The 115,343-nt window shown below is 49.3% G+C and carries 102 protein-coding genes and 34 pseudogenes (1 of these 136 only partly in view); 64 read left to right on the plus strand and 72 right to left on the minus strand.

The window, feature by feature from the left end; all coding sequences use genetic code 11:
- Positions 1–6: 6 nt before the first annotated feature.
- From LPQ25_RS26275 to LPQ25_RS26285, 3 genes and pseudogenes are all read left to right on the plus strand, one after another.
- The gene (locus LPQ25_RS26275; protein ID WP_004215188.1) at positions 7–468 is read left to right on the plus strand and encodes an Lrp/AsnC family transcriptional regulator; all 462 of its coding nucleotides are present in this window, start codon (positions 7–9) and stop codon (positions 466–468) included.
- 278 nt (positions 469–746) lie between these two features.
- A pseudogene (gene pifC, locus LPQ25_RS26280) lies at positions 747–1,655 on the plus strand (transcriptional repressor PifC); the annotation flags it as partial.
- Between the two features lies 1 nt (position 1,656).
- Positions 1,657–3,882: a KAP family P-loop NTPase fold protein gene (locus LPQ25_RS26285; RefSeq protein WP_004215174.1), complete on the plus strand. Its 2,226-nt coding sequence runs from the start codon at positions 1,657–1,659 to the stop codon at positions 3,880–3,882.
- Between the two features lie 48 nt (positions 3,883–3,930).
- Here the strand turns inward: LPQ25_RS26285 and LPQ25_RS26290 are convergent, their stop codons facing one another.
- Complete coding sequence (locus tag LPQ25_RS26290; RefSeq protein WP_004225022.1) at positions 3,931–4,830, minus strand: TIR domain-containing protein; 900 nt, start codon at positions 4,828–4,830, stop codon at positions 3,931–3,933.
- A complete protein-coding gene (locus LPQ25_RS26295; protein ID WP_004213078.1) occupies positions 4,820–5,110 on the minus strand; it encodes a hypothetical protein in 291 nt (96 codons plus the stop codon). The genes LPQ25_RS26290 and LPQ25_RS26295 overlap by 11 nt, the downstream gene beginning before the upstream one ends.
- A 351-nt stretch (positions 5,111–5,461) precedes the next feature.
- On the opposite strand from LPQ25_RS26295, the gene LPQ25_RS26300 reads away from it, so the two are divergent.
- Positions 5,462–5,668 (plus strand): hypothetical protein, encoded by a 207-nt coding sequence (locus LPQ25_RS26300; RefSeq protein ID WP_004213077.1) that lies wholly within the window; start codon positions 5,462–5,464, stop codon positions 5,666–5,668.
- Here the strand turns inward: LPQ25_RS26300 and LPQ25_RS26305 are convergent.
- Complete coding sequence (locus LPQ25_RS26305; RefSeq protein ID WP_004213076.1) at positions 5,658–5,951, minus strand: hypothetical protein; 294 nt, start codon at positions 5,949–5,951, stop codon at positions 5,658–5,660. The two genes, LPQ25_RS26300 and LPQ25_RS26305, sit on opposite strands and share 11 nt — an antisense overlap.
- A gap of 15 nt (positions 5,952–5,966) precedes the next feature.
- Positions 5,967–7,100, minus strand: coding sequence for a DUF3800 domain-containing protein (locus LPQ25_RS26310; RefSeq protein WP_004213075.1), 1,134 nt, complete (start codon positions 7,098–7,100; stop codon positions 5,967–5,969).
- A gap of 607 nt (positions 7,101–7,707) precedes the next feature.
- Between LPQ25_RS26310 and vapB the strand changes: the two genes are divergently transcribed.
- Together vapB and LPQ25_RS26320 are read left to right on the plus strand one after the other, a co-directional pair.
- The gene (vapB, locus tag LPQ25_RS26315; protein WP_004213073.1) at positions 7,708–7,938 is read left to right on the plus strand and encodes a type II toxin-antitoxin system VapB family antitoxin; all 231 of its coding nucleotides are present in this window, start codon (positions 7,708–7,710) and stop codon (positions 7,936–7,938) included.
- On the plus strand, positions 7,935–8,378 hold the full coding sequence (locus LPQ25_RS26320) for a type II toxin-antitoxin system VapC family toxin (RefSeq protein ID WP_004213072.1): 444 nt from the start codon (positions 7,935–7,937) through the stop codon (positions 8,376–8,378). Before vapB ends, LPQ25_RS26320 begins: the two co-directional genes overlap by 4 nt.
- 13 nt (positions 8,379–8,391) lie before the next feature.
- Here the strand turns inward: LPQ25_RS26320 and LPQ25_RS27325 are convergent.
- Positions 8,392–8,808 (minus strand): annotated as a pseudogene (locus LPQ25_RS27325) (restriction endonuclease); the annotation flags it as partial.
- Positions 8,798–9,105: pseudogene (locus LPQ25_RS26330) on the minus strand (transposase); the annotation flags it as partial. The pseudogenes LPQ25_RS26330 and LPQ25_RS27325, both read right to left, overlap by 11 nt.
- 416 nt (positions 9,106–9,521) lie before the next feature.
- Between LPQ25_RS26330 and rmpA2 the strand changes: the two are divergent.
- Positions 9,522–10,159, plus strand: a pseudogene (gene rmpA2 / locus LPQ25_RS26335) (mucoid phenotype regulator RmpA2).
- A 436-nt stretch (positions 10,160–10,595) separates the two neighbouring features.
- Here the strand turns inward: rmpA2 and LPQ25_RS26340 are convergent.
- From LPQ25_RS26340 to iucA, 12 genes and pseudogenes are all read right to left on the minus strand, one after another.
- Positions 10,596–11,080: pseudogene (locus tag LPQ25_RS26340) on the minus strand (GAF domain-containing protein); the annotation flags it as partial.
- Positions 11,081–11,170: 90 nt separating this feature from the next.
- Complete coding sequence (locus LPQ25_RS26345; protein WP_004213934.1) at positions 11,171–12,091, minus strand: YdgH/BhsA/McbA family protein; 921 nt, start codon at positions 12,089–12,091, stop codon at positions 11,171–11,173.
- Between the two features lie 48 nt (positions 12,092–12,139).
- Complete coding sequence (locus tag LPQ25_RS26350) at positions 12,140–12,631, minus strand: DM13 domain-containing protein (RefSeq protein ID WP_011251327.1); 492 nt, start codon at positions 12,629–12,631, stop codon at positions 12,140–12,142.
- Positions 12,632–12,693: 62 nt separating this feature from the next.
- A complete protein-coding gene (locus tag LPQ25_RS26355; protein ID WP_004213932.1) occupies positions 12,694–12,969 on the minus strand; it encodes a carboxymuconolactone decarboxylase family protein in 276 nt (91 codons plus the stop codon).
- A gap of 83 nt (positions 12,970–13,052) precedes the next feature.
- Entirely contained in the window at positions 13,053–13,481 is a 429-nt protein-coding gene (locus LPQ25_RS26360) for a DUF417 family protein (protein WP_004902152.1), read from the minus strand.
- 37 nt (positions 13,482–13,518) lie between these two features.
- Positions 13,519–14,079: a TetR/AcrR family transcriptional regulator gene (locus LPQ25_RS26365; RefSeq protein ID WP_004213927.1), complete on the minus strand. Its 561-nt coding sequence runs from the start codon at positions 14,077–14,079 to the stop codon at positions 13,519–13,521.
- Between the two features lie 41 nt (positions 14,080–14,120).
- Positions 14,121–14,381: a YdgH/BhsA/McbA-like domain containing protein gene (locus tag LPQ25_RS26370; RefSeq protein WP_004213925.1), complete on the minus strand. Its 261-nt coding sequence runs from the start codon at positions 14,379–14,381 to the stop codon at positions 14,121–14,123.
- Positions 14,382–15,047: 666 nt separating this feature from the next.
- On the minus strand, positions 15,048–17,249 hold the full coding sequence (gene iutA / locus LPQ25_RS26375; protein WP_004213924.1) for a ferric aerobactin receptor IutA: 2,202 nt from the start codon (positions 17,247–17,249) through the stop codon (positions 15,048–15,050).
- A 25-nt stretch (positions 17,250–17,274) separates the two neighbouring features.
- Positions 17,275–18,608 (minus strand): annotated as a pseudogene (gene iucD, locus LPQ25_RS26380) (NADPH-dependent L-lysine N(6)-monooxygenase).
- 3 nt (positions 18,609–18,611) lie between these two features.
- On the minus strand, positions 18,612–20,345 hold the full coding sequence (iucC, locus tag LPQ25_RS26385) for an NIS family aerobactin synthetase IucC (RefSeq protein WP_004213922.1): 1,734 nt from the start codon (positions 20,343–20,345) through the stop codon (positions 18,612–18,614).
- Entirely contained in the window at positions 20,345–21,292 is a 948-nt protein-coding gene (gene iucB, locus LPQ25_RS26390) for a N(6)-hydroxylysine O-acetyltransferase IucB (protein ID WP_004213921.1), read from the minus strand. Before iucB ends, iucC begins: the two co-directional genes overlap by 1 nt.
- Positions 21,293–23,017, minus strand: a complete 1,725-nt coding sequence (gene iucA, locus LPQ25_RS26395) for an aerobactin synthase IucA (RefSeq protein ID WP_004213920.1) — start codon at positions 23,015–23,017, stop codon at positions 21,293–21,295. It abuts the gene before it with no gap.
- 156 nt (positions 23,018–23,173) lie between these two features.
- Between iucA and LPQ25_RS26400 the strand changes: the two genes are divergently transcribed.
- The 6 genes and pseudogenes from LPQ25_RS26400 to LPQ25_RS26425 form a co-directional block, all read left to right on the plus strand.
- Positions 23,174–24,373, plus strand: a complete 1,200-nt coding sequence (locus LPQ25_RS26400; RefSeq protein WP_023302795.1) for an MFS transporter — start codon at positions 23,174–23,176, stop codon at positions 24,371–24,373.
- A 52-nt stretch (positions 24,374–24,425) separates the two neighbouring features.
- Complete coding sequence (locus tag LPQ25_RS26405) at positions 24,426–24,665, plus strand: hypothetical protein (RefSeq protein ID WP_004145299.1); 240 nt, start codon at positions 24,426–24,428, stop codon at positions 24,663–24,665.
- A 435-nt stretch (positions 24,666–25,100) separates the two neighbouring features.
- A complete protein-coding gene (locus LPQ25_RS26410) occupies positions 25,101–25,265 on the plus strand; it encodes a hypothetical protein (RefSeq protein WP_223174999.1) in 165 nt (54 codons plus the stop codon).
- Positions 25,266–25,400: 135 nt separating this feature from the next.
- Positions 25,401–25,894: pseudogene (locus LPQ25_RS26415) on the plus strand (IS630 family transposase); the annotation flags it as partial.
- Between the two features lie 231 nt (positions 25,895–26,125).
- Positions 26,126–26,635, plus strand: coding sequence for a peptide deformylase (gene def / locus LPQ25_RS26420; RefSeq protein WP_004145290.1), 510 nt, complete (start codon positions 26,126–26,128; stop codon positions 26,633–26,635).
- Between the two features lie 49 nt (positions 26,636–26,684).
- Positions 26,685–26,834 (plus strand): annotated as a pseudogene (locus LPQ25_RS26425) (ferric citrate uptake sigma factor regulator FecR); the annotation flags it as partial.
- A gap of 350 nt (positions 26,835–27,184) precedes the next feature.
- On the opposite strand, the gene LPQ25_RS26430 reads toward LPQ25_RS26425, so the two are convergent.
- Entirely contained in the window at positions 27,185–27,502 is a 318-nt protein-coding gene (locus LPQ25_RS26430; RefSeq protein ID WP_004213915.1) for a c-type lysozyme inhibitor, read from the minus strand.
- A gap of 236 nt (positions 27,503–27,738) precedes the next feature.
- Positions 27,739–28,125 (minus strand): helix-turn-helix domain-containing protein, encoded by a 387-nt coding sequence (locus LPQ25_RS26435; RefSeq protein ID WP_004902159.1) that lies wholly within the window; start codon positions 28,123–28,125, stop codon positions 27,739–27,741.
- Between the two features lie 97 nt (positions 28,126–28,222).
- Between LPQ25_RS26435 and LPQ25_RS26440 the strand changes: the two are divergent.
- A pseudogene (locus LPQ25_RS26440) lies at positions 28,223–29,421 on the plus strand (CobW family GTP-binding protein).
- Between the two features lie 422 nt (positions 29,422–29,843).
- On the plus strand, positions 29,844–30,551 hold the full coding sequence (locus LPQ25_RS26445; protein ID WP_004213424.1) for a class I SAM-dependent methyltransferase: 708 nt from the start codon (positions 29,844–29,846) through the stop codon (positions 30,549–30,551).
- Here LPQ25_RS26445 and LPQ25_RS26450 read toward each other — a convergent pair.
- From LPQ25_RS26450 to LPQ25_RS26480, 6 genes and pseudogenes are all read right to left on the minus strand, one after another.
- A pseudogene (locus tag LPQ25_RS26450) lies at positions 30,471–30,890 on the minus strand (GTP-binding protein); the annotation flags it as partial. The gene LPQ25_RS26445 and the pseudogene LPQ25_RS26450 overlap by 81 nt on opposite strands.
- Positions 30,839–31,045: pseudogene (locus LPQ25_RS26455) on the minus strand (phosphoribosyl-AMP cyclohydrolase); the annotation flags it as partial. The pseudogenes LPQ25_RS26455 and LPQ25_RS26450, both read right to left, overlap by 52 nt.
- A 168-nt stretch (positions 31,046–31,213) precedes the next feature.
- A pseudogene (locus LPQ25_RS26460) lies at positions 31,214–32,217 on the minus strand (FecCD family ABC transporter permease).
- The gene (locus LPQ25_RS26465; RefSeq protein WP_004213250.1) at positions 32,217–33,173 is read right to left on the minus strand and encodes an ABC transporter substrate-binding protein; all 957 of its coding nucleotides are present in this window, start codon (positions 33,171–33,173) and stop codon (positions 32,217–32,219) included. Before LPQ25_RS26465 ends, LPQ25_RS26460 begins: the two are co-directional and overlap by 1 nt.
- A 21-nt stretch (positions 33,174–33,194) precedes the next feature.
- A pseudogene (locus tag LPQ25_RS27330) lies at positions 33,195–34,020 on the minus strand (ABC transporter ATP-binding protein).
- A 217-nt stretch (positions 34,021–34,237) separates the two neighbouring features.
- Positions 34,238–34,455: pseudogene (locus LPQ25_RS26480) on the minus strand (GTP-binding protein); the annotation flags it as partial.
- Between the two features lie 263 nt (positions 34,456–34,718).
- On the opposite strand from LPQ25_RS26480, the gene LPQ25_RS26485 reads away from it, so the two are divergent.
- The 6 genes and pseudogenes from LPQ25_RS26485 to LPQ25_RS26510 all read left to right on the plus strand — a co-directional run.
- Positions 34,719–35,687, plus strand: coding sequence for an IS5 family transposase (locus LPQ25_RS26485; protein WP_004225014.1), 969 nt, complete (start codon positions 34,719–34,721; stop codon positions 35,685–35,687).
- Between the two features lie 111 nt (positions 35,688–35,798).
- The gene (locus tag LPQ25_RS26490) at positions 35,799–36,365 is read left to right on the plus strand and encodes a type I-E CRISPR-associated protein Cas6/Cse3/CasE (RefSeq protein ID WP_004902370.1); all 567 of its coding nucleotides are present in this window, start codon (positions 35,799–35,801) and stop codon (positions 36,363–36,365) included.
- 2 nt (positions 36,366–36,367) lie between these two features.
- Positions 36,368–37,330 carry a DEAD/DEAH box helicase gene (locus LPQ25_RS26495; RefSeq protein ID WP_004902373.1) on the plus strand — a complete coding sequence of 321 codons (963 nt, stop codon included), beginning with the start codon at positions 36,368–36,370 and terminating at the stop codon, positions 37,328–37,330.
- Between the two features lie 143 nt (positions 37,331–37,473).
- Positions 37,474–37,797 carry a hypothetical protein gene (locus tag LPQ25_RS26500; protein WP_004902375.1) on the plus strand — a complete coding sequence of 108 codons (324 nt, stop codon included), beginning with the start codon at positions 37,474–37,476 and terminating at the stop codon, positions 37,795–37,797.
- Positions 37,798–37,945: 148 nt separating this feature from the next.
- Positions 37,946–38,634: pseudogene (locus tag LPQ25_RS26505) on the plus strand (IS1 family transposase).
- Positions 38,635–38,644: 10 nt separating this feature from the next.
- Positions 38,645–38,911: pseudogene (locus LPQ25_RS26510) on the plus strand (IS3 family transposase); the annotation flags it as partial.
- Between the two features lie 69 nt (positions 38,912–38,980).
- Here LPQ25_RS26510 and LPQ25_RS26515 read toward each other — a convergent pair.
- Positions 38,981–39,634 (minus strand): class I SAM-dependent methyltransferase, encoded by a 654-nt coding sequence (locus LPQ25_RS26515; RefSeq protein ID WP_011251259.1) that lies wholly within the window; start codon positions 39,632–39,634, stop codon positions 38,981–38,983.
- A 542-nt stretch (positions 39,635–40,176) separates the two neighbouring features.
- Between LPQ25_RS26515 and rmpA the strand changes: the two are divergent.
- From rmpA to peg-344, 4 genes and pseudogenes are all read left to right on the plus strand, one after another.
- A pseudogene (rmpA, locus tag LPQ25_RS26520) lies at positions 40,177–40,808 on the plus strand (mucoid phenotype regulator RmpA).
- A 55-nt stretch (positions 40,809–40,863) separates the two neighbouring features.
- The gene (gene rmpD / locus LPQ25_RS26525) at positions 40,864–40,986 is read left to right on the plus strand and encodes a mucoid phenotype synthesis protein RmpD (protein ID WP_213034833.1); all 123 of its coding nucleotides are present in this window, start codon (positions 40,864–40,866) and stop codon (positions 40,984–40,986) included.
- Between the two features lie 352 nt (positions 40,987–41,338).
- Positions 41,339–41,739, plus strand: a pseudogene (gene rmpC, locus LPQ25_RS26530) (mucoid phenotype regulator RmpC).
- Positions 41,740–41,811: 72 nt separating this feature from the next.
- Entirely contained in the window at positions 41,812–42,714 is a 903-nt protein-coding gene (peg-344, locus tag LPQ25_RS26535) for a DMT family inner membrane transporter PEG344 (protein ID WP_004213613.1), read from the plus strand.
- Between the two features lie 142 nt (positions 42,715–42,856).
- Here the strand turns inward: peg-344 and LPQ25_RS26540 are convergent, their stop codons facing one another.
- From LPQ25_RS26540 to LPQ25_RS26585, 10 genes and pseudogenes are all read right to left on the minus strand, one after another.
- Positions 42,857–43,078, minus strand: coding sequence for a hypothetical protein (locus LPQ25_RS26540; protein ID WP_004213615.1), 222 nt, complete (start codon positions 43,076–43,078; stop codon positions 42,857–42,859).
- A gap of 72 nt (positions 43,079–43,150) precedes the next feature.
- Positions 43,151–45,311: pseudogene (iroN, locus tag LPQ25_RS26545) on the minus strand (siderophore salmochelin receptor IroN).
- Positions 45,312–45,770: 459 nt separating this feature from the next.
- A complete protein-coding gene (gene iroD / locus LPQ25_RS26550; RefSeq protein WP_004902400.1) occupies positions 45,771–47,000 on the minus strand; it encodes a catecholate siderophore esterase IroD in 1,230 nt (409 codons plus the stop codon).
- 104 nt (positions 47,001–47,104) lie between these two features.
- Positions 47,105–50,749: a salmochelin/enterobactin export ABC transporter IroC gene (gene iroC / locus LPQ25_RS26555; protein ID WP_011251260.1), complete on the minus strand. Its 3,645-nt coding sequence runs from the start codon at positions 50,747–50,749 to the stop codon at positions 47,105–47,107.
- A 142-nt stretch (positions 50,750–50,891) separates the two neighbouring features.
- Positions 50,892–52,007, minus strand: coding sequence for a salmochelin biosynthesis C-glycosyltransferase IroB (iroB, locus tag LPQ25_RS26560; protein ID WP_004213623.1), 1,116 nt, complete (start codon positions 52,005–52,007; stop codon positions 50,892–50,894).
- Positions 52,008–52,103: 96 nt separating this feature from the next.
- A pseudogene (locus tag LPQ25_RS26565) lies at positions 52,104–52,318 on the minus strand (IS110 family transposase); the annotation flags it as partial.
- 38 nt (positions 52,319–52,356) lie between these two features.
- Positions 52,357–53,001, minus strand: coding sequence for an IbrB-like domain-containing protein (locus tag LPQ25_RS26570; RefSeq protein ID WP_004213626.1), 645 nt, complete (start codon positions 52,999–53,001; stop codon positions 52,357–52,359).
- Complete coding sequence (locus tag LPQ25_RS26575) at positions 52,986–54,218, minus strand: phosphoadenosine phosphosulfate reductase (RefSeq protein WP_004213628.1); 1,233 nt, start codon at positions 54,216–54,218, stop codon at positions 52,986–52,988. Before LPQ25_RS26575 ends, LPQ25_RS26570 begins: the two co-directional genes overlap by 16 nt.
- A 142-nt stretch (positions 54,219–54,360) precedes the next feature.
- A pseudogene (locus tag LPQ25_RS26580) lies at positions 54,361–54,567 on the minus strand (IS66 family transposase); the annotation flags it as partial.
- A 107-nt stretch (positions 54,568–54,674) separates the two neighbouring features.
- Positions 54,675–54,881, minus strand: a pseudogene (locus LPQ25_RS26585) (IS3 family transposase); the annotation flags it as partial.
- Between the two features lie 224 nt (positions 54,882–55,105).
- On the opposite strand from LPQ25_RS26585, the gene fecI reads away from it, so the two are divergent.
- The 9 genes and pseudogenes from fecI (at position 55,106) to LPQ25_RS26630 (ending at position 61,843) form a co-directional block, all read left to right on the plus strand.
- Entirely contained in the window at positions 55,106–55,627 is a 522-nt protein-coding gene (fecI, locus tag LPQ25_RS26590; protein ID WP_004213635.1) for a ferric citrate uptake sigma factor FecI, read from the plus strand.
- A pseudogene (fecR, locus tag LPQ25_RS26595) lies at positions 55,624–56,577 on the plus strand (ferric citrate uptake sigma factor regulator FecR). The gene fecI and the pseudogene fecR overlap by 4 nt, the downstream one beginning before the upstream one ends.
- 86 nt (positions 56,578–56,663) lie before the next feature.
- A complete protein-coding gene (gene fecA, locus LPQ25_RS26600) occupies positions 56,664–58,790 on the plus strand; it encodes a TonB-dependent Fe(3+) dicitrate receptor FecA (protein WP_004213640.1) in 2,127 nt (708 codons plus the stop codon).
- Between the two features lie 74 nt (positions 58,791–58,864).
- Positions 58,865–59,020, plus strand: a complete 156-nt coding sequence (locus LPQ25_RS26605) for a hypothetical protein (RefSeq protein WP_004213642.1) — start codon at positions 58,865–58,867, stop codon at positions 59,018–59,020.
- Between the two features lie 144 nt (positions 59,021–59,164).
- Complete coding sequence (locus LPQ25_RS26610; protein WP_115385634.1) at positions 59,165–59,392, plus strand: DUF2188 domain-containing protein; 228 nt, start codon at positions 59,165–59,167, stop codon at positions 59,390–59,392.
- A gap of 90 nt (positions 59,393–59,482) precedes the next feature.
- Positions 59,483–59,986 (plus strand): annotated as a pseudogene (locus tag LPQ25_RS26615) (DUF4113 domain-containing protein); the annotation flags it as partial.
- A gap of 100 nt (positions 59,987–60,086) precedes the next feature.
- On the plus strand, positions 60,087–60,530 hold the full coding sequence (parS, locus tag LPQ25_RS26620) for a type II RES/Xre toxin-antitoxin system antitoxin (RefSeq protein WP_004026357.1): 444 nt from the start codon (positions 60,087–60,089) through the stop codon (positions 60,528–60,530).
- Positions 60,527–60,997 carry an RES family NAD+ phosphorylase gene (locus LPQ25_RS26625; protein WP_004026354.1) on the plus strand — a complete coding sequence of 157 codons (471 nt, stop codon included), beginning with the start codon at positions 60,527–60,529 and terminating at the stop codon, positions 60,995–60,997. The genes parS and LPQ25_RS26625 overlap by 4 nt, the downstream gene beginning before the upstream one ends.
- Positions 60,998–61,145: 148 nt before the next feature.
- A protein-coding gene (locus LPQ25_RS26630) for an IS1-like element IS1A family transposase (protein WP_223175001.1) occupies positions 61,146–61,843 on the plus strand; the annotation gives its coding sequence in 2 pieces (ribosomal slippage) (positions 61,146–61,395 and positions 61,395–61,843; 699 coding nt in all).
- A 1,417-nt stretch (positions 61,844–63,260) separates the two neighbouring features.
- Here the strand turns inward: LPQ25_RS26630 and LPQ25_RS26635 are convergent.
- Positions 63,261–63,878 carry a DUF1173 family protein gene (locus LPQ25_RS26635; protein WP_234599518.1) on the minus strand — a complete coding sequence of 206 codons (618 nt, stop codon included), beginning with the start codon at positions 63,876–63,878 and terminating at the stop codon, positions 63,261–63,263.
- A gap of 475 nt (positions 63,879–64,353) precedes the next feature.
- Here LPQ25_RS26635 and LPQ25_RS26645 point away from each other — a divergent pair, with 475 nt between their 5' ends.
- Both LPQ25_RS26645 and LPQ25_RS26650 read left to right on the plus strand, forming a co-directional pair.
- On the plus strand, positions 64,354–64,848 hold the full coding sequence (locus LPQ25_RS26645; RefSeq protein ID WP_004212794.1) for a thermonuclease family protein: 495 nt from the start codon (positions 64,354–64,356) through the stop codon (positions 64,846–64,848).
- A 336-nt stretch (positions 64,849–65,184) separates the two neighbouring features.
- The gene (locus LPQ25_RS26650) at positions 65,185–65,583 is read left to right on the plus strand and encodes an H-NS family histone-like protein (RefSeq protein ID WP_004212796.1); all 399 of its coding nucleotides are present in this window, start codon (positions 65,185–65,187) and stop codon (positions 65,581–65,583) included.
- 317 nt (positions 65,584–65,900) lie between these two features.
- On the opposite strand, the gene LPQ25_RS26655 is transcribed toward LPQ25_RS26650, so the two are convergent.
- A complete protein-coding gene (locus LPQ25_RS26655) occupies positions 65,901–66,740 on the minus strand; it encodes an aldo/keto reductase (RefSeq protein WP_004212797.1) in 840 nt (279 codons plus the stop codon).
- A complete protein-coding gene (locus tag LPQ25_RS26660) occupies positions 66,737–67,216 on the minus strand; it encodes a cyclophilin-like fold protein (RefSeq protein WP_004212799.1) in 480 nt (159 codons plus the stop codon). The genes LPQ25_RS26655 and LPQ25_RS26660 overlap by 4 nt, the downstream gene beginning before the upstream one ends.
- Positions 67,217–67,347: 131 nt before the next feature.
- Here LPQ25_RS26660 and LPQ25_RS26665 point away from each other — a divergent pair.
- Positions 67,348–67,578: pseudogene (locus LPQ25_RS26665) on the plus strand (Tn3 family transposase); the annotation flags it as partial.
- A 222-nt stretch (positions 67,579–67,800) separates the two neighbouring features.
- On the opposite strand, the gene LPQ25_RS26670 reads toward LPQ25_RS26665, so the two are convergent.
- The 7 genes and pseudogenes from LPQ25_RS26670 to LPQ25_RS26700 form a co-directional block, all read right to left on the minus strand.
- Entirely contained in the window at positions 67,801–68,031 is a 231-nt protein-coding gene (locus LPQ25_RS26670; RefSeq protein WP_011154571.1) for a hypothetical protein, read from the minus strand.
- Between the two features lie 185 nt (positions 68,032–68,216).
- Complete coding sequence (locus LPQ25_RS26675) at positions 68,217–69,992, minus strand: ABC transporter permease subunit (protein WP_004212803.1); 1,776 nt, start codon at positions 69,990–69,992, stop codon at positions 68,217–68,219.
- Between the two features lie 18 nt (positions 69,993–70,010).
- Positions 70,011–71,537, minus strand: a complete 1,527-nt coding sequence (locus tag LPQ25_RS26680) for an ABC transporter substrate-binding protein (protein WP_004212804.1) — start codon at positions 71,535–71,537, stop codon at positions 70,011–70,013.
- Positions 71,538–71,547: 10 nt separating this feature from the next.
- Positions 71,548–72,747 carry an MDR family MFS transporter gene (locus LPQ25_RS26685; RefSeq protein ID WP_073558144.1) on the minus strand — a complete coding sequence of 400 codons (1,200 nt, stop codon included), beginning with the start codon at positions 72,745–72,747 and terminating at the stop codon, positions 71,548–71,550.
- 70 nt (positions 72,748–72,817) lie between these two features.
- The gene (locus LPQ25_RS26690; RefSeq protein WP_004212808.1) at positions 72,818–73,651 is read right to left on the minus strand and encodes an ABC transporter ATP-binding protein; all 834 of its coding nucleotides are present in this window, start codon (positions 73,649–73,651) and stop codon (positions 72,818–72,820) included.
- Positions 73,648–74,457, minus strand: a complete 810-nt coding sequence (locus tag LPQ25_RS26695) for an ATP-binding cassette domain-containing protein (RefSeq protein WP_011154569.1) — start codon at positions 74,455–74,457, stop codon at positions 73,648–73,650. The genes LPQ25_RS26690 and LPQ25_RS26695 overlap by 4 nt, the downstream gene beginning before the upstream one ends.
- A gap of 435 nt (positions 74,458–74,892) precedes the next feature.
- Positions 74,893–75,408 (minus strand): annotated as a pseudogene (locus LPQ25_RS26700) (M20/M25/M40 family metallo-hydrolase); the annotation flags it as partial.
- A 353-nt stretch (positions 75,409–75,761) separates the two neighbouring features.
- On the opposite strand from LPQ25_RS26700, the gene LPQ25_RS26705 reads away from it, so the two are divergent.
- The 4 genes and pseudogenes from LPQ25_RS26705 (at position 75,762) to LPQ25_RS26715 (ending at position 77,639) form a co-directional block, all read left to right on the plus strand.
- Positions 75,762–75,908 (plus strand): hypothetical protein, encoded by a 147-nt coding sequence (locus LPQ25_RS26705; RefSeq protein WP_004212816.1) that lies wholly within the window; start codon positions 75,762–75,764, stop codon positions 75,906–75,908.
- 33 nt (positions 75,909–75,941) lie between these two features.
- Positions 75,942–76,067: a hypothetical protein gene (locus tag LPQ25_RS27240; protein ID WP_011251267.1), complete on the plus strand. Its 126-nt coding sequence runs from the start codon at positions 75,942–75,944 to the stop codon at positions 76,065–76,067.
- A gap of 3 nt (positions 76,068–76,070) precedes the next feature.
- Entirely contained in the window at positions 76,071–76,556 is a 486-nt protein-coding gene (locus tag LPQ25_RS26710; protein WP_011154565.1) for a hypothetical protein, read from the plus strand.
- A 96-nt stretch (positions 76,557–76,652) separates the two neighbouring features.
- Positions 76,653–77,639, plus strand: a pseudogene (locus LPQ25_RS26715) (IS630 family transposase).
- 375 nt (positions 77,640–78,014) lie between these two features.
- Here the strand turns inward: LPQ25_RS26715 and LPQ25_RS26720 are convergent.
- Positions 78,015–78,515, minus strand: a complete 501-nt coding sequence (locus LPQ25_RS26720; protein ID WP_004212823.1) for a Fur family transcriptional regulator — start codon at positions 78,513–78,515, stop codon at positions 78,015–78,017.
- A 144-nt stretch (positions 78,516–78,659) separates the two neighbouring features.
- On the opposite strand from LPQ25_RS26720, the gene hisI reads away from it, so the two are divergent.
- Both hisI and zigA read left to right on the plus strand, forming a co-directional pair.
- The gene (gene hisI / locus LPQ25_RS26725) at positions 78,660–79,061 is read left to right on the plus strand and encodes a phosphoribosyl-AMP cyclohydrolase (RefSeq protein WP_004212825.1); all 402 of its coding nucleotides are present in this window, start codon (positions 78,660–78,662) and stop codon (positions 79,059–79,061) included.
- A 36-nt stretch (positions 79,062–79,097) separates the two neighbouring features.
- Positions 79,098–80,318 (plus strand): zinc metallochaperone GTPase ZigA, encoded by a 1,221-nt coding sequence (zigA, locus tag LPQ25_RS26730; RefSeq protein WP_004212827.1) that lies wholly within the window; start codon positions 79,098–79,100, stop codon positions 80,316–80,318.
- Between the two features lie 268 nt (positions 80,319–80,586).
- On the opposite strand, the gene LPQ25_RS26735 is transcribed toward zigA, so the two are convergent.
- The 5 genes and pseudogenes from LPQ25_RS26735 to LPQ25_RS26750 form a co-directional block, all read right to left on the minus strand.
- On the minus strand, positions 80,587–81,957 hold the full coding sequence (locus LPQ25_RS26735) for a nucleoside recognition domain-containing protein (RefSeq protein WP_234599519.1): 1,371 nt from the start codon (positions 81,955–81,957) through the stop codon (positions 80,587–80,589).
- A gap of 287 nt (positions 81,958–82,244) precedes the next feature.
- Positions 82,245–83,060, minus strand: coding sequence for an NAD(P)-binding domain-containing protein (locus LPQ25_RS26740; RefSeq protein WP_257677986.1), 816 nt, complete (start codon positions 83,058–83,060; stop codon positions 82,245–82,247).
- A 31-nt stretch (positions 83,061–83,091) separates the two neighbouring features.
- Complete coding sequence (locus tag LPQ25_RS27245) at positions 83,092–83,373, minus strand: NAD(P)-binding domain-containing protein (RefSeq protein WP_267921341.1); 282 nt, start codon at positions 83,371–83,373, stop codon at positions 83,092–83,094.
- Between the two features lie 70 nt (positions 83,374–83,443).
- A pseudogene (gene cysS, locus LPQ25_RS26745) lies at positions 83,444–84,825 on the minus strand (cysteine--tRNA ligase).
- Positions 84,826–84,904: 79 nt separating this feature from the next.
- Positions 84,905–85,357, minus strand: a complete 453-nt coding sequence (locus tag LPQ25_RS26750; RefSeq protein WP_011251268.1) for a Fur family transcriptional regulator — start codon at positions 85,355–85,357, stop codon at positions 84,905–84,907.
- Positions 85,358–85,454: 97 nt separating this feature from the next.
- Here LPQ25_RS26750 and LPQ25_RS26755 point away from each other — a divergent pair, with 97 nt between their 5' ends.
- The 5 genes from LPQ25_RS26755 (at position 85,455) to LPQ25_RS26775 (ending at position 89,691) form a co-directional block, all read left to right on the plus strand.
- A complete protein-coding gene (locus LPQ25_RS26755) occupies positions 85,455–86,654 on the plus strand; it encodes a CobW family GTP-binding protein (protein ID WP_014599314.1) in 1,200 nt (399 codons plus the stop codon).
- Positions 86,655–86,724: 70 nt separating this feature from the next.
- Positions 86,725–87,147: an RNA polymerase-binding protein DksA gene (gene dksA, locus LPQ25_RS26760; protein WP_004214547.1), complete on the plus strand. Its 423-nt coding sequence runs from the start codon at positions 86,725–86,727 to the stop codon at positions 87,145–87,147.
- 62 nt (positions 87,148–87,209) lie between these two features.
- Complete coding sequence (folE2, locus tag LPQ25_RS26765; RefSeq protein ID WP_011251270.1) at positions 87,210–88,145, plus strand: GTP cyclohydrolase FolE2; 936 nt, start codon at positions 87,210–87,212, stop codon at positions 88,143–88,145.
- On the plus strand, positions 88,135–88,695 hold the full coding sequence (locus LPQ25_RS26770; RefSeq protein ID WP_004214543.1) for an LbetaH domain-containing protein: 561 nt from the start codon (positions 88,135–88,137) through the stop codon (positions 88,693–88,695). The genes folE2 and LPQ25_RS26770 overlap by 11 nt, the downstream gene beginning before the upstream one ends.
- A 129-nt stretch (positions 88,696–88,824) precedes the next feature.
- A complete protein-coding gene (locus LPQ25_RS26775) occupies positions 88,825–89,691 on the plus strand; it encodes a tunnelling fold family protein (protein ID WP_011251271.1) in 867 nt (288 codons plus the stop codon).
- Positions 89,692–89,700: 9 nt separating this feature from the next.
- Here LPQ25_RS26775 and LPQ25_RS26780 read toward each other — a convergent pair whose 3' ends face one another.
- A complete protein-coding gene (locus LPQ25_RS26780; RefSeq protein WP_151393263.1) occupies positions 89,701–90,531 on the minus strand; it encodes a DUF1460 domain-containing protein in 831 nt (276 codons plus the stop codon).
- Positions 90,532–90,960: 429 nt separating this feature from the next.
- Here LPQ25_RS26780 and LPQ25_RS26785 point away from each other — a divergent pair.
- The 9 genes and pseudogenes from LPQ25_RS26785 to LPQ25_RS26825 all read left to right on the plus strand — a co-directional run.
- Positions 90,961–91,113, plus strand: a pseudogene (locus LPQ25_RS26785) (TGS domain-containing protein); the annotation flags it as partial.
- Between the two features lie 81 nt (positions 91,114–91,194).
- Positions 91,195–91,960 (plus strand): annotated as a pseudogene (locus LPQ25_RS26790) (His/Gly/Thr/Pro-type tRNA ligase C-terminal domain-containing protein); the annotation flags it as partial.
- Positions 91,953–92,840 (plus strand): M14 family metallopeptidase, encoded by an 888-nt coding sequence (locus tag LPQ25_RS26795; RefSeq protein ID WP_151362964.1) that lies wholly within the window; start codon positions 91,953–91,955, stop codon positions 92,838–92,840. The pseudogene LPQ25_RS26790 and the gene LPQ25_RS26795, both read left to right, overlap by 8 nt.
- Positions 92,800–94,145, plus strand: a pseudogene (locus LPQ25_RS26800) (dihydroorotase). The gene LPQ25_RS26795 and the pseudogene LPQ25_RS26800 overlap by 41 nt, the downstream one beginning before the upstream one ends.
- A gap of 63 nt (positions 94,146–94,208) precedes the next feature.
- Positions 94,209–95,267, plus strand: coding sequence for a porphobilinogen synthase (gene hemB / locus LPQ25_RS26805; RefSeq protein WP_234599520.1), 1,059 nt, complete (start codon positions 94,209–94,211; stop codon positions 95,265–95,267).
- A gap of 218 nt (positions 95,268–95,485) precedes the next feature.
- A complete protein-coding gene (locus LPQ25_RS26810; protein WP_011251273.1) occupies positions 95,486–95,800 on the plus strand; it encodes a hypothetical protein in 315 nt (104 codons plus the stop codon).
- Positions 95,801–95,808: 8 nt separating this feature from the next.
- Positions 95,809–96,303 carry a hypothetical protein gene (locus LPQ25_RS26815; RefSeq protein ID WP_011251274.1) on the plus strand — a complete coding sequence of 165 codons (495 nt, stop codon included), beginning with the start codon at positions 95,809–95,811 and terminating at the stop codon, positions 96,301–96,303.
- 5 nt (positions 96,304–96,308) lie between these two features.
- Entirely contained in the window at positions 96,309–96,749 is a 441-nt protein-coding gene (locus LPQ25_RS26820; RefSeq protein WP_011251275.1) for a hypothetical protein, read from the plus strand.
- Between the two features lie 371 nt (positions 96,750–97,120).
- Entirely contained in the window at positions 97,121–97,435 is a 315-nt protein-coding gene (locus LPQ25_RS26825) for a hypothetical protein (RefSeq protein WP_077260860.1), read from the plus strand.
- Positions 97,436–97,709: 274 nt separating this feature from the next.
- Here LPQ25_RS26825 and LPQ25_RS26830 read toward each other — a convergent pair whose 3' ends face one another.
- The 9 genes from LPQ25_RS26830 to LPQ25_RS26870 form a co-directional block, all read right to left on the minus strand.
- The gene (locus LPQ25_RS26830; protein WP_011251277.1) at positions 97,710–98,312 is read right to left on the minus strand and encodes an HAD domain-containing protein; all 603 of its coding nucleotides are present in this window, start codon (positions 98,310–98,312) and stop codon (positions 97,710–97,712) included.
- 2 nt (positions 98,313–98,314) lie between these two features.
- On the minus strand, positions 98,315–98,830 hold the full coding sequence (locus tag LPQ25_RS26835; RefSeq protein ID WP_041937820.1) for a hypothetical protein: 516 nt from the start codon (positions 98,828–98,830) through the stop codon (positions 98,315–98,317).
- Positions 98,831–98,937: 107 nt separating this feature from the next.
- Positions 98,938–99,537 carry a hypothetical protein gene (locus LPQ25_RS26840; RefSeq protein ID WP_234599521.1) on the minus strand — a complete coding sequence of 200 codons (600 nt, stop codon included), beginning with the start codon at positions 99,535–99,537 and terminating at the stop codon, positions 98,938–98,940.
- Positions 99,538–99,627: 90 nt separating this feature from the next.
- Positions 99,628–99,945, minus strand: a complete 318-nt coding sequence (locus tag LPQ25_RS26845; protein WP_228263089.1) for a thioredoxin domain-containing protein — start codon at positions 99,943–99,945, stop codon at positions 99,628–99,630.
- On the minus strand, positions 99,942–100,583 hold the full coding sequence (locus LPQ25_RS26850) for a DsbA family protein (RefSeq protein WP_234599522.1): 642 nt from the start codon (positions 100,581–100,583) through the stop codon (positions 99,942–99,944). The genes LPQ25_RS26845 and LPQ25_RS26850 overlap by 4 nt, the downstream gene beginning before the upstream one ends.
- 59 nt (positions 100,584–100,642) lie before the next feature.
- The gene (locus LPQ25_RS26855; RefSeq protein ID WP_011251281.1) at positions 100,643–100,984 is read right to left on the minus strand and encodes a hypothetical protein; all 342 of its coding nucleotides are present in this window, start codon (positions 100,982–100,984) and stop codon (positions 100,643–100,645) included.
- Between the two features lie 13 nt (positions 100,985–100,997).
- The gene (locus tag LPQ25_RS26860) at positions 100,998–101,309 is read right to left on the minus strand and encodes a hypothetical protein (protein ID WP_011251282.1); all 312 of its coding nucleotides are present in this window, start codon (positions 101,307–101,309) and stop codon (positions 100,998–101,000) included.
- A gap of 16 nt (positions 101,310–101,325) precedes the next feature.
- Positions 101,326–101,775: a thioredoxin fold domain-containing protein gene (locus LPQ25_RS26865; RefSeq protein WP_011251283.1), complete on the minus strand. Its 450-nt coding sequence runs from the start codon at positions 101,773–101,775 to the stop codon at positions 101,326–101,328.
- Between the two features lies 1 nt (position 101,776).
- Positions 101,777–102,474, minus strand: a protein-coding gene (locus LPQ25_RS26870; RefSeq protein WP_223175001.1) for an IS1-like element IS1A family transposase whose coding sequence is annotated in 2 segments (ribosomal slippage) — positions 101,777–102,225 and positions 102,225–102,474 — 699 coding nt in all. Because the reading frame shifts where the segments join, the coding sequence is not laid out codon by codon here.
- 113 nt (positions 102,475–102,587) lie between these two features.
- Between LPQ25_RS26870 and LPQ25_RS26875 the strand changes: the two are divergent.
- The 4 genes and pseudogenes from LPQ25_RS26875 to LPQ25_RS26890 all read left to right on the plus strand — a co-directional run.
- Positions 102,588–103,046: pseudogene (locus LPQ25_RS26875) on the plus strand (DDE-type integrase/transposase/recombinase); the annotation flags it as partial.
- A gap of 204 nt (positions 103,047–103,250) precedes the next feature.
- Positions 103,251–103,562 carry a type II toxin-antitoxin system HigB family toxin gene (locus tag LPQ25_RS26880; RefSeq protein ID WP_011251285.1) on the plus strand — a complete coding sequence of 104 codons (312 nt, stop codon included), beginning with the start codon at positions 103,251–103,253 and terminating at the stop codon, positions 103,560–103,562.
- Positions 103,559–103,978 (plus strand): helix-turn-helix domain-containing protein, encoded by a 420-nt coding sequence (locus tag LPQ25_RS26885; protein WP_011251286.1) that lies wholly within the window; start codon positions 103,559–103,561, stop codon positions 103,976–103,978. Before LPQ25_RS26880 ends, LPQ25_RS26885 begins: the two co-directional genes overlap by 4 nt.
- Positions 103,979–104,124: 146 nt before the next feature.
- Positions 104,125–105,092: pseudogene (locus tag LPQ25_RS26890) on the plus strand (IS5 family transposase).
- 71 nt (positions 105,093–105,163) lie between these two features.
- On the opposite strand, the gene LPQ25_RS26895 reads toward LPQ25_RS26890, so the two are convergent.
- From LPQ25_RS26895 to mobI, 3 genes are read right to left on the minus strand one after another with little or no spacing between them, the layout of a single operon-like run.
- Positions 105,164–105,529: a hypothetical protein gene (locus LPQ25_RS26895; RefSeq protein ID WP_048333448.1), complete on the minus strand. Its 366-nt coding sequence runs from the start codon at positions 105,527–105,529 to the stop codon at positions 105,164–105,166.
- A gap of 13 nt (positions 105,530–105,542) precedes the next feature.
- Positions 105,543–106,331 (minus strand): hypothetical protein, encoded by a 789-nt coding sequence (locus LPQ25_RS26900; protein WP_040217257.1) that lies wholly within the window; start codon positions 106,329–106,331, stop codon positions 105,543–105,545.
- Between the two features lie 20 nt (positions 106,332–106,351).
- Positions 106,352–106,972, minus strand: a complete 621-nt coding sequence (mobI, locus tag LPQ25_RS26905; RefSeq protein WP_234599523.1) for a conjugative transfer protein MobI(A/C) — start codon at positions 106,970–106,972, stop codon at positions 106,352–106,354.
- Positions 106,973–107,390: 418 nt separating this feature from the next.
- On the opposite strand from mobI, the gene LPQ25_RS26910 reads away from it, so the two are divergent.
- The 3 genes from LPQ25_RS26910 (at position 107,391) to LPQ25_RS26920 (ending at position 109,799) form a co-directional block, all read left to right on the plus strand.
- Entirely contained in the window at positions 107,391–108,026 is a 636-nt protein-coding gene (locus LPQ25_RS26910; RefSeq protein ID WP_223171879.1) for a hypothetical protein, read from the plus strand.
- A 312-nt stretch (positions 108,027–108,338) separates the two neighbouring features.
- A complete protein-coding gene (locus LPQ25_RS26915; protein WP_048333570.1) occupies positions 108,339–108,809 on the plus strand; it encodes a hypothetical protein in 471 nt (156 codons plus the stop codon).
- Positions 108,810–108,830: 21 nt separating this feature from the next.
- Positions 108,831–109,799 carry an IS5 family transposase gene (locus LPQ25_RS26920; RefSeq protein WP_072193960.1) on the plus strand — a complete coding sequence of 323 codons (969 nt, stop codon included), beginning with the start codon at positions 108,831–108,833 and terminating at the stop codon, positions 109,797–109,799.
- A 59-nt stretch (positions 109,800–109,858) separates the two neighbouring features.
- On the opposite strand, the pseudogene LPQ25_RS26925 reads toward LPQ25_RS26920, so the two are convergent.
- From LPQ25_RS26925 to LPQ25_RS26950, 6 genes and pseudogenes are all read right to left on the minus strand, one after another.
- Positions 109,859–109,972: pseudogene (locus LPQ25_RS26925) on the minus strand (Hha/YmoA family nucleoid-associated regulatory protein); the annotation flags it as partial.
- Positions 109,973–110,032: 60 nt separating this feature from the next.
- Positions 110,033–110,527 (minus strand): hypothetical protein, encoded by a 495-nt coding sequence (locus tag LPQ25_RS26930; RefSeq protein ID WP_004213594.1) that lies wholly within the window; start codon positions 110,525–110,527, stop codon positions 110,033–110,035.
- 41 nt (positions 110,528–110,568) lie between these two features.
- The gene (locus tag LPQ25_RS26935; RefSeq protein WP_004213592.1) at positions 110,569–113,538 is read right to left on the minus strand and encodes a Tn3 family transposase; all 2,970 of its coding nucleotides are present in this window, start codon (positions 113,536–113,538) and stop codon (positions 110,569–110,571) included.
- A 2-nt stretch (positions 113,539–113,540) separates the two neighbouring features.
- On the minus strand, positions 113,541–114,098 hold the full coding sequence (locus LPQ25_RS26940; protein ID WP_004213590.1) for a recombinase family protein: 558 nt from the start codon (positions 114,096–114,098) through the stop codon (positions 113,541–113,543).
- Positions 114,099–114,227: 129 nt separating this feature from the next.
- Positions 114,228–115,304, minus strand: a complete 1,077-nt coding sequence (lspA, locus tag LPQ25_RS26945; protein ID WP_000118563.1) for a signal peptidase II — start codon at positions 115,302–115,304, stop codon at positions 114,228–114,230.
- Positions 115,301–115,343: the 3' end of a heavy metal translocating P-type ATPase gene (locus tag LPQ25_RS26950; protein WP_004213585.1), read on the minus strand. Its footprint extends 2,363 nt past the window's final position; only the last 43 of its 2,406 coding nucleotides appear in the window; its start codon lies off the right edge, out of view; the stop codon is at positions 115,301–115,303. The genes lspA and LPQ25_RS26950 overlap by 4 nt, the downstream gene beginning before the upstream one ends.

Here is a 115,343-nt window from a genome sequence, read left to right on the forward strand (position 1 = left end):
GCGGTTATGCTGGATAAGAAAGATAAGGAGCTGCTCAGGCTGTTACAACATGACTGTACACTGTGTCTACAGGACCTGGCAGCGGCTGTCGATTTAACGCCGAATCCTTGCTGGAAGCGCATAAAACGTCTTGAAGATGAGGGGATCATCACTGGTCGGGTTGCTCTGTTGAGTAAGGATAAGCTTAACTTGTCGCTTACAGCCTTCGTGATGATAAAAACACAAAACCACAGCCATGACTGGTATAAACATTTCGTTTCGCAGGTCAATAGTATGCCAGAAGTGATGACTTTTTTCCGTACCACGGGAGAATATGATTATCTTCTTCAGGTAGTGGTTTCAGATATGAAGGGTTACGATAGTTTTTACAAAAAGCTGGTCAGCTCAGTAAGCGGATTGAGTGATGTAACATCCAGTTTTTCCATGGAGGAAATAAAATACACCACTCAACTTCCATTACCTAGTTAATGGTTTCGCAATTAATTGTCAGTCTCCATAAAACGACCGTTTTATGGACTCACTGTAGTGCTGATCATCAATCAAACGCTGTGTCTGACATTCGGTCAAAGCAAGCTGATGAGCAGCATCGCGACGACGCATGCGCTTTTCAATAACTGACTGAATGATGTTGATCCGACTGAGTTCTTTGTCTGTCATAGTCACCAACATAAGATCGCGGTCCTGTGCTGAGCAAAATGAAGGCTTAGCGTACACGACGCGTGTGAATTGTGCTGAGACGACAATAACGCTTTGTGTACCGGCATATCATTCTCGGCCAGACCTTCGGCACGTCAGTGCTCTCCCGCGACGAGCTGCGCTTTATGCTGGTTCATACCAGGGAGGCCTTCCTGCGCGGGCATAACAGGCTGGCAACCCTGCCGGCCCTGGGCACGCTGCTCGACATCACCCGTGACCTGCTGGCCTGGCAGGTGGAGCATGACCGTCCGGTGGATGACCACTACCTGAAGGGGATCTTCCGCCTGGCCGGCGAAAACTGGATGGAAGAGTTTGACCGGTTCCGGGCAGCGCTGCGCCCGGTCGTGGATCAGATGTATGCCGAGCATCTTTTGCGTCCGCTGGAGAGCGACTGTTTTGAGCTGGCTGACATTCCCGACGCTAACCTGTCTGAAATTTTCACCCTGCCGCGGCTGAAGACCATATTCCCTCTGGTCCTGCGCGGGCTGGGCTGGACAGAACAGAAGGCCACCGCTCTGGCGCAGGAGCTGCGCCCGGTTATTTCTGCCGTAACGGAAACCATCGGGGCCGGCACCCTGCGCCTTGATATCCGCATTGACGGCCAGCCCCCCGGAGAACGCCCGGGGGCCTGGTACACCACGCCCCGTCTGCACCTGCTGATCACCGGCCAGGACTTCGTGGTGCCGTACGGCTGGGAGGCGTTCTACGAACTGCTGGGCCTGTTCACGCTGTATTCCCGCCATCCGGAAGCCCTGGCGCACGGTCACCAAGGGGCGCGTGTGATGTTCTCCCCGCCCGGGCATGTATCAAAAGAGGGATTTTTCGGTATCGACGGCCTGCGGATTTTTTTACCGGCGGAGGCCTTTGAGACGCTGGTCCGGGAGCTTACCACGCGATGTGCGGAAGGTACGCTGGCGGAGGCCCTGACCGGGCTGCGCGGCCTTTACGGAGATCTGTAATATGAAAATACTGAGGCAACTGTGGAACCAGAAAGGGCTTGATGCGGCAGTTGAGAATGTACCTGAGGATCGATATGGCTTCAGAAATATTGCAGAAAATATCTCCCGATCCATTCTTTCCCTTCCACAGGAAGCTTCAAATGTGATCGGAATTGAAGGAGCATGGGGCTCAGGTAAAACAAGCCTTCTGAATCTGATACTGAAAAGTCTTTTTCAGCACAAGGATGGACACACGCATGTACTGCATGTTTCCCCATGGCTGAGTGGCAGTGATCCGGTTGAAGCGCTCTTTCTTCCTGTTGCCACGGTTATTCAGCAGGAAATGGAAAAACGCTATCCTCCGAAGGGCTTCAAAAAGTTCTGGCGTAAATATCTGTTGTCACCAGAAGCTCAGAAAGTGATTGAGTATGCTCAGGATACTTCATCGCGCGTTCTTCCGCTGGTTCAGTATATCGGGCAGTTTTCCAGCATCATTAACTGGATAGCAGGCGGGATAAAAGTATTTACCGAGAGTCGTCTCGCAGTTGATCAAAAAACGACAACAAAACTGCGGGCTGAAATTGCGAAACAACTGGTTACTCTGGATCTGAAATTCATCGTCGTTATGGATGACCTTGATCGACTTGAACCTTCCCAGATTGCTGAAGTGTTCAGACTGGTGAGGGCTGTAGCCGATCTGCCCCGCTTTACCCATATTCTCTGTTATGACAGGCAGATTATCACTCATGCCGTTGAGTATGCGCTGAATATAGAAGATGGCAGCCGTTACCTGCAGAAAATCATTCAGCTCAGTTTTAAATTACCCCGGCCTGAAGCCTTTGATTTACGCAATGAATTTCGCCAGCGGGCTGAGGCGCTGTATCAGCAAATTAATAATCAACCGCCAGACTCTGGAATGTCAGGGGATCTCGCCGCGGTGACGGATACGTATGGTGGCGCACTTTCGACGCCACGGGAGATCCATCAGGCGATTAATTCCCTGATTTTTCTGTATCCGGGGATGCGGGATTTTGTGTATTTCCCTGATTTGTGCCTACTCCAGCTTATCCGGGTGACAAACCCGGCCCTGTATGACTGGACAGAGCATTACCTGACAGAACGGTCCGTGATTGAAACCGGCCAGGGCATGCTTTCTGACCGAGAAAAGGCAGACTTCCGGGAGGAGCTTATAAGGTCTATGAAGACGTTCAGGGCATCCAATGCAGACTCGTTTCTGACGCTTGCAGACTGGCTCCCCGGTATCAGCGGACATGATGATGCACATCTGAATCTCTTTGAGCCCGTCAGTGAGGATTTTCGTCATATCCAGACGACCGGTAAACGACTCAGCAGTCTGACGCACTGGCGATATTATTATGCCTTCTCCTCACCCCAGAATGTTCTGCCCACTGATTTCTTTAATGAGCTTTTTAAGCAGGCAGGCGTACCGGAAAACCAGCAGCAGCTCTCTGAAAAGCTCCTTTCAAAAATCAACAGTGTGGGTAGTCTGTCCGGAACCTGGTTCGAACATATACTAAGCAGGCTGACACCGGGGCTGATTAAGGAACGTAATTTCGAAGAGTGTGCTGGGTTGATTCAGTTTTTCTTCGATCACACGGATGAGGTCAGCACTCGCTTCCGGATCCGTAACACATGGTTTTCCCTGCGTGAAACTGGCATTAATCAGGTTGTACGGCATCTGCTGAAGCATATGCAGAATATTGATGAGACCAGAACAGTCACGCAGATGGAAAAGCTGATTGTTACTGGCGCTTCGCCGTTCTGGATAGCCGATTTTATGCGGGATCTTATCTGGGAACACGGTCTTGCTCAAAATGCAGTACCTTCCCCTTCAGACGCTCTTTTCAGTCGCGATATTACGGAACGGTTGCGTGACAGATTTGCTGAACGCATGAGTCAGCCAGAACTTAAGCAACAACTTCTCCTGCGCCAGTCAATTCTCGGGTATCTCTACGCCTGGAGAGACATGAGTTCAGATGAAGCCGTGAAGCAATGGGTCAGAGAAGTAACTGCCACTGATGAAGGCCTCGTTAACCTGTTGATACGATTACAGACCAGTGTCTTCAGCTCTCACAGAGGGGCATATCGCCGGATTGCGCGTGACCAGGTCAGTCCGTTCTTTGATGACTGGTCAGCAGTCGAAGAGAAGCTGAAGGTTATGCTGTCCGGCAACGAGCTGACGCCGGAGCAGGAAGAACTCAAAAGTGCACTGGGAAATGACGACTGATCTGATAAAAAGGCCGCCTGGCGGCCTTTTTATTACTCAATAAGTGGATCAGGCGCTTAACGCTTTTTCCTTGTCAAAAGGAACACCGGCATACGTCAGCTCACTCAGCAGCTTGCGTTTCCATCCACCATGCTCATCAAGCTCGGTATAGAGTACGCCCGCGAGATCGGAAGGTATTTCGATATCTCCCTTCCTTAGTACCAGCACTTTCCCGCGCCCAAGCTTACCCGCGAAATATCCCAGTTCATACAGGACATTCTGGCGTGCACGCAGTCGTGTGTTTTCAGATGCCAGGGCATTTCCACTGTCGTCGGGTGTCATCAGCACTATGGCAAAGCTGACATCTCCTGACTCCGCTTCAAATTTCTCGATTACAGTCCTTGAGCCATCAGGACGTTCAGAGAGAATGATTTCCTCCAGCCCTATCCGGGATATAAAGCGGGCAACAGACTGAAGGGCATCATTATCATGGCCGTGAACAATAAAAATTTTGCGCGAGACCTGACGTATTACTACCGGATCAGGATCGGATTCATTCTCAACATACAGCTGGTAGTCGCGAACAAAAGTTACCAGTAACGAGGATGTGAACTTACGGACAGATTCAATAATTTTTCGGTCATAGAAAAACGTGTGGCAAAAATTGAATGCGAAATTATCGTTAACGGACATTTTCCTGATTAACAAAAGCTTCAGGCCTAAAATTTCACGCGGTTCTTCAGGCCACTGCAGGATGGCGGAGCCGGCCATACTGGATTCGGTTTCATGACTTTTCGCCAGAAAGGCGTCAAGATCGACATCACATGTCAGGCGTTCGTTAACAGCCTGTAGATTACCGTCGTTCAGGAGCCGGGCCAGTTGTTTCAGTGGTTGCTGATAGTTCTGTGCATCAGCACGCTGCAAATCATACACACAATTTTTGAGTGACTGAAAAATGTCAATTGCCATCCTGCCCGTTCTCCTGTCTTTGCTGTTCGGCACTATCCAGAATTTGCTGACGCAAATCCTCTTTCATGGCCTCGATCATGGGACTAATCATCGGATTAGCGGCATACCGTGAGGCTCGCTCCTCCAACATGCTGTACGCTTCCTGAATCGCAGTTTCAATGCTGACAGGATCGTTTGCATCAAAACTTACCGGATAACTACCGTTAAGGGTTTCAGCCGCTTCCTCAACTTCTTTCAATTGTTTCTGCAATTTATCTATACCTGTAATTTTTACGCCCAAATTAGCCTCCGCAGCAGTGAAGTTCCTCAGCCAGTTATAGATAACATTTTGAAAAAGGGAAGGAGTGGAGACAACTCAAAATTCATACGATTTTACTGAGATCCGGAACTACCTTTTTTCGGATCTGAGGAACGAAACAGAGACATTGCGAACAAAATAAGAAATAAAGTGAAAAATTATTGCAAAAACGGCATTAATGCGTAATCAACAAAGGTTCTGTCTTATTCAATACATAACGGCAATAAAAGGCGAAAAACGAATTTATTTTCACTTTTTGCGGAAAAGCGGCCTTTAAGTCCACTCGTCAACAGTAAATACCTGCACATCAACCCGGACATAAAGGAGAACACTATGTCTACATTTATCGCAGCAGTATTTACTGTCATCCTCACCCTCATCGCCATCGGTAAGTTCATCTGGGCCGTTGTCGTAGCGTACCGGAGCCTCACCTGGTTCTTAACCCACTTTGACGAGCTTCCCTATATCTGGACATGCAGCTGGCGATATTACCGCCGGTATATTTTCCGCCGTATCTACCGTCGCGTCTTCAGTCGCTGATTTCGTTATCCAGCGGCATGCCCAGCCCGGCCAGCCAGCACAGACAGCACCAGGTGGTGAACACCATCTGTGTCTGACCGGATTTCCATTTGCGGATAGTTCGTGGGTCCACCGCCAGCCGGTGGGCCAGCTCCAGGTCAGTCAGGGGGATCAGCCCCCGGACCACGGAAATGTCACTGACCGAGGGCGTCTGCCAGTACTTCGTGCTGACTAGGGTATAACCGTTGAAGGCGTGGGTTTTGATCAGCGAGTGGATCAGCGTCAGGTGCTCCTGATTTTCCATCGTGCTACCCGCCGGTCAGATGCTAGTGAAACCGGGAACCCGGTGCTGCAGACGGCGGGCTTCTTCCCGGGCCTGAAGTTCACGCCCTTTTTGCAACATGTCCGCCGTTGGCTCCGGCAGGGTCTCCATGAACGCTTTAAACTGTTTGCCGATCGCGTCCAGTGACACGCTGGAGGTGATAGAGGTATGCCGGTTGGTATAAACCAGGCGTGTCAGCGGCCGGGTTAGTTCTTTACCTTCCATAAAGCGTTTGAAGATCCACAGATAGAGATCAACCAGTTCCAGTCCGGCGCTCTGCGTACCAGACTGGAAGACCAGCGGTTGCTCTGGCATGTTTTTCATGTCCATCACCGGCAGACCTGGCCCCAGCTCCCATGGCTGAGCGCGAATCTGACGATAAAATACGCTCAACTCCCGCTGGGTGGTGTTGAACTGCGATTGCTGATCAACAATGATGCGGGCCTTGCGGTTGGGAGCGCCTAGCCGGTGGCAGATCCCATGAAGCACGGACTGAAAGCCAATCATGTTTGGCATGATCTGCAGTTTTTCTTTATTGGTTTTGCAGTTGTAGCTGAGTTCATCAAAGTGGGCCATTGCCCACGACAGCGCATCAGTCACAATTTCAATGAAACGGGGATCGCCCAGCATCCCGACACGTGAAAGCAGTACGCTGCAGACTTCCCCCAACAACGCCGCCGACCGGCCATCGTGGGCTTCCAGACGGGCGCGCCAGGCTTTTTCCGCTAGCTCATCATCAAACAGCCGGGCCAGATTTATCAGCAGGGGATAGCGAAGCGGGGTCCAGTAGGCCGTCCAGGGCACCACCGGATTCATCCCCTGGTCAAACACCTGATCGAAGAAGGAAATGATGGCGTGATCGCGTTTGACCACCTGCCAGATATCAAAGCGGATACGGTGCTTTTTCTGCAGAACCAGTAACGTATCGATGACGTTATCCAGGCGGTGCATACCCAGTTCGGCGGCGTGCAGTCGCACCACCCCCATTTTTTTACGCAGCGCAGCGAGGGCAGGCTCCGCGACAGTATCGAGATCATCGGGTGAGGACAGCACGCCGTAGGACAGTATCGGCTGAGTGCTGTCAAAAAGGTTCGGTCCGGTATGGCCGGTTTCATCAACATAAAAGTGCATCAGGACATCCTGTATCAGTGGCTCCGGTATGACGCCGGACGAGGGATAAAACTATATAGAGGCCTGCAGGTCGCTCAATTAAAGACTGTCAGCCCGGTGCCAGGTTTAATAGATCGCGCAAATCAGGTACTGTCCGGCATTATTGTAAATCACCATATCACCGGTCGGCAGCTGCCTGATGCCATTATCAGGCAACCTCTCACTTCCGAAAACATTAAATTTCGCCCGATTCAAGGCACGAAAACCCACTATTTATCTGATTTTAATTGGTTATTTAATTCCTTCATGCCATTTTCCCCACTTCCATTTTCTCGCCCAGGGTGACTTTTTCTGAAGGCGTTTACCCGCTGACCGGCCGTCAGTTCCTGTTATCTCACTGAATCGCAGGTTCAAACAGCCACCTCCAGCTGTGGTATTTTTCGGATCTGCGGTGGAGAAATGAGAAAACAGGATATGCACAGCATATCCATATTCCGCGCATCTGCATAGGGCAGACATACGCATATGCCAGTCATCTGCATATGCGACACCTATACAAACCAATCTGGCAGGCATATACTGCACATATGCACTCACACATCATGCATGATCAGTTGGAGGAACATCCATGCGCACAGTTTCGATATTTAAAAACGGCAATAACCGCGCCATCCGTCTGCCCCGGGACCTGGATTTTGACGGCGTCAGCGAGCTGGAGATCGTCCGGGAAGGGGACAGCATCATTCTGCGTCCCGTCCGGCCGACCTGGGGCTCGTTCGCGCAGCTGGACAGGGCCGCTCCGGACTTTATGGCGGAGCGTGAGGATGTGGTCAGCGATGAAGGACGCTTTGAGCCATGAAGAAAACCTGGATGCTCGACACTAACATCTGCTCGTTCATCATGCGCGAGCAGCCGGCAGCGGTGCTGAAGCGCCTGGAACAGGCGGTGCTGCGCGGTGATCGCATCGTGGTCTCGGCCGTGACGTATGCCGAGATGCGCTTCGGCGCCACCGGCCCGAAGGCCTCGCCGCGCCATATTCAGCTGGTCGACGCGTTCTGCGCGCGCCTCGATGCCATCCTGCCCTGGGACCGGGCCGCGGTGGACGCCACGACGGACATCCGGGTGGCGCTGCGCCTCGCCGGGACGCCGATCGGCCCGAACGACACGGCCATTGCTGGGCACGCTATCGCGGCCGGCGCCGTCCTAGTGACGAACAATGTGAGAGAGTTTGAGCGGGTGCCGGGTCTGGTGCTGGAAGACTGGGTGAAGAAAGCCGCTCTCTGCAGGGTAATTTCTTGAATTACCATGCAGGTTATTTCGGCGTGCCGCTTATTATGCCCTTAAGAGTGTAAAGCCTGTCGAACTGGGCATAAGGTTCCCCTGTTTCCGCTGCGTGTCGGAGTTTTGCGTCCAGAAGGTCGGGCAGAGCGATACCATGACTGAGTGAATGGTAAAGATCATAACCGCTGACACAGATCACCCGTTTTCCTTTCCCGAAGGCCGTCAGACCTTCATCAGTAAACCCCATCCATCTGATGAACACGCCCCGGGCCCACTTTGCCTTGGTGCTGAGTTTTCCTTCGAATACGTGCAAATCTGCCGCTGGCGTTCTGTTCTGATGCCACTTAGCTTCCAACAGGTAAAAGTCATCATTCAGCCGGAAGCTGCCGTCAATCTGCTCGCCCGGGTTACGGAATGACGAGCGGGGGGAAAGCTTAAAGATACTGAAATTCAGGCGCTTCGCGAAGTATGTCGCGGCCTTTTGGAGGATGGCCAGTTCCTCAGCCTGCTCCGCCAGTTGTCGTTTAAGGCGGACATTTTCAGCGGCCAGTTCGCTTTCGCGCTCTGACGAACTCATTTGTTGCTGCTGTTTACTGCGCCAGGCATAAAGCTGAGATTCGTACAGGTTGAGTTCACGGGCTGCGGCGGCCACACCGATGCGTTCAGCGAGTTTCAGGGCTTCGTTACGAAATTCAGGCGTATGTTGTTTACGGGGCTTCTTGCTGATTGATACTGGTTTTGTCATGAGTCACCTCTGGTTGAGAGTTTACTCACTTAGTCCTGTGTCCACTATTGGTGGGTAAGATTAATCTAATCCCCAAGGGTATTGTTGTTTTTAATAAAATTATCGTGATAATTATTTCAAAAGAGGGTATTATTAAAATAATTCCTAAATAAACAAATACCCAATTCTTTTTTATGAATTCTTAATCACACAGGGAAATGCTTTATTTATTTTTTCAAAGTAAAATCAATTTGTTACTACCATGCAAACACAAACACAAACCTTATTAAGCACATAAAATGAATAATAATTCATCATGAAACTGTAAACATTATGTTTCATGTAAAATGGTATTATGTTGCTTTAAAAAGAAATACATTTATAATTGAATAGATAAATTACTGGAGGCATCATTAGATAATGAAACTGGTGTTTCAATGGAAAAATATATTTACTTTATGTGCAATAAGGATGTTACATTAGTGTTAACTGATGATTATTATTTTTATTTCGGCCTAAAGCAGTTAACTGGACTACCTCTGGTTTATATTACGTATGAAGGCTCGATGGATAAACCAATAGTTATTAAGCAGAAAAGAAATATAAGAGTATTGGTTGATAGCCGGATTTTTTATTCAGGGAAATGGGATGGTTATAAAATGTTAAGGAAAACATTAAATATGATAAGTCAATGGATGTGGCTTGACATTTCGGGGGGGGGGGAGAAGTTTTATCCTAAAGGGTGTGATTATGACATCTATGTCAACATGCAAGGAAATTTAAAAAAAACATTGAAGAGCTATATTATGCATACTTAAAGAAAAATGTTAGCCGGATTGGAAATCATTACCCACAACTAACAAAAAAAGAACAAATCATTCTACAATGCTTACTCTCCAGGAGGGAGGGCATCCATGAATTAAAAAGCCGTCTAAAAATTGAAGAGAAAACACTATCGTGTCACAGATGTAAAATAACAAGAAAATTTGGTTGTAAAAGATTCATAAGATTTATGTATCTTTACAACTTAAATAAAGAAATAACTGATGAAAAATGGTGCACATCAAATACCTAGATAAAAAGGGAGGAGGAGGTGAACTATCCATCCATTATATTTATAATTCTTTTTCTATTTTATTTGTCAATTTATAATTTTTATTCTTACATAGCTCAAAGAAGGAGGTTGAGAAACATATTCCTATCAAGAAGAAGGAGGCGCAAAAAAAATAATCACCATAAAACGTCTCACACTCAATAAATAATATAATAATCATATATAATTAATGACAGTTTTAGTTGATATATAAGGATGCATTAAAGGTAAGAACACTATGAGATTGTATATCGTTACCGAAAACACTTACTTCTTTGCAGGAATGAAATGTATTTTCCGGACATCCAATATTATCTTTGTCTAATATCAAACAGTGATATACATGCATACCTACCAGACTCAAACACAATATTTTTATTAGATGGTGTGAATCATAAATTTTCGATAAAAGAGTATAGCCATCTAAAAAAGAGACAATTTTAAGATAATCGGTTAATTCAGCCATTTTACCGAATTGTACTGCCAGTTTATTTAATCACAGTTCGTCCTCTGATGAAAAACGGGAAAATGCGGGGCTGTCTATGTCCAGAGCACCAACGACGGTATTATTAATCCGGACAGGTAAAACGATTTCCGAGTTACTGGCTGTATCACAGACAATATGACCATTAAAACTATGGACATTATTTATGCACAGGATCCGTTCCTCTGCAACTGCCGTCCCGCAAACGCCGGAGCCTACCGGAATTCGGGCGCAGGCAATGTTCCCCCTGGAATGGTCCAAGAACAAGGATATCCTTCTCCAGCACATAAAATTATATTCTCCATACGGTTATACAGCAGCGAGCTGGTGTTAGCCATCATGGTAACAAAGCTGGTTTCTCCCGCCATTAGCGAACTTAAGTCACGAAATAAATCTCTGTAAGAAAAATCGGTGTTCATCTGTTATTCCCGGTGGCGATAATCCTGAACGTTATCCCCTTGCCCCTCAAGGATGGGGGATAACGTTCACTGCATAATAAAGCGTTTTAGTTATTCGTAGATATCAGCGTTACCAAAGGCATAGTTGTTATTACTGAGGCCGGTGATAACGTAATATCTGGCCCCCATTTGCGCCGCAGCCATGGCAAATTTCTTCTCCAGTTCTCCCTGAGTTGGCGCAGTTCCGCTGATGCTACCTATTTTTTTATGACCTGCCATCTGTTCTTCGGCCATTTTAATGGCACCTCTGGTCAGCTCCATTGAAAGTGCGTTATTTTGTTCTGGTATTTTTTTCTGAGCAAGTTTATACAATTCGCCTCTGTGCCCTGTGGTGGCCAGTTTTGATAAGGCTGAAGAAGGTTCATGGTCGAAACTTCGGACTGCGGTTCCTGTCACGCCCCACACACCGGAGGAAAATGGTGTTTCGTAGTCTCCTTCAGAAATATTTTTAATGCTGATGACAAACATACCATTATGACGGGTCAGTTTTGCCGTCATAAACTTCGCTGCAGCCCCGAGCCTGAGTTTTCCACTATCTGCTGTAACTTTCACAAGCTGGTCTGCAGCAGGAGCCCGGAAAAGAGCAATCTGTTCCGTTATGTCTACCGGTTTCCCGTCCTCAGTCATCAGACCTGTGAGATTAATCCCCTGTTCTGACGCCGGGGCAAAGAACCAGCCTTCTGACGCAGAGGCGGCATGCATGAAGGCAAAATGCAGATACTGTCCGTGATGTTTCTTCACCGGAATGCTGAATGAAACACTTTTGCCAGGCAAAGTGGCCCCCACGACCGCCCCGTCAGGGCTGTTGAATTGCCCAATAATTTCGCCGTAAGAATCTGACGACATGACGAGCCGGCTGGCTGCTGGCGTTTGCGCGCCGGATTTATCGCCGGCGACGGCGGCCGCAATACCGGAGGATGAGAGTAACAGGGCAGACACAACAGCGCTGGTTATAACGGTTTTCTTTAACATATTTAAGTTTCCTTGTAGTGATTACTCATAAAACAGAACCACAGATGATTATTGTCCGGCCTCATGCCGGTATTCAGCAGAGCCAATAAATTTGGAGAACCGTTCACACCATATCTGAACGGTGGTGAATTCATTGACGTTAACACTGTCAGGAATACTCTTTCTGAAATTACCAAAGTTTTTGAGTTCTCCAATCAGCACGGCCTCTTTTTTCATTTCCAGAAAAGAACTCTTATCTACCGCCTGTTTTTTCGTCAGATAGATTTTGTAATCCGGCCCGGGCGCTACTTCACCTTTGAAGGCGATTTCGTTATCGGTAACGTAAAGCTCGCCCTCTGCCCAGTGAAGAACATCGCTGCCTTTCTGATTACGTTTAAAATCACCCTTATATTTTGCCAGCTTCCGCACATCGTTGATTTCGTTCAGCGAAGCATTTTCCTGGGCAGTCAGTATCGGCAGCAGATAAATCCCCAGGCCGGTACCCGCTCCCAGAACAGCCAGGTGTGAAATTAGCAGGATAACTTTAAGTCTGGTCTTCATTTTTTCCTCCATGAGTTGATAACAGCTTACCTGCCATCGTTATATACTTCATTATATATGCTTTACTGATTTATGGCTTCCATCACATGTGATGAATAAACTACTGCGGCGCCCGCGTTCAGGGAAACAGCCACGGCCAGCGCAGCGGCGATTTCTTCTCTGGATGCACCGGCTTTCAGGGCCGCCTGTGAGTGAATACTGATGCAGCCGTCGCACCGGGTCGTTACGGCGACCGCCAGGGAAATCAGCTCCTGTGTTTTCTGGTCCAGCACGCCCTGACGATTGGCAAATTCAGCGATAGTCTGATAGACCTTCAGGGGTTCAGGGATCTCAGTCACGAGTGAGCCGACATTTTTAGGTTTTTTCTTTATTCATTCCAGTTCATGTTCATAATTTTTCCTTTGGGTTACAGGGAGGGCTTTCAGGCCCTGATAGTTAAATATCTTTTCAGGTCATGTTTCAGCAGGACAGCACCGGCACCGATTAACAGAACATCTTTTATGATGAAGCTGTCAATTTTCCCCAGTTGTGGCAGCAAACTCAGTGTGGTGATACCTGTGACGATAACGATGATATCCCCCAGCACGCCGGCAGCAGGTCTGAAGAAACCGATAATCAGTGCCAGAAAGGTAAGCGTTTCCATTACGCCGAGGAAGTAGCTCCCCCCGTGGACACCAAAGAGGATATACAGGATATTCAGCCATGTTGAGGAAATAATAGGTTCGAGGGCCATCACTTCAAAATCAAACCATTTATAGGTCCCGAACAACATAAATATCGTGATAACCGACAGGCGAAGAATAACCATGTCGTTGTCTGAGCGGATAAAACTTTTGAAAAAATTTTTCATTCTATTCTCCAGGCAAAAAACTATGCCCTGTCAGAAATCAGGTACGGGCATCAAGCATCATCATTAAAGCGTCAACGGCACCGGTATAGGCATCATGAGGAGGGATCCGGTTCAGCATCAGCGCGCCCTTCAGTGCGGAGCAGACAATGATGGCAAGCTCATCAGGAGGGACGACAGACCTGAGCTCGCCGCTTTTCTGCCCGGAAGCAAGGACGTTTTTCAGTATTAGCATCTCCGTCTGTGCCAGGCAGCTGACAGCTTTCTGCAGTTCAGAGGAGAACTGGTGACTGTCCGACAGCATGGCGTAAACGCCGCACATTTCCTCTCTCTCTGCACAGCCGGCAAACGCGTCGAGATACGCCCTGAGGCGTTGTACCCCCGGAGGAATATCATGGAGGGCGGCATCAAGCTGACTAAACACCCCTGTTTTGTATTCGCAGTAGGCCAAACCCAGATCGGTTTTCCCGGGAAAATGGTGGTGGATACTGGCTTTTCTGATACCAATCTCTTTTTCCAGGTCGGCATAGCTGAAACCCAGAAATCCGCGTTGCTGAATTAAGGTATCCGTCAGGCGAAGTATTTTGTCGTAAGTAGACACCGCATTTTCCTGTTATGTATGAAGGGCACTGTATACGTACCTTAGCGGTAGATAACGGCGGTTCCGTAAAATTTATTTTTACCGTCAAGCGAAGTGATACGGAAGTAAGAGGCCCCGGCCTGCTCTACTCTGGCTTTAAGCGCAGCGGTCACTTCGTCTAGCGTTGACAGATTGCCGGCAGAAATATGGCCTGACGGCATCAGACCCGCAGCGTCCTGACGGTTAATTTCATCTGCGGCGGCTGCGTAGCTGGCCAGGGTAAGAGCAAGTGCGGCAACGGTGGTATGGATAATGCGTTTCATGGACGATCTCTCCTGGTGATTAAGTATACCTGCATCCTACCTATCAATAGATAGGTAGGCAAGGAATATTTATAAAAAATAAGAGGGATGAGATATATTCATTTGTTTTTATTGCTTTTTTCCAAAACTAAAAAAAGCATGACTGGCTCAACTTACCAGTAACATCCTGAATATCACACGATGTCAGTCAGTGTTACAGGTAACGGATTCGTGGATGGAAAAGAGGTTTCACTGGCAGTGACGGAAATTTCGGCGGTTCCGGCGTAGAACCCCATTATGATTAGTGGATACGCCCCTACATTTCCAGACAGCTGTTATCACTTAATCTATTACTGGCCCGCAGCCGTAGATATTCTAGCCACGGTGGTAACGAGTATCCGGAAGAGATTCCACTCACACTCTTTCAATCCTATTGCAAAAGCTGATTTACTCAACAGGATTAAAAGAGGGAGTTTGATACAATTTATTTCACTTTTTGTTAGAATACTAATTCTTTTCTTGTATTTTTTTGAGGAAATGAGCACGGAATACGACATAATCTTAATCTGTAGTCAGTAAAGAGTCTATCCTCCCTGACTACAGATTATGTCGTGTATTATATGATATCAACTTGGCTGTCAGCGGCCATGTTGATATCAGCGTACCTTTGTTGTAAAGGAATACCGGTCAGAACAGCACAGAGTAGTTCAGACCAAAGGTTCGGCCCCTGCCTTTGTAGTCGTACAGTGACGCTGGGCCGTAACCCGGGCTGTAGTACAGTGGTGCACGCTGCCCCCAGACAGTGGTGTAGTCACGGTCGAAGAGGTTTTCAATGCTGAAGCTGAGTGTACCCACCGGAAGCTGATAACTGCCGAGCAGATCCACGGTGGTATAGCCATCGACCTTGTAGCCCTGCGCGTCGCTCACGTCAAAGGAGGTGGTGCTCTGCACGCGCAGACTCCACGGGTCCGGTGCCCAGCCAATGTAGGCTGTCGCTTTTGATGGGCTTGCTGTCTTCACATCGTATTTCTGCCAGGTACCGTTCACTTTCGACTCAGTTTTCAGCACGTTGAAGTTCACTCCGGTACTCCAGTCAGTATCAGGAATCAGGTAGTCCACCGCACCTTCCACGCCGTAAATACGGCGTTTGTCGTCCACCACGCTGATGGTCAGATCTTTATTCGCCACCACGCTCTTATCAGAAATCGAATAGTAGGCCGCGATTTGGGTGCGCAGATTATTGCCAGTAAAGCGCCAGCCCAGCTCATAAGAATCGACTTTCACGCCTTCCAGCTTGCTGTCGCTGACGTTCACACTCTTTGTTAGAGGAAGATGGCCGTTCACTGCAGCACCATAGATGCCGCGACCATAGTATTTACCCGGGTCCGGCAGCTCCACGCCCTGGGAGAAGTTGAGCCATGCCTGCTGGCGTTCGGTGATGTGCATCAGCAGACCGGCGTTGAACAGGAAGTTGTCGTAATCGACTGAGCCGCCAGGAATGGCGTCGGCGGATGTAGCCTTCCCGGCGGCAATCTGCCGTTGCTGCGCGTAGCCGATGAAATCATCAATCTTGTTTTCAGTGTACTGATAGCGTACGCCACCGTTGAGGGTAAAGAGATTATTGATGTCATAGCCTGATTGCAGGAAGGCCGCTAGGTTGGTGATGTCATACGACGGATAGCGCCCGGTGGTGTAAATCTTCTTGTTGTTCAGCCCTCCGGAAGCGCTTGCCTGAGCCAGGTCGAAGAACATCTGGTTGGAGGTAAAGCGCTCATGATCAGCATCCAGCCCCCAGGTGATTTGCCAGCCGTCCATCGGTTTGCTGTTCAGAGTCAGTTTCATGCCGTACTGGTCGGTGTCCTGCTGTGACGAAGAGAAAGCCGTCACCTGTTTGTTCGCATTTACCGTCGGGAACGGGTAGAATCGCAACGACTCATCGCGGTAGTAAACCTGACCGACCAGCTCCTGTCCCAGGAAAGCGCTGTCAGAGTACTGCAGGCTGATCAAATGCCGCTCAGTGCCGGGAATACGGTCGGAATTCAGCCCGTTACTGACGAATGGCGTGCTGGTCCCTCTGATGGCAGAGAAGCCTTTCCCGAGATTAAGCCCGTAATCGTCGTCGCCCTGGCTTTTATAGTACTGTGTGATCAACTGAAGCTGCCGGGATTCATCGATGTTCAGCGTACCAGTTCCCATGATGTCCAGCCGATCGGAGTACTGCAGGCCGGTCTGGGTGTTATCAAGCAGGGTGGCATCGCCGTTACCGTCAAACCAGCCGCCAAATTTCTGATATGCCACGGAAAGACGTCCGGAAATATGCTCATTTCCGCCGGAGACAGCTCCGGCAATGCGTTCATCGTGATCTTTACTGCTGCTAAAGCCACTTTTGGTGCCAGCCTCAAACTCCATTATGGTTTCCGGCTGGCCTTTTTTGGTCACGATGTTGATCAGGCCACCGGTACTGCCGCCGCCGTACAGGGACGTCGCACCGGAGATCACTTCAATACGGTCGATATTAAAAGGATCTATAGAGTCCAGTTGTCGGCTGTCGGTACGTGAAGAGTTGAGACGTACGCCGTCAACCAGCACGACCAGAGGGCGGCCACGCACATTCATACCGTAGTTGGTGCGGCTTCGGCTGCTGACGTCAAGGCCAGGGATCAGCTGAGCCAGTGCGTCTTTAAGCTCTTTGCCGCCCTGAATCTGCTGTTCCAGTTCGGCGTTTTCGATAACCCAGGTGGTTTGCGCCATCTCCGCTACGGTGCGATTGCTGCGGTTGGCAGACACCACGAACGTTTCATCATCGGTTTGTTGAGCGACTGCTGGCGCCATCATGGTAAGAAGCAGTGGGTTGAGAGCCCAAAGCGTATACTTTTTGCTTATCATCATTATTCCTCCACACGGGCGGAAAAAATCAGCCCAAAGATGCTGTGTAGCGAGTTAAAGAAGCAGCCTCCGGCTGCGTTTTCCCTAGGTGCCGCTGCGCCACTGAATCAGGGCGGGCGGCATACTGAGATCGAATAAATCACGTCCCATTACACGATTAAGAATACGTGCAGATCTCCATGCCATCAGGCTGAGCTGGGGTTCGGCGATGCCATGGGTTTGCATACTGGCGTTGACCGCGAAGATGTTGTTCTCTTTCGGGCCGTTCCACTCCAGGGTGAAGTCGTCGCGTACTTTGAAATTGCACTCATCGCGCATGGCGATTCGCGACATCAGCGGTGAAAGAATCTGCGGCAGCGCGGGACGGTATCCGGTGGCGAAAATCACCACGTCGCTTTCCAGTGTGTCATAGCCGTTATCCAGATGATGCTCCAGCAGCAGTTGCCAGCTCTGGCCGCGACTTTCCAGCCCGGTGACCGAGCGGCTTGGCAGCAGACGGGCGTTACGCGGTTGCCTCAGTACCTCGAAGCGATGATACAACTCGCGATAAATGGTCAGTAGCGAGTCGGCCGTGATGCCGTCGGAGGTCATTTTCTGCTCGTCGAGCATCTTCTGGCGCGCGCGTTCATTCAGACCGACGAAGCCTGAAACGTACTCAGGCGTGAAGTATTCGTTGGCGAACGCCGCCTCATCCAGCGCGTTAAAGTTATTGCGGCGCGAGACCCAACTGATCTCTGCAACGTCGCCCCATTCTCCGCGTAGCGCATTGAGAAACAGGTCGGCGCCGCTTTGCCCGCCGCCAACCACGCTGACTCGCTTGCCGCCGAGGTCTGGCCGGCGCAGGCTCATTTCACTGGCGTGGAAGCAGGTTTGCGTCGCCGTTTTTACGCAAGGCGGCAGGTGCGGTTGCTTGCCAATGCCAAGGCAGATATTGCGGGCAACGCTTTCGCCCTGGCTGGTCTGCACCACAAACCGCTGGTGTCTCTCGTCGAAATCAATACTCTCAACGGTATGATTGAAATGCAGATTGTTCATCCCTTCGGCGGCCCAGCGCAGGTAGTCGGAAAACTCATCGCGGGATACGGTACGCAGTTCGGTGGTCAGGAAGCGGTAGAATTTTTTGCGCTTCACCAGATAATTAACAAAGCTGTACGGGCTTGTGGGAGCCACAGCGCTAACCAGATCTTTCAGGAACATGGTCTGCATATGGCAGTCCGGCACCAGCATGCCGGGATGCCAGGCAAAATGCGGGCGGCCGTCAAAGAAGCGGCTGCTTAATCCTTCTGCCTGATGAGACAGCGCCGCGATGCTCAGGTTGAACGGGCCGATGCCTATGCCAATAAAATCTACAGTGTTTGTCATGATTCAGTCCCTGGTTGCCAGCCACAGCGGGTTTTGCAGATCCTCAAGGTAATTCGGCAACATGCGGCTGCCGCCGTCCTGGTCGTGCCAGGTCAGTTTTACCGGGTTCAGTACTACGCGAATAATTTGTGGCTTGAAGAGTGAGAAAAGCGCAAAGCGCGCTGACATTTGTGGGTGTTCCTGCATGTAATCACTCAACACTGCTGCCAGCAGTTGATAAAAACGCCTCTCCGGTACGCCAAGGCGAGCCATCAGTGGCGAAACAAAGCGCAGAACCGTCACGAAGTGGCCGGTCTGTAAATCATGAATTAAGTAGTCGGCGCTCAGGCGAGCGGTGACGTCACGCACCTCCTGAGGCAGGGAGTCCATTTCCGGGAACGCATCTTTCACCAGCCGCATATCGCCCTGGAAATCTTTCAACAGCACGCGCTGCGGTACGCCCTTTTTCATGGCGAGCGTTATATTTTGTCCGTGGGCGATAAGCGCGACGCCGTAGCGGCAAAGCAGGTGATACAGCGGAACCACTACCACTCGGAACAGCTGCGTGAGCCAGGTTTCAGCGTCCAGCCCGGAGCGGTCGATATATGCGCCTATCAGCGGCTGATTGTTTTCATCGCACTCCATCAGTGTTGCCATCAGAATCGGACTTTCGTCCGGCTTCAGCCAGCGACACGGATTCTCACGCCAGATAACGCCGAGCATCTCCTGGTAGCGGTAGGGGGCCTGGGCAAGCGCGGCATAGCCTTCATGGGACACATAGCCCGCCGCCGGTTCACCGAGGATCACCGCGCCGCTTTGCTTAAGCGTGGCGTCGGTCGCAAAAACCTGTTGCAGCCAGCGTGAGGCCAGCGGCCCGGCGGCGATGTATTTGCCCGGAATCCCCCGGTAGCAGGAGGTGTTGTAGATGGTCAGCGGCAGCTTGATATCCAGCCCGCCCTGGCGACTGGCGTTGGTCAGGGTGCGCAGCGACTGCTGCGCGAGCCACAAGTCGCCAAACTCGCCGAGCGAAACCATCCTGCCTTCGGCAAGATCGGCGATGAAGTCGAGGGAGATTTTTTGCTGCCACTGCCACGGATGTACCGGCAGTGGCAGCCAGTCGTTATCCAGCCCGTTGTCCTGCCAGACCTGATTGAAGCGGGCAAACTCCTGCGGGTCCATCGCGGCCGCCAACAACTGCTGAATATCCAGCTCGCTGTCGCAGCGCCAGACCATATGCTCACGTTTTACCGCCAGCCAGTGCAGTCTGAAGGTGTTGGCGTACTCTGGCGCATATCGCTCCAGCGCCTCTTTGCCCCAGCCCCGACGACCTTTATTAAAAGCGAATTTAGGATGGCCGCTTAGCAGGCATTGCAGGCGGTCGGCATCAAGATCAATCAGGTCACTGGCGCTCAGCCCGCGCCGTGCCTTCAGCAGTTGCAGGTCACCCAGCAGCGTGGCATACAAATCCTGCATATGCTCAGCAACGGTGGCATCGCTCATCGACAGCACCGGCTTTAGCTGCATCAGTAGCGTTTGCGCCAGAACGGGCTCGTCCGCGCAGCGCAGCGTTTGAGCATCAATCCACAGCCAGCCCCAGATGCCGCGTTCAGCGCTGAAGCGCCATTGTGCGCCCGGCAGGTTAATGCAGTAGCGGCCATCGCCCTGAGATTCCGCGTGGAAAACCTGCTCATACTCCAGCTCGGCCAGCATTTTTGCCACCAGCTGGCGGTTAACAAAATCCCAATCCTTGTGATTCATTACAGACCGACCTCCGTGAAGAAGTGATGGCGATCCGCCATCACCATGCGCGAGCGCTTGTGTGGGAAGTCGAACTCTTTAATTGTCCGGTATCCCGCAGGCTCAAGGTGGCGGAACAGGCGCTGGTTATCGGCGCGTGGCTCCAGTACGGTGCGCTGCGTGCGGGGCTCATCCAGCAACAGGTAATGTGTCAGCCCTCGCAGCCAGCTTTGTACGTAGTGGGCTCCGCGCCATTGCTGTTCACCAACCAGCAGATGCAGGCCACGGTCAAAGGGTTGCCATGAATAGTGGCGGCCAATGCGGTCTTCCGCCGCCCAGTAGATTTCGAAATAGCTAAACGGCCTATCGTCGAAGCAGCCGATCAGCGGGAACGCATGTTTACCGGTGAGCTGGCGTTCCAGATAGGCGGTCTGTACCTCCAGCGAGCCGCTTTGCTCCCAGAAATACTCAACGCGCGGATCGTTCATCCAGCGGGTGAAACGTTCTGCATCAAGAACGGGATCGGCAACGCGGAAACTCAGCGTCTTGCGAACGCGTGGATCGTAACGGCGATAAACCTCGCCCTGCGGACGGGGTGGGCGCAGCGGGAAATAAATCTCACGCTCTGCATCAAAAACCATTTCGCCGGAGGCCCGGTTTGCCGGAGAACTCAGCCATAGCGGTAACTGCCAGAAGGCGGTGCGATGGATGATGTCGCTTTTTACCTGCCCGAAAAGCGTCAGCGCCTGTGGCTCCTCACGCCATTCGGCCCAAGGGAGAACCACCGCTGAAAGTTGCGGTGCGGCGATAAATATCTGCTCCAGCGCGTCGCGCAGCCACCCTGTCGGCAACGGCCCCGGCCAGTGCAGCACCGCGCTATTGTCCAGCCCCCAGCTAAGATTCAGAGGCTTGTCGAGTTTTTCACAGCGCAGTCCATATCCGCTGTGAACGATGTTTGCCTTAGACATTTAACCCTCCTGAGCCAGCAGCGGGTTGGCGAAATCGAAGTAGATCACCGAGGGATCGACGATGGTGTTCTCGTTGTGGTCGTTCAGATAACAGAAAAAGTTACCTTTTACGTTCCAGTACGGATTTTCCAGCACGTAGTTGAGACAGGTTTTATGAGTCACCTGATCACGCATTTCAGCCAGCAACGTTCGTACGCGAGCCATCAGATTCGCTTCACTGTCCAGCCCGGCAGCGCCCAGCGCGGCGGTCACGGCAAAAGTGGAGTTAACCAGCAGGTAATAAGGGAAGTAGCGCAGCAACTGCTCACGGGTGAAGACGTTTTCCGCCTGCGCCTCGCCAATGGTGTCGAGCCAGCCTGCCGCGTGAGGCATAAACGCGCTGCCCTGGCAGTCACGGTAGATAAGCCCGACCGGCAGATCCCCAAGCATCTGAACCAGAATATTTTGCTGATGCGCCAGCAGCACCAGGCCGTAATCCGCTTCAGCCGTAAACAGCGGCTTCAGCACCTGATGGCAGTAAGCATCGACCCATGCGTGGGCGGCCTGTTGCGCAGTGATGCCGAGGCGATCGCTCAGGCGTTTTACCGCCGCAACCAGCAGCGAATCACCGCCATCCGGCGCGGCCTGGGTCAGGGAGACCAGTACGTTAGTCTGGCTTTGCGGCTGATCCACCAGCAGGTTTTCACGCAGGGCAAACAGGCTTTCCTGCATGATGTTGCCGTGGAGATCGCGCAGCCCGGCCCAACCGTCTTCCTGCATCACCCGGAAAGTCGGGAAGCGGGCCTGTAGCGTCTGCCAGTCGTCGGTTTGCGCCAGGCGCGCCAGGCGCATTCCACGCTTCACTTCTTTCACTGACAGGGTACGGACGGAGTTGGTCAGGCGCACGCTCAGGGAGAATTTGATCATGTCGCGGCTGGTGGCGCAGTATAGCGAGCGGGAAGAGGTGGTCGGTAGCCACGGCGCGCCGGCCTCGCCTAAATCTTTAATCAGCCCTTTAGCGACAAGCTCCTGGCACCATTCCTGCTGCAACAGATACTCCCCCTGCCACGGGTGCAGCGGGAATAGCCATTGATTGTCGCTTAATTCATTGAGTAACTGCGGCGCATTCTCTGCGGCAAATCGCGTCAACCGTTGTTGCAGGTTGAGATGCAGGCTTTCACCGGCGATCTGCGTTTTGTTCACCGCAAACCACCGCAGCGGGAAGTGGGGCGCGAAGTCCGGCAGGTAGCGTTCGGCCTCCTGCTGGTTAAACGGTTCATGAGACTTAGGCGCCGGGTGGAAGGCGTGCCCGACCAGCAGAGCCTGCTCCGCCTCGCCAAAGTTCAACGCTTTTTCACGCAGGGCTGCCCAGTCATGGCGGGCATCAATTGCCTGCTGCGTATGGGCGTGGCTTTCCATCACGCGCTGGTGGAAGGTTTCGCAACTGGTCGCGGGTAGCAAGAGTTGGTGCTGGAGCTTATCAACAATAAGCCGGGAGAGGGTGGCGAAATCGACGGGGTGACTGCCGGAGGCCGTGACCAGACGCGCCGGAAATTCAAAGCGGTGATGCTGGGTTGGGGAGAAATAAGCCACTCTGAAATGGAGCGCCTGCTGTTCGCCCAGCGGGATGATCAATTGGGTTGGCTGGTATTCCGTCAGCCGCCAGTCTTTGGTTTCACGAACCAAGGAATTAAGGAAGCACTGCGCAGCCACATCCAAGGTTGAGGTTTTAGTTGGCAAAGTCATAGTCAAACAGATCTCACTCGTCATGATAATGAGAATTTTGTCGATAAAGATTCCCATTATCAACAAAAATTATTAGGATTGATAAAATTTATTTTATAAATAAGCACAATCAATATATGGAATTACAACATCGTGACGTCTCTTGAGAGCGCGGAAATGCCGCAAAAAACATTGTCCTGCTGGCCGCTTGCGTTCAGCGCGGGGTTACTCGGTGTCGGGCAAAACGGCCTGCTGGTCGCGATCCCTGTACTGGTGATTCAGACAAACCTGAGTTTGTCGATTTGGGCGGCTTTGCTGATGCTTGGCTCAATGCTGTTCCTGCCGTCTTCCCCGTGGTGGGGAAAGCAAATTGCCCGTATTGGCAGTAAGCCTGTGGTGCTGTGGGCTCTGGGGGGATACGGTGCAAGCTTTACTCTGCTTGGGCTGGGAAGCATGCTGATGGCGACCGGCGCTGTAACAACAGCGGTGGGGCTGGGAATATTAATCATCGCGCGGATCGCCTACGGGCTTACCGTGTCAGCGATGGTACCAGCCTGTCAGGTCTGGGCATTGCAGAGAGCGGGGGAAGGGAATAGCATGGTCGCTCTGGCAACCATTAGCTCCGGCTTGAGCTGCGGCAGACTATTCGGGCCGTTGTGCGCGGCGGCGATGCTGGCAATTCACCCTCTGGCGCCGATGGGGCTGCTGATGGCAGCGCCACTGCTGGCGCTGGTGATGCTGCTGCGGTTGCCTGGCACGTCACCGCGGCCTACAGCGGAGCGCAAGAGCGCCAGCCTGAGGCTGGATTGCCTGCCTTATCTGCTTTGCGCGCTGTTATTAGCTGCGGCGGTGAGCATGATGCAGCTTGGTCTTTCTCCCGCCCTTACTCGCCAGTTCGCTACAGATACCGCCGCTATTAGCCATCATGTGGCGTGGCTGTTAGGGCTGGCCGCAGTTGCCGCGCTTATCGCACAGTTCGGGGTGCTCCGCCCGCAGCGCCTGACGCCGATGGCGCTGCTTTTGAGTGCCGGAGCGCTGATGATTTGTGGCCTGGCGATAATGTTCGCTGAACAGCTATGGTTGTTTTACCTCGGCTGTGCGGTGCTGTCGTTTGGGGCGGCTCTGGCAACACCTGCTTATCAGCTTCTACTGAATGATAAACTGACAGACGGCACGGGTGCGGGCTGGATTGCTACCAGTCATACGCTTGGCTATGGGCTTTGTGCATTGCTGGTGCCGCTGGTGTCGAAAAGTGGTGCCGCCGCTGCGGCGCTGATTATAGCGGCTTTTTTCGTTGCTGTTTTATTTACCATAATATCTATTTTCATCTGGTTCAATCTAAAGTTTTCAACAGCTGATAGGGCTGTTAATGGCTAAATCGGTTGATGCTTAGAAGAGGACAATGACGAATCTCTGGAGATAGGCCACTGTGGGAGAGCGTTACGATAAAACGCAGACCGTAGCAGCATTAATTAACGAGGACGTGGAGGTCATCAATGCTTACAGCTTTCAGTTGGCTTTACTAACCAAGGACTGCGCGTTGCTCACGTACCGCAGCGAGGTTGTCGATTCAAAAAGACGCTTCGTTCGTCAATTTGGCAGAGGAGCCATATTTGTACAAATCATCAGAAATGTTGGCAGCTCAGATTTCACCAAGGGACGCCAGTGAAAGATGTTCAGGAAGAAGGGCAGGCACGCAAGATGGCGAATTAAGACAGGTGTGTTCGTGTTGTACCCCAGCCCGAACCGCTGTTCGGATTACCACCATCACCGGAATGACTTCCCAGACCAGAACTACCGGACAAAATGTTCTGAAAGTGGTATCTGGAAAGTAGCAGGAACTCCTTCCACAACAGCACCAATTACCAAAGGCAATGTAATGCCTCCGTACAGAGGAAAGGGCGTAACCTGGAAATTACCCCAATACGCTTAACCGTTAAACTTACACCGAAGGCCAGTCAGGATATGGATAATATCTGGTACTACAGTTGTCGCCAATACCGGCAACCGAGAAAAGTCATCTAGGCCTTGGTCGGTTATAAGGCTCCACGCTCAATGGAAGTGTATACGCGGGTTGCATGGGCAGATCGATCTCGGAACCTGCGTGGCGTTTGCCAGCCTCCTCTCGATGCAGGCTGGGTCAACCCGCGTACCGGAAAATGCAGTACAGCAGGTGCTGGCCGGTAAAGGCTGCAAAGTCACGTCGCTGCTGAAGCCTGTGGTGTGGACCATGCGAACAAACATTGAAAATGATATTCATTATTATTAATATTCTCACTTTTGTAGCTATTTCGCAACCATGCGTAGAACAAGGCAATACTGTTCGGTTTGTGTCAGGGTTAATGCCGAAGCGTCCAGCTCCGGCCTGAACCGGAAAGCCCCGAGCGGGGGCAAAAGGACTTAATTACGTGAGCTTGTAAAACATGCTCCCGGCGATTTTGGCTACCAGCGCTCACGCTGGAGTACAAAATTCTGGCAATCAAAATCAATGAGATAACCGGCAGCCAGTTACATGCAGGAACCGTTCGCCGCTGGTTGCCTTCTGCGGAGCTTGTGTGGCGCAGGGCCGCGCCAACTCTGCGAATCCGTGACCCGCATAAGGATGAAAAGATGGTGACAATCCACAAAGCACTGGACGAATGCAGCGCAAAATATCCGGTTTTTTATGAAGATGAGGTGGATATCCATCTTAATCCCAAAATCGGTTCGGACTGGCAGTTGCGCGGACAGCAAAAACGAGTGGTGACGCTTGGTCAGAATGAAAAATATTATCTGGCTGGCGCACTGCACAGCGGAACAGGTAAAGTCAGCTATGTAGGCGGCAACAGCAAAAGTTCGGCGCTGTTCATCAGCCTGCTGAAGCGGCTTAAAGCGACGTATCGGCGGGCGCAAGCCATCAGGCGGACGTGGACAAAGCCGGGAAACGCAGCGCTGGTTAAAGTGTAGCGGTATTCGGCGCAGCTATTTAGATAATCTTTGTTTTCATTGATGCACCTGAACAGAGACGACCACATCACCTCTGTTCAGTGGTCAAATTCAGTAAACTACTACAATGCTGTTAATTAGAGTGGGATTTGTCTAGAATAGAAAAATAATCGTTCTAACCCCTTAACATATCTCTGGAGATTTATGTCAGTTTTGCAAGTGTTACATATTCCGGACGAGCGGCTTCGCAAAGTTGCTAAACCGGTAGAAGAAGTGAATGCAGAAATTCAGCGTATCGTCGATGATATGTTTGAGACGATGTATGCAGAAGAAGGTATTGGCTTGGCGGCAACCCAAGTTGATATCCATCAACGTATCATTGTTATTGATGTTTCGGAAAACCGTGACGAACGGCTGGTGTTAATCAATCCGGAGCTTTTAGAAAAAAGCGGCGAAACAGGCATTGAAGAAGGTTGCCTGTCGATCCCTGAACAACGTGCTTTAGTGCCACGCGCAGAGAAAGTGAAAATTCGCGCCCTGAACCGCTACGGTAAACCATTTGAACTGGAAGCAGACGGCTTGTTAGCCATCTGTATTCAGCATGAGATGGATCACTTGGTTGGTAAACTGTTTATGGATTATCTGTCACCGTTGAAACAACAACGTATTCGTCAGAAAGTTGAAAAACTGGATCGTCTGAAAGACCGGGCTTAAGGATAAGATGTATTAGTCGCGATTTGATCTGGTACATGGCCTTGAAAGCGAGAGTCTGCAGTTTAGCGCGCCTGAATTTGGTGCAATAGCCTCAGTGGATGATGAAAGCGCCGCTTGGTCGCAGGGCATTCTGAGCTTCAGCGATAAACCTTTGAGTGAAGTGATTGCCACGCTGAGCCGTTATCGCAACGGCGCGCTGTGATGCGATCCAACGGTGGCTTTGTTACGCCTGAACTGTAGCATCTGCTGGGTTGCATCGGCATCTTGGCTGCGGGTAAAGACATGGCGCAGTTGGTGTTTCTTCCAAGCTTCGCCCTAATAAAACGCGAAGCTATTCGGCGTTGTCGTGTTTGTGCAACAACGAGACACGGAAATCCACTTCCGCACACTGACTACTTCAGGAAAGCCAATGAGTCCATCCACTCAGGCTATCAGGACATCTTTCAGCCCCCCCCTGTTTTGCAGGTCAGTCCCACAGACAATCAGAGCTGGGCCGAGGGCGTGATCGGAACCGCAGTCGTGGCTATGACGGGCTGTCTCGTTGAATGCTTACGGCTTGCAGTTGCTCAGGATGTCTTCGTTCTTTTTACCATCATAGGTGGAAAGATTCATGTTGCTGCCTTTGCCCCACAGCTCGTAGATGTAATCCTTGTTGAGCGGCACATAGCGCATGCCTGAACCACTAACAGCCCGCTTCATCGGGATCAACTCATCCATCTGCTGGATGACAGCATAGTCCCCGATGTAGACCACATCCAGCGTTTTGCTGTCATCGCAGGCGTATTGGGTGTGGGTGACTTCATCTGCCATAGCCCCCCCGGGGACGCTCAAAGCAAGCAGAACGATAGAGGAAAATAGAGATTTCATGAAAGTTTTCTCCTTGTTTCGTTATTCTGAGGGCGGGCATGAACGACGTTCACGACTTCAATGTGTGCAGCTGTGACCCTGTATATCACTATGTGATGAGTGTTTGTCAAAATCGACCTCCTCGTCGCGCACAACCCGCTTACAGCGAGATCACCATCGCGCTTTGGTGTTCTATCTGCGCCCACACAGCCAAGTGGGGAGCCGATGCTCTCCGGAGGAGAGAAAATGCGGGCCATCTATCGGAACTCCTTGCGGTAGATGACCACAGGTATGTCATAAATACCTTTATTTTCCCCACAAGTTTGCAGAAAAGTCAAGCAGATCCACAGCTCGGTCATACCATGCCCAGTGAGATGTGACTTTACCAATCCAATGGCCGCTTCCAGGGTTGGCTCCCGCTCAATAGGAATAACATGATGGCAGTTATCGCATTCAAAAAGTCCTACGGTAGCCCGTAGAGTCAGAGCGAAACGCTGAGTTCTTGCCGAGTCGGTATAACGCTGGACAATACTGGCCTGCATTAGCCGCTCCAGTATTCGGTAAAGGGTCACACGATCGGGAGCCTGCTCATGTGTGCGCAACGCTTGCTTCCAGTCATACGTTTTGGCTACTGGTGTTGCCATATTTCCCCCTCCGAGTCATGTCATTTGAATTCTGGCAGGAAGCCGGTATTATTGCAACTTGATTGCATTAACGTTTAGCGGCATAAGGCTGGATGCTATGAAAAGAACACCGCTCATTATCCTTAATGGTTTTCTGGGAGCAGGAAAAACTACTCTGCTAAAAAACCTTCTTACACAGGCACACAAACGGCGAATGGCTGTATCCGTCATCGTTAATGACATGAGTGAACTTGATGTGGATGGCGTCCTGATAGCCAACACAGAAATCGTTGATGCAGCCAGTAACAATTTTGTGAGTATTTCAGCAGACAGTATCAGCAGCAGAAGTGGGATCCAGAAGCTGGATTCCGCGCTGAAAAACCTGCTCGAAAAACGGTCTCCGGATTTTATTTTACTGGAAACGTCAGGCAGCAGCCATCCTCTTCCCCTGGTCCGCTATCTGCGAGAACACCCCCAGGTAAGTCTTAAAGCATTTTTGTCGCTTGTAGATACGGTCATGCTTAATGATGACTACGACGGTGGAAAGAAACTTATTCCGGTTTTCCAGGAGCACCTCAACAGAGGGACCCGGGGAGTGGAAAGCCTGCTGGCAGAACAGATTATGTTCTGTAATAAGCTCTTGTTAACCAAAAACGACAGATTACCCTTCTATGTTGTTACTGAGGTAGCCAGAGCCATACATCCCCTTAATCCGCAGGTTGCAATTATGGCCGTGCCCTGGGGAAATTTACAGCTGGATGAATTGCTTTCCATGCCGGATTACGATTTTCATCGGGTGGCGTTACTTATCGATGAGCTTCAGGATGCAATTGATGCAGTTTTGTCGGATGAACCCGACAAAAAATATGATATTTCGTGGCGGGTCATTGAGGATGACCGTCCATTTCATCCGCAGCGGCTGTGGGATACCTGCCATCGCTTCATGGGCGCAGGCGTTTACCGCAGCAAGGGTTTTTTCTGGCTACCGGGAAGGGATGACCTGGCATTATTGTGGAACCAGGCAGCAGGGAGCATCAATCTCGAATTCATAAGCTACTGGAAAGCCGGGGTCCTGACTCACACTGATAATTCATTGACAAAGGAAGAACGCGCAGCTATCCGTCAGCAACTGGCAAAAATGCCGGGCAGATTTGGTGACCGGCGCTGCCGCCTGACTGTTATTGGCGAGAGCGGCGAAATTGACGATTTTGCCCTCGCATTGCGCCAGTGTTTACTCACTGAAGAGGAAATTCTCTGGTGGCAGCAGGGGGGATTTTCCACGATCCCTGGCCCACGAAAGTGGCCCGGCTGGCTTAACAGGTTATTTTGCAGTAATAGTTATATTTCATTCTCCACTAGTTATATCTCCTAAGCACCCAAACGAGGAGGAGCTCAGTTACCATTTTTGACTTCAAATTTTATAGTCTTCTGTTTCTTACCTCATTTCCATATTTCCATATTTCCATATTTCCATATTTCCATATTTCCATATTTCCATATTTCCATATTTCCATGAGAGTTTATCTACAAAAAAGAACTCTAAAAGTCAACTTTATATTTATGCAATATACTTATAAATTGCCAAGTATGTGAACAAAATGGCAATGCATTGCAATAATATGTTGTTTGTTGTAAATCTTGGTAAGTAGTGGAAAAAATCGTGATAAAATAGAAAGGAGATATTGAGCATATTGCTATATGCTCTGCTTATCCACATTGACTGTTGCAAGGTATAACTAATGAGTAATGTTGATGAAGGAACGAAGATCTACACACCATTCACTTTGAAGCTTTATGACTGGTGGGTGCTGAGCATTTCCAACAGTTACGCTTGGCATTGTCCGACAAAAGAGATTTTGCTCCCTTATTTTTTACAAAATTTAAGACCTAACCATTTAGATATTGGCGTTGGAACTGGGTATTATCTTGCCAAAGCTCCTGCAAATTACAATATCTCACTTATGGATCTCAATAAGGCTAGTTTGAAAACGGCATCAGCAAGGATAGGGAAAGCCAGAATACGGTATGAAGTTCAGCATAATGTATTTGAATCTTATCCAGAGGAACTACATGGTAAATTCGATTCTATATCAATGTATTATCTCTTACATTGTCTTCCTGGGGCGATGGTGGATAAAGGTGTTGTCATAAAAAACGTGAAAGCTGCTTTAACTAAGGACGGAATACTTTACGGGGCAACCATACTTGGCGATGGGGTAATGCATAATAGTTTCTCATCAAAACTAATGAGGATTTATAATCACAAAGGTATTTTTTCTAATATGAGTGATTCTGAAGAAGGGCTAAAAAATGGCCCCTTTTTCGCCCTCATACGAAGGCACCCGACAAATACGGGTGCCTTCGATTCATTCTTCGAACCAAGGCTCAACAGGATCGGGATAATGCCGCCAATTTTGAGGCCCTTCAGCCATTTCTGCATCCGTTAACAGGGCGGAATCCAGTCTGTTGCGCAGTTTTGATTCATTCATATCCATTCCAATAAAAACGAGTTCCTGACGGGCATCACCAATGCCATCTATCCAGTTAGACATGATGAACTTCAGTGACTCAGCATCCTCTAGCCAACGTTCTTTCGGCACACTCGCCCACCACATGCCCCCCAGCGCCTGGCGCGCAATGCCACCAGCCTGTGACCATGAACCTGCGAATTCCGGACGGCTGGCCAGCCAGAAGTAACCTTTTGATCTGACGACTTCATCCAGCTCATTTTCCATCACCTGCCAGAAACGGGTCGGATGAAAAGGCCGGCGGTAGCGTTGTAAAAACAACTCCGCCGACTTGTGTGGCAGGCTTCACCTTTTTGAACCACAAGCAGTAGTACCGCATCTCCGTCACAATCCAGACAGATATCATGTAGTTGCTGAACGCAGCCTGAGGTCTAACCTTTTCGCCAAAGGCATGCTTGGGAGCACGACCAGTAAGAGAAACATTGGGCCTCACTTATCATTTGTTATGATATAATGCAACATTAAGGTTTGCCAGTTCTTCTTTACTTACATGGCACGCTCAAACCATCAGTTAGATTACCATCGTTTCATAACATCGCTTGAAAATTACAGGAGGCCCGGCGAGTAATCGCCCATATTCTCTAGGGCGAGTTTCGCGCGAGTAACATGATAATAAACAACCCTCCAATGCCCGCCGTAATAATGCCAATTGGTAGTTCCTGTGGTGCCAGTATCGTCCGGCTGACTATATCGCCGACACACAGTAATATTGCACCCCAGACGCCACACAGAGGTAACAACAACAGATGCTTAACTCCTGCAAAATGCCGACACAGATGAGGCACCATTAAGCCAACAAATCCAATCACGCCGGTTAATGCCACCATCAACGATGTTGCCAGTGCACAACAAAGAAAAATCTCGATGCGCAGACGACTCACGTTAATCCCCAGCGACAACGCTGTTTGTTCTCCTGCCAGCACACCATCCAGAGAGCGCCACCGCAACAGGACAAAGGCAAACAGCAATACCAGGCTGAACACTGCAAAAGGCAAATTATTCCAGGTGGCTAATCCCAGGCCACCCAGTGACCAGAAAAGCACTGAGCTGGCGGCTCGCTGATCGCCCGAAAAAATAAAATAACTAGTCAGCGCCCCGAACAAAAAAGAGATGGCAAGACCGCAGAGAATTAGATGCTCAGCTCCGCGTTGCTTTTTAAAATGAAATAACAGCATTACTGCTATGGCGGAACACACACCACCAACAAACGCCGATACGGGAGCGTTAATACTCCTAGTCGATCACCAAAACGGGTGATCACCAGCACCGCTCCTGCTGACGCACCGGAGGATAACCCGAATAAAAAAGGATCAGCCAGATCGTTACGGGTGGTAGTTTGTAACAATGCCCCTACCATTGCCAGTCCCGCCCCTGTCAGCACAGAGAGCAACATCCTCGGTACGCGTAAATCCGTCACAATTCTGCTGACCATGGCAGATACCGGCTCATCCACAATCTTCAGTGCACCCAGCACCTGCATTAGCGACAGTGAGACTGTCCCTCTGGTTATGCTGAATAACATTAACCCAATCAGCACGACCATCGATCCCCACATCACCCAGTGATAACGGTACGACATGAGCATCACTTCGCTTCTGTCGGGTACATTGCCCACGCGAGTTTTTCCACCGCACCAACATTAGCTGGTCCCGGCGTCAGTTCAGCATATTGTAATTTCAGGTATCGATGATGCTGAACAGCCGGAGTCAGTTTCATTAACGGATGATTCTCAAGAAAATGACGCAGTGTATCCGCACCGCTGCCCGTCTGGTAATCTAACAAAATAATGAAGTCCGGCTCAGTAGCGGCCACGCTTTCCCAAGACGTCGTTCCCCAACTGGTATCCAGCGCCTCCATTGCATTTTTACCACCAGCCGCCTCAATCATGGCCGTAGGCATCGCATATTTACCACTGGTAAACGGTTTATCCTCACCTGAGTCGTAGACGAACACCTTTAAAGGACGGGTACCTGCCGCTGGCTTCGGCAGTTCACTCAGCCTCTTTTGCCAGCCGCTGACCAGGGACAGTGCGTCATTGCGCTTGCCAAAAATCTTACCCAGCGTGAGGATATCGTTATACAGCAGATCCATCGTGGCTTTATTTTTGTGCGCAGTGGTGAACACACAGCTTTCACTCAGAACGAAAGTCTTGATGCCATATTTGCTTAACGTATCCGGCGTCACTTCGCCGCCTACTTTCATTCCATAGTTCCAGCCAGCGAAAAAGAAATCAGGCTCGGCTGCCAGCAATGTTTCCAGGGTGGGATATTTGGGTGCCAGTTCAGGGATCGAGCCCATCGCCTTTTTAAATTCCGGCGTCATTTTGTACCAGCCACTAATACCGGTCAGCCCAACAATACGATCCTGCAAATCCAGTGCAAACGCCATCTCTGCCATATTAAGGTCGTTGATCACAGCCCTTTTCGGCGGGCCGGAGAATGTTACAGGAGTCCCACAACTTTCAATAGTAACAGGAAAATCGGCAGCACTGGCTACTGAAGCAGACAGTACCGACAGCAGGGATATAAACAATTTTTTCATCACTGACTCTCGGAAAGTAATTTATACATAATGCGGAACTTCAAAAATACGCAACGCCTTTCCTGTATGGGGATGCGGTACGGTAAAACTGGTCAAGCCAAAAACGGGATAAAGGTATTCTGATACCAATACCTTCTCCGGTGTGTCACAGATCACTGATTGCCCCTGCGACAAGAGGAGAACACGGTCAGCAAATGATTCTGTCAGTGTCAGATCGTGCAACACCGCCACGACGGCAATCCCCTTGTTTTTTACAAGGGAAAGCAGTTCCTCGCGCCCGGGAGGATCGAGATGATTGGTGGGTTCATCAAGCAATACCAGGTCGGGCGTCTGTGCCAGTACCCGTGCCAGCGCCGCTCGTTGTCTTTCGCCGCCGGAAAGCGATAAAAGTGACCGCCTGCGTAGCCGTTGTAATCCGGTTTCTTTAATGGCATTTGCTACAATCGCGTCATGTACATTACGCGGTACATCCCGGCATGAGGGATACGCCCCAGCGCTACATAATCCTCAAGGGATAATCTCGTATCAGGTGTATCATTCTGGGCCAAAACAGCAACCAGCCGGGCTCGCTGTTGACGGGATAAAGCAGACATAGAACGGCCCCGCAGAAGAATGTCCCCTTTAGATGGGTCAGTTCCTGACTAATCGCTCTCACGAGGGAAGTTTTACCGCTGCCGTTAGGCCCGATAATGGCCAGACATTCTCCTGCTTTGACCGCAAAATGGACGTCAGAAAGCAACGTCCCGCCGTCTGGCCGCAACAGAGAATGAATATTAACGCTGAGAATACTTTCCAGCGTATCAAAATCATCTTTTTCTGTCAGATTACTTACGGTATTGCGCTTCATGGTGTTCCTTCTTGATTTCTATACTGGCAATCAGGACGCCGCCGACATCCTGTCCGCTCAAATCGTTCACGATGACGCACATCGAAATTGTGGTTGAGGTGTCTGCATTAACAAATTTTTAACCGCATGTTTTTACTAGGACTAAGAAAACCATTCAGGATCGTTAGCGGCTCTCTCTTCATTTGCTTCACTCAGTAGATTGGCCATCCCGGTGGTATTCGATCAGAATACGGTCAAATTTATCGCGGCGGTACATCAGACGACTCAGGATATGAATCAAATCTCCTCGCACCGTGCAGCAGATGCAGCCATTATTCATCTCGAAGACTTCTTCATCTGCATTGATAACCAATGCATCATCTATACAGATTTCACCGAATTCGTTCTCAATAACCGCCCCCACAGGCCGTGCTGCTGGCTGAGAATATTGCTAATTTAATGTTATAACATAACAACGAGTGATTAAGCTAATCTTTATTTAGATTCGGAAAAAATCAGGGCAACAAATCCATTCTTTCTGCTTTATCTGCCACTCCAGGATGGTTCATCACTCTGGGTTAACTAGCCCGCTTAACCGGGAATAAAGCACCAGTATGACCAGCAACAGTTTTTGTAAACAGGCTAACTATCGGACTATTGGGCAGACAATAATTGTGCATGTCAAAGGGCTTTGTTGAATAAATCGAACTTTTGCTGAGTTGAAGGATCAGATCACGCATCCTCCCGACAACTCAGACCATTCCGTGGCAAAGCAAAAGTTCAGAATCACCAACTGGTCCACTTACAACAAAGCTCTCATCAACCGTGGCTCCCTCACTTTCTGGCTGGATGATGAGGCGATTCAGGCCTGGTATGAGTCGGCAACGCCTTCATCACGAGGAAGGCCCCAGCGCTATTCTGATCTCGCCATCACCACCGTTCTGGTGATTAAACGCGTATTCCGGCTGACCCTGCGGGCTGCGCAGGGTTTTATTGATTCCATTTTTGCCCTGATGAACGTTCCGTTGCGCTGCCCGGATTACACCAGTGTCAGTAAGCGGGCAAAGTCGGTTAATGTCAGTTTCAAAACGTCCACCCGGGGTGAAATCGCACACCTGGTGATTGATTCCACCGGGCTGAAGGTCTTTGGTGAAGGCGAATGGAAAGTCAGAAAGCACGGCAAAGAGCGCCGTCGTATCTGGCGAAAGTTGCATCTTGCTGTTGACAGCAACACACATGAAGTTGTCTGTGCAGACCTGTCGCTGAATAACGTCACGGACTCAGAAGCCTTCCCGGGCCTTATCCGGCAGACTCACAGAAAAATCAGGGCAGCCGCGGCAGACGGGGCTTACGATACACGGCTTTGTCACGATGAAATGCGCCGCAAAAAAATCAGCGCGCTTATTCCTCCCCGAAAAGGAGCAGGTTACTGGCCCGGTGAGTACGCAGACCGCAACCGTGCCGTTGCTAATCAGCGGCTGAGCGGAAGCAATGCACGGTGGAAATGGACAACGGAATATAACCGTCGCTCGATAGCGGAAACGGCAATGTACAGAATGAAGCAGTTGTTGGGAGATTCACTGACGCTGCGTGACTACGATGGTCAGGTAGCGGAAGCTATGGCCATGGTGCGTGCGTTGAACAGGATGACAAAGGCTGGGATGCCAGAAAGCGTGCGTATTGCCTGAAAATCCAGCCAGCTACAGGGTCGTTCGCACGAAATCTTATTTATTCAACAAAGCCCCGACTGATCCCCATCAACGCCTGAGCATTTTGCACCTCTTGAAAAAGGTATAACCATGATTTACTACGATAATGCGTTTCGGTTGCGTATCCGTCACACAAGTGTTTACCAGATCCACCAGCACCTGGATTTTTTCATGCAGGAACGTAAGGGAGAGAAGCTGCCGTACTCTTTTAAAATTTTTCCCGGTACCGGGGATGATTCGTTACTCCTGGTCCGCACAGCTACAGCTCTGGAGTTGCCTGGGGAGAAAAAAAGAGAGCTTATTCTCTCTGAGGGCCATGAAATCAAGTTCATTACGTTAATGGCCATCTTTCATAAAGGAACAAAGTCAGAAGGCCGTGGCCGACGCCAGTTTGCTCCATCTGAAGAGGCTAGTTATCAGTTGGCCCTCACCAAATTAGCGAAGGCTGGGTTTAAACCCGGTCAAATCGTCGTCAGTGGCCCGAAATTCGTCCATATCGACAAAGGAAATGCTGGACGTGGTTTTACGCTACCCGTATTCACGGTACAGGGTACCGCCATAATCAGCAATCAACAGGAAGCTGAAGTGGGAATCGTTTATGGCGTAGGCCCTAAACGCGTATTTGGTTGCGGTTTCATGCATCTGGCGGGGCAGTAGTCATGAATACATCAGCGGTATTTGAGTCTGCCGGATTGTCGTTACGTAAGGTCCAACAGGATTATATCGAGGCTGCAGCTGGTGCACTGACTCAGGATCATAAAGTTGCACTGATTAGTGCTGAAACAGGTGTAGGAAAAACGCTGGGCTATCTGGTACCGGCGCTTCTGATTCTGCTGAAAAACCCTGAGGCAAAATTTGTGATTGCCACGAATTCTCATGCACTGATGCACCAGATATTCAGAAGCGATCGTCCTCTCCTTGAACAGATAGCTGAACAATGCGGCATAAAAGTTACTTTTTCCCGGCTTATGGGGAAAGTAAATTACGTATCCCTGGAGAAAGTACGTGGACTGTTACTCATGGACGAATTTACCGATCTGGATACGGTTAAGGTCCTTGAAAAACTCGCTAACTGGTCAAAACCTCTGGTTGAGTTTGAAGAAGAGTATGGTGAACTGCCAGCGCAGATCACGCCAGAGATGGTCACCTACTCCATCTGGGATGATATACAGGACATTGATGATATTCGCCTGAATGCTCTCAGTGCTAACTTTATTGTTACGACCCATGCGATGGTAATGGTCGACTGTATGTGTAATCACCGCATCCTCGGTGACAAAGAAAATATGTACCTCATTATTGATGAGGCAGACATTTTTGTAGATATGCTTGAGGTCTGGAAACAGCGGCGCTTCAACCTCAGAGAGTTGACTAGTGCGTTCAATGAACATATTCCACGTAATGGCGTGCATGTCATCGACCAGTTAATGAACGACGTGACTTCGATAGCGGGCGATCTGCATTTTTGTAGTACGCCTGCAGCGGTTGCCTTGTTTGACAATAGCTTTAACGCCTTATCAAAGGTAGGGCGGAAAATAAAAAATGAAGCGGCCCGGAAAGCTTTCTTTGACTGTATCTACAGCAGGGATATGCTCGGATTGTCCGGGGGCAAAAGGGCGTAGGCGTTTCCAATAAACGTCGTGAACCAGCCCTGATCGCTGTAAACCCGTTTATCGGGATGAATGTGGGCAGATACTGCACTCAGTGGCGTAGTGCGTTACTGACGTCGGCTACCCTCTCTATTACCAGTACCCCAGAGACCGGAATGGAGTGGTTATGTAAAGCTCTGGGGTTAACCAGCGATACGATTTCAATCAGGAAAATATTCTCCCCAGACGTCTATGGCTCAATGAAGCTGACCATCGCCGGTGCTGATTTTCCAAAGGTGTTCGATGACCCGAAAGAACAGATATTTTCAGGTCAATGGTTAAAGGCAGTAGTTGAACAACTGTCCTGTATTCACGGGCCAGCTCTGGTATTAACTGCCAGTCATTATGAAACCCGGATGGTTGCCAATCAGCTGGGTGAGGTCTCGCAACCAGTTTATATTCAGAAAGCAGGTCAGGCCCTGTCAGAAATTATTAAATAGTATCAGGAGAAACCAGGGATTCTTATTTCTGCCGGTGCTTCTGTTGGTGTGAGCTCACGAGGCGAGGAGACGGCACTGTTTTCAGGGAGGAGATCAATGCCTCTAATTAATTGAATTGATGTATGATGCGTGCTTTTGAGGTTTGTTCATGACCAGCGTTACCGTTCATTGCCCCCGTTGTCAGTCTGACCAAGTTTTCCGCCACAGGCAGAGCCCTAAAGGCCGTGACCGGTTTCGCTGCCGCGATTGCTACCGCGTGTTTCTGCTCACTTATACTTATGAAGCACGCAAGCACGGCGTCAAAGAGAAAATTACCGAAATGGCATTCAACGGAGCCGGCGTCTGTGATACCGCAAGGACACTCAAAATCGGCATTAACACCGTTATTCGCACTTTAAAAAACTCGCGCCACGACGAGTAACCACATCTCCGGTTGCTCATGCCGATGTGGCGCTCATCTGCGAACTCCACGAGCAATGGAGGTCGGCAGCAAAGCCCGGTAGCACTGGCTCTGGTACGCGTACAACACGAAAACAGGTGGTGTGCTGGCCTATACTTTTGGGCCACGGACCGATGCAACCTGCAGTGCGCTGCTGGCTCTGCTCACACCGTTTAATATCAGCATAATAACCAGCGATGACTGGGAAGTTACGCCAGAGAGGTGCCGAAGGATAAGCATCTGACCGGCAAAATCTCTACTCAGCGCATTGAGCGAAACAATCTGACGCTGAGAACCCGAATCAAACGCCTGGCTCGCCGACCGTCTGTTTCTCACGCTCTGTTGAGCTGCATGAAAAAGTCATCGGGGCCTTCATTGAAAAATACATGTTCTACTAATTAGATGCACTACCAGATGGCGTATTATCAGAAGCGACTTAAGGGCAGCGGCCTGAAACAGAGCATGTCAAGAAAGAGAAAATGTCACGACAATGCAGTAATGGAAAGCTTCTTCGGTACGCTAAAGATTGAATGTTTTTACCTGAAGGAACATAAGAATATCAGCTAGTTGCGCATGGCTATAGATGAGTACATCCACTATTACAACCATGAAAGAATAAAACAAAAAGGCCTGAGTCCGGTAGAGGACCGAACCCAAGCCCTGTTAGTCGCTTAATATAAACTATGGGATCAGTTCACAAGGTGTTTTTTAAAAAAGATAAATCCAGGAAAAAATGATAAATAGCTATTTTTTTCCATGCGCAGAGAACATTGCGACAGCACCTTTCACAATGACATCAATATTTTTAAAATAATGAGAAAGCATTTTTTTTAGTTCTTCTTCTGAATCACTAAAATTAGAAAAAATACCTTTTTTGTTATAAATTTGCAACAGTTTTAACGCAAAACTATTATGCCTTACCTTATCACCAAGTATGGTTGCTCCGTAAAGTATTCCACCTTTAGTTAAGGCGGCCTTCGCGTTTTTTATGACAATTCTTTTATCTTCCATTGTTCCTGGTAGACAATGGATGAGGTAATACATTGATATGGAATCAAATTTTCCATGAAGTTCCTCTGGGTAAGATTCAAATACATCATGCCTAACTTTATAGTGTATTCTATCTTCCCCTACTCTTGCCGATGCAGCTTTCAAGCTGGCAGGGTTAAGATCCATGAGGGATATATTATAGTGAGCAGGGATTTTAGTGAGATAATAACCAGTACCAACGCCAATATCTAGGTGGTTAGGACTTAAGTTTTGTAAAAAATAAGGAATTAAAATATCCTTTGTTGAACAATTCCATGCGTAACTATTCGAAATGCAAAGCACCCACCAGTCATATAGTTTCAGAGTTAATGGAGTGTAGATCTTCGTCCCGTTATCAGTATTACTCATTGATTGCACCTTATACAGTTATCATTTGAAATTAAATCAAAAAATGGGCCGGATATCAAGGAGAACAATATATTAATTTACTTTGAGGGTATTTAGCCTGGATCATGTGGTCGGATCAATCGCCAAATAACTCCCAAGCACCAACTGTTACACTAGTGGTAATCTGAACATATTTTTCAGAAATCTAATTACCATGGTTATTATAGAAACAGACAGTATTACTAAGCGAATTGTTTTTTGCGAAAGTATTTATTTGATAAGGATTTTAAAATAAGTCCTAAACTCGCCCCTCCCCACACATCTTTAATCGTGAATTATTAAGCAAACTGACAAAATAAAGGGGGGCGGGTTAAAAAAAAAGATCAATTAATTGCAAACACGCAAAGACAAAAAAAATGACTATTTACCGTGATTGATTGAATTTTTATTCATTAAAAATTGTAACCAACGACTTTCAAGAGAAATGATTCTCTGTTGTTTTTTTTTTTAATGCTTATAAAATATTTTTGGATGAATATTGATGGATCAGAGTTACTGTTTCTATGGAAAAATATATTTACTTTATATGTAACAAGGATGTAAACATAGTGTTGACTGATGATTATTTTTTTTATTATGGCCTAAAGCAGTTAACTGGACTACCTCTGTTTCATATTACATATGAAGGAGTAGTTAATAAATCAATAGCAATTAAGCACAAAAGAAACATAAGAGTATTGGTTGACAGCAGGATTTTTTATTCAGGGAAATGGGGAGGGTACAAAATGTTAAGGGGATCATTAAATATGATAAGCCAATGGATGTGGCTTGACGTTTCGGGGGGGGGCGGTTTTATCCTAAAGGGTGTGATTATGACATCTATGTTAACATGCAAGGAAATGTAAAAAATAATATTGAAAAACTATATTTTGCATTCTTAAAGAAAAATGTTAGCCGAATTGTAAACCATTATCCACGGCTAACAAAAAAGGAACAAGCAGTGCTGCAATGCCTACTGAAAAATGGGGGCATTAATGAAATAAAAAGTCAACTAAAAATTGAAGAAAAAACGCTATCATGCTACCAAAGCAAAATAACAAGAAAATTTGGCTGCAAAAGGTACATAAGGTTTATGTATCTTTACAGCCTTAATAAAGAAATGGTTGATGAAAGATGGCTCATGCCAAGTATTTAGGTAAAAAAGGGGAGGGGATGTGAAGGAACTCTTTTATTTATTTATTGCTTTTTTTTTGTTTTTTTTGTCAGTTTATAATTCATATTCTTATATTTCAGACAGAAGAAAAATAAAAAGAATCTTCCGCTCGCGCAGAAAAGCGATGAATAGACGCAAAAAAAAATTCAAACTATTATAGAACTATACTCACGTTCAATAAATGATATCAGCGCGATATATAACTCATGCCAATTTCAGTTGGCAGATAAGTACGCATACTGCATGCACCATTTATGTATAAAACATCTATCAAATATGTCAAAGCATAGTGTCACTATACATTATAATGCATCTCCAGCAAATGAGAACATATAAAGAAAGAAGGATCAAGGTAAGAAATAATGAAATTGTGTGTCGTTACAAATAATAATTATTTCTTTGCCGGCATGGAACATATTTTCTCAGAGGTTCAATGCTGTCTTTGTAGAATATCGAGTTATGATGTATATGCATGCACTCCTAATTCAAACGTAATCATTTTATTGGATGGTGTGAATCACAAAGTTTCGATAAAAGAGTATAGCTATCTAAAAAAAATAGGTTTACCTGTTTTTTTTATTCTGAACACAAACTGTAATGTTAATTCCACCCTCATCGGAATTAACATCATTAACGCACGCGAGGCTATCACTATTTTAAAAGATAGAATGATTTCTCTCTTTAATGGGGGGGGCAGCTTGATTATAAACCAATAAATTTGACAAAGAAGGAGTCTTTTATTCTTAGATTATATATAGATGGATTATCATTAACACAGATAAGTGAAAAAACAGCCATTAGAAAAAAAACACTTATAACTCACACACGAAATATTCTTAATAAGACCGGTGTAAAACACCATAATCACCTTAATATTTTAAAAAACATCCTTGGCATACATTTGGCTCATTAAGGATGGTATAGCTTTTTGTTTCCAAAGATTTGTGCGTTTAAAATTACATACTTTATTAATGAAGGGGAATGAATGCGTAGAATTACTATATTTATATTATTCCTGTTAGTTGCTGTAACTTGGGGAACCACGTGGTTAGCTATGAAGATTGCTCTTGAAACTATCCCTCCAGTCTTTGCTACCGGGATGAGATTTTTATTTTCCGCTCCATTATTAATCATTATCGCATGGGTAAAAAAAATACCAATTTTATTTCCTGTTGGCCAGCGTCTATTTCAACTTGCAATTAGTATGTTTTATTTTGCCATTCCTTTCTCTCTAATGATTTATGGTGAGGTTTATGTAAACCCAGGACTTGCCGCTATTATATTTGCAAATATGCCGGTGGCTATTTTAATAGCATCATTTTTATTTTTGAATGAAAAAACAAACTCAATACAGATTACTGGACTAATTATCGCATTAGCTTCACTTTCGTTCATCCTCATCACGGAGGCGCGGGAAAGGACAGAAAGCCAGTGGACGGGAGTTATTGCCCTTTCTTCTGCAGTAATAATTCATGCCATAGTATATACTCAATGTAAAAAAAGATGCTGTAAAGTCTCTGTTATATCGTTTAATGCGTTACCGTGTTTTATAGCTGGGGTTATTCTTTCGCTGGTGGGGAGTATCTTTGAGAGGCCACAATTATCAGCTTTATCTTTACACTCTACATTAGCAACAATGTATTTAGGCTGTTTTGCTGGAGTTTTTGGGATACTGTGCTATTTTTCTCTGCAGAAAAGGGCTAGCGCTTTCCAGGCTTCGCTCGTATTTCTCATCTTCCCTCTAATTGCAGTAAGCTTGGAAAGTTATATATATGGGAAAACCATATCAACATACTCAATCTTACTGATTATCCCCCTCGTCATTGGAATACTTATCACACTTATCCCCAAAAAAACTGTCGTTGATAAAAACAAAATGAATAGCTGAAAATATAGTGTAGATAACAATTTTATGAAGTAAAATAATGTTCTTTTAAATTTATTTGTTATCTGCTAATTTGCTTCCCTGCGCTGAAACTAGCGCAGAGGAAAATTAAGTTATATTTAACTTGCGGATGCGATGAGGTTTATTAACCTCTAGCACGGTTCAAATATTTTTTTATCTCAAGTAACTCATCTCGCGAGTTTGAAAATGCCAGCGGCCTAAACCCATTATCCTTTCCTTCAAGAAAACAATTGCAACTTTCGATTAAAAACGCATTGGCTTTCTGTATATTGAATTCCAACAAAGATTCATTATAAAGAAGAATAAAAAAATCATCCTCAGGGTATTGAAAAAGCTTTTTATCCATAATCGATCCTCAAGATTTTATATAACATCAGTTATATCTTGCTTAGTCCTAATAATTACGATCAGAATGAAACTACCGCCCCACATAATAAGCCCGCCCTGGCTCATTATAGGTACTAGCACCTTCTGAAGTTCGGTAGATCTGCTTATCGAGGATATTACTGACACCGATGTTAAGACGAAGATTTTTATTAATATCGTAATTGAAGTTCGTTCCCACCAGAGAATAAGCCCCAAGACTTTACCTGACATGCCGCGAGTATCTTCACTTCGACTTTCCGCATGGGTACGCGGTTTTTGTCTGCCGTATAACGTCCAGTTGACGCTGGCGGAAAACGCCTGGGTGATGGTCCAGTCAAGCGAGTTATTAATTGTATATTTCGGGATGATCGACAGTGGGTTACCGGTGTCTTTTTGCTCCGAGGTGATCATCCAGGTGGCATTGGTATTCCAGTTCAGACGATCTTTCACCAGCGGGAACGCCATGCTGGCTTCGATACCGTCAACCAGCGCTTTCCCTCCATTCTGCCACTGGAGGATATATGCGCCTGAAGCGGTTTGCCCGATAGCATTATCCCCGGCCACGATCTTATTCTGGTAGTCATTGCGGAAGTAGGTCACGCTGGCGTAGTAATCTTCCCAGGCGAACTCCAGCCCAATTTCTTTATTGATACTGATTTCCGGATCGAGATCTTTATTTCCTTTCAGGTAGCAGCCGCCCGATGTAATATCTTTTGGACAACCGTTGCCTTTCGAGTAGAGCAGATAACCTTTGCTGGATTGATACAAGTTTGGTGCTTTGAAGGTTCGGGCAATCCCCGCTTTGACTTTGAAGTAATCGCCCAATTCCTGCGATAGGTTCAGGCTGGGGCTGAAGTTACCGCCGGACTCGTTGAGATAATCAAAGCGCAAGCCGGAAATGATATTCGTGCCGGGAACCGGCTCAATATTATCATCAATATACAGCGCACTGATTTGGGAATGGTTTTTACTGCTGCGATCCGCAGCAGAGCCAGAAATGCCGCCTATATCACTGTCATTCACCGTAAGGCTGGTAGAGGAAGGGGCGTCGAGTTTATCTCGACTCCACTCCACACCAACTGTTAGCGTTTGATCGACCGGTTCATTCAGCGGAATATTAATCTCACCGCTGGTTCGCCAAGAGCTCAGGCGATTGGTCGTGAATTTTTCATCCGCCAAAATACGCCCTTCACTGCCGCCGGATAATCCTTCATTCATGCGGTTGTTATTGGTTTTCTCGTAATAAACACCAAAACGACTTTGTCCCCAGTCCCAAATACCATTATGCGCAATGCCATAATTCTGCCGGTAAAGGCGGTTCGTCTCTTTGCGGGATTTCGCTAGGTTTTCAGTAACAGCACTGGAAGAACTGTTTTGCGTATCGCCCGCATAAATATTCCCCTGACGGCTATATCCGGCTTCGAAATCGAGAATTTGCTGCGGATTTAATTTCCACGAAACAACGCCGTTAATATCTTTGTTGCGCACCCCTTCATGCCCGGCCGCGTTTTTCGTACCGGCTGAGGAGTTAATATCCCAGCTGTCGGCATCGGTTTTATTCAGGTTACCGTAGAGGTGCATGGTCAGCGCATCGCCAGCCAGTGGCCCACTAAGGCTGAAGTTGGTGCGATGCGTAGCGCCTTCATCGCTGCTTTCCGGCTGGTTGGTGTATAGCGACAGCGAACCGTGCCAGTCGTTGGAGGGACGTTTGGTAATGATGTTTACCACCCCGCCCGCGGCGCCCGAACCGTAGCGCGCCGCCGCAGGGCCACGGATCACTTCGATACGCTCAACCTGTTCCGGTGGCACCCAGTTGGTGTCGCCGCGGGTATCACGCTCCCCACGCCAGCTATAACGCACGGAGTTGCGCGACGTCACCGGTACACCATCAATTAAAATTAATGTGTTTTCCGGCCCCATACCGCGAATATCGATCTGGCGGTTATTACCGCGTGTACCCGAGGCGCTATTGCCGGTCAGATTGACACCTGGCATTTTGCGAATAATATCGGAGAGGTCGTTGACCGGAGGGTCTTTTTAATATCTTCGCTGGTAATAATCGACACGCCAGGCTGCTGTTTTAGTACTTGCTCTGCGGTGGCTACCACCACCAAGGTCTCGTCGTTATCGTCGTAGGATTTGGCTACTGATACTTGACTATTCAACCCTGCCAAGAGCGCAATTGACGGCCAGAGGATCTTGTTAATTCTCATACCCATTCCCTAATGAATGCTTAACTTAAAAGTGGTTGATCGTTAAGCTCACATCCTTGCCAGATATTTTTTACTGTAATTATTGTTACTATCGTAAGTAATGATAATTATTATCATTTGTGGGGAAGAAATTCAACCCTTTGTGATTTAAGTATTAGGCATAAGGGGCACTGGGCCTGAGTTACGGGGCTGGTACCCGCTAGCTCTGATATCCACTTAGGGTGAATTAGCCCGACGCACTATATGAATATCTTCATTGAAACGAGAAATTTCAGTATTATGCAATACCGTGCTATCAACAGTTTTAGGCTCGTCCTTATATCGTTTCCCCCATCCGTGTAAGTTGCGGGGGCTATATATCTTGTCTAATGCTTACATATAGCGGTCATTCTACACTTACAATAGCCTTACGCCATGAGCCATATCTACACAGATGTCTGAAAGTATTCTCGGGTCAAGTCAACCTTTTAGTAAACCAAGCCCGTCAATCAGTGCGCCGCGCCACCATGCGTAATCGTGACCACCGGTGTAAATTGCGTAATGGCTGTCGACGCCAGCATTCAGCAGACGCTGATGAAGCTGCTGAACGTGCAGTACCGTCGAACCTTCCAGTGATCCCACGCATAGGCGGATACGAACATTCTGCGGTGGGGCAGAAAGCAGATGCTCGCTCACCCATGACGTATCGGTTTCTCTGAATAAGTTTGGCCGGCAGGCGCCTTCCGGCGTCCACCACATTGAAGGGGAGTGGCTGAGCGCCAGGCCGAACGTTTCTGGTGCGTGACGAGCGGCTATTAGCGCGCTGACTCCGCCGAGGCTCTGCCCGGCTAACACTGTGCGAGAACGGTCTGCCCACTGCCGCTGCGGTTGTTCGGCACGAATAGTCGGCAGTAGATGCCTGGCAATATCCGTTATCAGTTCGCTGCGCCCGCCAAGTATCGCATTGCGCTCGTGTTCATCGATGTTGTCGATGCCCATTATAGCTACGGGAACGATGCGTCCGTTGTTTATAGCAACGTCAATTGCCGCGCATACTCCTAGATGATCGAACCACGTTTCACCATCGGGCAGCACCACTAGGCCCAGGGGCTGCAAAACATCAACGTCCGGCATATAAAGCTGAACCCGGCGCGATTGCCCGGCGATAATGCGCGAGGAGGTAAGCAATTGCCCTGTGGGTGAGCCGCCGCTCCATTCGGGCTGGGCGGGGGCTTTATCAAGCGTCAGCACCGATTCCTGTGAGCTTCCCCGAACGCTAATTCTTGGCGTTTTGTTTAGCGGATCGGCGTGCCCGGGGAGAGCGGCAAAGCGGCCTCCGGCCTGTGCAATCCTCTTGGCCGGAGTGCCGAGGGGGATTTCTATCAGCGAATAGGAGCCGCAGTAACTTGCGGGTAAACGCAGCGTTAGTGTCCAGATATCCGTCTCGGGAAGGGGGGTCATCATGCCTTTTGCTACGTGCTCTTTATCCGTTACCCGATTCAGACGCAGATATACGCCCTGCAGAGAGTGCCAGGCACGCCACAGAAAGGTCACTTCACGCTCGTCTTCCGCCCCTTCGACCGGCATCACCAGCGGTCCATTCAGCGATTCAGCGTCGCGCCAGAAGTCAGAAACGTTAGCAATGTGGCCTGCTGCCAGTTGGCTACGCAACCTGGCGATAGCTGAGGGATGTTGTTGCATGTTCAGCATTCACTCTCTTTGAAAATTAAGGAGAACAGTATAAATAGCTAAAGCGGCTGTTCCCGGAGCAGCCGTTTCAGAGCGTGTTTTTTAATGTTTAATGTGCACTGTAACTATCCCGCGATGTCGTGCTGTCGATGTAGCACAGTACTGCCGACACTGTCATGCCATAACTGGTTATAGAGGCCGCCTGCAGCTAAAAGCTGTTCGTGAGTGCCGTATTCAGTAAGCTGCCCCTTATCGAGAACGGCAATCAGTTCGCAGCGCTGCGCGGTGGTCAGACGGTGCGCCACAATCAGCGCCGAGTGCTGCCTGGCGTGCGCGACATCTATTAACGATGACATCAATCGTTCTTCGGATGCGCGATCCAAGCGTGACGTAGCTTCATCGAGTAGCAGGATGTGAGCATTCGCTAATTGCGCGCGAGCCAGTGCAATCAGCTGGCGCTGACCTGCGGACAGATCGGCACCGCCGTTACTCACCGGTGTCCGGAATCCCTGCGGCAGATTGCGTACCGTCTCATACAGCCCAGCCCGCAGTGAAGCAATCTCAACGTCGTCATTGGTGCTGGATGGCCGTGAATAACGAATGTTTTCCGCAATATCACTACTAAACAGCGCCACATCCTGATCGACCACCCCAATCTGGAGACGGTAATCGGCAAGCGAGGCATCATCAATCGTCCGATCACCGATGCTGATACTGCCGTAGGTGGGGGAATATAACCCGGCAATCAGTTTAATCAGCGTTGACTTACCCGCACCACTGCGACCGACGACCGCGACAACCGTTCCCTCGGGGATCGTCAGGGTAAGTTTGGTCAACGCCGGCTCGGAACTGTCGGGATAACTAAACGTGACATCATCAAGATGAAGCGCACCGGTGGCGGGCGGTGCAGAAGAGGGGGTTACGTTCTCAGTGCCTTCGGTCGCCAGCAGTTCATCAATATGTTTACCGCTGGCCGTCGCCTGCTGCCAGGCGTCGACAATCCCTGATAACTGCTGAACTGGTCCGTAGAATTGCCCCAGCAGCAGGTAGAAAGCCGCCATCACCCCGGCGGTCATTTCACCTTCGGCGACCCGCGATGCTCCCACCAGTAGAACGGCGGCATAGGAGGCCTCGGTGCAGAAGGTCAGGAACGGGAAATAGACGGCAAGGTATTTTTGCGCACGCACGCGGGTCGTGCGGAAGCGATCCGATAACGCACGCAGCCGTGCTGCCTCCTGTTCCTGCTGGCCATGCGATTGCACGACGCGCAAGCCGGAGACTTTCTCCTGCAGGGTGCTGTTAACTTTGCCTATTTCCAGCCGCGCCTGCGCATAAGCAGGGGAGCTGAGTCGGCGATAAATCCAGGTTGCCAGTGCGACCTGTGGCACCGCACTTAATGCCGTCAGCGCCAGGAGCGGGTCGAGCCAGAACATGGCGGCGGCGATAGCGAACATCGTCACGAGGCTGGTGGCCGCACCGGCAAGGCCGTTTTGCAGAAAGCGGGCGAGAGAGTCCACATCAACGGTCATGCGGGTCAGACGCGAATCGACATGCTTTTCATGCCAGGGGAGGCCAAGACGCAGCATATGGCCGAAGGTGCGCACACGCACGGTATGCTGGACTGACTCCGCCGCCCTTGCGGCGAAGACCGTCTGCAGCGAATAACAGCTCCAGCTCACGGCTACTAGGCACAGGGCGAGCAGGACGCAGAGGCCGATAGTCGACATATCGCCTGCGGCGACGCCGGAGTCAATGCCGCGCTGCAGCAGTATCAGTACCCCGACGCCTGCCGCCGAATCGAGTGCGATCAACAGGGCGGCGATGACGAACATCCACGCCACGGGCTTCAGCAGCGACGTGACTTTGCGGCCTTTACCGGCCAGCGCCTGCTGTACTGCATTTTCCGGCACGCGAGTCATACGGGCAACAAAGCCTTTATCCCCTGTCTCCGGCGCATAGTCTTGTGCCGCGGGTCCGGTTGGCCACAATTCGTTATTCTCACTGTGGGAAGGCGCGAGGAAATCGCCATCGCCGGTCATAAGCGCACGGAACGCCGGACAGCGCGCTTCAAGTTCTGCCTGGGTTCCAGTATCCACCACCCGGCCCTTATCCAGCATCACAATTCGGCTGGCTAACTGAAGCGTTGAACGGCGTCGGGCAATCACCAGCAGCATATGCTCTTCGTCAGCATAGCGACTCAGCGCGGTGTTGATCTCCGCTTCAGTACCGGCATCGACCGCCGAGGTGGTGTCATCGAGGATCAATACTTCCGGCGCGGTAATGAGCGCCCGCGCCAGCGCGATTCGCTGCCTCTGCCCGCCAGAAAGATTTGTACCGCGTTCAGTTAACCAAGTATCAAAGCCTTTCGGCAGGGCGTTGATAAAATCGCTGGCTCCTGCTGCCGTCGCCGCGCGGTAAATGTCGTCCGCCGTTGCCTGAGGGTGGCCATAGGCGATATTTTCCGCCACCGTACCGGCAAACAGAAAAGCATCTTCAAACACAACGCCTATACGACGACGAAGCGCCTCCAGCCTGAGAGCGCGGAGGTTATGTCGGCCAGCGCTGGTGTTGAGCCATATATCTCCGGCGCTGGGATCGTAAAAACGCGCCAGCAGCATCAGCAGCGTCGATTTCCCGGAACCCGATGCGCCCACTACCGCCACGGTTTCACCGGCGTGCAGGGAAAAGGATACATCGCTGAGGATGCGTCTGCCGCCACGGTAGTCGAAGCTCATATTCTCCAGTTCCAGCCCGACAACCTGACCGTTAACCACCTCCGTCCCGTCTTCCATCTGCGAACGGGTGTCGATCAGAGCAAACACTCGCTCCACGGACGCCTGGGTGCGCTGAGCGATAACCAGAAACGATGCCAGTACGCGGGTTGGCCCGGTCAGCATCGCGAGGAAGCTGGCAAATGCCACGAAGGTTCCGAGATTGATCCGCCCATGTATGATCGACCAGCCGCCGTAGCACAGCAGAACGATTTGCCCGAGCACCGGTAGCGCCAGCATGGTGGCACCTGGTATCGCCTGCGAGATGGCTGCGCCGATGCGTACATGCACAATCTGCCGCGACTGGCGATCCAGCCAGCGCGTTTCACGCAGCTCCGCCACGCAGGATTTCACCACGGAGATCTGCGCCAGCACCTCGCGCATATGTTCGGTGAGATTCGCCAGTCGGTCCGAGGCTAGACCGGTCTGCGCGAAGACCCGACGACGCGCGCGCAGCGCAGTGATCGCTAGGCACGCCAGTACGCACACGACGATGAGTGTCATGGCAGGTGACATCCACAGCATCACGGCAATGCCGGCGATGTAATAAGTGAATACTGCCAGCGGCACCGGACACATCTGCAGCAGGGTATGCACCTGCTGCAGATCGCTGTTGGTCCGGGAAATCACTTGCCCGGTGCGCAGCGCGTCCTGGCCTGCGCCGTCAAGTTTCTGAATGCTGTCGAATGCCCGTCCTCGCAGGGTGTGCTGTACCCAGAGCGAGAGCTCCCCGGCATAACCGCGGCGCACGTAGTTACCGATGAAATCAAAAAAGGCGATCAGCAGTAGCCCGCAGGCCAGCCTCGGCAGACGGGTCGGATTGCCTGCCAGCGCGTCGTTCACCGCTTGCCTTGTCAGCAGCGGTGTCAGCGCGGCCAGCAGAATAGTCGATACCGACGCTACTACCACGATGATGGTAAGTTTCTTACGTTCCCAGCACACGCGTGCCAAGCGAACTATCCAGGACCGCGCAGGTGTGGGAGAGTGAGTCGCAGGCATTAAGCCACCTCCGTCTGTAAAAAATACGATCCGAGCTGGATCGCTCCGAAAAAAAAGCGCCAGCGCGATCCGGTCCCGCATTGTTACGGGCGTATAACTCTAGGATGCGTGCTGGCGTATGATCGTCATGACGGTGTGGTGGCTACCCTTTCTGTACCATCGCGATCAGGTTTTTCGCCACTTCGCTTGGGCAGGGTAGCGTCGCCATTTCCGCCGCTACCTCTTCAGAGGCGTCGCGAAGTGCGCGATTGTCGAGGAAAGCATTGATCATGTTGCTTGACAGGCCGCCGTCGCCGGGGATGATCCCGCAGCCACGCTCGACAACAACGCGGGCATTTACCGGGCGATCAGCACCCTGGCCGAAGACGATCTGTGGAATACCGGCGTGTAGCGCTGTCAGAGTATTGCCTGCGCCGCCATGATGAATGAAGCCATCTGCGCCGTTCAGGAAGGCCCCCATGGGTATCCAGTCGACCAAGCGGACATTTGACGGTAGCGAGCGTAGATCGGACCGCGCATTGGCCGGAAGATGCAGGATAATCTCGGCATCGACTTCACTGGCGGAATCCAACACCCAGGTGATCAATTCAAGGCCGTCGACCATCGGTTTGACGGTGCCGAGACTCACCAGCAGACGTTTACGATCGGGCTTCCTCTCCCACCATGGTTCCCACACCGCGCCGCCGTTGTACGGGACGTACTGCATAGGAATAATGGGTTCGCCGTCGTTTTCAAGAATGCTCATGCTCGGCGGTGCTACGTCGATCCAGGCCATATCGCGCGGTGCGGCCCCGACGCCGTGGCGATGATACGTGTCCGCAAGCGAACGCGTTACGCCTTTGATATGCCAGGGCGTATGGCCGAAGCCGACGGTTTGCATCACGACCGGGATATCGTATTTGGCCGCAATCAGCGGCCCGATGACTCCGAGCGGAGGGTAGATGATGAGATCGGGCCGCCAGTGTCCGGCGAACTCCACCAGGTGGTCGGCCATCTCTTCGCTGAAGAATGAGAAGTTTCCCATTTTGGTGCCGATGTGACTTTCTTTCCGCAGAGCTTCATGGCGGCAATAGCCAGCTTCGGAATCTAAGCCTGGTGCGGCATCAAACGCCACCAATCCCGCCTCTGCTGCTTTTTTGACGAATTTTCCTCCGCTGGCGATCAGCACTTCATGGCCGTTAACGCGAAACGCCTGTGCCAGAGATAGCACAGGATACAATAGCCCATAGAGAGGAGGACCTATAAATAAAATACGCATAAGAAAATCCCTCTTTTAACGCTCCTGTATACTATGGCAGGAAACCAAAAAACACAGATGATAATGATTATCATTTGTGTTTTGATTTTGCAATGGTAATAGTTTTATTTGGGATGCAAGTGCCGTTGCCATCAATGCATTTGCCTCGATGACAGTTTTATCTGTGGTCAGGGGAATAGCGCTGGCAATACTTGCAAGCCGCTGTTCGGTATATGCAACAGCAGGACCACCTTTAGCATTCATAAAATGACGGACAGTATCGCTGCTAGCCCGTTTGAGTTGTTGCAGACTCTCGGCCAGCGAATGATTACAGTCTCTTTTTGACCACAACAAACCATATTTAACAGAATCAGCGAACCGTCCATGCCGGACTGAAATCCTCTTCCTGAAACAGTTCTGTCAGTCCGCTAATCTGTTTCAGCCTCAGCACTTCATCTTGGTCCATGCCCAACTCAGTGCCAATGCGTTGATCTGTCCAACCCAGACGCGAAAGGTCTCTTACAATATCAGACATTGAGGTTATCTGGTGCTTCCCCCTGGCCCGGTTATGTCGAATGGTAGCAGCAATGCGTGCGGCCTGTCCCTTTCTCTCCGGATTAATACAGGCTACAGGCAGCCAGCCCTTCAGGCGTTTCCCTGTATCTGATTCCCTGCCCAGTAACTGACGATGAAAACCATCCACCACCAGATAATGGCTCTTATCTTCTGACACCACCACCGGTTGTGTGAAACCATCTTTCTCCAGTGACTGCTTCAGCAGTCTCTTCTCACCCGGAGCCATGACATTGGGATTGTAATCGTTGGCCACCACCTCATCCGCTTTCACCCACAGCACACAGTCCACAGGCTCCTGTGCAAAAGGGCTGACCTCATGCAGCACCCTGCGCAGATGATTAAGGGCTTGTATGGTTTCTTCTTCACTTCGTGCCTGACTGAAGTACTGACGAATAATGTTGCTCAGTACCTCCACCTCCGGTATCACAGAATCCCCCATTCCTTTCTCCTTTCCTTCATACGCTGCAGATAACGTTCATAGTGCCGAGGTTTGTTCGGGCTGAAGGAGAGGGACCGGCACCAGAAATCATTCTTTATGAGAGTCTTACAGATTCGTCGCCAGGACGGGATATCCCTGCACCCCAAATCATTCTCCTGTTCATCCGGGATGTCATCCGGAAACCCCTTAGTCTGATACCAGCGCAGGTAGACAGCAATTTTGTTACGGTAATGTTCTGCCGTTCTTTCCGGCATCACATCCAGCAGGAACATCGCGTAACTGCGCCAGGTGTGATGAACTGGCTTTGTGATACGCTTACGCAGAGCAAAATAAGCACCGCTTTCATTGGCATAAAGAGCACCACTGGCAGCCCCGGACACCCGCTCACACATCCTAGCCCAGGTTTCCGGCTCCAGAACATGATAAAGCCACAGTCCTTTACGCTGTTCCGGGCCAAAAGGCTCACAGACACGCATGTCGCGTAACGGCACACCTGCACGGTACATCAAATCATACAGAGGATTGTAGATGGCACGGGTTTTGGCGTTATATATCCAGATATCACGGGATTTCCAGTCATACAACGGGTACATAGTGTAGTAAAAACCTTCAGGCGACGCCGTGGTCCAGGGTTTATCATCGGCATATCTCAGTTTACGCCGGGACACCAGTCCCATAAAGCGGTTAAGGGATTCATCCGCCCGGACACCAATCAGTATTGCCACTGCACACCGGTTTCCGGTAAACCAAGAAGAAAATGCCGGAACAAATTCTTCAAAGGTCATGGCATACCGGTAAAAGGGAAAATATGCCATATCTGTAATGGCATATTCCGGTGGCTGACGAACCCACGCCACACCGGGTTCCCAGCATATCCACTCCGGCTGAAACTGAGAGACACCGTTTACCGTGGTCAGGGGAAGAGCCACCCAGTAAAAGGTGTCCGTCACATCCCGGTACATATCCTGCATCTTCTGAATATGTTCAATGGTGCACTGGTACTGGGCTTCCCAGTCAATGAACAGTACAGAGAAACGGCGTTTTCTCCTGCGGGCCACCTCTGCCACAAGATGGAGAAGCACAGTGGAATCCTTACCACCAGAAAAAGACAAACAGACAGAAGAGAATGTCTCAAACAACCACTCAATACGGCGAATGGCCGCGCACAGGACATTCTTACCCGTCAGGATTTTTTCCGCAGAAAAATCACTGTTCATTCCCCCTCCTCAGATAGCGCTGTATACCCCGGAAAACAGCAGAAATATATTCTCTGAACAGACTCAGAGAGTAACATTCTGATGTGATACAGTGGCAGATGTTCGCAGTATTTAGCTGGGTCTCAACCCGTTCAACCTCAAGACGCAGTTTTTCTATCTGGGCCCACAGATGTTCTACTTCCCGTGCATCTTCTTCGGGCTTTTCTTCGGCATGGGTCAGCACAGAGCGCAGAAAGGCCTCCGTCTCTTCAACCTGACTCAGTTTCTGGTCTTTCTGACGGAGGGCTTCACCCTGCTCAGAGAGCAGCCTTTCCAGCTCAGCGATGCGAATGAGGTATTTCTGACTCATGACCGTTTTTATAATGCGGTCATGAGTTTTTTACAACATTGTCAGTACATTAAGGTGGGGGATTTTCGGGGCCAGCTTATAGAGGTGCATTGTAGTGGATCACAAAATCAAGACACCTGCATAGCCTCTTTCCATTGATTTTCATATTCATAGGGTGATAACCCGCCATTAAATGTGTGGGGGCGATGCTGGTTGTAGTAGTGTATCCAGACGGTGATATCCTGCATCATCTGTCGGATATCACTGTAGCCACCCACCGGTATCCATTCACTCTTCAGGCTCTTGAACACCCGTTCCATCGGTGAGTTATCCAAATACTTGCTGGCACTGGAAGCGCGAAAGTCGCCCTTACTGAAGCCATAAAAAGCTTGTCTAATGTCTCAGGGCGTGAAGCAGTCCCTTGCCCATCTCATAACATTTACTAAAAAAAACAACAGATTAAAAAAAATCAAAAACATGCAATTTTATCTCCAATTGTAATGATAACCATTCTCATATTAATATAGGCGCGTGATAATTAACTTTTGATGCACTCCGCATGTCTGACAGCGCCACTACCATTGCTTCCTTGACGCTCGAGTCGCTTTATGGCTCACATCACGACTGGCTGAAAAGCTGGCTGACGCGCAAACTCCAGTCGGCCTTTGATGCAGATGACATTGCCCAAGACACTTTTCTGCGGGTAATGGGCAACAACACGCTCTCGACGATCCGCGATCCCCGCTCATTCCTGTGCACCATCGCCAAACGCGTGATGGTCGATTTGTTCCGCCGAAACTCGCTGGAAAAAGCCTATCTAGAGATGCTGGCCCTTATGCCGGAGAGGCTGGCGCCTTCGCCCGAGGAACACGAAAGCCAGCTCGAAACCCTGCAACTCATCGACAGGATGCTTGACGGGTTAAAAGGAAAAACACGTGAAGCGTTTTTGCTTTCACAACTGGATGGTCTGACATATAGCGAGATCGCACTGAAGCTCGGTGTCTCCGTCAGTTCAGTAAAAAAGTATGTGGCAAAGGCAATCGAACATTGTCTGCTGTTTCGTCTGGAGCACGGCCTGTGAACGCGTCTATCACCAATTCTCGCCGCCAGGCATTGCGCTCGGCATCACACTGGTATGCCGTATTGAGCGGCGAGCGCGTCAGTCCGCAGCAGGAAGCACGCTGGCAACAGTGGTATGAAGAGGATAAGGAGCATCAGTGGGCCTGGCAACAGGTTGCAAACCTGCGCAGCCAGCTCAGCCATGTACCGGCCAATGTCGCCAGCCGGGTGCTGCACGATACGCACCTTACCCGTCGTCACGTTTTGAAAGGACTGCTGTTGCTGCTCGGCGTGGGCGGCGGCTGGCAGCTCTGGCAATCCGAAACTGGCGAAGGTCTTCGCGCGGACTACCGCACCGACAAAGGCGCGGTCAGCCATCAGCTGCTAGAAGATGATTCGCAGCTGACGCTCAACACACAAAGTGCAGCTGACGTTCCTTTTGATGTACATCAGCGCGCTGTCCACCTCTGGTACGGCGAAATTGCTATCACCACCGCAAAAGATGCTCAGCAGCGACCTTTCCGCGTGATGACCCGCTAGGGTCAACTCACCGCGTTAGGCACAGAATTTACCGTCTACTAGCAGGACAACGTCACGCGCGTTGCCGTTCAACAACACGCTGTTGAAGTCTTACTGGCAAACCGTCCGCAGGAAAAAAGCATTGTTAGCGCTGGCGAGAGCCTGCAGTTTAGCGCGTCGGAATTTGGTGCCATAACCTCAACGGATGAGGAAAGCGCCGCATGGACGCAGGGTGTTCTGAGCTTCAGCGACAAACCACTGGGTGAGATGATTGCCACGCTGAGCCGTTATCGCAATGGCGTGCTACGCTGTGATCCAGCAGTGGCCGGACTGCGCCTGAGTGGAACCTTCCCGCTGAAAAATACTGATGCCATCCTGAATGTTATCGCTAAGACACTTACAGTTAAAATTCAGTTGGTTACGCAATGCTTGGTCAATATTTCTGCCGTATAAGAAAAATAATTCTCATTTCCATTGTCCTTTTTCCCCTTCTCGTTCGACTAATAGATAAACACAACAAAAATGATGATGGAGAAGGTATGACGACTTTACGTGTTTTTCGCAAAACAACACCTTTGGTTTACACAATTCGCCTGAGCCTGCTGCCGCTGGCCGGGTTATCGTTATCCGCCTTCGCAACGCAGGTTGATATCGCACCGGGTTCGCTCGACAAAGAAGATGTCCTGACCGTGGTGGGCGACTGGCTAGGGGATGCGCGCGAAAACGACGTCTTCGAACATGCTGGCGCGCGTGACGTTATCCGCCGTGAGGATTCCGCCAAAACCGGCGCGACGACCATTCGCGATGTGCTGAATCGCATCCCTGGTGTCACTGCCCCGGAAAACAACGGCACCGGCAGCCACGATCTGGCGATGAACTTTGGTATTCGCGGCCTGACTCCGCGCCTTGCCAGCCGTTCAACCGTACTGATGGACGGTATTCCCGTACCGTTTGCCCCTTACGGCCAGCCACAGCTTTCACTGGCGCCTGTCTCACTCGGGAATATGGACGCCATCGACGTGGTACGCGGCGGTGGTGCGGTGCGTTACGGGCCGCAGAGCGTGGGCGGTGTGGTGAACTTTGTCACCCGCACCATTCCGCAAGACTTCGGCATCGAAGCCGGCGTGGAAGGCCAGCTCAGCCCGACGTCCTCACAAAATAACCCAAAAGAGACTCACAATCTGATGGTGGGCGGCACGGCGGATAACGGTTTTGGTACCGCCCTGCTTTACTCCGGCACTCGCGGCAGCGACTGGCGCGAGCACAGCGCAACGCGCATCGACGACCTGATGCTGAAAAGCAAATATGCGCCGAACGAGGTGCATACCTTCAACAGCCTGCTGCAATACTACGACGGTGAAGCCGACATGCCCGGCGGCCTGTCTCGCGCGGATTACAACGCCGACCGCTGGCTGTCCACGCGCCATTACGATCGTTTCTGGGGGCGTCGCAAGCTGGCAAGCCTCGGCTATCAGTTCCAGCCGGACAGCCAGCATAAATTCAATATTCAGGGCTTCTACACCGAAACCCTGCGCAGTGGCTACCTAGAACAGGGCAAACACATCACCCTTTCACCGCGTAACTACTGGGTACGCGGCATTGAACCGCGCTACAGCCAGAGCTTTATGGTCGGCCCGAGCGCACACGAGGTGGGCGTCGGTTACCGGTATGTGAATGAATCCACGCACGAAATGCGTTACTACACCGCCACCAGCAGCGGGCAGCTACCGTCCAGCTCAAGCCCGTACAATCGTGACACCCGTTCCGGTACCGAAGCGCATGCCTGGTATCTGGATGACGAAATCGACATTGGCAACTGGTCGATCACCCTAGGTATGCGCTTTGAACATATCGAGTCATACCAGAACAACGCCATCAAAGGCACGCATAAGGAAGTGAGCTACAACGCCCCACTTCCGGCGTTAAACGTTCTCTATCACCTCACTGACAGCTGGAATCTTTATGCAAACACCGAAGGCTCGTTCGGCACCGTACAGTACAGCCAAATTGGCAAGGCTGTGCAAAGCGGCAATGTGGAACCGGAAAAAGCACGAACTTGGGAGCTCGGAACCCGATATGACGATGGCGCGCTGACGGCAGAAATGGGGCTGTTCCTGATTAACTTTAATAATCAGTACCACTCCAACCAGACCAACGACACCGTGACCGCACGGGGTAAAACGCGCCATACCGGGTTGGAAACCCTGGTCCGCTATGACCTCGGCACGCTGACGCCCACGCTCGATAACGTCTCCGTCTATGCAAGCTATGCGTACGTAAATGCCGAGATCCGCGAGAAAGGCGACACCTATGGCAACCAAGTACCGTTCTCGCCGAAACACAAAGGCACGCTGGGCGTGGATTACAAGCTAGGCAGTTGGACGTTCAACCTGAACAGCGATTTCCAGTCCAGCCAGTTTGCGGATAACGCCAACACTGTTAAAGAGAGCGCCGATGGCAGTACCGGCCGCATCCCCGGATTCATGCTCTGGGGCGCGAGCGTGGCGTATGACTTTGGTCCGCAGATGGCAGACCTGAACCTTGCGTTCGGCGTGAAAAATATCTTCGACCAGGATTATTTCATCCGCTCTTACGACGACAACAACAAAGGCATCTACGCAGGTCAGCCGCGCACGCTGTATATGCAGGGGGCGTTGAAGTTCTAAACCCCGGTTGCCCGGCCTGTATTCTGTTTTTGCAGGTCGGGTAAGCGAAGCACCACCCGATACAGGCAATTCATATGTACACACCATTACGTACACTTTTCGCAGCTCTGCTGCTGGTCACCAGCCACGCTTTTTCCGCCACGGTTCAGGACGAAAATGGCACCTTTACGTTTGATAAAACACCACTGCGGATTTTCCTTAACATACTGATATTAATTGCATTAATTTAACCAACGGAGGGCAGCGCCTCAGCAAGATGTTTCTGTATTTTTGTTGAAAACAGGAAATGTGACTCATCACAAATGAAACGCAATATATAGTGTTTATTATTTAATATGGCACCACATGGTGTCGAACACTTGTCAGGAAACCTCATGGGAAAGAACCAACATGTTGTACCGCACAATGGTGAGTGGGCTGTACGTGGAGAGGGTAATGAACGGGTAACATCTACCCATCGTACACAACAGGAAGCAATAGATGCGGCTCGTTCAATCTCCCGCAATCAGGAAAGTGAACTGGTTATTCATCGACCAAATGGACAAATCAGGGATAGAGACTCCTATGGAAAAGATCCATTCCCCCTAAAGGATGAGAAGTGAGGAAAAAAAAGAGGCTATGCAGCCTCTTTTTTCTATCAATTTCAATAGAAAGCTTTTAATGAGCACAATCTTTTTCTTGATGTTTCGGGGCGTATAACAACGTATGAATCCATGCGCTAGGCAATTTGCCAGTATGCTGAACGTGCTGCGGAAAAATTGCGCCAGGAACGTCAGTACTGCGGTCAGGTATCAGCTTTCATAAAAACCTCGCCTTTTTCAAAACATGAACCCTATTACAGCAAAGTCTCCAGCGAACAGCTCTGCATTCCATCACGTGATACGCGGGACATTATCGCGGCGGCGGGCCGGGCTCTGGATAAAATCTGGAAAGACGGACATAACTATGCAAAGGCAGGTGTCATGCTCAACGATTTCCGTCCCTGCGGAGTTACCCAGCTATCGTTATTTGATGAAGGGAGGTCGTATGCAAACAGTGACGCGCTCATGAACGTACTGGATACGATAAACAACTCAGGCAAAGGCAAAGTATGGTTTGCCGGTCGTGGCATCGCACCGGCGTGGTCAATGAAGAGAGATATGCTCTCTCCAGCCTACACAACGAGGTGGGACTCGATACCGATCGCTACCCTCTGAGGTATCGCAATCAGGAAAAATGCCTTCCGTCTGCTGGTGGTTGATATTTGCTCTAGTGTTACCATTTGGGCATAATGTAAGAACCAAATGGAGGTTAGCTATGAAAACATTTAGTTTGTCCTCAACTCCAGCCAGACCACAGCGCCTCTGGCAGGTTGCCGGGTTAAATAATGCTGATGGCGTAGCGCTTCTGGGCCAAATCAATGAAGGCCTGGACGGGAAGGTGGCGAATCGGATCACTGACTGGGCCAGAATAACCCAGAATGACCTGAGAAAAATGTCCGGTATCCCGTCGACCACGTTTAGCCGCAGTGTGAAGGCACGTTTTAACCCGGAACAAAGTGAACGTCTGGTACGGATTATCCGCGTCATTGATCGGGCGGTAGATTTGTTTGAAGGCGACAAGGAAGCCGCACAGAAGTGGTTGAACGAACCTAACCGGGCATTGAGCTGGAAAGTGCCAGCAGACCTGATGGCATCCGAGACAGGAGCGTATGAGGTCATTAAGCTGATTACGCGTCTGGAGCATGGGGTGTACTCGTGATCCTCTACAGGCTGACGAAAACAAAGTATCTTTCTACGGCCTGGACCGGATATGGTGCGAAAGAGGCTGGTGGGCGTTGGAATAGCGTGGGGGTGTCAATGGTATATGTCTCCGAAACGGCATCACTAACGATGCTGGAGACGCTGGTACACCTGCATGCGGCACAGATAATGGACTCTTTCACGCTACTGAGTATCGATGTGCCTGATGAACTGATCCAAAGCGCAAACATGGATGAATTACCGGGCAACTGGGCTGATGAGGATGCGCCTCAGGAACTGGCTGATTACGGAGATGCCTGGTCATTTACCAGGAGCTCGGTTGCACTGCGTGTTCCCTCAGCCTTATCGCCGGTAGAGTTCAACTATCTGTTAAATCCTGAGCACCCTGAGTTTTACGGGATCGTGCAGAAGGCTCAACAGATACCGTTCCGGTTTGATAGTCGTCTTAAACCTGACAGGAAGTGAAGCAAGAGAGGATAGGGCGCTGTCATGATGCCTGGCGCTCCTGCCCGGTGTCACATAAAAACCACCAGCGGCGGGATGCCTTTGGGAAGTGTCGGTGATGCTGCCAACTTACTGATTTAGTGTATGATGGTGTTTTTGAGGTGCTCCAGTGGCTTCTGTTTCTATCAGCTGTCCCTCCTGTTCAGCTACTGACGGGGTGGTGCGTAACGGCAAAAGCACTGCCGGACATCAGCGCTATCTCTGCTCTCACTGCCGTAAAACATGGCAACTGCAGTTCACTTACACCGCTTCTCAGCCCGGTACGCACCAGAAAATCATTGATATGGCCATGAATGGCGTTGGATGTCGGGCAACCGCCCGCATTATGGGCGTTGGCCTCAACACGATTTTACGTCACTTAAAAAACTCAGGCCGCAGTCGGTAACCTCGCGCATACAGCCGGGCAGTGACGTCATCGTCTGCGCGGAAATGGACGAACAGTGGGGCTATGTCGGGGCTAAATCGCGCCAGCGCTGGCTGTTTTACGCGTATGACAGGCTCCGGAAGACGGTTGTTGCGCACGTATTCGGTGAACGCACTATGGCGACGCTGGGGCGTCTTATGAGCCTGCTGTCACCCTTTGACGTGGTGATATGGATGACGGATGGCTGGCCGCTGTATGAATCCCGCCTGAAGGGAAAGCTGCACGTAATCAGCAAGCGATATACGCAGCGAATTGAGCGGCTTAACCTGAATCTGAGGCAGCACCTGGCACGGCTGGGACGGAAGTCGCTGTCGTTCTCAAAATCGGTGGAGCTGCATGACAAAGTCATCGGGCATTATCTGAACATAAAACACTATCAATAAGTTGGAGTCATTACCGGCTCCTGATTATTGATACTTTTATAGTACTGTGAGCCTGAGGACAATTTTTCCTTTAAAAGGGTGAAATCGCTATTTAACTATTTTTTTTACCGGGCACGAAAGGATAAAAACCGTAGTTGTCCTGCAAAAGCATCCAATTATGGAAAAACTATGAATGCAACATGTTGACGAGAAAATCTGATGGAAAAAGTTTACCTGTCTGGTATTGTCAGGAAAACCGGCAAAGGATTCAACTAACCAGGGGTGGTTTGTTGAATATGGAGCAGTAGCAGCCCCTTTGCCGGTTTGTCATCCTTTCATGCCTGCATCACTTTCCTTCCTGCTACCTGAAGACATCCACATACGATCTGCAAAAAAGAAGCCCACGTTTCGTTATGGGAGTGAACTACTTTTTTCACGAAAAGGGTCTCTCTGGGTGCACAATCCGTGACACTGTCACTTTCAGATGTAAGTGATCTAATATCATTGGATATAGTCACAATAGTAAATGTCAATAGCGATAAAATAACAGAAATTGATTATAAAATTGATACTTATTAAATAAAACAGAGTTTCAATATGTCGCTATAAAAACAATAAAAATGTATGGATTCAGGAATAATGAGAAATATGCTCATATTTTCATCGCTTCAAGAGGTATGCAACATCCTAGTTACAGTTCGAATAATAACGATTATTCCTTGTGTTAATATTATGTTAATAACAATAGTGGGGGTAACCGGCTTCTAAATCTGTCCAAAAGTTACTTTTCGAGTGGTTTCCGCCCAGGTTGCGCTACGCGAAATCTGAAGAAAATCGGAGGGGTGAGTACGTCAGATTTCACGTAGCGCGCGGCAATGTAAAAGAAAATATTCGGATGATTTCTGTCCGGTTAATGGGGCAGTATTAAAATCGCTGGATGAAGAACATCAGGGATGAAACCCTTTAAGCCTCAAAAGTTACTTTTATCTTTTGGTTGGGGGAACGAGCAGGGGAGTGGAATCGTCCATGATATCAGGTCCTGTTTTCAATAGAACGCATAATTGTACTTTTATTTTATGATCTTGCGGCAAGATGTGCAGACCTATCCATGCAGGAGTAAAGTAGATATGTTTGAAATAAAACATCAACCAAATAATTAACCATAATATGTTTTATAAAATATTTTTTCAAACAAACACATTCAAACTAGGGGCTTAATCTAAAAAGTCATTATGATAACTGAAAGATAAGAATAAAAGATATTTTCAGAAGTTATGGTTTAATAGCTCTATAACAAAGATTAACCTAAAAAAGTTACTTTCTGAGACCATGTGAGAATCACTTTGAATCGGATTCTATTACTATGTGTTAAAAAATGGCTGATATTTTTAATAGGGCCGAAGCCCTTACAGAAGCATTTGGTAGTTAACTGCTGGCCTTATCGGGCAGATGGGGAGGGGCCAGCCGGTGCTTCCCATGAAGCCCAACCATCCTTTCCATATCGTTCATTATAGTAACTTTCTTTGATCACCTTACGTGCCAAATATGAAGCAGTATCCATACCAAATACCTCAATAGGAAAAAGTTCAGTACTCCCTATATCCGTCAGGCAGAAATCCGGGAATACATCATTATTAGAAGCATCATATCTCAGAGGTTTTATAAATGATCGCTCATGCTTATGAAGATAATTTAGCATGGTCAGTTCATAGCTCGAGTCTGCCGGGATCCAGTTATCATCAACATTCATCAAAGCAATCTGAAGTGTTTTAAGATAGTATGTATCATTCCCCTTAAATTTACCTAGCTCGCCTATAGCAATACAGATGACGTTGCCTCCTGAACGCCAATTTGCTATTTCAGAGCTGAATCTCTTCTCCAGTGATGCCCAGTTATCAGTATTCATCAGCACGATCAGAACACCAGAAAAGAACTTGACAGGAAGTCGTTTTGATGTATTCGAATGTTTTTCAGGGTTGTATTTCGATAGAACATTGAGACAAATCAAACTCTCCTTTTTCTTCAGAGCATCTGATGTCATTTTTATATTTTTCATCACCTGAGGTGTTGAAGGGTATGCACCTACAATTAAATACATGAGTCGGGAGAATGTTGACTACCCGTATTTGGGTACCGTGCCAAGAAATAAGTATCACCGCCAGAGTTATATTTTACGGAAAGTGATTTCTGTCCTTTGCCTTTACACGAGCAGCTAACCTTAGCTTCTACAGAAGCATGCGCCCGGGACAAAACTGCGTACCAGCTCTTTTTAAATTCGTCTTTTGTCTGGAAGTCTCTTGAGTACCTTTTACTGTCATCCCCAAAAGATATAATCACATCATTAACAGTCGACATCCCCCCCCTTTACTGAGCTGAGATGCGTTGTCATTCACCTCTGGCAATAATTTTCATATACATTGACACAATAGCATGTAGTTAATAAAGTAACAAATACTTTGAAAGTAAATTTTCAAAATCGTTGTGATTTCACCCTCAACTCACATTTTATGATTATCACCCAGAGACAACCAATGATAAACATCCGGATGACCAAGTTAGCCATTTTCCCGCTGGCTGTTTTTCTTTTAACAACACCGCTGACTTCAATTGCCAAAACTTTCTCGGCAAAAGTTGTCAGAGTAATTGATGGTGATACTGTACAGGCTTATGACGGTGCAATAAATACAAGAATACGGCTCTATGGAATTGATGCCCCTGAAAGTAAGCAAGCCTTCGGGCAGAAGGCTAAGCAGACAATGATCCAGTTGGTCGCAAACCAGATTGTAAATATTCAGGACCATGGGCAGGACGCCTATGGACGTATGCTTGGTACAATCTATCTTAAAAGCCAGGATATTAATTCCATCATGGTTGCAGAAGGCATGGCCTGGGCATATCGCTATCAGGGTCGATTAACTGTACCTGAATATGGGACTCTTGAGCAGAACGCTCGCAATGCAGGTAAAGGTCTGTGGTCGGACCCGAACTCGATTGAACCACGTCAATGGCGCAAAGCGAATAAATAAATACATAAGGAATGACATTTAGATCTTCACTATATCGAACTAAATTGTATTGATTATTTGCCTGGTGACTTTTACAATTACAACACCTCTTTACATTGAATTCAACGATTAATTCATAACCAAAGAGACAGATTTTTTGAGGTGTTTTTTTCAAGATTGTGAATTTACAAACTGGGAAGTATCCTGTCTAAGGAAGATAGAATCAGCATGAGAGCTATTCCTTTTTAAGATGTTTTTCGATTGAAATAATTTAACTTGCGAAGCCACTTGCTGAAAATTTTTAATTAATTTAATGTTGTTATGTAACTGCATAACAATGTGCTTAAAGAGGTAACTATGAGCGAGACATTACAGGTTCTCAATAACATCCGTACACTTCGCGCTCAGGCACGAGAGCTGCCATTAGAAGTGCTCGAAGAAGTATTAGAAAAGTTCACTGTTGTAGTCACTGAACGCAGTGAAGAAGAAAAGGCGGCCGAAGCAGCTAATCGAGAGCGTTTAGAAAAACTCTCTCAGTACCGGGAAATGATGATCGCTGATGGTATAGATCCGAATGAACTGATGGACGCGGCCGTTAACATTAAAGTACGAAAAAAGCGTGAACCTCGTCCGGCGAAATATGCTTATATAGACGAAGCTGGTGAGCAAAAAACTTGGACAGGTCAGGGTCGTACCCCGGCACCAATTAAAGCTCAGTTGGATTCAGGAAAAACTCTCGAAGATTTCCTGATCTAAACAATTTTCCGTAGCTATATAAAACCACCTTTATAAGGTGGTTTTTTTTCTCATCGACACGCATTATCGTGGTTCGTCTGACAGTAGATAAAAAGATCACAAGGATTTCTTCACTTAGAACTTAGTCCGCAGCAGGGAAGGTCAGGTGATCGCTTAAAATTTATAGTAAGGGGTCCGCTTGGAAAACGGAAAATATCCTACGTTAAGCCTGTTTTTTGAGCTGGCATGACGGTCCGCTGTGAACGAAGAGCGGACGTAATGCCAATGACATTAGCGCCCCTCTACAAACTACTTCAGCGGTGGTAATACATTCAGCATCAGAACGACATATTCATAGCATCGGGCAGGGGTTGAGTATTACCGGTTCGTGTGTTGAGGCTCGCCAGAAGTTTCATTTCTTCCTCTGAAAGTTCAAAATCCCAGACATCAACGTTTTCACTAAATCGTGCACCATTGGTTGTTCTGGGCAGAGGCGTGAGTCCTTGTTGAAGATGCCAGCGAAGTACAATCTGAGCCGGTGAATGGTCATGTCGTCTTGCCAAAACCATTACCACCGCATTGCGTAAAACTGCTGCACCATTACTACCAAAAGGGCTGTAACTCTGAATGGCTATTCCGGCTTCATGATGATAATCACGGACATCACACTGTTGAAAATGCGGATGCAGTTCAAGCTGATTCACAGCCGGCACCACACCAGTATCCTCTATAAGCCGCTCTATATGCTGGCAGGTGAAATTGGACACACCAATGGAACGAATCAGACCGCTGGCCTCCAGCTCGATTGATGCTTCCCAGGTTTCCACATACAAATTTTTTGCGGGTATCGGCCAGTGAATGAGAAAAAGCTCAAGGTATTCGACGCCCAGACGCTCCAGTGTTTCGTTAAAGGAGACAAGCGTACGTGCATAGCCCATATCCCTGCCGCGAATTTTAGAAGTAATAAACAACTGCTCACGCGGTACTTCGGTATACCGTAACGCACGGCCTACCCCATCTTCATTAAAATATGCCTGGGCCGTGTCAAAGTGCCGGAAGCCTGCTTTCAATGCCTGTCGGATCAGAGAGTCAACGTCCCTGTTGTCAATCAGCCAGAGGCCACAACCTGGCCGGGGCATATAATAGCCGTCGTTAAGCAGTATGCTGTCAGTGGTCATTTCGCTTTCTCAATGGTGACTGGCGTATTCTCCGGAATGGCACTGATTTCATCGACTGAAGCATGAATACGGCCAAGCGGCACCTTACCAGACCAGTAACCAATAGGACCGAAGTAAACAGCAATCCACTGCCCGGGAGCATAGTAGCCCACTTCAGGAATTTCTGGTTCATCACCCCGCGGCGCATTTTCCATCGATAATGGTGTTGCTAAGCGCAACACTTTCTCGTCATACCCCGGGTAATCCGTGGCCTGAACGTTAAGGGGCAGCTTTTTTAGCAGGTCGTGAGTCGTGGGATTATCATACAAATCCACGCTATAGGCTTTTTCACCGAACCGAAGCGTGATGCTCTCGTTCAGGGGTTTTCGCCATTGCGCATTCTTCTCTCCGTTGGACTGGCCTGCTGCCCAGGTGATACCGGTAGCAATAAGGCCTGCCAGGAGAAGTCCTGCAGTGACAACTTTATATTTTTTCATCCTGTATCCTCCAGATTATCAGGTGTTACTGGGTTTATCACATGCCTGACCATCTTTTCAACGGCCTCCGGGTTACTGTCCGTACTGCGGTGCTGTCGCCCTTTCTCCCCAAAAACTTCCACAATCAGCCACTGGCTGCCCGTTCTGCCAAACAGCGCATTGCACAGTCGCTTCACGGCCATTACTGGTTCCGGGAGCCTTCCCTGCGTCGACGCGTACAGGCAGGGTTGAATAAAGGTGAGGCCCGCAATGCCCTTGCGCGTGCAGTCTTTATCCGCCGACTGGGTGAAATCAGAGAGCGGGGACAGGTAAACGGGGATCTTCAAATACAGAGGCTTTCTTATATGGCATTGTTAACATCTCCTACAGAGTTCTCTTTGAATCTACGCTGCGTGGGATGTGTTAATGGAATGTACGGGAAGCTTTTTCGCGGCAAGTCAGCCCGTAAAGGGTGAAATAAACGACTGGGCGGTAAGGTGGGGTACAGGTGAAAGGCAGGAGCAGGCCATCATACTCATGGCCTACGGCACGTCAGGAGCGGACTCAGGGCCTGAATGTTGATAAACCCAGGCCTGAAGAAGGGGTCAAAGGTTAGCGGCGCGCAACGAGTTGCAGAAAGCGCAGTGACAGCCAGCGATCGGAATGATCTTTGTTATGTCAGCATTGACCGCTTCAGAAGGAATAGCGTGTCCGTTGTTTGCAGCAGGACTGACGTTCGCATTTTGCCCCGCAGGCACCGGCGATACAGAAACAAATGCGGCAGCATGGAATGACGTGACCAACAGCGTTGCCCCGACAATACTTAACACTTTCATTTTTGCCCCCTTGTTTAACTCAACATTTCAGTCTAACTTCGCCCGACGATGGGCACCAGCATAATTTCGGTGAAAAAGTGTGCAGAGTTATTTCAAAATAATCTCGACTTAATCCTGGTAACAGAATCACGTGTTTAAAGGTGTTCGACATTGCAGTCATAGTGATAGCAACGTATGGAACGCTTTTACTTTTTTTGACCCGTCAGACCGGCCAGACTCACGCCCATCACCGACAAAACGGCAAGGGCGACTGCAGGTGCCAGAACGACCCAATAGGCGCGCTCCAGATAAGGCATTCCTTCCGCAAGTACCCTTCCCCATTCCGGCTCCGGCGGTGATGCGCCCAGCCCGAGAAAACCCAGTGAAGCCAAAGCTAGGGCGATCCCCGGTAAGCGCAGCATAGCATGACGAAAGAGAGGGCCAATTAGTGCCGGAAAAATGTAAAACAGATTCTGACGTAGCCAGCCAACCCCCAGAACAGGAAGCATGTTGATATAAGGTCTGGCGCGAATTTCTGTCGCCAGCGCCGCGGTATGTGTGGCAAGAGGCGCCCAGCCTACTGCTGCAATCGCAATGGCCGCACCTAAACTGCCGGGGCCACTGATGGAAACCACCAGTAAGCCCGCAATCACCGGAGGCAGCGCATTTGCCATCTCTGTCGGTCCCACAAATACCCTGGGGAAAAGACCAATAACCAGCCCCAGTAGCAGACAAATAAGCGACACCATCAGCGCCAGCATGCAGGTATGCACTGTGCCGTAGGCCACTCTGGCCAGCAAATCACGCCCCATGGCATCGGCCCCAAAGGGCAGCGAAAAGGAAGGATGAGCCAGTCGCATAAACTCAGACGAGTAAGGATCACGGGGCAGACCAATAAGCAGAAGCACGACCAACGCAACGCCACAGGCGAACGGAAGCAACAGCGACAATTTCCCGCTTTTTCCGTCAGGTTCATTGGTGACCGGCAGAGAGGACGTGCGTAACGCCCGCCCCAGAATGAGGTATCTGATCCCCGCACACAGCATTCCGAACATAAATGCAATGATGAGCAGGAAGAGCACGCCCATTTGCAGCGCCGGAAGATCCTGTGCAACTACGGCACCGAGCGTTGCCCTGCCGAGCCCCGGAATGGCGAAGACCTTTTCCACGGCCACTGCACTGCCCGTCAATGACACCAAAACCAGGCCAATTAACGGCATAACGGTGGAGAGCGTTCGCTTAAGTACCGCGCAGGTAATGTGCCAACGCGATATCCCGGAGACGGTCCAGGTGATTATCCAGTTTTCACTAAAGGTTGCCGCTAAAGCATCCGAGAATATCCGCCCCAGATAGCCACCTGCCGGGATCCCCATTGCCAGCGCGGGCAGCACCGCATAGTGCAGGCCGTTCCAGCCGTAAGGAGGAAACCACTCCAGCCAGACGGCCCCAACGACCAGTAAGAATGACGCCAGAAGAAATTCAGGTAATGCGGTGAATACTGACGCGAAAAAGCCCGTCGAACGAAACGACCGCCCCTGCAGGCCTCGTCGGAATGTCGGCAGGCAAATCATCGCCGCCAGCAGCAGTGCCACCACGGCGGACATCAGCATCAGCGTCAGTGACACCTGGGCTGCCTGGATCATGTCAGGCAGCACCGGGCGCCCTGATATCCAAGAGTTACCTGCATCCCCCTGCAAGAGGCCGCTGAGCCAGTGCAGCAGGAGTTGCACAGGGCCCTGATCGAACCCCAGCGACTGGCGAATCGCTGCTAATGCTTCCGGGGTTGCTTCCTGTTCGGCAGAACGCGCTCTCAGCAGCGCCATGGCGGGATCCTGGCCCGATACCCAAGGCAGCATCCCGATCAGCACGACAATACCGGTCAGCGTAATTATCCGCGACAGCAACGTTGCCACTAAGCCTTTTGGCAGGTTACCTGCCCGATGGATCCTGGCGCAGGTCCGGCAGTACAGCGATTCGCTCATTGATCAATAACCCCTGTTTTACTGCGCAGCAGTAGTATGTTCGCCAGCGACTAATTGGGTCTGGCTGTCGATGAGCGTGCGCTCGCGAGGGTCACGGAGCGCATTTTTCACTACCGCACTTTCTCCCTGAATGACGCGCTCATGTAGTATTGGGATCGCAGCATCACTGGCAAGGATCATGTTTTCAGCGTCCATAATGGCCTGACGTCGGGTTTCACCCGCTGGCGTTTCACGGGCTTTTTTCAGCGCTGCATCAATTTCCGGGCGGCACAGCTGGGATATATTGAACGACCCTTCGCAGGCGAAATCGCTGTACATGTAGGCAACCGGGTCACCGGAATCCAGCACGGTTGCACGCGACAGAATAAAGGCATCAAACTTTCCGGCCAGCGCATCAGCTTCAATCTGCGAATACTCGCGGACCACTTGTTTCACGGTAAACCCGGCGGCAATGAGCTGCTGTGCAAGATAGACCGCGACTTCAGGCAATTCCGCACGATCGCTGAACGTTGCCAGAGTGATTGTGGCCCCGTCTGGTTTTCCCGCTGCAACGGGGTTGGTCACCGGTTTGCGCAGTGGTGCGGCCCATGGCAAGGCTGGCCCCAGAAGCCCCTGCGCGACGTCGGCACGTTTCTCATAGACATTATCAACAATCTGCTGACGATTAATCACGTCACGGACTGCGGCTCGCATAGCTGGATCTTTCATCACGCCCTGCGCCGTATTGAGATAAAGCGTATTGGTTCTCGGCATCGGGACTTCATGAACCAGTGATTGATCCAGAAGCGGGGCCTGAGACACAGGAATTGCCTCAATGATATCCGCCGTGCCAGTACGTAATGCGGCTGCGCGCGCGGCCCCGTCCGGAACAAAGCTTGCGTCAATACCGCTAGCTTTCGCCTTCTCGCCCCAGTAGCCATCAAAGCGATCGAGCGCGGCACTGCTGGTGCCATTCACGCTGCGCAGAATGAATGGCCCGGTTCCTGCATTAACTGGGTTCACCACGCCATTTTCTTTGTAAGCATTCAGCGACAAAATGGCCAGCTGAGGGCTGGAAAGACGCTGAGGCAGAAGAGGATCGCGTTTTTCAGTCGTGATCAGTACGGCATTATCGCCGTCTACTTTGGCTGTGAGCGTTATGCCATCCAGAATACGGGGCTTTGGTTTGGCGCTAGCGGCAACGCTCAGCGCGTTAACCACCGACTGCGCGGTTAGATCGGTATTGTCATGAAACTTGACGTTCGGGCGCAATTCAAAACGCCAGGTTGTGTCATTGATTTGCTCCCAGCTGGTTGCCAGCGCAGGCTGTGCATCACTGGCGCTGTTGAGTACGACCAGGGTTTCAGCCGTGCTCCAGCGCGATAATTTAAATGCATCATCACTGAGCGGCGTCAGGCCGGAACGCGGTGGAAGAAGGTGCGCCACTTTAATTCTGCCCTCGCTGGCGCTGACCGATTCGTCCTGCGGTTCATTAAAGCAGCCAGTCAGTAATAAGGTGGCTGACAAGAGCCCATAAACAGGCCATAATGATTTACCCGTATTCATTTATCTGTCCTTATTGATTTCCAGAGGTCGTTTTAAACGATCGTAAAATAAACAGCATGGCAACCGCGCTGCATAACGGAATGCAGCCCATAAGTAGCCATGGCACAAAAGCCTGCGAAGAAGGGATGAGTGCGCGATCCAGCAGCCCGCCGAGGGCAAAATTGCCGGCCAGCACGGTGGCGCCGCCCATGGAGGAGAGTGCTCCGTAGTGCGCCCCAAGATTTTTATCCCGGGCAAAAACAGGGATCATGTCCATGCCCACAGGCACAATAAGCATCTGGCCAAGCGTCAGCAGCGTGACTAGTGAAACCGCGGGAAGCAGCCGCCACAGAGTGTCTGGCGCTGTGGTACCGGCGAACAGAGCGACGCTAAAGAATGACAGTGCCAGCAGCAAAAATCCCACAGGCAAAATCTGTGATGCGCCGCGTTTTCGGGCAAACCGTGCCAGAGGCAATTGCAGGAAAATGATCATGACTGAGGCCAGCATAAACAGCGGGCCGAGCTCGGCCTCACTTCCCCCGGAGCGGCGTAGTTCAACGGGTAACGCCAGATAGAGCTGGTTATAGCTGAATAAATACGCGCTGTAAGCAACGATAAAGGCAACAAAGCGGCGCTGGTGAAATGCCGTCCACCAAGGGGAAATTTTAAGCGTGCCATGATGGCTGGTGCCTGTCGGTAGCATGAAATAGAGCATAATCAGCGCAAACAAGAAGACGCCTGCCCCGCCAAGGGCCACACTCTGAAAGCTGTACCCTGTCAGCAATGCTCCCAGCAAAGGACCGATGACTGAACCCAGCTCACCACAAACAGAGAACAACGCGAACCATTCTGAACGGCTGCGCTTGCCTTCCCTTTCACTTTGCGTCCCCGCCTGAGCCATCAGCGACTCGATTGCAGGCGAGAAGAGCGCACCGCCAATCCCTGTCAGGCAGGCTCCCAGAATAACGCCCCATAACGAGGCGCTGATGGCGAGCAGCAGGTAGCCACTGATTCGGACCACGCAGCCGCACAGAATGATGGCACGTCCGCCAAACCTGTCAGTCAGTGCCCCTCCAACCAGAAACATACCCTGCTGCGAGAAGGTCCTGAGACCGAGCACCAGGCCAATCGCGGCACCGGACAACAGCATGTCATCGCGCAGAAAAATAGCGAGAAAAGGCACTACCGCATAAAAACCGGTATTAAAAATAAACTGGCTGACAAGCAGCAATGAAGGGAGGTGTTCGCTTTCTTCCCTGAAATCAATTCAGTCATAATGAGATTATTCGTTAAAAGTGTATTCAGCCACGTGCCAGCGACGGGGCATGAGTTACAAGAGCCGGTACCGCGTCCAGAAGCTGACGCGTATGCGGATGATGAGGTAAATGCAACATTTCAAACGTCGGGCGATCTTCAATGATTTTTCCAGCCACCATGACCAGCGTTCTGTCGCACAACCCTGCCAGCATAGAAATGTCATGAGAGACAATCAGCAGCCCCATGCGGTTTTCTTCTGCTATACGCAAAAGTAGCAATTTGATTTGCTCACGCAGGGGAAGATCCAGCCCGCTGACCGGCTCATCGGCCAGCAAAAAATCGGGCTGTATGATCAGCGCTCTTGCCAGCGCAACGCGCTGAGCCTGCCCCCCTGAAAGCGAGCCTGCACGCTGATCGAGAACTTTTGCGCTGAGTTCGACCTGTTCAAGCGCGGCGGCAAGATTAGGTGACGCATCACGGTTGCAGCCTAAATGTCTTAGCGGCTCGTTGAGAATCTCTCTGACACGCATTGACGGCGGCAACGTACTGGCGGGTTCCTGAGGAAGGTACTGAACCCTGCGGCGATACCAGCGCAATATTCGGGCAGAGCCGGGCCTGACCACCTTTCCATCACAATACACCTCACCGTCATCTACCGGGTCGAGGGCCAAGATAGCTTTCAGTAACGTCGATTTTCCACAGCCCGAACATCCTAACAGGCCAACACGCTCATGCTGACGCAGTGTGAGCGAAAAATCTTTAAGAATGGCATTCACTGGCAGGGTCTTCTGCCAAGGGAGTCCGGGGTGACTCCGGTAGCGGGAAATCCTGTCGACCTGAATGAAGGAGTCGGATGCCATCTGCAGGGGAATACTCATCCGGCGAGCACCTCACGGGTGTGTGTTAACAACGTCTGTTCAGCGGCTCGCGCGGCCCGTACCAATTTGCGGGTGTAAGGATGCTCCGGCTCGTTCAGGAGCTGGTCCATTGTGCCTGACTCCACAATCCTGCCTTTTTCCATCACGATACCTCGCTGGCACAACTGTGTGGCAACGGCAATATCATGTGTGATGAAGAGCAACGCAGGCGGAGCTCTCATCGTGGAACCCTGAACTAATATCTGCAAAACCTGCTGCTGGCTAATCACATCCAGTGCCGTCGTCGGTTCATCAGCAACCAGCAGGCGATTATTCCCCAGCAACGCCAGCGCGATGCAAATCCGCTGACGCTGCCCACCGGAAAGCTCTGCCGGGTAGCGGGAGAGCAATTGAGGGATATCGCTGAGCTGTAGCGCATCCAGCAAAGAGCCCAGCATCGCGTTATCACCTGTTTTCAACGCCAGAGCAAGCTGTCGCCCCACCGGCATCAGCGGGTTCAGCGCGGTGGAAGAGTCCTGAAAGATGGCGGATACCAGCGCATGCTGAGGGCGCCGGGTGGGATGAAGGCCAACGACATCCGCACCGTTTATACGAATGCTTCCTTGTAATAACAGCCCGGCAGACAATGTACCTATAATGGCTTTTGCCGTCAGAGACTTACCTGACCCTGATGAGCCGATAATACAGACCCGCTCGCCTTGTTGGAGCCGAAAGCTGACATCGCTAACCAGAGCAGAATGGCCCGTAGAAATGCTGACGCTTTTAACATCAAGCACAGGTATTGGATAAGGAAGATTGTTGTTCATGTCACTGTATATGCCACTTAAGTAATGTGATAACATAACATTTATTTGCATGATGTTGCAATTCAAACCAATTTGTAATTGCTTTGACCTGCTCCCCGTTGGCTACCACAGCATCCTTTAAGTAATGCCTTGATCAGATGTGAAACATTTGCGAATTCCCGCTGTTCGCTCACAAGGTACAACCATACTCAAATCTCCCATATTGCAGGAGATTTGAGTATGAACACGTCACCGTGGAATCCACATTTTTTTCGCCGAATACGCGAACCGCTGCGTCAATTGCATATGCAGTTTCCCGCGGATGATCGACTGTAGGTGAAAACTCATGTGTGTAAATGAATTCACATTCTGCTTCGTGCATTGCGCAAACAGAATTACAGATAACACGCATCCGTTTTTCAAGCATTTCCTAGACTGCCGGATCGTAAGAACGGGTAGCCGTGTCGGCGTGGTGCCTGCATGGTTTGCCGTGCCTTTGATGGTGATTTCCTGCCAGGAAATTCCCTGAAGATTTTCGACAGCACCGATCTGGATCCCTTCGGCTTCAAGAACAGGTCCCTGTTCGATGTGCAGTTCAATGTATTCATGAGGGACGATCGAGCCGGGCTCCAGGTCTCCCGCATAGCCAATACGCTGCAGCTCATCACCCAGACGTGTGCCATCAGTGCCGACAGTGTCCAGGATTTTCTTCAGCGAGATCCCCCCTGCATAGACGAGCGATCCCATCATATCGGGTTGATAACGGATACCCTCTTCGTTTGTGAATGCGCCGACAGTAATCGGGCGGGAAGGTTTGATCCCGGCTTTTCTGAAAGCCCTGACGACAGCCAGGCCGGACAGGACACCGTAACAACCATCGAAAGCGCCGGCGTTTACAACGGTGTCAATATGGGAGCCAATCATCAGTGGCTGCTTTTCGTTAGCACTATCTACCGCAGGCAGTGTGCCATAATATGAGGTTTTCAATATAAAGTGATTTTATATCAACATATTAAGATGAGTTCCATTTTTCGTATAATAAGATACAGATCACATGAGTTGACCATATGTAATATCCTGCCTGTCAACTATATTTGATTTTCTGGTAAAACGCTCCGCTTTCCCACACCAGATCACCTTTGTGAACCTAGCCGGTGAATGACCAATGTCATACATCTACCGCTGGATCTGACAAAGGTACTGGCCGGGCCGCCAGAATTCATTGATTTACCTGTGCAGTCAGGTGGCTATGGTATCTAGTGAGTTGTTATTCGTGACGCGTTCAGCCTGCTGATCCTAGCGCGTGCTGATGGGAAGGCAAAGAAATGAATGCGGAAACCTGGGCCCGTGTGAAGGCCTTCCGTCGGGCGCTGGAGCTGGCCGCCGGAGAACGGTCCGGTGAGCCGGTACCTTCCCTCTGGCGTGACTGGCTGAAGCCATTTCCGGCCGGCAGTTGTGAACTGGCCAGCTAGAGCCTAGTTCAGTATCTCTGAGTTCACGACGACATGCTGTTCCCTTATGTCATTGCCATACAGTGGAATGACGGCCCTGACATTCATGGCCACGTCATTGTCGTCCTCGACTGGGAGTATATCGACCTGATGCTCGATCAGTTTCCAGGGTATGACTAGATTGTGGCGGAGCCGGTTGAGTCTGGTAAGCCTCTGGGTACCTTCCTGCGGAAGGTCCGAAGGCAGGACGGGAGCTTCACCGCGCGTAAACTGACGCTTGATGGCATTCCGGGTAATGGTCATAAGCTGTATGGCTGGCTGAAAGCCACGGCGGACAGTCTGTTACCCGTCCCGGGGCAGGGCAGGGCCCTGCCTCTGCGCCTGTCTATGGAGATCCCTACTGAATACCGTGACCGGGCGGTGAATGGTTCGTCAGATAAGGTCACCCATGTCCATGAAACGAAAAAGCAGAAGAAGATGACTCACACCGGGACCGTTACTGAATGCTACCAACCCCGTTTAGTCAGGCTGCGGGAAACCAGTTCCCAGTGGGTCAGTGAGTGCGGCCTGCGCTTCAGAAAATCCACCGGTGCCGCGGTCGGAAGCGGCGTCTGGAGTTCACGTCACCGTGATTTAAGCAGCATCCGGGAAATTCAGCCCAATAAATAGACGTCAGGTCTGATATCGCGGATAACAACCATCAAGGAATTACCTGATGCCGTACTATAATGCAGCTGATATGCGGGCAAGAGCCAGTGACGCCTGATGGATAAAAATATCAATAAAACAAAGGACAAAAACCTCGCCCGGCGGCTCACCGCCATGCTGATGCTGCATCATGGTGACACCGTCAGTCATGTTGCCAGAACGCTCTGCTGTGCCCGCTCATCGATTGGTCGCTAGATTAACTGGTTCACGCTGTCTGGTACTGAAGGCCTGAAATCATTGCCGTCAGGACGTGGGAGGCGCTGGCCGTTCGAACATATTTGCGCATTGCTGCTTGAGCTTGTTAAGCATTCTCCCGGCGATTTCAGTTATCAGCGTTCCCGCTGGAGCACCGAACTGCTGGCGATAAAAGTCCGTGATGTTATCGGTTGTCCGCTACATGCTTCAACCATCCGGCGATGGTTACCTGCTGCCGGACTGGTATGGCGGAGAGCAGCGCCGACACTGCGTATCCGTGCCCCACACAAAGAAGAAAAAATGGTCGCTATCCATGAAGCACTGGCGAATGCAGTGCGGAAAACCCCGTATTTTACGAAGATGAAGTGGATATTCACCTCAATCCCAAAATTGGTGCTGACTGGCATCTGCGCGGGCAGCAAAAGCGCGTAGTCACGCTGGGCCAGAATGAAAAGTACTATCTTGCCGGTGCGCTGCACAGCGATACAGGAAAAGCCAGCTACGTTAGTGGAAACAGTAAAGGTTCTTCCTTATTTATCAGACTTAAAACATCTGAAGGCGACATACCGGCGGGCAAAAACGATTACGCTCATTGTCGATAACCACATCATCCACAAAAGCCGTGAAACGTTGCGTTGGCTGAAAGCAAACCCGAAGTTCAGGGTAATTTATCAGCCGGTTTACTCGCCGCGGGTCAATCATGTCGAACGGTTGTGGCAGGCGCTTCACGAGACAATAACCCGAAATCATCAGTGCCACTCAATGTGGAAACTGTTGAAAAAGGTTCGTCACTTTATGAATACCGTCAGCCCATTCCCCGGTGGAAAACATGGGTTGGCTAAACTGTAGCGGTATTAGGATCAGTTATTTAGGATTTCTGTATTATTGTATATAAAGGTCATTAGTAATATTGTTTAGGAAATGCATGGGAATTTAAGCATGCATTTACATGGAGTGCAAATAAAACGGTTAAAATAAATAAATTATAAATTTCCTTTTTTGTTTTTATGATCCTAAATAGTCATGCTTTGCTAAACATGATAGGTAGGTATTTTTCAAATTGCATTATTTGTATTATTTATTGAAAATAATTCAGCATTATTTCAATCAATATTTGTGGGAGTGCTAATTTATATTATTCTTAATTTTATCGACCGTAATAATATTTTTTCTGTTTCACATATAATATGGGAAGTTACTAATCGTATGCTTATTGAGCACAATTCACCCAGATTGCGCCATTTTTTCATTAGCCTGACAACCGGGACAAATTATACTGATTTCTATGTCCTTTCTTTGCATAATATACCCATATTCATGTGATTTATCCTCAACGTAATATTGTATTTTGCTGTCTGTATGCTGAATGATTGTACCGCAGTTTGAACAAATCATAAAAAGTGTTAATCCTTCATGGGGAAAGCTATTCTTTTTTACAAACTTGCTACAGCTTTCTATTTTTACAATGACTCCAGCCTGTTGTAGATAATCCAGAGTACGATAAACAGTAGTTGGTTTTGCATTTGGGTTATATGATTTTAACTGGTCAAGGATTTGGTATGCACTGATACCTTTGTCTTCAGCACACCTGATGAAGTGATACACCATCATCCGCATCGGAGTAATTCGCATCGCCTTACGGGCAGTCAGTTCCCTAAATTCTGAACAGCCTAGATCCGGGAACATAGCTTTCTTAATCAATTCAGAATGTAGTTTGTTATTCATCTTGCCTCCTGCTGCCTCTATCACATTTGCTTTGTTTCTTTTTCCGGTCAGATGTTACCCAAGAAGTACAGTGCCTGTGAAATCGTGATAACTGGCAATTATGCTTGATATGTTATAACGTAACATCAAAAAGGTGGGGTGCCAATGTTTCTGTTACTGGAAAAAGCCCATGCAGGAGCAGTGTTTCAGCTTGAGGATATCCTGCCGTCAATACCCTGGGATTCTCATGGTTTGATCGCTGCGATTGCACAGCAATATGACACTGGAGAGGTGTTGATGCTTGCCTGGATGAATCAACAGGCTCTTGATGAAACCTTATTGACTGGCAGAGCCTGTTACTGGTCGCGATCCCGATCATGCCTTTGGCGAAAAGGTGAGACCTCCGGCTGCGTTCAGCAAGTACATGATATCCGTCTGGATTGTGACGGAGATGCGGTGCTACTGCTAGTGGATCAAAAAGGTGGAGCCTGCCACACAGGTCGGCGGAGTTGTTTTTACAACGCCATTAAAGGCGATGAGCTAACCGTGCTCAACGATCCTGGTTAATCCGAACACAACGAATATCTGAGGAGATGTAAGGTAATGTCTGAAGTCAGTGCAAATTTTCATGGCGATAAACGCCTGCCGGTTACCGTACTTTCGGGATTTTTGGGAGCAGGGAAAACGACACTGCTTAACCATATTCTGAACAACCGGGAAGGCCGACGGGTGGCCGTTATTGTGAACGATATGTCAGAAGTGAATATTGATGCTGCGCTGGTCAGGGATGGCGGTGCAGAGCTCTCCCGTACGGATGAAAAACTGGTAGAAATGAGTAACGGTTGTATCTGCTGCACATTGCGGGAAGATCTTCTGCTTGAAGTCAATCGTCTGGCAAAAGAAGGACGTTTTGACCAGCTTGTCATTGAGTCCACCGGGATTTCAGAGCCTCTGCCCGTAGCTGAGACTTTTACCTTTGCCGGTGATGACGGTGAAAGCCTGTCAACAGTAGCGCGCCTTGATACCATGGTGACCGTGGTGGATGCGTTCAATTTTCTGAAAGACTACGGCTCGGAAGACAGCATTCAGTCGCGTGGAGAGTCGCTCGGTGATGGTGATGAAAGGAGCGTTGTAGACCTGCTGATCGATCAGATTGAATTCTGCGATGTGCTGGTCCTCAATAAAGTTGATCTCATCAGTGAAGCGCAAAAAGACAAACTGATGGCGGTTTTACGTTCGCTTAATCCACGGGCCAGGATCGTTGTTTCACAGTTTGGGAAGGTTCCACTTGATAACGTACTTAATACCGGACTGTTCGATTTCGATCAAGCCGCTCAGGCACCTGGCTGGCTTAAAGAATTGCGGGGTGAACATACGCCGGAGACAGAAGAGTATGGGATCACCAGCTTTGTATTTCGTGCCCGCCGGCCTTTTCATCCGGCTCGTTTCTGGCAGGTGATGGATAATGAACTGAATGGCGTCGTCAGATCGAAGGGGTACTTCTGGCTGGCCAGTCGTCCTGAGTTTGCTGGCTCCTGGTCGCAGGCGGGTGGAGTGGCGCGCCAGGGACTGGGAGGCATGTGGTGGGCAAGTGTCCCTAAAGAACGCTGGCCAGAGGATCCGGAATCACTCAAATTCATCATGTCTCACTGGATGGATGGTATTGGTGATGCCCGGCAGGAACTGGTTTTTATTGGAATGGAAATGAATGAATCCGAACTGCGCAACAGGCTGGAATCTGCCCTGTTAACGGATACCGAAATGGCTGAAGGACCTCTGAAATGGCGACATTACCCTGATCCTGTTGAGCCGTGGTTCGATTAGTGAATCGAAGGCACCCGCATTTTCCGGGTGCCTTCGTATGAAAGCGAAAAGGGGCAGATTTACAACAATTCTTCCCCAGCTTTTTTGAACCACTGTACAATACTGTTCAGATGAGATTGTCCATATAACGAGACAAAGCGTCTGGTTTCCTGGTGTCCAGGGTCCTGAAGAACAGCCAGGCGGGATGCAATAAATGCCTGCGTCAGGGGAATGCCACATTCTTCTGTGATACACCGGTACCATTGCTGGTAAGTCTTGGGGATCATACTTATGCCTCATGAATAAATAACTGGGATATCACCAGAGCCACCACCAGAGAACTTAATACCTGTTTCCCAGCCACTGCTACTGCAAACCGCCAGTTTATTTCCCGGGCGATGGTAAATACCGTGACAAGGCAGGCCATCAACGTAGAGGCGAGCCAGACAAGTAGCAGTAACTGAGATGTGCTGAGGGACTGTATTAAGCTGCCGCCATCCTGATTGAGCACCATCAAACCATCTTTCCTTAGCAGTGAAAAAATGATCCCGGGCATCAGTTCTGCCGGCAGTTTAAAAAGATGAAGTAAAGGTGCCGTCGTTTCACTCACCCAGCGAGTGATCCCTGCGTAATCAAGCATCCCCGCAACACTGCAGATAATCAGGAATAACGGCATGGCTTGCGTAATGAACTGACGGAGGATATTTTTCAGCATCCATGTCACATTTCGCCAGCGTGGCCATTGCAGCCAGGTGGGCTCTGTCAGACGCTGGTTTTGGCCAGGCTTCAACGACCCGTTCCAGAGTCGCGTATGTATTGCGCCTGTGATAAACAGCAGACTGAGATAGGGGACAAAGAGCCAGGGTTGATGGGCGGCATTAAAAAGAGAAAGCGTCGCCCCGGTCTGATAGCTGCAAGCGGACCCAAAGCTAATCATACTTATACAGGCATGCCGGGTGCATCGCGAACACGAACGGCTCTGAAAAACCGCCACGACATTACAGCCGAAACCACTTAAAACCGGGATCAGGTCCTGTCCGCTGAGGCCCACTTTTCGTAACCAAGGATCCAGCGTCGCGGTGATTCTTTCCTTAAGCCCGCTGTCGTCTGTCAGCGAAAGAGACAACCCTATCAGTACCACCACAGGAAATGCCCATACAAACGAATAAAGTCCAAGACTAAAAAGACCGTAATTGCCGACAAATAGAGCCTTCAGAAAGTCGGGCCAGTTGGTCGTTATATTCTCAAGCGGCTGAATAACCGCACTGTCAATGACAGGCTGAATGAAATCTGACAGCAGCCATGCACACCATACCGGAACGGCAAAAAGCAGGAAAAGACATATTATCGCAGCAGGCCTACCACCCCGACGATGTTCAAATATCGTTTGCTGAGGGACTTCAGTCAGCAGATTAATGACCGGTATTTGCTGACTGGTTAAAGTGTCCACCGAAGGAGCTGGTTTACCGTGCAGAAGTAACTGCAGTGCATCCTGGCGAACATTCCTATCCGCTTCTCTGGCATTAACTGCCATGACAGGCGCACCTGATATTTCACCCAGGTATTCAGCCACCTCCGCGAGCCCCTCTATAACCTTATCAGCAAAGGTCAGGAGGATAATGAGGCGTTTTGTCTGTGATGGTATGAGGTTGCAGATCATTTGCCACTCCTGCTGAGCGTTTGTGGCCCGCAACACCAGAAGAATACCATCATGCTGGTTTAGCGCATTGAGCGCGAGTTTCGTGGTTTCACTGTCGCTCTGAAAGCGTATACCCGGGTATCAACCAGGTTGATATCCGCATCCTTAATGACCCCCTCCCGACATACAACGGTGGATCCCTGAAATTACGTTCATCACTGGCTGCACTTTCCGTCAGGAAATTAAAAAGAGTTGATTTTCCAGCACTTTCTAACCCTGTTAAAACGAATGATTGCATAAACACCACCTCAGCATGCGCAGTCATCGTCGGCACAGCAGTCGGGTTCTGAAGGCAGAATCCACCAGTCACGCAATCCTTCAGATGACAGGCCCAGATGACGGGTGATACTTTCTGCCACGACAGGAAAGCGTTGGCGGAACTTATAGATAAAGCAATAAATATTACCGGCATGCCGCACATGAGGGCCGACAAGATACAAACCGGGAAACAAGGTTGAACAGTCTTCATCCGTTAATACCGGATAGCCATCATCATTCCATTCGAAAAAAGCAGCCAGTTGCCTTGCTCCCCCGCCACACTGGAAGCCGGTAGCAAGCACAGGCACCTCGTCAGTGGCCCAGGCGCGTCCGTTTGTGGTATGGACTTTGTACGAACTTCCCGGTCCGGGCATTCTGATTACTTCACAGACATCCGCATCTTCATAAATTTCGAAAAGACGGTGATTCATTACCCTGTTCAAACGCTCACGGGTATAAGGGGAAAGCGACAGACTGGGATCGCTGATGTGGTTAGCTGACCAAGGGGCTGAGCGGGTTAACATTTTTACCGATGAGCCATTTTCCAGCAGGTTTACAGCGGCATCCACTGCGCTTTCATAGCCGCCTATAACAATGTATTCACCTTTCCTGAAATCCTTCCAACTGGTCACATCACCGTAATGGCAACAAATATCTGCCCCAGGAAAAATCAGCCGGTCCGGGAACTGGAATTCGCCTGTAGCCCATATTAAAGAGCGTGTTTCCAACTTCTCTCCTGCTTCTGTTGTCAGTATAAAATTACCTGAACTGAGCAAAGCAACCTTTGCAATCCTGGCGGGAGCCATGACGGGTATCTGATACTCATCCAGTACGACCTTAAGGTAACTGGCATAAGTTTTCCCCCTGGATGTTCTTCACCGCAGAAAAGCGCCAATGAACTGTCAGGGTCATAGCATTCAGATCTGGTTGTCCAAACGGATTGGAAAAAAAGGAAGGAGTAATAAAACGGGTTTCTTCCGGCCAGCGCATAAAGGAGGCACCTACTTCGTGACTGTCAACGACCAGGATATCCTGTATAGCACTCCGACGAAGAAGCGCCGCCATACCCACCCCGGCCGGACCCGCACCGACAATAACGACTTCGCGTGGTTGGTTCATAAAATTACCCTTTGCATTACGTTATAACATAACGATCGATGTTGAAATTTCTTACATCCAGAGGGACAACTTATCGGAAACGCCATGAGGTATTTTCGCCGACATCTTCAAGTTCAATGCCTTGCTCCGCTAATTCATTCCTTAAACGATCGGCCTTGTCCCATTCGCCCATACGTCGTGCCTTACTGCGCTGGTGAATTAACCTTTCAATAAGTTGCAGTTCTGCAGGATGAAGATCACTGCGGTTTTTCAAAAAGGCATCTGCTGATTGTTCAAGCAAACCCAGCACATTCCCCAGGTATTTCAGCGTGGTGGCAAGTGCTGCGGCTTCATCATCATTCATTCCGCAAAGCCTGTTAATCTCTCTTGTCAGTTCAAATAAAATGGCAAGCGCCTGGGGTGTATTGAAATCATCATCCATTGCCTCACAGAATCTGGCCCGCCATGCATCGTGCTGTTCAGATCGAGACCCGTCAGCGAACTGGCATGCGGTGTAGAGCCGTGTCAGCGAGGCGCGCGCAATGTGAATATTTTCCTCGCTATAATTCAGCGGCTTGCGATAATGTGCGCCTAGCAGGAAGAAGCGCACACTCTGGGCATCGAACCGGTGCAGAATATCGCGCAGGGTAAAAAAGTTATTCAGCGATTTCGACATCTTCTCTTTATTCACCGTCACCATGCCGGTGTGAAGCCAGTAATTTACGTAGGGGCCATCATTTGCGGAGGTGGACTGGGCAATCTCATTTTCATGATGGGGAAATATCAGGTCCGAACCACCGCCATGAATGTCGAAATGGGTACCAAGGTAATGGCAGTTCATGGCGGAACATTCAATATGCCAGCCAGGTCTCCCTTCGCCCCAGGGGGATGGCCAGACGGGCTCGCCGGGCTTTGCCCGCTTCCAGAGAACAAAATCCAGCGGGTCGCGTTTATATTCATTCACTTCGATGCGGGTCCCGGCACGAAGCATGGTAATATCCTGTCCCGAAAGCTTTCCATAGTCTTTTGCCGATGCAGTGGAGAACATGACGTCACCATTCTCTGCAATGTAAGCAAATTGTCGATGCAGAAGTCGTTCGATCATACTGATGATTTGTGGGATGTGCTCTGTGGGACGAGGTTCGATGTCTGGTGGCAGGATGCCTAACTTTGCAAAATCAATGTGCATTTCATGCACCATCCGTTCTGTCAGGCTGCGCCAGTCCTCTCCCGTATCACGGGCGCGCTGAATAATTTTATCATCTATATCAGTAATGTTACGCACGAAAGTCACATCGTATCCGCGAAAACGCAGATAGCGGACAATCATATCAAAAGCGACAAAGGTTCTGGCGTGCCCCAGATGGCAAAGGTCATAAACCGTCACGCCGCATACATACATGCCGATTTGCTCTCTTCAACCGGAACTAATAGCTCCTTTTGCATACCAAGCGTGTTTGTTAGTTTAATCATTACGTTTACCTCATTATTTTAGATAGCAGCACACGAACACGCCTGGTGCTAATTAACAGTCGTCCGGAATAAGAAAAAATTATTTGGTGACAGTACGATTACAGTCCGGACAGATACCATGACTGGAAAGGGTAATTTTCCGTTCGGTCATACCATGTCCGGTGAGATGTGATTTTACCAGTTCAATGGCCGCTTCCAGGGCTGGATCCTGCTCAATAGGAATAACATGATGGCAGTTATCGCATTCAAAAAGTCCTACGGCAGCCCGTTGGGTCAGAGCGAAACGCTGAGTTCTTGCCGAGTCGGTATAACGCTGGACAATACTTACCTGCATTAGCCGCTCCAGTATTCGGTAAAGGGTCACACGATCGGGAGCCTGCTCGCCCAGTTGCTGAGTTAAATCGTCATGGCTCATGGCCTGGCTGGCATGTTCAAGGCACTGCAGCGTTGCAAGGGTGGATGGCGTTGCCCGCAAACCATGTGTGCGCAACGTTTGCTTCCAGTCATACGTTTTGGCTACTGGTGTTGTCATATTTCCCCCTCCGAGTCATGTTATTTGAATTCTGGCAGGAAGCCGGTATTATTGCAACTTGATTGCATTAACGTTTAGCGGCATAAGGCCGGATGCTATGAAAAGAACACCGCTCATTATCCTTAATGGTTTTCTGGGGGCAGGGAAAACTACTCTGCTAAAAAACCTTCTTACACAGGCACACAAACGGCGAATGACTGTATCCGTCATCGTTAATGACATGAGTGAACTTGATGTGGATGGCGTCCTGATAGCCAACACAGAAATCGTTGATGCAGCCAGTAACAATTTTGTGAGTATTTCAGCAGACAGTATCAGCAGCAGAAGCGGGATCCAGAAGCTGGATTCCGCGCTGAAAAACCTGCTCGAAACACGGTCTCCGGATTTTATTTTACTGGAAACGTCAGGCAGCAGCCATCCTCTTCCCCTGGTCCGCTATCTGCGGGAACACACCCAGGTAAGTCTCAAAGCATTTTTGTCTCTTGTAGATACGGTCATGCTTAATGATGACTACGACGGTGGAAAGAAGCTTATTCCGGTTTTCCAGGAGCACCTCAATAAAGGGACCCGGGGAGTGGAAAGCCTGCTGGCAGAACAGATTATGTTCTGTAATAAGCTCTTGTTAACCAAAAACGACAGATTACCCTTCTATGTTGTTACTGAGGTAGCCAGAGCCATACATCCACTTAATCCGCAGGTTGCAATTATGGCTGTGCCCTGGGGAAATTTACAGCTGGATGAATTGCTTTCCATGCCGGATTACGATTTTCATCGGGTGGCGTTACTTATTGATGAGCTTCAGGATGCAATTGATGCAGTTTTGTCGGATGAACCCGACAAAAAATATGATATTTCGTGGCGGGTCATTGAGGATGACCGTCCATTTCATCCGCAGCGGCTGTGGGATACCTGCCACCGATTTATGGGTTCCAGGGTTTACCGCAGCAAGGGTTTTTTCTGGCTACCGGGAAGGGATGACCTGGCATTACTGTGGAACCAGGCCGCAGGAAGCATCAATCTCGAATTCATAAGCTACTGGAAAGCCGGGGTCCTGACCCACACTGATAATTCACTGACAAAGGAAGAACGCGCAGCTATCCATGAGCAACTGGCAAAAATGCCGGGCAGATTTGGTGACCGGCGCTGCCGCCTGACTGTTATTGGCGAGAGCGGCGAAATTGACGATTTTGTCCTCGCGTTGCGCCAGTGTTTACTCACTGAAGAGGAAATTCGCTGGTGGCAGCAGGGGGGAATTTTCCACGATCCCTGGCCCACGAAAGTGGCCCGGCTGGCTTAACAGGTTATTTTGTAGCGACAGATGATGTTATGTTATAACGTTTTAGTGTGTAATTTTATCGGTACAGAACATGACTAAACCTACCCGCGCTGAACAAGAAAAAATCCTGGCAATGCCGTCAGAAGACTACATGAACCCTGCGCAACAGGACTACTTCCGGCGGCTTATCCGCCACGAAAGGCAGGAGGTGCTTGATCATATAGACCAGATGAAGCAACAGTTGCAGGAGGATCCAGAAACGGGTGACGAAGGTGACATCGCCATTCGTGAAGAACAGTTACGTCTGTTGTTCAGACAGATAGACAGAGAAAGCCGCCTGTTGCCGAAATATGATGCAGCGCTGATACGGCTTGAAAATGGAGAATATGGCTTCTGCCGGGATACAGGCGAACCTATCGGTCTGCAACGCCTGCTACTCAGGCCCACCGCAGAATTAAGTATTGAAGCCAAAACAAAGGAGGAAAAAGTTGAGATTCAGTATCAAAAGAAATAAAGCGGTGGCCCAAGCGGGGGCAGGGTAGGGATGAGAGTAAATATCAGATCAGGCAGGTATATATGAGTATTGCAGCCAAACAAACCTTATGCCCCGGCATGCTACCGGATATTCAGTCCACTAAGGGTGACGGTGAGGGAGAGTCATTATCCTGGGTTGGCATGGAGCAAATTGACCTGCCGATAGACATCGCAGGTAGGCCGGTATCAGCAAAGGTCAATGCCGGCATAAACCTTCTCAGTTCACCTGAAGCTGAAAAGGGGATCCATATGTCTCGCCTTTATCTTCTTCTGGACGAACTGACACAAGGGGAAATCACACCGGCATTATTGCAACATGTGCTGAAAGCATTTCTGGTATCTCATCAGGGACGTAGTGATGAAGCCAGTATTGAGATTTCAGGGGATTTGTTACTGTCGCGTAAGTCGTTAAATTCTAATCACTCCGGCTGGAAAGCTTATCCTCTGACTCTGAGCGCCGAACTCAGGCAATCTTTTACGGTTACCCTCAAAGTGGGTATCCCTTATTCGTCAACCTGCCCGGCTTCCGCTGCACTTAGCCGCCACGTCGCGGGTTTGCAGTTTAGCAAAGACTTTGGTAACCGGATCGACAGGCTCCCGGCAGCAGAAATAGCCGACTGGCTTGTTGAGAAAGGAATGCCGGCAACCCCGCACAGCCAGCGAAGCTGGGCATGGATGGATATCCGTCTTAATCCTGAAGCAAAATCACTGCCTGTGCTTGAGCTGATTGATTATGCTGAAGTTGCTCTCGGGACAGCCGTGCAAACGGTCGTCAAGCGGAGCGACGAACAGGCTTTTGCAGTGGCTAACGGTCAAAATCTGATGTTTTGCGAAGATGCTGCCCGTCGGCTCAATAATGTTTTTCGTTGTGCATCCTTTTGTGAAGCATTTGATATCAGGGTTGAACATCAGGAAAGCCTGCATCCCCATAATGCCGTTGCCCGTATTCACTGGAAAGGAAGTAAAAATGTTACGTAAAAACCCATCAGGTCATACCCCAGTGGTGTCAACAAAGGCCTATATCGATCCCACCGCGGTAATTTGTGGACGTGTCATTATTCATGATTATGTTTACGTCGGACCCTATGCGGTTATCCGTGCTGACGAGCTAAATGCAGACGGGGATATGGATCCTATCATTATCCATTCCCACTCTAATATTCAGGACGGAGTGGTTATTCACTCAAAAAGCGGCGCGCCAGTGACGATAGGAAGCGGAACATCTATTGCCCACCGTGCAATAGTGCATGGCCCCTGTCAGGTTGACGAGCGGGTATTTATTGGATTCAACAGTGTGTTGTTTAACTGTCATATTCAGACGGGTTGTGTTATTCGCTATAATGCAGTTGTGGATGGCGTTACCTTGCCTGAGAACACCTATATTCCATCAACGGAACGCGTGGGGCCAGATTCCGATCTTAAAAGTTATTCGAAAGTGGATCCCGCTTCTTTACAATTTTCAGAAGAAGTCGCCAGCACTAATGTCAAACTGGTGGAAGGTTATCAGCTGTTGCGAAATGAATTCTGAGTATGGCTCGGCTGGTGTCGTTAACATAACACCGTATTATTAACGATTTGTTATTAATGTAGCAAAATGATACTTGCCTCATCAATCCTTTTGCGGAGGAGGCTTTTCTGTTTTACTAAAGAGGTAGCGGTGAAACTTTTTATTAATGATCTGACGGTCATGGATTTTAGTTTCCTTGATGCGGAGGCCGGACTGATTGGCGATAGCCTTATCGTTGATATTATTCTTGAAGGGGATCTGAATGCTGAATCAATGGTAATGGATTTCTCACATGCAAAAAAAAGTATCAAACATGAAATTGATAAACTGGCCGATCATGTCCTGATTGTGCCGGAACAAAATAGTCATATTATTGTTAGTCATGCGGGGACTACGACGGAAGTCGCCATGCTGCGTAAGAATGGGGAGACCCAGTGTTTTATTTCCGGGCCGCAGGAGAGTTTCTGGCTGGTCCAGGCAGATAATATTACTTCCCGTTGCCTTGAATCCCAAATAGAAAAACATTTACTGGCGTGTTTGCCGCAGGGAGTAAAAGACATAACGATAACGTTACGGCCGGAAAGTATTAGTGGTGACAGTTATCATTACTCGCATGGACTGAAAAAACACCGCGGAAATTGCCAGAGAATAGCGCATGGGCATCGCTCTGCGATCAGAATTTTTGTGGATGGTGAGCGAAGCCATATGTGGGAACAGGAGTGGGCAACGCGATGGAATAACGCTTATCTGTTAAGCCGGGAAGATGTCGTTACAGTGACAACACTTTCACCGCGTGCCGTTACATACTGGCATAAGGGGCTGACATGTTCTTCCTGGCGAAGTTCTCAGGGATACTTTGAAATCATGCTTTGTTCTGAGGTAGTAGATATTCTGCCGTGTGATACCACGGTTGAGTCACTGGCTTTATTTATCAGGCAATCAATTGAGCACGGTTTACCCGCAGCGAAAATAGAAGTCCATGCCTTTGAGGGAGTGGGTAAAGGCGCTATTGCCTGACACACTATTCTACTGTTCAGGGTATTGATCTGTTTTCTCTCGTAAAACTACAATACCCGGTTTTGTAGCCATGTATCTAATAAAAGGTGAGTCAACTACCTTTCTGTTTTTCGCTAATGACGATGCATTTCTGAACCAGATGTTATTGTGGTCTTTGATAATGATCCCAACATGTGAAACATCCAGTCCTCTTTTTGTTGAATAAATACCCACATAATCACCTGTTTTCAGTTTATTTATTACCTCTTTATCTATTGCAGAAGCCGGTATATAGCTTATCCGGCGTGAGATAATGCCGAGACCCTTAACATATTCTTGTCTTTTATTCTTTTGGTTTAGCCGTTTGTTGACAGTAATAGTATACGGGCTGATGTCCTGAGTAACATCTTGTGCATTTCGCGGAGATGTGACCGCCCAGTCCGTGAAAAAATGTTTTCTGCCAGTAAAATCAATCATCCCGTTTGTATAACGGGTCTTAACAAGTTCAGATACATAAGTTTGCCAGCTACTGGCGTGCGCCATGGAGCGAACATAATCAATAAAAGTAAAACAATCCACGGTACTGGGGTTAGTGACCAGCCTCTCTTGCATCAAAGATGATCCAATAAGTGTATGCGCCTGATAAGGCGTTCCGAGGAAACGGGAAGATATCTCAGCGATACGTTCGCCATAGCTAAGTTCATTCCCGTGAAAAGAGACGGCGGACAGGATTTCGTTAACTTTGCTCTGGCTTTCTTGCGTATCGTATACATTGTGCATTAGTTGTTGATGCCTGGCGAGTGCTGTACAGGTATACAATGAAAGCAGGAATGAAAGCAGGCAGGCAATGCGCTTTTTCATTTTATATTACCTCTTCCGTCTGTATTCGCTATCCCACCATGTTCTTTGTCATTCCGCTGGCAGGAGGGGGGTGTGTAACCTTTTGTTTTTCATTTGATAATGTCTATCCAGATATGTTCAGTCTTTTGCGATGGCGCTTAACACCGTTCTCAAGGCGAGCAAAAGTTGAAACATTTTCTCCATCTGACAGAATCGTAGTTAGTTATTAGTTATCAGTTATACGTTATATCATACTGTAAATTGTATGCCTTAGCGTGAGACGTATTTAAATGGCAAAGATTATCTTTACCATTTAATAACATTTCCATGCTTTCCCTTAACATATTCAGGCACTCCCTAGTGACGCTTTTAATGCAACAAGGTTGCGTTAATTTGTGGGTTAATGCAACATAGTTGCTGTTAATCACTGAGCTATGTCGGGATACGAAAATGTCAGAAGCGCTTATAACAGAGTCAGAACCTCTCACCTTTACTCTTCCTGATGGCTCTCTGAAGCTCGTCAGAAAAGGGACCACGTTGCAGAACGTCGCGGAAAGTATCGATTCTTCCGTCGCGAAAAACGCCGTGTATGCTGAAATCGATGGCCAATATATCGATCTGATCGAGGCAGTGCAGAAAAGTGGCACGCTCAATATCATCACGCTTTTTGACGAAGAAGCGTTGGACCCGTGCACGCTGGAACAGCTTGAGGGGAGTGTAAAAGTATCCTTCATCTGGTGCTTGATATTTATAAGCAGTTTGGATTTGAAGAGGTCGAAATCAAGTTATCCACCCGTCCTGAAAAACGCATGGGAAGTGACACCGACTGGGATCGGCTGGAAAACGCGCTTTCAGCCTCTCTGGAAGCTCAGGGATTACAATGGTCGGTAAATCCCGGTGAAGGGCTTTCTATGGCCCTAAACTGGAGTTTGTGTTGCGCGACGCGATCGGTCGTGACTGGCAGTGCGGGACGCTACAGGTAGATATGAATCTGCCTGATCGATTCGATATTGGCTACATTGCCGAGGATGGTTCGACAAAACGCCCGGTGATGTTACACAGGGCGCTCTTCGGCTCTCTTGAGCGTTTTACCGGTATTCTTCTTGAACACTACGCTGGTAAACTGCCCGCCTGGCTGTCGCCGGTTCAGGCCGTGGTCATGACGATTACTGATAAACAACATCGATACGCGGAGCAGGTTCTGAAGGCACTTCGCCGGAAAGGACTTCGCTGTGAGACCGATCTTCGTAATGAAAAAATTGGATACAAAATCCGGGAGCAGACGCTGGCCCGCATTCCTTTCCTCCTGATTATTGGCGATGCGGAGGAAAATGCGGCGCGTGTCACCGTACGCGATCGTACGGGGAAATGTATGGGAACACTATTACTCAACGAAGCAGCTGACTGCATTGAGATGTGTTGCCGACCGCCGGAGGTGCGCCTTGATTAATCAACATGGAGGCAGTTCGTCCCTGCGCGAGAACCGTTGTCATATCTGGCCAGTGAAGAAGGATGATACCCAAAGTAACGATATTGCTTTTTTTGAAAAGGCATTCAGGGAACAGTCCAGTCGATGGGGGCTGTATGAAATTGTTCTGGGGTGTCCTGGAGAGGGCAACATATCGCTGTATCAGTCCGTCAATCAGGGGGCTGACGTTCCGCATATTCTGATTGCGGCAGGGTTTCATGGAGAAGAACCCGCGGGATGCTGGGGGATGCTGGATTTTCTGCGCGAAGGCTCCCCTGAATTGTTTGATAACGTAGCTGTGAGTTTTTTACCGCTTGTGAACCTGTCTGGCCTGAGTGCTGGCTGTCGGCTCAACAGTACTGGACAGAACCCAAATCGCGGCTTTACCAATGGGGCAGAGGTCGAACCTTCAGTTGAAGGAAAAGTACTGCTTAATTATGAAGCGCTTCTGAAAAACGCAGCCAGACACGGTGTGCTCTGTTGTCACGAGGATATTCTTCGCCAGCAGGCGTATCTCTACACCTTTGAACATACTGCCCGTCCAGGCCATTTTAGCGTAGCATTACGTGATGAGCTTGAACGCTTTTTCCCTGTCATGGAAAAAGAGCGGGTTGATGGCTGTGAATGTGAGGATGGCATCATCTTTAACCATTTTGATTCGTCATTTGAATCCTGGTTGTATTCTTCAGGTTCCGACGTCGCAGCGTGCACTGAAACGCCGGGATTGCAACCCTTTGCAAAGCGAGCAGAGGCAAACCGTTATTTAATCGGCGCGTTTATCTCATCCATACTGGAGCGCAACAGTATCGGGGCGGGATGTCATGAAGCCTTTATTACTGACCAATGCATTAATAATCAGTGAGGACATGCGCTATCAGGCCGACATCCTCATTGATAAGGGACGGATCCAGAAAATTGCCTCGTTTATTCCCTCCCGACCGGAATGGCTGGTTATTGATGTGCGAGGGAAATGGGTGATCCCCGGTATGATTGATGATCAGGTTCATTTCCGCGAACCCGGTCTGACGCATAAGGGAACCATTGCCACTGAATCCGCTGCCGCAGTAATGGGAGGCATTACCAGTTTTATGGAAATGCCGAACGTTACGCCACCCACGACAACCCGTCAGGCGCTGCGTGAGAAATTTCAGCGTGCCTCGCGTTCTTCGCTGGCGAACCACAGTTTTTACTTCGGCGCGACGAACGATAACCTTGACGAACTGAAAGCGCTTACGGCTTCGCAAGCCTGTGGGGTGAAGGTCTTTATGGGGGCTTCTACCGGGAATATGCTGGTGGACGATGAACAGGTGCTGGAAAGTATTTTCGCTAATGCCCTTGTCTTGTGGCAACACATTGCGAGCATACCCCGACAATAAAGCAAAATGAGGCGATATGGCGGGCTCGTTTTGGGGATGCTATTCCTCCTGGCGAGCATGCCGCTATTCGTTCTGTGGACGCCTGCCTGACATCCTCCCGCCAGGCCGTCTCTCTGGCGAAAAAACATCGTACCCGATTACATGTTCTGCACATTACCACCGCAGACGAACTTGTTCTCTTTGATGCAGCCCCCACGCTGGAGGCGCTGCGCCAGAAAACCATCACGGCTGAAGCCTGCGTTCATCACCTGTTTTTTAATTATGACGATTATGAAACGCTGGGGCATAAGCTCAAATGTAACCCATCCGTAAAAACCTCGTTTCATCAGGAAGCCCTCTGGAAAGGCGTTAATGAAGGCATTATCGACGTTATCGCAACTGACCATGCGCCGCATTTACTGGAGGAAAAGCAGAGTGACTATTTTGCTGCGCCTTCCGGCTTACCGCTGGTGCAGCATGCTCTTCCTGCACTGCTGGATATGTGCAGCAGGGGGATTTTTACCCCGGAAATGGTGGTGAGAAAGACCAGCCATGCTGTAGCCGAGCGCTTCCAGCTCAAAGATCGCGGCTATATCAGGGAAGGCTATTGGGCGGACCTGGTGGTTATCGATCCGTTCAGTCATCAACAGATAATCCGGGAGGATGTGGCATACAAATGCGGATGGTCTCCCTTTGAAGGCCGGATTTTGTCAGGCGGTGCGGTTGATATGACGCTGGTAAATGGCCACGTTATCTGGAATGGGCACACCATACAGCAGAAGTACGGCCTGCCACTGGAATTCTGTCGCTAGCCACGTATTTATTTTGCTCAGGCTTAACTTCTCCCTGAGAACGCAGAAGAAAAGGTACATTTTGTGAGTATTATTATTCCTGGTTCTTTCCCGGCGCGACGACTGCGTCGCTCTCGTACCCATTCTTTCAGTCGCCGTCTGGTCGCTGAAAATCAGCTGACCGTAAACGACCTGATTTTACCTGTATTCATTATTGAGGGGCAAAACCTGCGGCAGGAAGTGCCGTCGATGCCGGGTGTGTTTCGCCTGTCGGTTGATATGTTGCTTCATGATGCCGCGCAATTTGTTCAGGCAGGTATACCTGCTATTGCACTGTTTCCGTGTATAGAAAGTTCTGCTAAATCGCTGATGGCAGACGCTTCGTGGGATCCATCCGGTTTAGTACCGCGAACTGTAAGGGCGCTGAAAAAGGCTTTTCCTGAACTCGGGGTGATAACTGACGTTGCGCTTGACGCCTATACGTCACATGGTCAGGACGGCATCATTGACGAACATGGATATGTGCTTAATGAGCCGACAAAAGAAATTCTCACCAGACAGGCGCTTACGCACGCTGAAGCGGGTGCAGATATTGTCGCGCCAAGCGACATGATGGATGGCCGCATCGGACATATCAGACAGGCATTTGAAACGAATGGCCTGCTGACTATTCAGATCATGGCATATTCAGCGAAATACGCGTCAAACTATTACGGTCCTTTTCGCGAAGCCACTCAATCTGCCATGGCGCTGGGCAAACGGGACAAAAAAAACTATCAGATGGACCCGGCAAATGCGATGGAAGCGTTGCATGAAATTGCCCAGGATTTGCAGGAGGGGGCAGACATGGTGATGGTTAAGCCGGGCATGCCATATCTGGATATTATCAGGGAAGCTAGGAAAACTTTTGCAGTACCCGTTTTTGCCTACCAGGTTTCCGGTGAGTATGCGATGCATATGGCCGCGTTCCGGCATGGCTGGCTCGACGAAGAGCAAACGGTGCTTGAGTCACTTATATGCTTCAAACGCGCCGGGGCAGACGGCATATTGACTTACTTTGCCAGCTCGGTAGCTCAGTGGCTTAAATCATTAGGTGCAATGAGTCCGGTGAAGTACCGGCAGCATCTTGGGATCACAACATAACAGTCCAGGAAAACATCCGCAGCCCCAAAAGTGACATTAGAATATTGGAGTTACAGACTTTGTCTAGCCAATATAAGATCGCGGTCCTGTGCTGAGCAAAATGAAGGCTTAGCGTACACGACGCGTGTGAATTGTGCTGAGACGACAATAACGCTTTGTGCTGACAGCATTAGTGCGCTTAATGTACGTTATGTTAAATACGCTCAGGAGACCATTCTGTGAATGTACATAAGGTATATGATACTATCAACCACTACCATTTAGATTGGTTGACCCCTGCTGGCGACTACCCAAAATCGGCTCTGATGGTAGTTGAATGCAAGGATGGCCGGTGGATGATAGTTCAGGAGTTTGGAGAAGAGTATGGCTGCTTCGAAGGTGTGTTGAAGAATGATAGCGATCTTCATACTAAGCCTTCTTTTTATCCTGACTTCCGCAGTGCTGTGAAGTCCGCTTTTGGAATGATGAAACGATTATACCCCCAGTACAACGACAAGCCCTTTAGTGACTTCCTTTCAGAAATTACGGAATAGGTTTTTATATGGCCAATCCCCTTATGCCCGAATGCCTTGTAATGTTAAATAATGTCTTACAGGTTATTGAGAATGCACCCGTTGAGTGCGATGGCCATACCTTAATGATAAGCAGTGCTCTAAATCATGCTGGCATTTCTCATCAACGAATGTGCGGGGTAGTTAAAAACCACAAAACAGACTTTGAGTTATATCCACATTTTTGGATTCAGATAGGTGAATTCACTCTGGATTACCGACTCAGGATGTGGGTTGAGTTATATTCAGGGGAAAACTTAGCAGAGAGTGCACCTCACGGAATATTTGTTGCACGTGGGCTTGAATATATTTACACCTCTGGAAGCATTTGCCCACCACCTGCCCTGGATTTTAATTTATTAAACTTAATCAGTGATGGTTATTACGAAAAAATAAACTTTTCCGAGCTAACAACACTGGCGCATTCTGTGGATATCAGTTTAATCAGTGATTTTAAGAACATTACTATCGCCGGGATAACCTAAGTACAATGATAATTAATCAAAAAATTTTAGAAACTGACATTACAAATATTATCAATGCATTTGAAAGGCTAATGGATGAAAGTAATAGAAGTATTATACCAGTAAAATCCAGACATGTTGATGGCTTGTCCTTGTTCGAAAACATGTATATACGTGCACGTAGCAAACATGCATCTTTGCTGGGTAAACCTGTTCTGGTTGTTTCATCAGTTTCTGTATTTATCACCAATCAAGGCTGCTTCAGTACACTTCTTTCTCACTTAAAAGCCCATTGTAAGAACAAGAGTTACCTGTTAAAAATTGAGAGCGTAATCTCTCAGGAACTCAGGAGATATCTTGTCAGGCAAATGTTCGTATTCATTGGAGAAGAATGGGAGTGCGGGTCTGGCTATTGGGTGCCTGAAGATGATCCAGTATACCCATCTTTAAATACACTACCTTATTGATAATAAATACTCTTTATAGGCTCTGAATAATGTCGACAATTCATCTCATTACAACATGCGCGAAAAGGAAAGCAGGACCTGTACATGACACTGTGTTTCCCTACCATACGACAGATACTGAGATTGCCTATCAGCAATGGAAAAGTCTTGTGCAGTCCCGATTCACTACATGTAATGATGATATTAAGGAAACGGAAAACATATACTGTAGTGCTCACTGGAGTACAGCTAAGTCTATTGCAAACTCTAATTCTCATATCTGTTTATGGGTTATTTCTGCAGGTCTGGGCCTACGACACAGTTCTGACCCCGCGATCCCTTATGATGCTACGTTTACAAAGATAGGAAGAAAGAGCGCCAGCATATGGGGTATGCTGACTTCTGACCCCATACTACCTGGAAAAGTCCCTTCCCTTGCGGAACTGTTTAGTATGTACCGGCATGATAACTTTATCATTGCTGCCTCTCCCGTTTACCTGAACGCTGTTGAGGACGATCTCGTTAAAGGAGTGGGTTATCTTCCCTGTCCGATAAAGCAGCTTAAAATCGCTTCCAGCGCTGCCTACAATGGAAGATTAAGAGAATATGTGCGATGCGGCGGAACCAGAATGATGAAAGACCTTAATGCAAACATGACGACTCTAAACATTAAACATGCTGGCATGCTGATTCATGAGCTGAGGTAATGGCAGGTACACTTAGCCTTTGATGCAGTTGCAGAACGCTGGCTCTGACTGCCGGTGCCCACCCAGCAACGCATTCTTTCATTTGTACAGTTGAGACATTGCCTCGATTACCCCGTCTTACTGTCATGCGCTAGTTCTACGATTTCTTTGCCCGGACATGTCCGGGAGCCGATTATCCATGGGTAGTTGTTCCTGCCCTGCCTGAATAACCGGCTTTAATTCTCTGTTCATCGCCCACAAAAAAAACTTATATTTAATATTGTAATTCATTCCTTCATGTTAAGTACTGACAATATTTCATAATGACAGATTCTACTGTTTGGTCAGTCATCCCCTCACTGTAATTCGTTGACACCAGATTTTCGCACCCAGGTGGAAAACGGTGTGATTCATCATCAATGATAATAAACTTGTTGATCCCCATATGTCTGGCATGTATAAGGCACTCTCTGTACCGAACATATTCGGTATCCTTTACTTCCTGAAGTGAAGGTGTAACACCTATTATTCTGTGTCTGAATGCTACCGGAAAAAGGTATTTAAGCCCTTCTAAAGTCATTGTTTCCCTCCAACTGCTGGACACGACTATATGTAATTCTGGACATTGTTTTAAAATTTTTTCCAGTAGAGGCATTCTTTCAAATGTCTCATTCATCCTTCGATGGAGGACTCCATCAAAATCAAGATAAAGCAGGACAGTACCTCCTGAACAATTGCAAGATGCTAGTTGAGGTGATCCTGTAAACTCTGGTGAGTTAATATTTTTAGAACGTCTTTTAACTATACTGTCATATAGCATAGCACTAAAGATGATAATAACAACAGCTGTTGCAAACATCACCCCACCAGCAGAAAGTGAAAACAATGCCCCTGCCATTTTCACCCCCTTTTTACATCATACTTAACTTTAAGTTTAGCAAACCCATCAAACTCTTTATTTTTCAGTTTAAATTCATCATCTATAACCTTCAGCTCACCCAACGAAGCGAACGGTGATAGAGATAATTTAATATCTTTTATTACGTCCGTATTATTTACCACTTCATTTATTCCTTTCATGGATTTGTCCAACCAAAAATGGCTGTCTGATATAAGTGAAAGAATATACTGAACATCATCCTCTTTTTCGCACACAATATTTCTGCCATCAAACTGGACAGTGTCTTGATTGAAGTAAACAGCAAGGAACTGCAACTGAGCATTGCTTAAAGATAAGTTTTTGTAAACATCTTTTAGGCCGCCGGTGTACTCTGAATCCGCAATATGAAAAGCCTTAAATACCTCATCATACTTATGCTGAAGCCTTTTCTTTGACTTAAGAATTTTAAATAGCATATAAGATAAGATAACAATCATAATCATCATGCTGTTGAAAACAATGTTATGTTCTAACATAGAAACACCCTTAAATATTAGAAATTTATTGATATGGACACCCAATTTCATTTAATTAACCCAGCTGAGGTCATACCGAATTTAAATGAAATCAATATCGTTGAACCTTAAAAAACTTCTTTTCGTAGTAAATATGGATAAAATCGTTTGATATCATTACGAAGAGGAAAATGTCTCGAGCCGAAACTAATACGTGCTTCCAATAACTCCACCCCAAACTGCGCTTTAACAATAGACTCGTGAATTTTTTCGCAATCAGTTAGAGATACTTTCTTAAGCATGTCAAAAATTATATCGTGATCATAAATCCCATTGCGTTTAAGATATTCATACGTTGACCTTAGAAAAGCATCGTTCTGGTGTAACGTCTCAAGTTCCACGGCAACCTGAAAAATAATTGAGATAGATTGTAAAGTACTACAATATGAGACTGCAATGCTACATTGCAATTCTGTACTTTCGTCTTTCGCTGTATTGCTTGAACATACTTGCTTAGCCGCGATCTTTAAATCACCCAGCGTAGATACACTATTTCTTAACACATATCTTAACCAGGTCGAATGGCCAGTTGCAAAGGTACTATCCATGACCTTTTCTAGATTGTGTAATTTATTTATCATATTCCCCCTTCTTTCTTTTTCTCTTTGCATGATTTGATAATATATGGAATACAAGTTTTCATCTTCACCGTTCAAATGTACAATCATTTAATATTAACCTCATAATCTCCATGCCCGTTGGGTCACGTTTTACGAGGCATTTGCTATTAACCCTGTTTTGGTAAGGGAAGAATCTGTTTAGTTTCCTTTTGCTTTATTAATTGCCTGTTGCAAGCGATAAAAATCAGGCGCACCGGGCATAATGGTTGTGGTTTTGTTTTGCGGGTTCTTCATGTTCATAACAATAAATACTGGCGTGCCGCTATAATTGAGTTTATCCGCCAGCATCATATTTGCATCAAGAACATTCTGAAGCTGATCGCGCATTTCGACAGTAAGCAAGAAGTTACCTTGCTGATCCAGTATTTCTTTATATCCCAAACCATTGACCAGGGCTGCCAGATTAGAAGGTGTATAGTCCTTCCTGTCCTTCATTGCCCTACCCGCTTCACTCATGAGCTTATTATGGAACTCGTAGTATTTTTCCTGCCCGTACTTATTAAAGATGTAGAGACCAATTTTTGCCCCATCCCGGAGATAGGTGTGCGGTCAGCAAAAATGGTGAAGTCTTTAAAGAAAGTCCGAACATTTTTATTTTCTGCAATCGCCTTTTCAAGCACGGGACTGGACTGCTGACAGAAATGACACATGTAATCGAAAAATTCAATAACAGCTACATCTGCGTTATCTGGGCCGTAGTTTGGCGTGAATTTTGTTTCAAGCAATACGTCTTTTGTATTCACAACGTCTGAGGTTTTTTCTCCATCTCGGTTGGCTTCAAGACGCTTACCAGCTTCCACCAGGTTCTCCGGATGATCGATCAAATATTGTGCCGCAGTTTTGCCAATAAGTTCCTTGTCCTGCTCAGACAGTACTAGACCGGCTGGCTTATTTACCTGGTTCGCTGTTTGAGCTAATGCATTGATACTATTTGCCCGTTCGATATGCTGTTTATTGGCAGTCTCATTAGAGGCGTCATTTGAATTCATTTTATTACTACCAGCCCCCCAAATTACCGAGCCAGCTACAAAGCCACCCAGTACCAAGGCGATGTGAATCAGAGTCTGTTTTTTACTATTTTGTTTATTTTCCATGTTTTACCCCTAAGTGATATTTTATTTATTATGCGTATCTGATAGCTCTGATTGCTAATTTACTTACTGGATTTTCGGCTACTGTTGTCAAGTTCATCTACTGCGTCCTGAATAACCTTTTGGATATCGACATTACCGGCCATCAAGACAACATTATTGACAGGCCCCCTGATATCCTGAGCATCATCCAGAATACTGGATATACCGTCAGCAATCGGACCATTCTTCAGTGAAGTGTAATGCTCGTTCACCCATGTCGATTGCATAAAGTTATTCCTGGTGATTGACAACGGAAACTCCGCATCCGGTACCGAAATATTTTCAAGGCTATCTTTTGTTTGTGTATAGGCAAAGATGCCTCCAATGATACCCACGTATACCACTGTTCTGATTAATCCCATGAGAGACTCCGTTTTATGCGCTGTAGATGACCACAGGACTTAATTCCCTGCTCATTTGCACGGGTGATGATTTATCAGTATGCCCGGCAGCTGGAGTGGTTGATTTCAGGTCAGTCTGGACCTTACGGCCGTGCGAGTACACATCATCAAATACACGGTTCATTGAGCTCTTCCGCGTTGAAACTTTGTCATCGAGAAGCATGATCGGCTTTTGCGAGCCGTCGACATCGACGAAAGTAACTTTGCACGCAACTGGCCCGCAAACGCTGGATTGGGCGGCAAATGAAACAACCACTACCGCTGCCACTGCTATTAATTTCTTCATTGTTGCTCCCGGAGAGTTATTTTTTCTGATTGGCCGTTTTCAGGCTGTTCAGCATCTGTTCTGGGTCACGTAACCCCGCAAATACCATCGGCTCACCTTTCAGGCTTAAACCGCTAGGCGTGCCTGAGAGTTTGAACATGTTCCCTGCATTAAATTGGCTCTGAATGGAGTCCATGCAGGCCTTTGTCGGTTGCTTTTCAGGCAAACCATCCCCTTTCATTGCTCTGGTTAAAGCTGCAGGTTTGTCATCTGCACACCAGACAGATGCCATGTTTCGGGCTATCATGGAGTTCATCCCGGCACGTGGGTATGCGATGAATTTAATAGTGATGCCTTTATCCAGATAGGATTGCAGGTCGCTATGTAGTTTCTGGCAAAAGCCACAGGTGATATCAGTAAAAACACCGATGACATATTTCTCATCTGGTGCTTTGTAGGTGATAGTATCGAGCGGTAATGACTCCAACTTATTGATAGTGTTTTATGTTCAGATAATGCCCGATGACTTTGTCATGCAGCTCCACCGATTTTGAGAACGACAGCGACTTCCGTCCCAGCCGTGCCAGGTGCTGCCTCAGATTCAGGTTAAGCCGCTCAATTCGCTGCGTATATCGCTTGCTGATTACGTGCAGCTTTCCCTTCAGGCGGGATTCATACAGCGGCCAGCCATCCGTCATCCATATCACCACGTCAAAGGGTGACAGCAGGCTCATAAGACGCCCCAGCGTCGCCATAGTGCGTTCACCGAATACGTGCGCAACAACCGTCTTCCGGAGCCTGTCATACGCGTAAAACAGCCAGCGCTGGCGCGATTTAGCCCCGACATAGCCCCACTGTTCGTCCATTTCCGCGCAGACGATGACGTCACTGCCCGGCTGTATGCGCGAGGTTACCGACTGCGGCCTGAGTTTTTTAAGTGACGTAAAATCGTGTTGAGGCCAACGCCCATAATGCGGGCGGTTGCCCGACATCCAACGCCATTCATGGCCATATCAATGATTTTCTGGTGCGTACCGGGCTGAGAAGCGGTGTAAGTGAACTGCAGTTGCCATGTTTTACGGCAGTGAGAGCAGAGATAGCGCTGATGTCCGGCAGTGCTTTTGCCGTTACGCACCACCCCGTCAGTAGCTGAACAGGAGGGACAGCTGATAGAAACAGAAGCCACTGGAGCACCTCAAAAACACCATCATACACTAAATCAGTAAGTTGGCAGCATCACCGACACCACTTTGTCGGATGCTTCAGATTATGACCAGACGGTTCACGCTGTACGCTTACTCAGAAACTGACGACATGGCGGTGATCAATGCCAAACGCGTATACCGCATCATGCGTCAGAATGCGCTGCTGCTTGAGCGTAAACCGGAAATACCGCCATCGAAGCGGGCGCATACAGGGAAAGTGGCCGTTGGAGAAAGTAACCAGCGGTGGTGCTCTGACGGCTTCGGGTTCAGCTGTGATAACGGTGAAAAACTGCGGGTCACGTTCGCTCTGGACTGTTGCGATCGCGAGGCACTTTACTGGGCAGCCAGTAACGGTGGATATGACAGTGAAACCGTGCAGGACGTCATGCTGGGTGCCGTGGAGCGTCGCTTCGGTAACAGCCTGCCGACATCCCCCGTTGAGTGGCTGACAGACAACGGTTCAGCCTACCGTTCTTATCAGACGCGTCAGTTCGCCAGAATGGTAGGACTGGAGCCTAAACATACGGCGGTACGTAGCCCGGAAAGCAACGGGGAGCAGGTCACCTCCTGCTTTTGGCTTAACTCGTCGGTTAGCCACGCATCAAAACGGCCCATATGCCCTTAAGGTCCACTCTATTCAGGTTAAGTGGGGATTTTGGCGAGGTTGTGAAATGCAAAGGTAACGTTCACATATTGTAAACGGCAAAGAGCGATGCTATAATGTTCACATAATGTAAACGGATGGAACGACCGCAAGATGCACGTAATTTCAAAAGAGCCTTTTGAGGAAGCGGCAAAGCGATATCCCAACGATTCGTTAGCCATTCGGGCGTTGTACCGCTTAGTGCGCGAGACGGACTTCTCTTCTCCAGCTGAGATGCTAACTCTGATACCGAGCCTGGATAATTTTAAGTACAGGAATAAGTGGTGGGTTTTGGATGTAGGGGGCAACAACTTAAGGGTTATCGCCTATATCAATTTCGTAAATAAGCGCTTCTACGTGAAGCACATCGCAACCCACGCTGATTACGACAAGTTGACCCGCTATTACAGGGAGAACAAAGAATGATTACCGACACTGCAAAAGCCATTGAAGCAACCAAACAACTCGTAGCTGCCGTCCCCTTCCTAGGGGGCAGTTCTTCCGAGAGCGATTACCGCGAAGCGATGGAGCTGGTGGATTATCTGATCGAGAACGACGACGAGAACCCACTTATTGACTTCCTGGCGAGTAAGATTGCCGACTATGAAGATAACAGCCCTCGTTTCGCTGAGTTCAACAAAGCTATTGCTGAAATACCAGTCGGCGTTGCACTTCTGCGAACCCTGATTGACCAGCACAAGCTGTCTTATTCAGACCTTAAGGATGAGATCGGATCTAAATCATTGGTCAGCCAAATCCTGTCAGGGCAGCGCTCTTTGACCATCACTCACATAAAAGCTCTTTCCGCGCGCTTCGGTGTAAAACCTGAGTGGTTCCTATAACCGACAGATATAACTAAATCACCTGATGGTGATTTAGTTATGATTAATTTCATTTGTAAGGAAGCTTCCATGTCAGACGAAGTAGTAAAGCCAGGGAATGAAGAGGCTCTTAGTAGCTTTGTTGAATAAATCGAACTTTTGCTGAGTTGAAGGATCAGATCACGCATCCTCCCGACAACACAGACCATTCCGTGGCAAAGCAAAAGTTCAGAATCACCAACTGGTCCACCTACAACAAAGCTCTCATCAACCGTGGCTCCCTCACTTTCTGGCTGGATGATGGGGCGATTCAGGCCTGGTATGAGTCGGCAACGCCTTCATCACGAGGAAGGCCCCAGCGCTATTCTGATCTCGCCATCACCACCGTTCTGGTGATTAAACGCGTATTCCGGCTGACCCTGCGGGCTGCGCAGGGTTTTATTGATTCCATTTTTGCCCTGATGAACGTTCCGTTGCGCTGCCCGGATTACACCAGTGTCAGTAAGCGGGCAAAGTCGGTTAATGTCAGTTTCAAAACGTCCACCCGGGGTGAAATCGCACACCTGGTGATTGATTCCACCGGGCTGAAGGTCTTTGGTGAAGGCGAATGGAAAGTCAGAAAGCACGGCAAAGAGCGCCGTCGTATCTGGCGAAAGTTGCATCTGGCAGTTGACAGCAACACACATGAAGTTGTCTGTGCAGACCTGTCGCTGAATAACGTCACGGACTCAGAAGCCTTCCCGGGCCTTATCCGGCAGACGCACAGAAAAATCAGGGCAGCCGCGGCAGACGGGGCTTACGACACCCGGCTCTGTCACGATGAACTGCGCCGCAAAAAAATCAGCGCGCTTATTCCTCCCGAAAAGGAGCAGGTTACTGGCCCGGTGAGTACGCAGACCGCAACCGTGCCGTTGCTAATCAGCGGCTGAGCGGAAGCAATGCACGGTGGAAATGGACAACGGAATATAACCGTCGCTCGATAGCGGAAACGGCAATGTACAGAATGAAGCAGTTGTTGGGAGATTCACTGACGCTGCGTGACTACGATGTTCAGGTAGCGGAAGCTATGGCCATGGTGCGTGCGTTGAACAGGATGACAAAGGCTGGGATGCCAGAAAGCGTGCGTATTGCCTGAAAATCCAGCCAGCTACAGGGTCGTTCGCACGAAATCTTATTTATTCAACAAAGCCGATCTGATCCTTCAACTCAGCAAAAGTTCGATTTATTCAACAAAGCCGACGCAGGTAAAAGATGTATCCAGCGTGTATATTCCATCAATGGCTTAATGACCAGATTAGTGAAGGTATAGGCCTCCTTACTCAGGTCTGAATTTGGCAAACCGATATACATATTAATTTCCTGTAACCGGTTAGCATGTACAGATAGAATCTCACGCTCTGAAAAGAGTGTTATACCCGCAGGCTTACTTGGACAATCAAGATAGCTTTGCACATCCTTGTTAGGCGTGTGCGGGATATCGTACTCATCATCTGTATAAAAAACAATATCGTGGTCAGGCCCTCCGAAGAGGGCGACCCTAATTTTTAAAAAAATCCTGGATATAATACTCATATCAACCTGTGAGTTATTGTACCGAAACAGGAGTAGCAGAAGGCTGTGTTTTGTCAGATGGTTTACCGGTGCCAGCTGCTGCTTCTGGTTTTAATGTCGGCTCACTGCCAGCATCAGCAGAACTGTCACTGTGACCGGACTGAACAGGGGCTTTAGTTTCGAGACTGGCAATATAAAGTTCCACCGATTTAAACCGCTTAATGTTCTGAATGAATGGCAATGCGTCGTATTTTCCATTCACGCGGTTTTCAGCGTTCAGTATTTTAGTTATGTTGTCCATCGCAACCCGCAGTGAGCTCAGGAGTTGCAGGATAATTCGGTCATGAACCTGTTGTGATATCTGACCGTATAACCACAACTGATGTGCCTGACGAGTCAGGACGTTGATGGTCTGGATAATATCCAGCAATTTATAGGTCATTGGGTGGTTCCAGCGAATTTCAAATTCACCATAGTCGAACCCTTCGAATGAAGAATCATCCAGAGGCAGTCGGGCGACATTTTTGTCAATCTGCTCTTTGAAGGTATTTACATTACCCGACAGTTCTTCGTAAACACCGGAGAGCCATTTCTGAACTTTAGTGCTTGTCGCCTGGTCACCTTCTACCAGGCGGAAAATATTATAAATGGCATTGGAGATGGCGTTAAACTGGCGCAGGCAGGCTCTGTTTTTTTCATGAAAGTGCGTATAGAACTCACTTGAAAGTGGCTTTAGTTTTGAAATGACCATCCCTAACGGTCGGTTATTGCCAGTGTTTCGTTGATTGCGCGGTTCAGTTTTTGGGGATGCGTTGTCAGCCATTATATTAACCTCTTCAGTTTTTACAGACTTTTGATGTCGGCCAGTTTTCGTTGATGGAATTCCGCGAGGAGATCACGGATTGGTTTAATTTTGTTTTCTGTTTCCTGGAACATCTCCAGTTCCCAGTCCAGAGCATTTTTAAAACAACTAACGCTGTATCCTCCGAGTTTAGGTTTAACAACCACGCCATGATGTTCAATTTTGTTTTTGAACCTGGGCGAAAAATCTTTCCATACAATTGTCAGTTTTTGCGACGATCCAACCTTTCTCAGCACAGGAGCAAAACGACCAGGTATAAACCTTCCCCCGTTTGCATACGTGGTCTGGGATATCAGTTGGTTTCGTGCCTTCCAGGCCTCCCAGTATTCATCCAGAATTTTAGAAGCCTCCGATTTCAGTAACTCGATATAGCGAACCGAGTTCTCGATAACGATTTCCTGATGTGCCGTAATTATCGGGTTCATATAAACTCCTCCAGCAACACAGACTACAGGAATCCAAACAGATTTTTCTGAACTAACAAGGGCGTTTGCATTTTTTTTTAAAATTTTTTTGTGCTCATGCCGTCGGCTAAAAAAAGTAACTTTTTTGTGAGCACGTCCAACAACCTCTGCCTGTGGCCCGCACGGTGTGCGATCCATCCCCGGAAAACCACTTCACGCAAACTTGGAGATGGAAAAAGTAACTTTTTTGCTAACCAGTAATAGGTACCCTTATACATAAGTAACTATTTGCAAAAAAAGTACTAATGAAAGTGTAGGATTCCAGTCCTGCCATTAGTACCTTTCACAGGAAAAAGTACTAATGAAAATCTATCCTCATTAGTACTTTTTTGATGAAAAGGTACTAATGAAACCGAGCGAAACTGTGCAGTTTCTATAAAAAGTGCCTAATGTTATAAGTACCAGTACAAGGTAAAAGGACAGGGATTTTTTATAATTTAGTATCTAATAATATTAGTACTTGTTTTTTTGGGTAGTATCTCTAAGATGGCTTTGATATAATAACAGCCCTTAAGTAACCGTATGTAGCGCGATTTAAAAGTACTCTGGAGAGCGTATGGACGTACAACCCAACGTACAGACTGACACGGTCATTAAGGCGTTTCTCCGCTCGGAGTTGCAGTTGATACGTAGTCAGAAAAAACTACTCAGTGTGTTGCCTCGTGATCTCGCGTCGGACTACCGCTATATACCGGAGAACCTGCTGGAGCGTTTTTTCCATCCCGCCACTGATGCGCGTCTAAATAGAATTGCCCTGTCAGAAGCCAGACCAGGTAGCCTGCTAGTTCCCCGTGTCAACGGGAAGCCTGTTTTATGGGGTGAGTTAATAAAATTAATCCTGGATGACTCTCAGTTACTGAAGTTTGAAACGTACGGCAGACCTTTTGACAGTACCGAGATGAAACCAAATGAGCCATGCGAATTATTGAGCGGGAAGCAGTATGTTTATAAACCCGTCGACCTTGAGTTATTCAGGAAAAACATCGTCTCTATACAGATGAATTTCCTGGTCAATCTATGGAATCTGGCCAGATTTAAACCGGCTTATGTCAGGGCTTATTTGGCTCTGTCTAATGACGCTTTTCAGATGCTCCTCGATACAGAGATATCCGCCTTTGTTGAGGTGACAAATGTGGTTCTCTTTCCCCGGTTTATAACCTATGATGCCGGACGACGTGATCACAAAGTATAAGCATGGGGTTACGAGATTATGGCTGATGTTCTGGAAGGTTTCATCCCAAAGGAAAATATGGAAAACTTACGAGTTGAATTTGCTCTTAAAGATTCATATGAGAAGCTAAAGTTATTTTAGCGGTTTCTGGATGCTATAAAAGTTAACTAGCTTCACTCATTGATATGGTAACCTGATTACGGTTCATTCATGTTGGTGAATATCAGGATCCGAGCGTGCTTCGCTGAAAAGTAACTTTTCTAAAAACATGAAGTGGTTTTTCCTGCCGGTCGAAAGAACCGGACCAGGTACACGTTAAGGAGAATGCGGATAATGGGCTTTAAAAAGAGCGAGGTAAGCCAGCTAAATAGCCTGGCAAGTGCCATAAAGTTAATAGAATTTGATGCCAATAAATATACCATAACACATTTGTATGGTCGTAAAGTTGCCGGCAGCCTGGAGTACCCCAAAGGGATAAATACAAGAAAAGGGGTAGGTAAATGGCTCGGTGAAAAATCCGCCATGTTGCTGTCAAATGTCGTTGTAAACAATTCTATTCATATTTTCGGATATGACACTCAAAATCCTACAGAATCAACCAGAGAAATGGATTTTAATGCACTTGTTGATTTGTTAATTAACACGGGCTATACGCCGGAATACTACCCGCTCAAGGTCAACAGGATTGTCGAAGTTCTCAACGGGATGTCGGAAGCTGACTATAAAGACTATTGCCTGGTATGTAAAAAGCCCTTCATACATGCGCCGGACAGGTATGATTCCTGCCCGACATGGCTTTGTTGAATAAATCGAACTTTTGCTGAGTTGAAGGATCAGATCACGCATCCTCCCGACAACACAGACCATTCCGTGGCAAAGCAAAAGTTCAGAATCACCAACTGGTCCACCTACAACAAAGCTCTCATCAACCGTGGCTCCCTCACTTTCTGGCTGGATGATGGGGCGATTCAGGCCTGGTATGAGTCGGCAACGCCTTCATCACGAGGAAGGCCCCAGCGCTATTCTGATCTCGCCATCACCACCGTTCTGGTGATTAAACGCGTATTCCGGCTGACCCTGCGGGCTGCGCAGGGTTTTATTGATTCCATTTTTGCCCTGATGAACGTTCCGTTGCGCTGCCCGGATTACACCAGTGTCAGTAAGCGGGCAAAGTCGGTTAATGTCAGTTTCAAAACGTCCACCCGGGGTGAAATCGCACACCTGGTGATTGATTCCACCGGGCTGAAGGTCTTTGGTGAAGGCGAATGGAAAGTCAGAAAGCACGGCAAAGAGCGCCGTCGTATCTGGCGAAAGTTGCATCTGGCAGTTGACAGCAACACACATGAAGTTGTCTGTGCAGACCTGTCGCTGAATAACGTCACGGACTCAGAAGCCTTCCCGGGCCTTATCCGGCAGACGCACAGAAAAATCAGGGCAGCCGCGGCAGACGGGGCTTACGACACCCGGCTCTGTCACGATGAACTGCGCCGCAAAAAAATCAGCGCGCTTATTCCTCCCCGAAAAGGAGCAGGTTACTGGCCCGGTGAGTACGCAGACCGCAACCGTGCCGTTGCTAATCAGCGGCTGAGCGGAAGCAATGCACGGTGGAAATGGACAACGGAATATAACCGTCGCTCGATAGCGGAAACGGCAATGTACAGAATGAAGCAGTTGTTGGGAGATTCACTGACGCTGCGTGACTACGATGGTCAGGTAGCGGAAGCTATGGCCATGGTGCGTGCGTTGAACAGGATGACAAAGGCTGGGATGCCAGAAAGCGTGCGTATTGCCTGAAAATCCAGCCAGCTACAGGGTCGTTCGCACGAAATCTTATTTATTCAACAAAGCCCATTGAAATGCTCAAGCTCATCATCTGACAGAGAATATTTATTTTTTTCTATAACCCTTTCCAGGGTTTCCTTCGATGTACAGCGCCGTAGTCGTAAAATCCATTCCTGTTTCGTCATTAGTTTTTTATATCCTGAGGCTTCCCTGGTATTTAATTTTACAAATAACGCAAATTTCTTTCAGGCGTTATGGCCCGTGCCGTTCTGTGTAAGATAATCACTGATGCTCAGACCGGACAAGCGAATGTTATCCGAAATCTCCCTGAACTGCTCCTCCCAGCCGTCCTGCAGCTCCCTGATTGCCGCGATCTGGAAAGCAACACTGAAAGGCGTTCTGCCCAGTTTCTCGGAAAGCCAGAACAGATGCTTGCCAATCTCTTCGTCCGGTACCGAATCGAGCGCATCACTCAGTAAGGTTTTTTCGTCTTCCTGCCAGGGATGACCGGCTCGCGGAAAACGCGGATCAGGCTGGCGGTCTTTTTTCTCCCTTTTTTCCCGTCTGGCAACGGTCGGCGCATCGCCTTTTTTCAAGCCGACGCGCGCTTTCATGGCGCCGATAGCGGCGACGGCCAGTACCAGCGTTTCACGCTCCTGGCGCGTGAGCAGGCTGTCCTCGCAAATCAGGGTGTTCAGGTTATCGATCAGCTTATTCAGCCCGGGTTCAGTGACTTTCATTTTATGCTGGGATCGTCTCAGAAAACGGAAAATAAAGCACGTTAAGCCGGTGGCAGTGGTCGCAACGGTCTGAACTTGCCTGCGCCGACCTTGGTGCTGCTGCGCCAGAGGTAATCGCCGGTCAGATTGATGTGTTCCCACCCCAGCGGTGACAGGTATTGAAACAGCGTCTCGTCTACCGGTTTGCCGTGCCCGTTCAAAGCATTGGTTGCCCGTTCCAGATAGGCCGTGTTCCAAAGCACGATGGCCGCCGTTACCAGATTGAGGCCGCTGGCCCGGTAGCGTTGTTGCTCAAAACTGCGGTCGCGGATTTCGCCCAGTCGGTTGAAGAACACCGCCCTGGCCAGCGCGTTGCGCGCCTCGCCTTTGTTGAGTCCGGCCTGCACGCGGCGGCGCAGCTCCACGCTTTGCAGCCAATCCAGTATGAACAGCGTGCGCTCAATGCGCCCCAGCTCGCGCAGTGCAACGGCCAGTCCGTTCTGACGCGGATAGCTGCCGAGCTTGCGCAACATCAGCGAGGCCGTCACCGTACCCTGCTTGATCGAAGTGGCGAACCGCAAGATTTCATCCCAATGGGCGCGTATCTGCTTGATGTTCAGCCGGTCGCTGCTAATCATCGGCTTGAGCGCGTCATAGGCGGCATCGCCCTTTGGGATGAATAGCTTGGTGTCGCCCAGGTCTCGGATACGTGGCGCGAATCGGAAGCCCAGTAGGTGCATCAGGCCGAAGACATGATCGGTAAAGCCCGCTGTGTCGGTGTAGTGCTCCTCGATCCGCAAGTCCGACTCGTGGTACAGCAGGCCATCGAGCACATAGGTTGAATCACGCACGCCGACGTTGACTACCTTGGTGCTGAAGGGCGCGTACTGGTCGGAGATATGGGTATAAAACGTCCGGCCTGGACTGCTTCCATACTTCGGGTTGATATGCCCGGTGCTCTCCGCTTTGCTGCCGGTTCTGAAATTTTGGCCATCCGACGATGACGTGGTGCCATCGCCCCAGTTTCCGGCAAAGGATTGCCGGAACTGCGCGTTGACCAGTTCGGCCAGCGCCGTTGAGTACGTTTCATCCCGGATGTGCCAGGCTTGCAGCCACGACAGCTTGGCGTAAGTCGTGCCTGGGCAGGACTCGGCCATCTTGGTTAGCCCGAGATTGATGCCATCAGCCAGGATCGTCGTCAGCAGCAAGGTTTTGTCCTTGGCCGTGTCGCCGGTCTTCAGATGCGTGAAATGCCGGGTGAAGCCTGTCCACTCATCAACTTCCATCAGCAGTTCGGTAATCTTGACGTGTGGCAGCAGCATCGCCGACTGGTCGATTAGGGCTTGTGCGGTCTCCGGCACCGCCGCGTCCAGCGGCGTGATCTTCAGGCCGGACTCGGTAATGATGGCATCCGGCAGATCATTGGCCGCCGCCATGCGGTTGACGGTGGCAAGCTGCTGTTCCAGCAATGCCAGTCGGTCGTGCAAATACTGATCGCAATCGGTGGCCACTGCCAGCGACAATTCGTTGGCCAGCTTCAGAGTAGCGAACTTCTCGGCCGGCACCAGGTACTCATCAAAGTCCTTGAACTGGCGCGAACCCTGCACCCAGACATCGCCTGATCGCAGCGCGTTCTTTAGCTCTGACAGGGCGCACAGCTCGTAGTAGCGCCGGTCAATGCCATCGTCCGTGAGCACCAGTTTCGCCCAGCGTGGCTTGATGAATGCGGTCGGCGCGTCGGCGGGCACCTTGCGGGCGTTGTCGCTGTTCATGCCGCGAAGCACCTCGATGGCATCGAGTACGCCCTTGGCGGCTGGTGCCGCCCGTAACTTAAGTACGTCCAGGAACTGCGGCGCGTAGCGGCGCAACGTGGCGTAGCTTTCACCGATGCGATGCAGAAAGTCGAAGCTCTCCGGCTGCGCGAGCTTTTGCGCCTCCGTGACGCTGGCGGCGAAGGTATCCCACGGCATTACGGCCTCGATGGCGGCGAACGGATCGCCGCCGCTCTGTTTGGCTTCCAGCAAGGCTTGGCCGATGCGGCCATACATCCGCACCTTGTCATTGATCGCCTTGCCGGAAGCCTGAAACTGCTGCTGATGCTTGTTCTTGGCGGCGTTGAATAGTTTGCCAATGATGCGGTCGTGCAGGTCGATGATTTCGTCGGTGACGGTGGCCATGCCTTCAATGGCCAGCGAAACCAGAGTGGCATAGCGTCGTTGCATCTCGAACTTTGCCAGATCGGCAGGCGTCATCTGCCCACCCTCACGGGCGATCTTGAGCAGGCGGTTCTGGTGAACTTGTCGCTCGATGCCTGCGGGAAGGTCAAGCGCCTGCCAAGCCTTGAGGCGCTCGATGTGTTCAAGCATATGCCGAGAGTTCGGCTTGACGGGCGACTGGCGCAGCCATGCCAGCCACGTCAATTTGCTGCCGTCCTTGCGCTTGAGAAGTTCGTCCAGGCGCTGACGGTGGAGCGATAACAAAGAATCGGTCAACGCCGCGTAAATACGCCGGTTGGCACGGGTGATGGCCTCGGCGCTCGCGCGCTCGATGGCATTCATGGCGGGCAGGATGATGCTCTGCCGCCGCAGGTTTTCGACAAGGGTGCTGGCCAGCACAATCCCTTTATCGGTCTGCAAGGCCAGCTCGGTCAATGTATGCACGGCTTGCCGGTAGTGACTCATGGTGAAGGGCTTGAACCCGAACACCGTTTGCAGCTCGACCAAGTGCTCCCGCCGCGTCTGCTCGCGCTGGCCGTAATCGTTCCAACTTTCCACCGGCACCTTGAGTTGTGCGGCCACCATGCGCAACAGGGGCGGAAACGGAGGCTCATCGATGCCCAAGAAGATGCCAGGGAATCGCAAGTAGCAAAGCTGCACGGCGAAGCCCAATCGATTCGCAGCGCCGCGACGCTGGCGGATCACCGATAGGTCGGTTTCGTTGAACGTGTAGTGCCGTATCAGTTCGTCTTTGGCATCTGGTAGTGCCAGCAGGCTTTCGCGCTCGGTGGCGGACAGGATTGAGCGGCGCGGCATGATCAGTCTTCCCGCAGGTACTGGTACAAGGTTTCGCGACTGATGCCGAAGTCACGGGCCACCAAGGTTTTTTGATCGCCTGCCGCGACTCGCTGTTTCAACTTGGCAATTTGTTCGCTGTTCAGCGATTTCTTTCGTCCCCGGTAGGCACCGCGCTGCTTGGCCAGCACGATTCCCTCGCGCTGGCGTTCGCGGATCAGTGCGCGCTCGAACTCCGCAAAAGCCCCCATGACCGACAGCATCAAATTGGCCATCGGTGAGTCATCGCCGGTGAACGCCAGCCCTTCTTTGACAAACTCCATCCGCACGCCCCGTTGTGTCAGCCCCTGAACGATGCGGCGCAGGTCATCGAGATTGCGTGCCAACCTGTCCATGCTGTGCACCACCACGGTGTCGCCCTCGCGCACAAAGGCCAGCAGCCTTTCAAGTTCGGGACGTTGCGTGTCCTTGCCGGAAGCCTTATCGGTGAATACCTTACCGACTTCGATTTGCTCCAGTTGCCGATCAGGGTTCTGGTCGAAGCTGCTGACGCGGATATAGCCAATGCGTTGACCTTGCAAGGTGCCTCCAAAGGTAAAAGTGTCAGGATGAAATCCATTACCCTTGGCGGCTTGTGTCAATAAATACAAACTACAACTCTATTCTGACGTGCTTTGCGCCAAGCATCTGACATCAGGTTAGGGTATAGCTTAACCGGACACCTCGGCCTCTGTGCCTTTACTGCTTTTCGGTACAACCGTCAAGAACAGGCAGAGCGCTCCGATAGTTATCGCCACATCAGCGAGGTTGAAGGCGGGCCAGTGCGCAAGTCGCCAATGGAAGTCAAGGAAATCAACAACCTGTCCACGCAGCACACGATCCGCGACATTGCCCAGCGCACCGCCGAGGATCAGGCTGTAGCCCATCGCTTCGAGACGTGGCCGTTGCTGGCACAGCATGCGCCCCAGCCAAGCAGAAACAGCCAGACCCAGCGTGATGAAAAAGTAACGTTGCCAGCCACCAGCGTTCGCCAAAAAGCTGAATGCCGCACCCGGATTCAGGACATGAACGAGGTTGAAAAACGGGGTGATTTCGACTTGCTCACCGTAGGCAAACGTGCGGATGATGGCGAACTTCGTGAGCTGATCGGTCATGACAGCACTGGCGGCCACGGTGAACCAGACCCAAGCCGATGTGCGGCGGGCCGATTGCCACACAGGGGCGGCCAACGGCAGCAACCACCCGGCGAGTGCCGTGCAGCTCCATCCCAGCGTCCACCCCGCCAACACATCGGCCGGAAAGTGCATTCCGGCCGCGATGCGCGACCAGCCGACCAATGTGGCGTACAGCATTAAACTGAGACGACCACGGCGGCCCATCAAAGGCCAGAGCGCGCCGACCACCATCGCGGCATAGGTGGCATGCCCGCTGGGCAGGCTGTAGTGAAGCTCTTTGTCCCCGATGACGCGCGCCAGGTCGCCAAGGACGGCAGGCGGGCGTGGAAAGTCGAACCATAGCTTCAAGGCGGTGGCGACCAATAACGCCAGCAAGAAGGCCGCGCTAAAACCAATAAGGCGATGCCGAACGGCCGTACCACGCGCCGGGTTTGTAGCCGATTTCGACCACCACCACAGACCCAACAGCATCAGCGGCGCTGTCCAGTAACTTCCCACGAGGCCAAAGAACCATGCCAGTGGTTTCAGCGTGGCGGGCGTGCCTGTGTTGATGGCTTGAAACAACGCGATGTTCAGGCCACCCCAGTCATAGAGAAAGAGTTTCCAGCTCATCGGCGCAACAACCTCAAGCCGTTGCCGACAACAAGCAAG

This window comes from Klebsiella sp. KPN54798, assembly GCF_021184225.1.
Lineage (GTDB): Bacteria > Pseudomonadota > Gammaproteobacteria > Enterobacterales > Enterobacteriaceae > Klebsiella > Klebsiella pneumoniae.

Coding starts and splice junctions, on each gene's coding strand:
- LPQ25_RS26320 (WP_004213072.1), top strand. CDS start 7,935: ATGAAGAAAACCTGGATGCTCGACACTAACATCTGCTCGTTCATCATG.
- LPQ25_RS26735 (WP_234599519.1), bottom strand. CDS start 81,957: ATGATCTGCAACCTCATACCATCACAGACAAAACGCCTCATTATCCTC.
- LPQ25_RS26490 (WP_004902370.1), top strand. CDS start 35,799: ATGATTTACTACGATAATGCGTTTCGGTTGCGTATCCGTCACACAAGT.
- LPQ25_RS26570 (WP_004213626.1), bottom strand. CDS start 53,001: ATGGGGGATTCTGTGATACCGGAGGTGGAGGTACTGAGCAACATTATT.
- LPQ25_RS26850 (WP_234599522.1), bottom strand. CDS start 100,583: ATGGAAAATAAACAAAATAGTAAAAAACAGACTCTGATTCACATCGCC.
- LPQ25_RS26750 (WP_011251268.1), bottom strand. CDS start 85,357: ATGACAACACCAGTAGCCAAAACGTATGACTGGAAGCAAACGTTGCGC.
- LPQ25_RS26815 (WP_011251274.1), top strand. CDS start 95,809: ATGGCCAATCCCCTTATGCCCGAATGCCTTGTAATGTTAAATAATGTC.
- dksA (WP_004214547.1), top strand. CDS start 86,725: ATGACTAAACCTACCCGCGCTGAACAAGAAAAAATCCTGGCAATGCCG.
- LPQ25_RS26900 (WP_040217257.1), bottom strand. CDS start 106,331: ATGGCTGACAACGCATCCCCAAAAACTGAACCGCGCAATCAACGAAAC.
- fecI (WP_004213635.1), top strand. CDS start 55,106: ATGTCTGACAGCGCCACTACCATTGCTTCCTTGACGCTCGAGTCGCTT.
- LPQ25_RS27240 (WP_011251267.1), top strand. CDS start 75,942: ATGCTGTTCCCTTATGTCATTGCCATACAGTGGAATGACGGCCCTGAC.
- vapB (WP_004213073.1), top strand. CDS start 7,708: ATGCGCACAGTTTCGATATTTAAAAACGGCAATAACCGCGCCATCCGT.
- LPQ25_RS26830 (WP_011251277.1), bottom strand. CDS start 98,312: ATGGCAGGGGCATTGTTTTCACTTTCTGCTGGTGGGGTGATGTTTGCA.
- hisI (WP_004212825.1), top strand. CDS start 78,660: ATGTTTCTGTTACTGGAAAAAGCCCATGCAGGAGCAGTGTTTCAGCTT.
- LPQ25_RS26635 (WP_234599518.1), bottom strand. CDS start 63,878: ATGAAAAATATAAAAATGACATCAGATGCTCTGAAGAAAAAGGAGAGT.
- iutA (WP_004213924.1), bottom strand. CDS start 17,249: ATGATGATAAGCAAAAAGTATACGCTTTGGGCTCTCAACCCACTGCTT.
- LPQ25_RS26895 (WP_048333448.1), bottom strand. CDS start 105,529: ATGAGTATTATATCCAGGATTTTTTTAAAAATTAGGGTCGCCCTCTTC.
- iroD (WP_004902400.1), bottom strand. CDS start 47,000: ATGCTGAACATGCAACAACATCCCTCAGCTATCGCCAGGTTGCGTAGC.
- LPQ25_RS26910 (WP_223171879.1), top strand. CDS start 107,391: ATGGACGTACAACCCAACGTACAGACTGACACGGTCATTAAGGCGTTT.
- iucC (WP_004213922.1), bottom strand. CDS start 20,345: ATGAATCACAAGGATTGGGATTTTGTTAACCGCCAGCTGGTGGCAAAA.
- LPQ25_RS26660 (WP_004212799.1), bottom strand. CDS start 67,216: ATGAAAAAATATAAAGTTGTCACTGCAGGACTTCTCCTGGCAGGCCTT.
- LPQ25_RS26360 (WP_004902152.1), bottom strand. CDS start 13,481: ATGAAAAATTTTTTCAAAAGTTTTATCCGCTCAGACAACGACATGGTT.
- LPQ25_RS26935 (WP_004213592.1), bottom strand. CDS start 113,538: ATGCCGCGCCGCTCAATCCTGTCCGCCACCGAGCGCGAAAGCCTGCTG.
- LPQ25_RS26495 (WP_004902373.1), top strand. CDS start 36,368: ATGAATACATCAGCGGTATTTGAGTCTGCCGGATTGTCGTTACGTAAG.
- LPQ25_RS26770 (WP_004214543.1), top strand. CDS start 88,135: ATGTTACGTAAAAACCCATCAGGTCATACCCCAGTGGTGTCAACAAAG.
- LPQ25_RS26820 (WP_011251275.1), top strand. CDS start 96,309: ATGATAATTAATCAAAAAATTTTAGAAACTGACATTACAAATATTATC.
- LPQ25_RS26930 (WP_004213594.1), bottom strand. CDS start 110,527: ATGAAAGTCACTGAACCCGGGCTGAATAAGCTGATCGATAACCTGAAC.
- LPQ25_RS26540 (WP_004213615.1), bottom strand. CDS start 43,078: ATGGATAAAAAGCTTTTTCAATACCCTGAGGATGATTTTTTTATTCTT.
- LPQ25_RS27245 (WP_267921341.1), bottom strand. CDS start 83,373: ATGAACCAACCACGCGAAGTCGTTATTGTCGGTGCGGGTCCGGCCGGG.
- LPQ25_RS26915 (WP_048333570.1), top strand. CDS start 108,339: ATGGGCTTTAAAAAGAGCGAGGTAAGCCAGCTAAATAGCCTGGCAAGT.
- LPQ25_RS26290 (WP_004225022.1), bottom strand. CDS start 4,830: ATGGCAATTGACATTTTTCAGTCACTCAAAAATTGTGTGTATGATTTG.
- LPQ25_RS26880 (WP_011251285.1), top strand. CDS start 103,251: ATGCACGTAATTTCAAAAGAGCCTTTTGAGGAAGCGGCAAAGCGATAT.
- LPQ25_RS26500 (WP_004902375.1), top strand. CDS start 37,474: ATGGAGTGGTTATGTAAAGCTCTGGGGTTAACCAGCGATACGATTTCA.
- LPQ25_RS26860 (WP_011251282.1), bottom strand. CDS start 101,309: ATGAAGAAATTAATAGCAGTGGCAGCGGTAGTGGTTGTTTCATTTGCC.
- LPQ25_RS26370 (WP_004213925.1), bottom strand. CDS start 14,381: ATGAAACGCATTATCCATACCACCGTTGCCGCACTTGCTCTTACCCTG.
- iucA (WP_004213920.1), bottom strand. CDS start 23,017: ATGACTTTGCCAACTAAAACCTCAACCTTGGATGTGGCTGCGCAGTGC.
- zigA (WP_004212827.1), top strand. CDS start 79,098: ATGTCTGAAGTCAGTGCAAATTTTCATGGCGATAAACGCCTGCCGGTT.
- LPQ25_RS26575 (WP_004213628.1), bottom strand. CDS start 54,218: ATGAACAGTGATTTTTCTGCGGAAAAAATCCTGACGGGTAAGAATGTC.
- LPQ25_RS26755 (WP_014599314.1), top strand. CDS start 85,455: ATGAAAAGAACACCGCTCATTATCCTTAATGGTTTTCTGGGGGCAGGG.
- mobI (WP_234599523.1), bottom strand. CDS start 106,972: ATGGATCGCACACCGTGCGGGCCACAGGCAGAGGTTGTTGGACGTGCT.
- LPQ25_RS26835 (WP_041937820.1), bottom strand. CDS start 98,830: ATGTTAGAACATAACATTGTTTTCAACAGCATGATGATTATGATTGTT.
- LPQ25_RS26675 (WP_004212803.1), bottom strand. CDS start 69,992: ATGAGCGAATCGCTGTACTGCCGGACCTGCGCCAGGATCCATCGGGCA.
- LPQ25_RS26605 (WP_004213642.1), top strand. CDS start 58,865: ATGTACACACCATTACGTACACTTTTCGCAGCTCTGCTGCTGGTCACC.
- LPQ25_RS26695 (WP_011154569.1), bottom strand. CDS start 74,457: ATGAACAACAATCTTCCTTATCCAATACCTGTGCTTGATGTTAAAAGC.
- LPQ25_RS26345 (WP_004213934.1), bottom strand. CDS start 12,091: ATGTTAAAGAAAACCGTTATAACCAGCGCTGTTGTGTCTGCCCTGTTA.
- LPQ25_RS26435 (WP_004902159.1), bottom strand. CDS start 28,125: ATGGCAACACCAGTAGCCAAAACGTATGACTGGAAGCAAGCGTTGCGC.
- LPQ25_RS26690 (WP_004212808.1), bottom strand. CDS start 73,651: ATGAGTATTCCCCTGCAGATGGCATCCGACTCCTTCATTCAGGTCGAC.
- LPQ25_RS26275 (WP_004215188.1), top strand. CDS start 7: ATGCTGGATAAGAAAGATAAGGAGCTGCTCAGGCTGTTACAACATGAC.
- LPQ25_RS26310 (WP_004213075.1), bottom strand. CDS start 7,100: ATGCACTTTTATGTTGATGAAACCGGCCATACCGGACCGAACCTTTTT.
- parS (WP_004026357.1), top strand. CDS start 60,087: ATGAAAACATTTAGTTTGTCCTCAACTCCAGCCAGACCACAGCGCCTC.
- LPQ25_RS26885 (WP_011251286.1), top strand. CDS start 103,559: ATGATTACCGACACTGCAAAAGCCATTGAAGCAACCAAACAACTCGTA.
- def (WP_004145290.1), top strand. CDS start 26,126: ATGTCAGTTTTGCAAGTGTTACATATTCCGGACGAGCGGCTTCGCAAA.
- LPQ25_RS26300 (WP_004213077.1), top strand. CDS start 5,462: ATGTCTACATTTATCGCAGCAGTATTTACTGTCATCCTCACCCTCATC.
- LPQ25_RS26655 (WP_004212797.1), bottom strand. CDS start 66,740: ATGACCACTGACAGCATACTGCTTAACGACGGCTATTATATGCCCCGG.
- LPQ25_RS26845 (WP_228263089.1), bottom strand. CDS start 99,945: ATGAGTGAAGCGGGTAGGGCAATGAAGGACAGGAAGGACTATACACCT.
- folE2 (WP_011251270.1), top strand. CDS start 87,210: ATGAGTATTGCAGCCAAACAAACCTTATGCCCCGGCATGCTACCGGAT.
- LPQ25_RS26285 (WP_004215174.1), top strand. CDS start 1,657: ATGAAAATACTGAGGCAACTGTGGAACCAGAAAGGGCTTGATGCGGCA.
- LPQ25_RS26430 (WP_004213915.1), bottom strand. CDS start 27,502: ATGAAATCTCTATTTTCCTCTATCGTTCTGCTTGCTTTGAGCGTCCCC.
- LPQ25_RS26445 (WP_004213424.1), top strand. CDS start 29,844: ATGAGTAATGTTGATGAAGGAACGAAGATCTACACACCATTCACTTTG.
- LPQ25_RS26780 (WP_151393263.1), bottom strand. CDS start 90,531: ATGAAAAAGCGCATTGCCTGCCTGCTTTCATTCCTGCTTTCATTGTAT.
- LPQ25_RS26720 (WP_004212823.1), bottom strand. CDS start 78,515: ATGAATAACAAACTACATTCTGAATTGATTAAGAAAGCTATGTTCCCG.
- LPQ25_RS26680 (WP_004212804.1), bottom strand. CDS start 71,537: ATGAATACGGGTAAATCATTATGGCCTGTTTATGGGCTCTTGTCAGCC.
- LPQ25_RS26650 (WP_004212796.1), top strand. CDS start 65,185: ATGAGCGAGACATTACAGGTTCTCAATAACATCCGTACACTTCGCGCT.
- LPQ25_RS26350 (WP_011251327.1), bottom strand. CDS start 12,631: ATGAAGACCAGACTTAAAGTTATCCTGCTAATTTCACACCTGGCTGTT.
- LPQ25_RS26610 (WP_115385634.1), top strand. CDS start 59,165: ATGGGAAAGAACCAACATGTTGTACCGCACAATGGTGAGTGGGCTGTA.
- LPQ25_RS26740 (WP_257677986.1), bottom strand. CDS start 83,060: ATGGCTCCCGCCAGGATTGCAAAGGTTGCTTTGCTCAGTTCAGGTAAT.
- LPQ25_RS26400 (WP_023302795.1), top strand. CDS start 23,174: ATGCCGCAAAAAACATTGTCCTGCTGGCCGCTTGCGTTCAGCGCGGGG.
- LPQ25_RS26705 (WP_004212816.1), top strand. CDS start 75,762: ATGAATGCGGAAACCTGGGCCCGTGTGAAGGCCTTCCGTCGGGCGCTG.
- LPQ25_RS26855 (WP_011251281.1), bottom strand. CDS start 100,984: ATGGGATTAATCAGAACAGTGGTATACGTGGGTATCATTGGAGGCATC.
- LPQ25_RS26670 (WP_011154571.1), bottom strand. CDS start 68,031: ATGAAAGTGTTAAGTATTGTCGGGGCAACGCTGTTGGTCACGTCATTC.
- iucB (WP_004213921.1), bottom strand. CDS start 21,292: ATGTCTAAGGCAAACATCGTTCACAGCGGATATGGACTGCGCTGTGAA.
- peg-344 (WP_004213613.1), top strand. CDS start 41,812: ATGCGTAGAATTACTATATTTATATTATTCCTGTTAGTTGCTGTAACT.
- lspA (WP_000118563.1), bottom strand. CDS start 115,304: ATGAGCTGGAAACTCTTTCTCTATGACTGGGGTGGCCTGAACATCGCG.
- LPQ25_RS26840 (WP_234599521.1), bottom strand. CDS start 99,537: ATGATTGTACATTTGAACGGTGAAGATGAAAACTTGTATTCCATATAT.
- LPQ25_RS26645 (WP_004212794.1), top strand. CDS start 64,354: ATGATAAACATCCGGATGACCAAGTTAGCCATTTTCCCGCTGGCTGTT.
- iroC (WP_011251260.1), bottom strand. CDS start 50,749: ATGCCTGCGACTCACTCTCCCACACCTGCGCGGTCCTGGATAGTTCGC.
- LPQ25_RS26515 (WP_011251259.1), bottom strand. CDS start 39,634: ATGAGTAATACTGATAACGGGACGAAGATCTACACTCCATTAACTCTG.
- LPQ25_RS26305 (WP_004213076.1), bottom strand. CDS start 5,951: ATGGAAAATCAGGAGCACCTGACGCTGATCCACTCGCTGATCAAAACC.
- iroB (WP_004213623.1), bottom strand. CDS start 52,007: ATGCGTATTTTATTTATAGGTCCTCCTCTCTATGGGCTATTGTATCCT.
- LPQ25_RS26825 (WP_077260860.1), top strand. CDS start 97,121: ATGCTGACTTCTGACCCCATACTACCTGGAAAAGTCCCTTCCCTTGCG.
- LPQ25_RS26465 (WP_004213250.1), bottom strand. CDS start 33,173: ATGAAAAAATTGTTTATATCCCTGCTGTCGGTACTGTCTGCTTCAGTA.
- fecA (WP_004213640.1), top strand. CDS start 56,664: ATGACGACTTTACGTGTTTTTCGCAAAACAACACCTTTGGTTTACACA.